General features: G+C 33.2%; 101 protein-coding genes, 2 pseudogenes and 1 riboswitch (2 of these 104 cut by a window edge). Of the genes and pseudogenes, 64 read left to right on the plus strand and 39 right to left on the minus strand.

Annotated features, from left to right (window positions below; genetic code table 11):
- The 5 genes from ACF91D_RS08840 to ACF91D_RS08860 form a co-directional block, all read left to right on the plus strand.
- Positions 1–802 carry the 3' portion of an ABC transporter ATP-binding protein gene (locus ACF91D_RS08840; protein WP_107590130.1) on the plus strand. The gene continues 68 nt to the left of window position 1, outside the view, so only the last 802 of its 870 coding nucleotides appear in the window; the start codon falls outside the window, past its left edge; it ends in the stop codon at positions 800–802.
- Positions 799–1530, plus strand: a complete 732-nt coding sequence (locus ACF91D_RS08845; protein ID WP_107590131.1) for an ABC transporter permease — start codon at positions 799–801, stop codon at positions 1528–1530. The genes ACF91D_RS08840 and ACF91D_RS08845 overlap by 4 nt, the downstream gene beginning before the upstream one ends.
- Positions 1531–1532: 2 nt before the next feature.
- The gene (locus ACF91D_RS08850; protein WP_107590132.1) at positions 1533–2627 is read left to right on the plus strand and encodes a sensor histidine kinase; all 1095 of its coding nucleotides are present in this window, start codon (positions 1533–1535) and stop codon (positions 2625–2627) included.
- Positions 2624–3226 (plus strand): response regulator transcription factor, encoded by a 603-nt coding sequence (locus ACF91D_RS08855; RefSeq protein ID WP_107590133.1) that lies wholly within the window; start codon positions 2624–2626, stop codon positions 3224–3226. The genes ACF91D_RS08850 and ACF91D_RS08855 overlap by 4 nt, the downstream gene beginning before the upstream one ends.
- A 345-nt stretch (positions 3227–3571) precedes the next feature.
- Positions 3572–4465: a zinc ribbon domain-containing protein gene (locus ACF91D_RS08860; RefSeq protein WP_107590134.1), complete on the plus strand. Its 894-nt coding sequence runs from the start codon at positions 3572–3574 to the stop codon at positions 4463–4465.
- 143 nt (positions 4466–4608) lie between these two features.
- Here the strand turns inward: ACF91D_RS08860 and ACF91D_RS08865 are convergent, their stop codons facing one another.
- Positions 4609–5493 carry a hypothetical protein gene (locus ACF91D_RS08865; RefSeq protein ID WP_232161434.1) on the minus strand — a complete coding sequence of 295 codons (885 nt, stop codon included), beginning with the start codon at positions 5491–5493 and terminating at the stop codon, positions 4609–4611.
- Between the two features lie 236 nt (positions 5494–5729).
- Between ACF91D_RS08865 and ACF91D_RS08870 the strand changes: the two genes are divergently transcribed.
- Positions 5730–6521 (plus strand): serine hydrolase, encoded by a 792-nt coding sequence (locus tag ACF91D_RS08870; protein WP_392436880.1) that lies wholly within the window; start codon positions 5730–5732, stop codon positions 6519–6521.
- Between the two features lie 145 nt (positions 6522–6666).
- Here ACF91D_RS08870 and ACF91D_RS08875 read toward each other — a convergent pair whose 3' ends face one another.
- Entirely contained in the window at positions 6667–7662 is a 996-nt protein-coding gene (locus tag ACF91D_RS08875) for a LacI family DNA-binding transcriptional regulator (protein ID WP_042737874.1), read from the minus strand.
- A gap of 167 nt (positions 7663–7829) precedes the next feature.
- On the opposite strand from ACF91D_RS08875, the gene ACF91D_RS08880 reads away from it, so the two are divergent.
- The 9 genes from ACF91D_RS08880 to ACF91D_RS08920 all read left to right on the plus strand — a co-directional run bounded on the left by ACF91D_RS08880 (position 7830) and on the right by ACF91D_RS08920 (position 14666).
- Positions 7830–8579: a sugar phosphate isomerase/epimerase family protein gene (locus tag ACF91D_RS08880; protein WP_107590136.1), complete on the plus strand. Its 750-nt coding sequence runs from the start codon at positions 7830–7832 to the stop codon at positions 8577–8579.
- Positions 8569–8817, plus strand: a complete 249-nt coding sequence (locus ACF91D_RS08885) for a hypothetical protein (protein WP_107590137.1) — start codon at positions 8569–8571, stop codon at positions 8815–8817. The genes ACF91D_RS08880 and ACF91D_RS08885 overlap by 11 nt, the downstream gene beginning before the upstream one ends.
- Positions 8818–8828: 11 nt before the next feature.
- Positions 8829–10103 carry a gluconate:proton symporter gene (locus ACF91D_RS08890; protein WP_107590138.1) on the plus strand — a complete coding sequence of 425 codons (1275 nt, stop codon included), beginning with the start codon at positions 8829–8831 and terminating at the stop codon, positions 10101–10103.
- A gap of 13 nt (positions 10104–10116) precedes the next feature.
- Positions 10117–11073: a sugar kinase gene (locus tag ACF91D_RS08895; protein WP_107590139.1), complete on the plus strand. Its 957-nt coding sequence runs from the start codon at positions 10117–10119 to the stop codon at positions 11071–11073.
- Positions 11073–11699 carry an orotidine 5'-phosphate decarboxylase / HUMPS family protein gene (locus ACF91D_RS08900; RefSeq protein ID WP_107590140.1) on the plus strand — a complete coding sequence of 209 codons (627 nt, stop codon included), beginning with the start codon at positions 11073–11075 and terminating at the stop codon, positions 11697–11699. Before ACF91D_RS08895 ends, ACF91D_RS08900 begins: the two co-directional genes overlap by 1 nt.
- On the plus strand, positions 11696–12238 hold the full coding sequence (gene hxlB / locus ACF91D_RS08905) for a 6-phospho-3-hexuloisomerase (protein ID WP_107590141.1): 543 nt from the start codon (positions 11696–11698) through the stop codon (positions 12236–12238). Before ACF91D_RS08900 ends, hxlB begins: the two co-directional genes overlap by 4 nt.
- A gap of 40 nt (positions 12239–12278) precedes the next feature.
- Positions 12279–12890 carry a bifunctional 4-hydroxy-2-oxoglutarate aldolase/2-dehydro-3-deoxy-phosphogluconate aldolase gene (locus ACF91D_RS08910; protein ID WP_107590142.1) on the plus strand — a complete coding sequence of 204 codons (612 nt, stop codon included), beginning with the start codon at positions 12279–12281 and terminating at the stop codon, positions 12888–12890.
- Positions 12891–13087: 197 nt separating this feature from the next.
- Positions 13088–13393 carry a TM2 domain-containing protein gene (locus ACF91D_RS08915; protein ID WP_042737882.1) on the plus strand — a complete coding sequence of 102 codons (306 nt, stop codon included), beginning with the start codon at positions 13088–13090 and terminating at the stop codon, positions 13391–13393.
- A gap of 235 nt (positions 13394–13628) precedes the next feature.
- The gene (locus ACF91D_RS08920) at positions 13629–14666 is read left to right on the plus strand and encodes a 2,3-butanediol dehydrogenase (protein WP_042737883.1); all 1038 of its coding nucleotides are present in this window, start codon (positions 13629–13631) and stop codon (positions 14664–14666) included.
- Positions 14667–15260: 594 nt separating this feature from the next.
- On the opposite strand, the gene ACF91D_RS08925 is transcribed toward ACF91D_RS08920, so the two are convergent.
- Together ACF91D_RS08925 and ACF91D_RS08930 are read right to left on the minus strand one after the other, a co-directional pair.
- Positions 15261–15653, minus strand: coding sequence for a hypothetical protein (locus ACF91D_RS08925; RefSeq protein ID WP_042737884.1), 393 nt, complete (start codon positions 15651–15653; stop codon positions 15261–15263).
- Between the two features lie 128 nt (positions 15654–15781).
- Positions 15782–16612, minus strand: coding sequence for an AraC family transcriptional regulator (locus ACF91D_RS08930; RefSeq protein ID WP_107590143.1), 831 nt, complete (start codon positions 16610–16612; stop codon positions 15782–15784).
- A 190-nt stretch (positions 16613–16802) separates the two neighbouring features.
- Between ACF91D_RS08930 and melB the strand changes: the two genes are divergently transcribed.
- Positions 16803–18227, plus strand: a complete 1425-nt coding sequence (gene melB, locus ACF91D_RS08935; protein WP_107512482.1) for a melibiose:sodium transporter MelB — start codon at positions 16803–16805, stop codon at positions 18225–18227.
- Positions 18205–21180 carry a glycoside hydrolase family 2 TIM barrel-domain containing protein gene (locus tag ACF91D_RS08940; RefSeq protein ID WP_107590144.1) on the plus strand — a complete coding sequence of 992 codons (2976 nt, stop codon included), beginning with the start codon at positions 18205–18207 and terminating at the stop codon, positions 21178–21180. The genes melB and ACF91D_RS08940 overlap by 23 nt, the downstream gene beginning before the upstream one ends.
- Positions 21181–21238: 58 nt before the next feature.
- Here the strand turns inward: ACF91D_RS08940 and ACF91D_RS08945 are convergent, their stop codons facing one another.
- From ACF91D_RS08945 to ACF91D_RS08955, 3 genes are all read right to left on the minus strand, one after another.
- A complete protein-coding gene (locus tag ACF91D_RS08945) occupies positions 21239–24121 on the minus strand; it encodes a DEAD/DEAH box helicase (protein ID WP_107590145.1) in 2883 nt (960 codons plus the stop codon).
- On the minus strand, positions 24118–24516 hold the full coding sequence (locus ACF91D_RS08950; protein ID WP_107590146.1) for a (deoxy)nucleoside triphosphate pyrophosphohydrolase: 399 nt from the start codon (positions 24514–24516) through the stop codon (positions 24118–24120). Before ACF91D_RS08950 ends, ACF91D_RS08945 begins: the two co-directional genes overlap by 4 nt.
- A 153-nt stretch (positions 24517–24669) precedes the next feature.
- Complete coding sequence (locus ACF91D_RS08955; protein ID WP_107590169.1) at positions 24670–26499, minus strand: endonuclease/exonuclease/phosphatase family protein; 1830 nt, start codon at positions 26497–26499, stop codon at positions 24670–24672.
- Between the two features lie 294 nt (positions 26500–26793).
- Here ACF91D_RS08955 and ACF91D_RS08960 point away from each other — a divergent pair, with 294 nt between their 5' ends.
- Positions 26794–27240, plus strand: a complete 447-nt coding sequence (locus tag ACF91D_RS08960) for a DUF4064 domain-containing protein (protein WP_107590147.1) — start codon at positions 26794–26796, stop codon at positions 27238–27240.
- A 110-nt stretch (positions 27241–27350) separates the two neighbouring features.
- On the opposite strand, the gene ACF91D_RS08965 is transcribed toward ACF91D_RS08960, so the two are convergent.
- Together ACF91D_RS08965 and ACF91D_RS08970 are read right to left on the minus strand one after the other, a co-directional pair.
- A complete protein-coding gene (locus ACF91D_RS08965; RefSeq protein WP_107591375.1) occupies positions 27351–28568 on the minus strand; it encodes an MFS transporter in 1218 nt (405 codons plus the stop codon).
- A 379-nt stretch (positions 28569–28947) separates the two neighbouring features.
- Complete coding sequence (locus ACF91D_RS08970; RefSeq protein WP_107590149.1) at positions 28948–29250, minus strand: monooxygenase; 303 nt, start codon at positions 29248–29250, stop codon at positions 28948–28950.
- A 342-nt stretch (positions 29251–29592) separates the two neighbouring features.
- Between ACF91D_RS08970 and ACF91D_RS08975 the strand changes: the two genes are divergently transcribed.
- Together ACF91D_RS08975 and ACF91D_RS08980 are read left to right on the plus strand one after the other, a co-directional pair.
- Entirely contained in the window at positions 29593–31416 is a 1824-nt protein-coding gene (locus ACF91D_RS08975) for a purple acid phosphatase family protein (RefSeq protein WP_107590150.1), read from the plus strand.
- A gap of 80 nt (positions 31417–31496) precedes the next feature.
- Positions 31497–32141, plus strand: coding sequence for a hypothetical protein (locus ACF91D_RS08980; RefSeq protein ID WP_107527874.1), 645 nt, complete (start codon positions 31497–31499; stop codon positions 32139–32141).
- A gap of 189 nt (positions 32142–32330) precedes the next feature.
- Here ACF91D_RS08980 and ACF91D_RS08985 read toward each other — a convergent pair whose 3' ends face one another.
- Both ACF91D_RS08985 and dcd read right to left on the minus strand, forming a co-directional pair.
- A complete protein-coding gene (locus ACF91D_RS08985; RefSeq protein WP_107590151.1) occupies positions 32331–33245 on the minus strand; it encodes a CobW family GTP-binding protein in 915 nt (304 codons plus the stop codon).
- A 5-nt stretch (positions 33246–33250) separates the two neighbouring features.
- The gene (gene dcd / locus ACF91D_RS08990) at positions 33251–33793 is read right to left on the minus strand and encodes a dCTP deaminase (RefSeq protein WP_107590152.1); all 543 of its coding nucleotides are present in this window, start codon (positions 33791–33793) and stop codon (positions 33251–33253) included.
- Positions 33794–34384: 591 nt separating this feature from the next.
- On the opposite strand from dcd, the gene lip reads away from it, so the two are divergent.
- Complete coding sequence (lip, locus tag ACF91D_RS08995) at positions 34385–36475, plus strand: YSIRK-targeted triacylglycerol lipase (RefSeq protein ID WP_107590153.1); 2091 nt, start codon at positions 34385–34387, stop codon at positions 36473–36475.
- Between the two features lie 177 nt (positions 36476–36652).
- Here lip and ACF91D_RS09000 read toward each other — a convergent pair whose 3' ends face one another.
- The 6 genes from ACF91D_RS09000 to ACF91D_RS09025 all read right to left on the minus strand — a co-directional run bounded on the left by ACF91D_RS09000 (position 36653) and on the right by ACF91D_RS09025 (position 44443).
- The gene (locus tag ACF91D_RS09000) at positions 36653–37828 is read right to left on the minus strand and encodes a Gfo/Idh/MocA family protein (RefSeq protein ID WP_042737901.1); all 1176 of its coding nucleotides are present in this window, start codon (positions 37826–37828) and stop codon (positions 36653–36655) included.
- A gap of 37 nt (positions 37829–37865) precedes the next feature.
- A complete protein-coding gene (locus ACF91D_RS09005) occupies positions 37866–38804 on the minus strand; it encodes a sugar phosphate isomerase/epimerase family protein (protein WP_392436889.1) in 939 nt (312 codons plus the stop codon).
- 13 nt (positions 38805–38817) lie between these two features.
- A complete protein-coding gene (locus ACF91D_RS09010; RefSeq protein WP_158261786.1) occupies positions 38818–40212 on the minus strand; it encodes a sugar porter family MFS transporter in 1395 nt (464 codons plus the stop codon).
- A gap of 568 nt (positions 40213–40780) precedes the next feature.
- On the minus strand, positions 40781–41302 hold the full coding sequence (locus tag ACF91D_RS09015) for a transcription repressor NadR (RefSeq protein ID WP_107590155.1): 522 nt from the start codon (positions 41300–41302) through the stop codon (positions 40781–40783).
- Positions 41303–41793: 491 nt separating this feature from the next.
- On the minus strand, positions 41794–43038 hold the full coding sequence (locus ACF91D_RS09020) for an aminoacyltransferase (RefSeq protein WP_107590156.1): 1245 nt from the start codon (positions 43036–43038) through the stop codon (positions 41794–41796).
- 352 nt (positions 43039–43390) lie between these two features.
- Positions 43391–44443 (minus strand): efflux RND transporter periplasmic adaptor subunit, encoded by a 1053-nt coding sequence (locus ACF91D_RS09025; RefSeq protein ID WP_107590157.1) that lies wholly within the window; start codon positions 44441–44443, stop codon positions 43391–43393.
- 309 nt (positions 44444–44752) lie between these two features.
- Here ACF91D_RS09025 and ACF91D_RS09030 point away from each other — a divergent pair, with 309 nt between their 5' ends.
- Together ACF91D_RS09030 and ACF91D_RS09035 are read left to right on the plus strand one after the other, a co-directional pair.
- Positions 44753–45802, plus strand: coding sequence for an ABC transporter permease (locus ACF91D_RS09030; RefSeq protein ID WP_107590158.1), 1050 nt, complete (start codon positions 44753–44755; stop codon positions 45800–45802).
- 13 nt (positions 45803–45815) lie between these two features.
- Positions 45816–46481 carry an ABC transporter ATP-binding protein gene (locus ACF91D_RS09035; RefSeq protein ID WP_107590159.1) on the plus strand — a complete coding sequence of 222 codons (666 nt, stop codon included), beginning with the start codon at positions 45816–45818 and terminating at the stop codon, positions 46479–46481.
- A 168-nt stretch (positions 46482–46649) separates the two neighbouring features.
- On the opposite strand, the gene ACF91D_RS09040 is transcribed toward ACF91D_RS09035, so the two are convergent.
- The 7 genes from ACF91D_RS09040 to ACF91D_RS09070 form a co-directional block, all read right to left on the minus strand.
- Complete coding sequence (locus tag ACF91D_RS09040; RefSeq protein ID WP_107590160.1) at positions 46650–47687, minus strand: galactitol-1-phosphate 5-dehydrogenase; 1038 nt, start codon at positions 47685–47687, stop codon at positions 46650–46652.
- Between the two features lie 24 nt (positions 47688–47711).
- Positions 47712–47861, minus strand: a complete 150-nt coding sequence (locus ACF91D_RS09045) for a hypothetical protein (protein ID WP_162846349.1) — start codon at positions 47859–47861, stop codon at positions 47712–47714.
- 106 nt (positions 47862–47967) lie between these two features.
- On the minus strand, positions 47968–48999 hold the full coding sequence (locus ACF91D_RS09050) for a zinc-binding dehydrogenase (RefSeq protein ID WP_107590161.1): 1032 nt from the start codon (positions 48997–48999) through the stop codon (positions 47968–47970).
- A gap of 23 nt (positions 49000–49022) precedes the next feature.
- Entirely contained in the window at positions 49023–50282 is a 1260-nt protein-coding gene (locus ACF91D_RS09055) for a galactitol-specific PTS transporter subunit IIC (protein WP_042737910.1), read from the minus strand.
- Between the two features lie 100 nt (positions 50283–50382).
- Complete coding sequence (locus ACF91D_RS09060) at positions 50383–50661, minus strand: PTS sugar transporter subunit IIB (protein WP_042737911.1); 279 nt, start codon at positions 50659–50661, stop codon at positions 50383–50385.
- Between the two features lie 54 nt (positions 50662–50715).
- Positions 50716–51180 carry a PTS sugar transporter subunit IIA gene (locus ACF91D_RS09065; protein ID WP_042737912.1) on the minus strand — a complete coding sequence of 155 codons (465 nt, stop codon included), beginning with the start codon at positions 51178–51180 and terminating at the stop codon, positions 50716–50718.
- 19 nt (positions 51181–51199) lie between these two features.
- Complete coding sequence (locus tag ACF91D_RS09070) at positions 51200–53269, minus strand: BglG family transcription antiterminator (RefSeq protein WP_232166615.1); 2070 nt, start codon at positions 53267–53269, stop codon at positions 51200–51202.
- 414 nt (positions 53270–53683) lie between these two features.
- On the opposite strand from ACF91D_RS09070, the pseudogene ACF91D_RS09075 reads away from it, so the two are divergent.
- The 3 genes and pseudogenes from ACF91D_RS09075 to ACF91D_RS09085 all read left to right on the plus strand — a co-directional run.
- Positions 53684–57511, plus strand: a pseudogene (locus ACF91D_RS09075) (Ig-like domain-containing protein); the annotation flags it as partial.
- Between the two features lie 179 nt (positions 57512–57690).
- On the plus strand, positions 57691–59319 hold the full coding sequence (locus ACF91D_RS09080) for a poly(glycerol-phosphate) alpha-glucosyltransferase (protein ID WP_107591314.1): 1629 nt from the start codon (positions 57691–57693) through the stop codon (positions 59317–59319).
- Between the two features lie 34 nt (positions 59320–59353).
- Complete coding sequence (locus ACF91D_RS09085; protein ID WP_107590164.1) at positions 59354–59602, plus strand: hypothetical protein; 249 nt, start codon at positions 59354–59356, stop codon at positions 59600–59602.
- Between the two features lie 219 nt (positions 59603–59821).
- Here ACF91D_RS09085 and ACF91D_RS09090 read toward each other — a convergent pair whose 3' ends face one another.
- Positions 59822–60772: a glycosyltransferase family 2 protein gene (locus ACF91D_RS09090; protein WP_107590165.1), complete on the minus strand. Its 951-nt coding sequence runs from the start codon at positions 60770–60772 to the stop codon at positions 59822–59824.
- Positions 60773–60784: 12 nt separating this feature from the next.
- Entirely contained in the window at positions 60785–62830 is a 2046-nt protein-coding gene (locus ACF91D_RS09095) for a Mur ligase family protein (protein ID WP_107590166.1), read from the minus strand.
- A 256-nt stretch (positions 62831–63086) separates the two neighbouring features.
- On the opposite strand from ACF91D_RS09095, the gene fadH reads away from it, so the two are divergent.
- The 4 genes from fadH to ACF91D_RS09115 all read left to right on the plus strand — a co-directional run bounded on the left by fadH (position 63087) and on the right by ACF91D_RS09115 (position 66313).
- Positions 63087–63851, plus strand: coding sequence for a 2,4-dienoyl-CoA reductase (fadH, locus tag ACF91D_RS09100; protein WP_107590167.1), 765 nt, complete (start codon positions 63087–63089; stop codon positions 63849–63851).
- 199 nt (positions 63852–64050) lie between these two features.
- Positions 64051–64605 carry an IS200/IS605 family transposase gene (tnpA, locus tag ACF91D_RS09105; protein ID WP_107597459.1) on the plus strand — a complete coding sequence of 185 codons (555 nt, stop codon included), beginning with the start codon at positions 64051–64053 and terminating at the stop codon, positions 64603–64605.
- Between the two features lie 142 nt (positions 64606–64747).
- The gene (locus tag ACF91D_RS09110) at positions 64748–65254 is read left to right on the plus strand and encodes a YfiT family bacillithiol transferase (RefSeq protein ID WP_107580403.1); all 507 of its coding nucleotides are present in this window, start codon (positions 64748–64750) and stop codon (positions 65252–65254) included.
- Between the two features lie 369 nt (positions 65255–65623).
- A complete protein-coding gene (locus ACF91D_RS09115) occupies positions 65624–66313 on the plus strand; it encodes a transglycosylase family protein (protein WP_107590205.1) in 690 nt (229 codons plus the stop codon).
- Between the two features lie 96 nt (positions 66314–66409).
- On the opposite strand, the gene ACF91D_RS09120 is transcribed toward ACF91D_RS09115, so the two are convergent.
- Positions 66410–67402 (minus strand): YeiH family protein, encoded by a 993-nt coding sequence (locus ACF91D_RS09120; protein ID WP_107590206.1) that lies wholly within the window; start codon positions 67400–67402, stop codon positions 66410–66412.
- A gap of 124 nt (positions 67403–67526) precedes the next feature.
- On the opposite strand from ACF91D_RS09120, the gene ACF91D_RS09125 reads away from it, so the two are divergent.
- Positions 67527–68351, plus strand: a complete 825-nt coding sequence (locus ACF91D_RS09125) for a LysR substrate-binding domain-containing protein (protein WP_107590207.1) — start codon at positions 67527–67529, stop codon at positions 68349–68351.
- A 261-nt stretch (positions 68352–68612) separates the two neighbouring features.
- Positions 68613–69023, plus strand: a complete 411-nt coding sequence (locus tag ACF91D_RS09130) for a MerR family transcriptional regulator (RefSeq protein WP_107590208.1) — start codon at positions 68613–68615, stop codon at positions 69021–69023.
- Positions 69024–69124: 101 nt separating this feature from the next.
- On the opposite strand, the gene ACF91D_RS09135 is transcribed toward ACF91D_RS09130, so the two are convergent.
- Positions 69125–70102, minus strand: coding sequence for an alpha/beta hydrolase (locus ACF91D_RS09135; protein WP_199189681.1), 978 nt, complete (start codon positions 70100–70102; stop codon positions 69125–69127).
- Positions 70103–70417: 315 nt separating this feature from the next.
- On the minus strand, positions 70418–70843 hold the full coding sequence (locus ACF91D_RS09140) for a MaoC family dehydratase (RefSeq protein WP_107527474.1): 426 nt from the start codon (positions 70841–70843) through the stop codon (positions 70418–70420).
- 223 nt (positions 70844–71066) lie between these two features.
- On the opposite strand from ACF91D_RS09140, the gene ACF91D_RS09145 reads away from it, so the two are divergent.
- On the plus strand, positions 71067–72155 hold the full coding sequence (locus ACF91D_RS09145; RefSeq protein WP_107590210.1) for a flavin monoamine oxidase family protein: 1089 nt from the start codon (positions 71067–71069) through the stop codon (positions 72153–72155).
- A 218-nt stretch (positions 72156–72373) separates the two neighbouring features.
- Entirely contained in the window at positions 72374–73213 is an 840-nt protein-coding gene (locus tag ACF91D_RS09150) for a YitT family protein (protein ID WP_042739560.1), read from the plus strand.
- Positions 73214–73535: 322 nt separating this feature from the next.
- Here the strand turns inward: ACF91D_RS09150 and trhO are convergent, their stop codons facing one another.
- On the minus strand, positions 73536–74489 hold the full coding sequence (gene trhO / locus ACF91D_RS09155) for an oxygen-dependent tRNA uridine(34) hydroxylase TrhO (RefSeq protein WP_107590211.1): 954 nt from the start codon (positions 74487–74489) through the stop codon (positions 73536–73538).
- Between the two features lie 399 nt (positions 74490–74888).
- On the opposite strand from trhO, the gene ACF91D_RS09160 reads away from it, so the two are divergent.
- The 3 genes from ACF91D_RS09160 to eutH all read left to right on the plus strand — a co-directional run bounded on the left by ACF91D_RS09160 (position 74889) and on the right by eutH (position 78220).
- Positions 74889–76331 carry a sensor histidine kinase gene (locus ACF91D_RS09160; RefSeq protein WP_232166755.1) on the plus strand — a complete coding sequence of 481 codons (1443 nt, stop codon included), beginning with the start codon at positions 74889–74891 and terminating at the stop codon, positions 76329–76331.
- Positions 76309–76878 (plus strand): ANTAR domain-containing response regulator, encoded by a 570-nt coding sequence (locus ACF91D_RS09165; RefSeq protein ID WP_107590212.1) that lies wholly within the window; start codon positions 76309–76311, stop codon positions 76876–76878. The genes ACF91D_RS09160 and ACF91D_RS09165 overlap by 23 nt, the downstream gene beginning before the upstream one ends.
- 106 nt (positions 76879–76984) lie before the next feature.
- Positions 76985–78220, plus strand: coding sequence for an ethanolamine utilization protein EutH (gene eutH / locus ACF91D_RS09170; protein ID WP_107590213.1), 1236 nt, complete (start codon positions 76985–76987; stop codon positions 78218–78220).
- Between the two features lie 125 nt (positions 78221–78345).
- On the opposite strand, the gene ACF91D_RS09175 is transcribed toward eutH, so the two are convergent.
- From ACF91D_RS09175 to ACF91D_RS09185, 3 genes are read right to left on the minus strand one after another with little or no spacing between them, the layout of a single operon-like run.
- On the minus strand, positions 78346–79113 hold the full coding sequence (locus tag ACF91D_RS09175; protein ID WP_107511926.1) for an SDR family NAD(P)-dependent oxidoreductase: 768 nt from the start codon (positions 79111–79113) through the stop codon (positions 78346–78348).
- A 21-nt stretch (positions 79114–79134) separates the two neighbouring features.
- Positions 79135–80547 carry a glutamine synthetase family protein gene (locus ACF91D_RS09180; protein ID WP_107511927.1) on the minus strand — a complete coding sequence of 471 codons (1413 nt, stop codon included), beginning with the start codon at positions 80545–80547 and terminating at the stop codon, positions 79135–79137.
- A 20-nt stretch (positions 80548–80567) separates the two neighbouring features.
- On the minus strand, positions 80568–82007 hold the full coding sequence (locus ACF91D_RS09185) for an NAD-dependent succinate-semialdehyde dehydrogenase (protein ID WP_107590214.1): 1440 nt from the start codon (positions 82005–82007) through the stop codon (positions 80568–80570).
- A 227-nt stretch (positions 82008–82234) separates the two neighbouring features.
- Between ACF91D_RS09185 and ACF91D_RS09190 the strand changes: the two genes are divergently transcribed.
- From ACF91D_RS09190 to ACF91D_RS09220, 7 genes and pseudogenes are all read left to right on the plus strand, one after another.
- Positions 82235–83308 carry a M20 family metallopeptidase gene (locus ACF91D_RS09190; RefSeq protein ID WP_107591316.1) on the plus strand — a complete coding sequence of 358 codons (1074 nt, stop codon included), beginning with the start codon at positions 82235–82237 and terminating at the stop codon, positions 83306–83308.
- 136 nt (positions 83309–83444) lie between these two features.
- On the plus strand, positions 83445–83915 hold the full coding sequence (locus ACF91D_RS09195) for a peptide-methionine (S)-S-oxide reductase (RefSeq protein ID WP_107590216.1): 471 nt from the start codon (positions 83445–83447) through the stop codon (positions 83913–83915).
- Between the two features lie 252 nt (positions 83916–84167).
- Positions 84168–85601, plus strand: coding sequence for a YhgE/Pip family protein (locus ACF91D_RS09200; protein ID WP_107590217.1), 1434 nt, complete (start codon positions 84168–84170; stop codon positions 85599–85601).
- Positions 85602–85626: 25 nt separating this feature from the next.
- A complete protein-coding gene (locus ACF91D_RS09205; RefSeq protein ID WP_107590218.1) occupies positions 85627–86088 on the plus strand; it encodes a MarR family winged helix-turn-helix transcriptional regulator in 462 nt (153 codons plus the stop codon).
- Between the two features lie 375 nt (positions 86089–86463).
- The gene (locus ACF91D_RS09210; protein WP_232166754.1) at positions 86464–86958 is read left to right on the plus strand and encodes a DUF4064 domain-containing protein; all 495 of its coding nucleotides are present in this window, start codon (positions 86464–86466) and stop codon (positions 86956–86958) included.
- Between the two features lie 240 nt (positions 86959–87198).
- Positions 87199–87285: pseudogene (locus tag ACF91D_RS09215) on the plus strand (hypothetical protein); the annotation flags it as partial.
- 440 nt (positions 87286–87725) lie between these two features.
- Positions 87726–88649: an AEC family transporter gene (locus ACF91D_RS09220; RefSeq protein WP_107591317.1), complete on the plus strand. Its 924-nt coding sequence runs from the start codon at positions 87726–87728 to the stop codon at positions 88647–88649.
- 213 nt (positions 88650–88862) lie between these two features.
- Here ACF91D_RS09220 and ACF91D_RS09225 read toward each other — a convergent pair whose 3' ends face one another.
- Positions 88863–89183: an antibiotic biosynthesis monooxygenase family protein gene (locus tag ACF91D_RS09225; RefSeq protein WP_042739573.1), complete on the minus strand. Its 321-nt coding sequence runs from the start codon at positions 89181–89183 to the stop codon at positions 88863–88865.
- A 178-nt stretch (positions 89184–89361) separates the two neighbouring features.
- Between ACF91D_RS09225 and xylB the strand changes: the two genes are divergently transcribed.
- The 8 genes from xylB to nrdG all read left to right on the plus strand — a co-directional run bounded on the left by xylB (position 89362) and on the right by nrdG (position 97600).
- Positions 89362–90852 carry a xylulokinase gene (gene xylB / locus ACF91D_RS09230; protein ID WP_107590220.1) on the plus strand — a complete coding sequence of 497 codons (1491 nt, stop codon included), beginning with the start codon at positions 89362–89364 and terminating at the stop codon, positions 90850–90852.
- Positions 90853–91014: 162 nt separating this feature from the next.
- A riboswitch (TPP riboswitch) is annotated at positions 91015–91124 on the plus strand.
- Between the two features lie 74 nt (positions 91125–91198).
- Positions 91199–91783, plus strand: a complete 585-nt coding sequence (locus tag ACF91D_RS09235; protein WP_107590221.1) for a thiamine phosphate synthase — start codon at positions 91199–91201, stop codon at positions 91781–91783.
- The gene (locus tag ACF91D_RS09240; protein ID WP_107590238.1) at positions 91776–92894 is read left to right on the plus strand and encodes an NAD(P)/FAD-dependent oxidoreductase; all 1119 of its coding nucleotides are present in this window, start codon (positions 91776–91778) and stop codon (positions 92892–92894) included. Before ACF91D_RS09235 ends, ACF91D_RS09240 begins: the two co-directional genes overlap by 8 nt.
- Positions 92878–93078 carry a sulfur carrier protein ThiS gene (gene thiS, locus ACF91D_RS09245; protein ID WP_042739576.1) on the plus strand — a complete coding sequence of 67 codons (201 nt, stop codon included), beginning with the start codon at positions 92878–92880 and terminating at the stop codon, positions 93076–93078. Before ACF91D_RS09240 ends, thiS begins: the two co-directional genes overlap by 17 nt.
- A gap of 1 nt (position 93079) precedes the next feature.
- Positions 93080–93847 carry a thiazole synthase gene (locus ACF91D_RS09250; RefSeq protein ID WP_042739577.1) on the plus strand — a complete coding sequence of 256 codons (768 nt, stop codon included), beginning with the start codon at positions 93080–93082 and terminating at the stop codon, positions 93845–93847.
- Entirely contained in the window at positions 93847–94845 is a 999-nt protein-coding gene (locus ACF91D_RS09255) for a ThiF family adenylyltransferase (protein ID WP_182476700.1), read from the plus strand. The genes ACF91D_RS09250 and ACF91D_RS09255 overlap by 1 nt, the downstream gene beginning before the upstream one ends.
- Positions 94846–95201: 356 nt before the next feature.
- Positions 95202–97067: an anaerobic ribonucleoside-triphosphate reductase gene (gene nrdD / locus ACF91D_RS09260; RefSeq protein ID WP_107590223.1), complete on the plus strand. Its 1866-nt coding sequence runs from the start codon at positions 95202–95204 to the stop codon at positions 97065–97067.
- Complete coding sequence (gene nrdG / locus ACF91D_RS09265; protein WP_107527029.1) at positions 97064–97600, plus strand: anaerobic ribonucleoside-triphosphate reductase activating protein; 537 nt, start codon at positions 97064–97066, stop codon at positions 97598–97600. The genes nrdD and nrdG overlap by 4 nt, the downstream gene beginning before the upstream one ends.
- A 133-nt stretch (positions 97601–97733) precedes the next feature.
- On the opposite strand, the gene ACF91D_RS09270 is transcribed toward nrdG, so the two are convergent.
- The 3 genes from ACF91D_RS09270 to ACF91D_RS09280 all read right to left on the minus strand — a co-directional run bounded on the left by ACF91D_RS09270 (position 97734) and on the right by ACF91D_RS09280 (position 100576).
- The gene (locus ACF91D_RS09270; RefSeq protein WP_107590225.1) at positions 97734–98795 is read right to left on the minus strand and encodes an LLM class flavin-dependent oxidoreductase; all 1062 of its coding nucleotides are present in this window, start codon (positions 98793–98795) and stop codon (positions 97734–97736) included.
- A gap of 18 nt (positions 98796–98813) precedes the next feature.
- Complete coding sequence (locus ACF91D_RS09275) at positions 98814–99749, minus strand: VOC family protein (RefSeq protein ID WP_042739582.1); 936 nt, start codon at positions 99747–99749, stop codon at positions 98814–98816.
- Positions 99750–99949: 200 nt separating this feature from the next.
- Positions 99950–100576 (minus strand): GntR family transcriptional regulator, encoded by a 627-nt coding sequence (locus ACF91D_RS09280; RefSeq protein WP_232155343.1) that lies wholly within the window; start codon positions 100574–100576, stop codon positions 99950–99952.
- A 108-nt stretch (positions 100577–100684) separates the two neighbouring features.
- On the opposite strand from ACF91D_RS09280, the gene ACF91D_RS09285 reads away from it, so the two are divergent.
- The 4 genes from ACF91D_RS09285 (at position 100685) to ACF91D_RS09300 (ending at position 105783) form a co-directional block, all read left to right on the plus strand.
- Positions 100685–101560, plus strand: coding sequence for an NAD(P)-binding domain-containing protein (locus ACF91D_RS09285; protein WP_107590226.1), 876 nt, complete (start codon positions 100685–100687; stop codon positions 101558–101560).
- A gap of 8 nt (positions 101561–101568) precedes the next feature.
- On the plus strand, positions 101569–102951 hold the full coding sequence (locus ACF91D_RS09290) for a four-carbon acid sugar kinase family protein (RefSeq protein WP_107527024.1): 1383 nt from the start codon (positions 101569–101571) through the stop codon (positions 102949–102951).
- 15 nt (positions 102952–102966) lie between these two features.
- Complete coding sequence (locus ACF91D_RS09295) at positions 102967–104328, plus strand: gluconate:H+ symporter (protein WP_107527023.1); 1362 nt, start codon at positions 102967–102969, stop codon at positions 104326–104328.
- A 159-nt stretch (positions 104329–104487) separates the two neighbouring features.
- On the plus strand, positions 104488–105783 hold the full coding sequence (locus ACF91D_RS09300; protein WP_107527022.1) for an LLM class flavin-dependent oxidoreductase: 1296 nt from the start codon (positions 104488–104490) through the stop codon (positions 105781–105783).
- 87 nt (positions 105784–105870) lie between these two features.
- Here ACF91D_RS09300 and ACF91D_RS09305 read toward each other — a convergent pair whose 3' ends face one another.
- Positions 105871–106386 (minus strand): PadR family transcriptional regulator, encoded by a 516-nt coding sequence (locus ACF91D_RS09305; protein WP_042739588.1) that lies wholly within the window; start codon positions 106384–106386, stop codon positions 105871–105873.
- A 98-nt stretch (positions 106387–106484) separates the two neighbouring features.
- On the opposite strand from ACF91D_RS09305, the gene ACF91D_RS09310 reads away from it, so the two are divergent.
- From ACF91D_RS09310 to gmpC, 6 genes are all read left to right on the plus strand, one after another.
- Positions 106485–106994, plus strand: coding sequence for a phenolic acid decarboxylase (locus ACF91D_RS09310; protein ID WP_042739589.1), 510 nt, complete (start codon positions 106485–106487; stop codon positions 106992–106994).
- A gap of 19 nt (positions 106995–107013) precedes the next feature.
- Entirely contained in the window at positions 107014–107460 is a 447-nt protein-coding gene (locus tag ACF91D_RS09315; RefSeq protein WP_107527021.1) for a DUF3237 domain-containing protein, read from the plus strand.
- A 284-nt stretch (positions 107461–107744) separates the two neighbouring features.
- Complete coding sequence (locus ACF91D_RS09320) at positions 107745–108038, plus strand: antibiotic biosynthesis monooxygenase family protein (protein ID WP_107527020.1); 294 nt, start codon at positions 107745–107747, stop codon at positions 108036–108038.
- A gap of 249 nt (positions 108039–108287) precedes the next feature.
- Complete coding sequence (locus ACF91D_RS09325) at positions 108288–109310, plus strand: methionine ABC transporter ATP-binding protein (RefSeq protein ID WP_042739598.1); 1023 nt, start codon at positions 108288–108290, stop codon at positions 109308–109310.
- A 4-nt stretch (positions 109311–109314) separates the two neighbouring features.
- Positions 109315–109974, plus strand: coding sequence for a methionine ABC transporter permease (locus tag ACF91D_RS09330; protein WP_042739599.1), 660 nt, complete (start codon positions 109315–109317; stop codon positions 109972–109974).
- 19 nt (positions 109975–109993) lie between these two features.
- Complete coding sequence (gene gmpC / locus ACF91D_RS09335; RefSeq protein WP_042739600.1) at positions 109994–110833, plus strand: dipeptide ABC transporter glycylmethionine-binding lipoprotein; 840 nt, start codon at positions 109994–109996, stop codon at positions 110831–110833.
- A 427-nt stretch (positions 110834–111260) separates the two neighbouring features.
- Here gmpC and ACF91D_RS09340 read toward each other — a convergent pair whose 3' ends face one another.
- Positions 111261–112853, minus strand: a complete 1593-nt coding sequence (locus ACF91D_RS09340; RefSeq protein WP_107528038.1) for a dipeptide ABC transporter ATP-binding protein — start codon at positions 112851–112853, stop codon at positions 111261–111263.
- A 125-nt stretch (positions 112854–112978) separates the two neighbouring features.
- Here ACF91D_RS09340 and ACF91D_RS09345 point away from each other — a divergent pair, with 125 nt between their 5' ends.
- Positions 112979–114280 (plus strand): ABC transporter permease, encoded by a 1302-nt coding sequence (locus ACF91D_RS09345; protein WP_232139038.1) that lies wholly within the window; start codon positions 112979–112981, stop codon positions 114278–114280.
- Positions 114281–114284: 4 nt separating this feature from the next.
- Positions 114285–115343, plus strand: partial view of an ABC transporter permease gene (locus tag ACF91D_RS09350; protein WP_107527896.1) — the 5' portion only. It continues 105 nt past the right edge of the window; the window shows 1059 of its 1164 coding nt (coding positions 1–1059); its start codon is at positions 114285–114287; the stop codon falls past the right edge of the window.

Genomic DNA, 115343 nt, shown 5'->3' on the forward strand with positions numbered 1-115343 from the left:
TATTGAGCAAGGTATCTGTACAGCATTTATTGGTAAGAATGGTGCAGGAAAATCTACGCTAATAGATATAATTATTGGAAATAAACAGTTAGATACTGGAGAAATAGTAGATGAAGATAATTTATTAAATTCACAGCGTATGGCGATACTTTTCCAGAAAACACAGTTTCCAAAAATGTTAAAGGTGAGAGAATTGTTTGAGTTACACCAGTCTTTTTATAAACAAGTTATTTCAATTGAGCGATTTCAAGAAATAACGCAATTTGATGAAGGTCAATTAGAACAAATGGCTGATAGTTTATCTGGAGGACAAAAGCGCATTTTAGATTTTGCTTTAACTTTAGTCGGGAGACCTGAGTTTTTGATTATGGATGAACCAACTACTGCAATGGATATAGAAACTCGGGAGCATTTTTGGCAAATAATTGCTGATTTAAAACGTAAAGGTATGACTATTTTATACACTTCACATTATATAGAAGAAGTAGAAAGAATGGCAGATCACGTGATATTACTAGATGAAGGTGTTATTCAAATTAGCGATACGCCTGAAAATATAAGAACAAATGGTAGTCGTTCAGTAATAAACATTCCGAAATATTATCATAAGATAATAGAAAGTATTGATAATGATTGTAAAGTTTTAGAAAAGGGTCATTATTATAAAATTGAAACAAATGATGTAGGTAAAATTGTTGATGATTTAATTCGACTTAATGTAAACCTAAATGAAATTGAAATTCATAAATCGTCATTGTTGGATATTATGTTTAATAACAAGGATGGAGTAGTTAAGATATGATGTTAGCGTACTTGCAAACTGAAATAAAAGTATTGTTTCGTAAAAAGCTGTATTTATTTATATCGATATTTTTGCCGGTAGTATTCTATTTATTATTCACCTCATTGTTAGATTTACCATCAGCAGCTGCACAGAAATTTTATAAAGAGTATATGTATAGTATGACTGTATTTAGTTTAATGAGCTTTTGTTTAATGTCATTTCCTTTAGATATGATAGAAGAGAGAACAAGTGGTTGGTTTAGACATTTAATGTCGACACCTTTAACAGCTACTAAATATTTTACAGTTAAAATATTTAGAGCGATGATTCAATTTGCATTAGCAATTATTGTTATTTTTACGATAGGACACTTTTATAAAAATGTTACTATGGATTTACAAAGTTGGCTATTCTCAGGTTTAATATTATGGCTTGGTGCAAGTCTATTTTTAACTTTTGGTTTAGTTATTGCACAATTTAAAGATGCTCAAAAGGCCAGTAGTTTTGCGAATATACTTAATTTAAGTTTAGCAATAATAGGTGGTTTGTGGTTCCCAGTGAATACTTTTCCAGAATGGTTACAAAATATTTCAACTAAAACTCCGACATATCATTTGAAATTAATTGCCTATGATTTAGGTAAGGGCGAAGGTGTTAACCTAGAATCTTTCGGTGTTTTAATTATCTATAGTATAATTTTTCTAGGTATAGCATTATATATAAATAAAAAAAGAGATGTGGAATAACTATGAAAAAAAGAGGTTGGGGTGTTCGTCTAGGTGAAATATCTACGTTAATTTATTTACTATTTCCTTTTCTTTCAATATTTGATGAAAAAAGAGGGTTTCAAGTAGTGTATATAAGTGTGCTATTAATATTTAGTATATCTTATTTAATCTTAGTATTATATCATGACAAATTAAATAGAAATAACATGTATATCATGTTAATTATTCACTACTTAGGAATTATATATTTTGTATATAGTGTCAATCCGATGAACAGTTTATTCTTCTTTTTTAGTGCGTTTGCTTTACCTTTTATAATGGGAGTATCTGTGAAATCAAAAGAATTTTATACCTTTATAGCTACAATGATTATTTGTTTAGTTATAACTTATTTTGTAACTCCAACTTTTTTTGTCCTAATAATTGTATTTTACTTAGTTATTTTAATAGTTACATTAGGTAATTTTAAAGCGAGAGAAGATCGAAAAGTTAGGGAAGAATTAGAAGAAAAGAACAAATATATTAATGTCTTAATCGCTGAACAAGAACGCAACCGTATAGGGCAAGATTTACACGATACTTTGGGTCATATATTTGCGAGCTTAACTTTAAAATCAGAATTAGCAGAAAAACTTATAGATAAGGACGTTGAAGCGGCCAAAAAAGAAATGAACTCTGTCACGGAACTCTCTAGAGATGCTTTGAAAAAGGTGAGAGCTATAGTTGAAGATTTGAAAGTTCAATCATTTGAGGAAGAAGTGAAATCGGTTGAAACAATTTTAAATAACGCTAATTTAAAATTTACTTTTTATAATAAAGGTGGAGCAAAATCACTTAATCCAGCAAAGCAATCGATATTATCTATGATTCTGAGGGAAGCAATTAATAATATTGTAAAACATGCACAAGCGACTAAAGTTGTTGGTGAATTGCAAGAGGAACAAAATACATTGAAAATGACAATTTCTGACAATGGTATTGGTATAAACACAAAAAAGGTACAAAAGTTACAGAGTATTGAGGAAAGAGTGAATTATTTGAACGGGCATTTAGAATTTCACTCCAACAATGGTACAACTTTAGTGATAGAAATTCCTAGGGGTGATTTGAAATGATATCAATCGTAATCGCAGAAGATCAATTAATGCTTAGAGAAGCAATGGTTCATTTACTCAATTTAAATGATGGTTTAAACGTACTGGCCGATGTTGATAATGGTAAAGCTGTTATGGAATATGTTGAAGATGAAGTGCCGGATGTTATTATTTTGGATGTGGAAATGCCTCAAATGACAGGTCTTGAAGTATTGGCAGAGATTAGAGAACGACAAATTGAAACAAAAGTAATAATTGTCACAACATTTAAACGACCTGGCTACTTTGAAAGAGCTGTGGCGAATGATGTTGATGCATATGTATTAAAGGAGCGCTCCATTGAAGATTTAGCATCTACTATCCATAACGTTGTCGCAGGAGAAAAAGAATATAGCACTTCGTTAATGACATCATTATTTTCAGATTCTAATCCACTAACACATAAGGAACAAATTGTTTTAAGAGAGATTGGTGAAGGTCTCAGCAGCAAAGAAATTGCAACGAAATTATACTTATCAAATGGAACAGTAAGAAACTATACTTCGATAATCATTGAAAAATTAGTTGCTGAAAATCGCTTTGATGCATGGAAAAAAGCGGTTGATAAAGGTTGGATATAATAATAAATTAAAGAATAAACAGGCTGAAACTTAACTATATATTTATCAGAGAGTACTAATTCGTAATTCATGGATTAGTACTCTTTTTCTATATTGGTTAATGTTTGTTGAATAGATAGCATTTTTATGTCTTACTAAAATAATTAGTGAAGTTAAGTTTTGCTATTTTTAATATATTTATTAAAAAATAATGTAGTCATTTTCTGGTGTTAGTATTAAAATATTATTGATGATTTAAATTTTAAATTTTTGCTAATTATAAGCAGATAATTGGGTGCTAAGTTTACAATATTATATTCGATAAAATATTGTGTTCAGAGTCATAGATAGGGAGGTCATATACATATGAAATTTTGTTCGAATTGTGGAAATAAATTAGAGGAAAATCAATCATTTTGCAATAAGTGTGGTAAGCAAGTGAATGGTGGAACTAGTGAAGGTACTGAAAGTAGCAGTAATTCAAATGACAACACTAGTACAAATAGTGAAAGCAGCATTAATCCTAATTACAGTAGTACTACAAGTAGTGAAAGTAGTAGTAACTCAAAGTATGACGCTAGCATAAACAGTGAGTACAGTAATAGTTCGAATTACAATACTAATTCATATAGTAAAAATAATAACTCAAACTATAGAACGAGTAATTATTCGTACAGAAATAACGATTATTTATATGCAAGTAAGAAGAAAAAGAAATCTGCAACAGTAATTATACTTTCTATTGTTGCAGTACTATTATTGCTAGGTGCTTTAATTGTTGCGGGATACTTTTTATTTAAAAATTTGAATATTAATATAAATACCGTCGATAGTTCTGAAAGTAATGCTAATAATCAAAGAATTTCTATTAATGTTTTATCGGATCAATTTAGCTCAGATTTTATGAAGAGTGATAATTCAGATGGCTACGATGGCTTTAATATTGGTATGTCAAAAGATGATATTAAGGAAGAATTTGGAGAGCCAGAAAGTGTTGATAGCATGGACTTTGGCGAAGTAGAAAAGTATGGCGATATTGGTGTTACCTATGATAGTGATGATACCGTATCTAGTGTTTATGTATTACCACAAGATGTGTCCGTTAGTGCATTCAAACAATTTCATGGTGAGCCAACGATGGAAAGTGATGGTCAGTTAATATATGACGATAATTCAGATAATGGCTTTACCATATTTATAAATGTGAAGGATGGGGAAGTTCAATCTATCGAAAATGGCTATCAGATGGATAGAGATTAAGTCTTAAATCAACTTTCAAAAGATATAAGATTTATATAGAGGAATAGCATTTTATTTCACATAAAGCATAATAAGCTGAGACATATTAAATAATGTCTCAGCTTATTTTTATAATTTACCAAATAGATAACATTGTTTGGCAGTTATTCTGGATCTCCGTTCTCATCATATTTCGTTACGTTGCCGTCAGAATCTATGATATAAGAACCTGCAAGTTCACCATCTTTATCTGTGAATGAGAATCCCCAATCTCCGTTATCTTGCTGTTCTGGCTCTTTGTAAGTATATTCTGAGGTATCCAATGTGTGTCCTTCATAATCTTCGACTTTATCGATAACATTTTCTCTAGTTACACTGCCGCTATCGTTATTATCACTCGTTTCATCACTACTATCGCCTGAGCTAGAGTTACTGCTCTCATTAGAACTGTTTGATTCTGAAATAACACTAGTCCATTCATTGATTTCACTTTGTGATAAATCTTGAAGTTTAACTGTTTTTGGATTATTTAGAATGCGGTTAGACTCACTTTGTGAATAATCATCTTCGTCCCAGCGTCTATCTTGGAAATGACTTGGTACGTCATACACATCAACGGTACCATCATTGTTATCTTTGTAAATGACTTGTCCAGATGCAGTTGGTGTACCGTATAATGCTTGTGTTCCGTTTGGATATTTAGCAGAAGCACTTTCATTATATGGATTTAAAGCTTCACCAGATATATCATCATGGGTAACTTTCGTTTCTGAAGCATCTAAGTTATAATCTTTATCTTTAAGAACAGATACCCAGACTTTTGCAAAATGTTCTGGAGAGTTTGTATTCTCATTACTGTTATTGTTGGTGTTTGTTGATTTATTGCTAGATGATTGACTACTGTTATTATCCTTTTTGCTATCATTCTTTTGACTTTGCTTGTTATCGTTGTTGGAGTCATCGTTGGATCCGGTATTAATGTTAATGTCACAAGCCCCTAACAAAAGAGAAGCAGCCATTGTCCCTATTGCTACATATTTCAATTTCACAAATCATCACCCTTTAAAATTTAATTATCATTTTCACTTATGTATTATACACAAAATATTGCGTCATATCTTATTGTTTTTTAAAAAAGAGGGATTACATTAGTAACAGGATATTTTAAATTTTACATATGATAGAGGGAAACGCTCAATATTTACAGTAATAAAGTTTTTCAGAAGTGGTAATAGTAAATGTATAAATAACTAATCATTCGAATTTATTTACGGTAGGTGTATCGATGGTGGAGGCTATAGAAACTTTTATTAAACAAATGAATGATATGGCGCAAAAATTAAAAATGCACAATACAACGATTAAAAATCCTTCAGGCTTAAGTGCGAGGGGGCAATTGTCTACAACATATGATATTGCACTATTAACTTTACATGCGAGCCAAAATCAGTACATTTCAGAAATTTGGCGTAAGAAAGAATATCAAGTTAATATATCAGGGAAAGACGCCAGACAAACTAAGATTAAAACAACAATCGAAAATAAATTTTTGTCGAATTATTATACGCTATTAGGAGGAAAAACAGGGACGCTAGGCATTATAAAGAATTTGACTGCAATCGTCTATGAACAAGGGAAACAATATATCGTTGTAACTATAGGGGCACAAGGAAATAGATTTCATCAAACGAGACTTATATTGGATTATGCATTAAAAGGTGCACTTTCAGAAGATATTCAAATTCGGGCATATACTGTGATGCCATATCCGTCATTTCCAATACACCTTTCAAATAATACTAGGTTGCAACAACTATTGGCATATAAAGAACATGAAAAAGTGAATCCAGCAAGTATTATTAAATTACTCACTATATTAACAGCTTTAACCTATCCGATAACTATGGAAGATTCAATTGTAATAGAAGCAGAAGATATCGTAGAAGATGCATTAAATGCTCTGAAAATAGGTGACATCATTAGCGTGAATGATGCCTTGCACTTGATGCTATTGGCTTCTTCCAATATCGCAGCTCAAGCTTTGGCAAGGTTTGTTGGACAGAAAAGCATAAAATAATCCCCCTTTGTAAAAATCAATTGTAGTTCGAGAAGATTTATACAAGGGAGATATGTGTTTAGCGTCAATTTCAAATTGTCAGAAATAGAAATAAAATGATGGATGATTAGTGTGAATGCATTTCCTGGGCAATACTTTTTGAGCTCTATAAAGAATGTCTCCAGTCAATTTCTGATTTAATAATGGTTGGTACATCAATTTTATTAGTGGGCGTGCCTTTTAGAATTAAATCGAGTAACTCTGCTACAGTTGATCCAATTAATTTAGAAGGTTGATTAATACTTGTAATACCAGGCGAAATAATGTCTGTCACATTAAAATCATCAAATCCTGTTATGCCTATATCATTAGGAATAATTAAATTATTTTTATTAATTAATTTAATTATGTCCAAAAGTACTGTGCCATTTAGTGCAAATATTGCAGTTTTCCCAGTCTTAGTGATTTCTGTAATTTGTTTAATATCAATATAATGTGCTTCATCAACCTCAATTAGATGAACATTTAACTTGTTTGCATTACTTATATCGGCAATTGTATTGTAGCGTTTTTCTCTAGTATTAACTTTATGGATAGGTTGTGAAACAACGATGATATTTTTATAACTTTTTTCAACGATTGACTGCATGAGCTTTGCCACAATTGCTTCATTGTCTGTGGTTACCGAGAGCCAAGGGCTATCCTCAATTTCACGGTCTACCAAAATCATAGGGATTTGATTATTTGCAATAAATTGATAATTAGAGGAGTTATCATTCGAAGGTTGAATAATAATCCCTTCAACATTTTGATCAACAAGTTTCTGTAATATCCTCTGTTCTTTTATTTCTGAGTTAGCGGCTTCCACAATTATTAGATGATAATTTGTATGTTCGAAATACTGACTAATGCCTTTTAATAATAATGATGAATACATATTAGATATATCTGCAACCACTACACCAATTAAATTACTTTTTCGAGTTGTTAAAAATTGGGCTTGTTTACTCGGGCGATAATTTAACTTTTCAATTGCCTTTTTAATCTTTTCACGCGTATCAGCTGACATTTTTTGATGATTACCATTAATATATTGTGACACCGTTGATTTCGATACACCTACATACTTCGCCACATCAGAAATTGTTACTTTTTTCTCCATTTTATGTTCAATCCTTCCAATGGAATCTATCCTAATCATATTAAAGTTTAACATTGTTATTTATAAAAGACTAAATGTAAGCGTTGACATTTATAGTAAACCGGTTTACTATAATACACAAGAAATTAGAAAACCGGTTTACCTAATTTAATTGAAGGGATGATGTTATGAAAAATACTGATTTGGTTTTTAATACGTTAGTTGCACAAGAAAAAATTAATTCTGGATTAACACAATTAGAAATATTTGATTATATAGTCGATTTGGGCTTCAACAGTATAGAAGTAAGAAGAGAATATTTTAAAAATATTGATAGTGAAGTGGAAGCTATTGCGAAATACTCAAAAGAGCAAAACATCACTATTCTTTACAGTGTTCCAGAAGTTATTTTTCTAGAAAATGGAGAACTTAATCCAAATATTGAACATTATTTCACTGAAGCATGCAATCTTCATGCGACACATGTAAAGATGACAATTGGTAATTACCAAAATAAAGAACAATTACAAAATTTAAAGATTATCAATGAACAACCATTTAGTTTTACGGTTGAAAATGATCAAACTGAACAATCAGGAACAATTAACCATATTCTAAAATTTTTAACTGAAGCTGAACAATCAAGAATTAATATTGGCTACACATATGATTTAGGAAACTTTAGATATATAGGGGAGAGTGAAATTGTTGGAGCAAAAGCGTTGAAGGAATATGTGAGATATATTCATTTGAAAAATGTTACACGAGAAAATGATTTGTTAAGAGCAACTTCTCTTGAGCAAGGTGATATTAATTGGCGTAAAGTAATAACGCTTTTACCAACTGATGTACCAGTAGCATTAGAATATCCATCGAATATTAAAGATGAAATTTTAACAGATAAACGAGCTATTGAGGTGTTAGGTTATGGAAATTAAAAAAACGAATGTAGATGCAGAAAAATTTGCGTATAAATTTATGGAATCTATACAACGAGATATTAACAGTTCTGAAGATATACAAAAGTCAGCAAAAGAAGCATTGGCAGCGTACTTAACAGCATATTATGTTGCCCTAGATTTTAATAATCTGGAAAATTCATTTTTCCATGAAGAGAAGAAAAAGAAAAATGTATCAACTTATCAAAGAATTTTAAGTGAGCTAAACAAATATTAGGTGGTGAGGTTATGGGTGCAGCTATTACTGGTATATTGCTATTGTTAACATTTATTTTGTTTGTCATTTTTGTCATGCGTGGTGGGAATTTAACTTTAGGATTTTTAATTATGGCTATTCTTTGGACTATTATTGGATTGGTGCCAATAAATGTAGCCATTAAAGAGATCTATACAGAGCCTGTACTTAAGTATGGAAGTACTATTGTGAATATTATATTTGGGTCTTGGTTTGGTCGTGTACTCGTTGATACGGGTATTGCTGGTAGTATTAGTAGACGAACTCAAACAGTAGGTAATCGTTATCCTGTGGTAGCAACAATTCTAATCTCATGTGTACTTGCATTGATATTTTCAAGTTCTTATGGAGTTGGCTCAGCCATAGCAATTGGTGTAATTATTTTCCCAATTATGTATTCCATAGGTGTGCCAAAGCACATCGCTGTGTCAGTATTTACTTTGTCGATTGGTGCAGCGATGTACATTAATAATGTCTTGTTTGTGCAATTTCAAGTGTTTTTCCCGAAAATCGAGTGGGGCTTAAGATATCAAAAATTTGGTTTTACAGCAATGTTAGTACAGATGGGAATTACAATTGCATTTATTTTGTATAATCGCAAAAAAATTCAAAACGGTAAATCGAAATTGGTTGTTAAAGAAGATGAAAATACTGAGATTAAAGAGGTTTCACCATGGACTTACATATTACCAATCTTACCTGTAGCATTAAATATTATCTTAGGATGGGATGCAGTTCCAGCATTATTCTTATCAATAATAGTTGCCTTATTTGCAACTGGAAATATGAAAACGTATACAGGACTTATAAAAATGATAAACAATACAGCATATAACGCAATTAGTGATATTGCAGGGTTAATTATTATGCTATTTGTACTGAATATGTTCCAAGCAGCAGCGGTTCATGCAATGGCCGACTTTAATGATGTATTTAAACATATAATTCCAGATAATACATTACTGTTAACTGTGATTATGGTTTTCCTAGCTCCATTAGCATATTTTAGAGGACCATTATTCTTATATGGTGCGGGGGCAGCTACGGCAAGTATCTTTGTTAGTACAGGATTATTTGATCAATATTTCTTATATGGATTACTTGTCGTACCTTCAATGGTTGGGATTTCAGCGTGTATCACGCAATCTTGGAATTTATGGGCAGTTCAATATAATGAATTAGATACTAAAACCTTTTTAATAACAGGCCTACCGTGGATTTGGATAGCAACAGCAATTAACTTATTCTTAGCATACTTTATTTTATAAGGAGAGATAGCATATGAGTAAATTTCTAACCATTGGAGAACCAATTGCGTTATTTGGTTCAGATGAAATTGATAAAAGCTTAGTTGAAGCTAAAAAATTCACTAAATATTTAGCGGGTGCAGAAGTTAATGTAGCAGTCGGTGTGTCGAGATTAGGGCATTGCACACAATATGTTACAAGACTTGGTGATGATCCATTCGGTGAATTTATTGAAAACGAACTAACTAGAAATAATATAGGTACAGATTATATTGAAAAGACAAATGATTTTTGGACAGCATTCCAATTGAAAAATCGTGTTAGTCAAGGAGATCCAGATATTCATTACTTTAGAAAAGGTTCTGCAGCAGCGAACTTTAATGAAGAAATATTAAACAAAATAGATTGGGATGATATAGAAATTGTCCATTTATCAGGTATTTTTCCTGCTATTTCACAACAATCATTAGCTACATTTAATAAATTGATAGAGTTAATTGATCGTAAGCAGATCACGTCAACATTTGATCCAAATTTACGACCTCAGTTATGGCAGTCTGAAACAGAAATGAGAGACACACTTAATTACTTGGCTAAGCATGCTGATATAATTTTACCTGGTATTAATGAAGGTAAAATATTAGTAGGTAGTGACAATCCAGAAGAGATAGCAGACTTCTATTTAACTCAAAGTGAGAAAACGAGCATAGTAATTGTTAAATTAGGAGCACAAGGAGCATATATAAAGCAAAAAGGTGAAACAGTTGGAATGACAATTTCAGGACAACGAGTTGACCATGTTGTAGATACAGTAGGTGCTGGCGATGGATTTGCGGTAGGTGTTATTACTGGATTATTAGAAGGTATCGACATCAAGTCCGCAGTAGCAAGAGGTAATATAATTGGAGCGCTTGCAGTACAGTCCTCGGGAGATAATGATGGCTATCCAGACAGAACTGAACTAGAAGCAATAGAAAAGGAGTACGAATGATGAAATTACAAGTTGCGTTAGATCGAATTTCATTAGATGAAGCTATTAAATTATCCACTAAGCTAAATGGTAATGTAGATATTATAGAAATTGGAACATCATTAATCAAAGATTATGGAAATAGCGCTATTGAAAAAATAGCTGAGGTTACTCTAGATAGTAAAATTTTGGTTGATAGTAAAACGATTGATGAGGGTGCGTATGAGTTTAATCAAGCATTTCGACACGGTGCAGATATTGTGACAGTAATGGGTGCGGCAAGTTATCAAACGTTAACAGCTTGTTATGAAGTAGCCCAGCAATATAATGGCACGATGATGATTGATTTACTTAATTTAAATCATAAACAAATAGCAGCAATTGATAATTTTTCAGAAGCAGTCTATTTGATTCATCATTCTGTGGATGCAAATGAAAAGTTATCAGTTATTGCAGAAATAGAAGAATTCAAATCTTTACATGAACATGTTGAACACATAGCTATTGCAGGTGGTATAGATTACAAAGCAACATCAGAAATATCACAGCAAAATTTTGCAGACATTGTTGTAGTGGGTTCTAAAATAACTACATCAAAAAATATCGTTGAGACAGCAAAAAAATTTATGGAGGTATTAAAAGCATGAGTACGATTACTACTGTTATGAATGAAATTCAAGAAGTGATGAATTTAGTAGATGAAAATGAAATAGATAATGTGGTTAAAAAATTAACAAAAAATCAGAGAATATTCGTTGTTGGTGCTGGAAGAAGTGGTTTCCAAGGTAAAGGATTTGCGATGAGATTAATGCATATCGGATATCAAAGTTATGTAGTAGGAGAAACGATTACACCTTCCGTTCAAGCAGGCGATATTTGGGTAGCTATTTCTGGATCTGGTACAACTGAGAGTATAGTCACTCAAACGGAGAAAGTTAAGAAACTAGGACTCACCGTAATTGCATTAACAAGCGATGAGAATTCTAAATTGGCACAATTAGCAGACGAAACCATAATTGTTCCAGGAGCTACAAAAGTAAATACAGGTGTGAAATCATCACAACTACTATCTTCCTTATTTGATCAAACTGTACACATCACATTAGATGTATTAAATCAAAAATTAGCAGAACGTGACAATACAACAAATCAAAGCGCCAATGCACAACATACAAACGTTGAATAACCTTTTAAAATAAAAAAATAAAATTGGTAGGTGCTATAAATTGAAATCGATACAAGTTTTGAATGAACTACAAAGTAACAAATTAATCGCAGTTTATAGAACCACAGATAAACAAAAATACATTGATATTGCTCAAATCTTAATTAAAAATGGATTAAAAATTATAGAAGTTACGGCAACAACACCACAAGCAAATGAAATTATTAGAGAATTATCACAATATGAGGGCGTTGTAGTTGGTGCAGGTACTATATTAGATAGTGAGACGGCAAAATCGTCAATAGAAGCGGGTGCGACATTTATAGTAAGTCCAGGGTTTGATAAGTATACAGCTAAATTAGCAAACAGTTATGATGTGCCTTATATTCCGGGATGTATGACTGTGACAGAAATGATGAATGCGAGTCAGTATGGCTGTAATATCATTAAATTATTTCCAGCAAATCAATTTAGTCCAAAATCAATTAAAGACTTTCAAGGGCCATTACCTCAACTAGAGTTTATCCCAACAGGCGGTGTAGATAGAGCTAACGCAAAAGATTGGTTAGATGCAGGTAGCTTTGCAATTGGTATAGGTAGTGAAATTACAAAAATTTATGAAAAAGAAGGTTCTAGCGGATTGCGTAAATATGTACAAGAATTACTAAATTAAAAATAGATTGTGGAATGGGTAGTGATTGATAATTCGGTATGATTTGCAATGCCGTTGAAAAGCTAATAAATTTTTTAAAATAGTAATTTAAGGAGTTGTTCGTTTGAAAATATTAAAATCATAAAAGTTATGTTCTTTCTGATTATTTATTGTGTTAAAATATATTTATAAATCATAGACAATAGGGGACAATGTAAATGAATATTGACGAAAGAGCTTATATTGAACAGAGAGTAGCAAATAATTCAAAATCTACAGGTGTAGCATATCTATTGTGGTTCTTTTTAGGTGGTTTTGGCGCCCATAGATTTTACTTAGGCAAAACAGGATCAGCTGTAGGCTTATTAGTATTAACATTATTAACATCTTGGTGGACCTTTGGTATTCCTACTATAATTTGGGTTATTATAGATGCATTTCTTATTCCAAGTATAATTAGAGAGCATGCACAAGCAGAACGAAACCTTGCTACAACAGAAGTTCAACTGATGAAAAATAAGTAACTATCAGCATAGATATATGAATCTATAGTAAGAACTAATATAAACTTTCCTAAACGTTAATTGTTGTGATCAACGATTAACGTTTATTTTTTACAAATAAAAAGCTAAATAATTTATAACAATAATATATTCACTATAAAATTATTTAAATTTTTGTGCTGTAACCTTACTAAAAAATTGAAAATATAAAAACAGTGGCGTACCATTAAATTATAAAGAATAAGGAGGTAATACGATGAAAGCTGCAGTATGGTATGGTCAAAAGGATGTTCGAGTTGAAGAGCGTGCACAAAATGAATTAAAGGATGGGGAAGTTAAGGTTAAAGTATCTTGGGCTGGTATTTGTGGAACGGATTTGCATGAATACTTAGAAGGACCTATTTTTATTTCAACTGATAAACCTGATCCATTTCTTGGTGGTAAAGCACCTGTAACTTTAGGGCATGAATTTGCTGGTGTCGTTGAAGAAGTAGGCGCAAATGTTAATAAATTTGCTAAAGGTGATAGAGTCGTAGTTAATCCAACTGTTTCAAAGCGTGAAAAAGAAGAAAATATTGATTTATATGATGGCTATTCATTTGTAGGTTTAGGTTCTGATGGTGGCTTTGCGGAATTTACCAATGTTCCGGAAGAAAATGTTTATAAATTACCGGATAATGTTTCTGACAAAGAGGGCGCATTAGTTGAGCCAACTGCAGTTGCTGTACAAGCTATCAAAGAAGGGGAAGTATTATTTGGTGATACAGTAGCTATTTTTGGTGCTGGACCAATCGGCTTGCTAACAGTTGTAGCCGCTAAAGCAGCGGGTGCAAGTAAGATATTTGTCGTCGATTTATCACCAGAAAGATTAGCGAAAGCGAAAGATTTAGGTGCTACACATGTCATTAATTCTGGTGAAGATGATCCGGTTGAAATAATTAAAAATAATACTGACAGTGGTGTTGATGTAGCATTTGAAGTTGCAGGAGTAGCGCCAACACTTAAACTTTCTATTGATGTGACTAAAGCACGTGGAACGGTCGTGATTGTCTCAATCTTCGGTCATCCTATTGAGTGGCATCCAATGCAATTAACGAATACAGGTGTTAAATTAACATCTACGATTGCGTATACACCTACTACGTTCCAACAAACAATTGATTTGATTAATGAAGGTAACTTACAAGTAAAAGATGTGATTACTGACGAAATTCAACTAGAGGATATTGTGGCGTCTGGATTTGAACAATTAGTAAATGATAAATCACAAGCTAAAATTTTAGTGAAGATTTAACAAGTTTAGTAAACTTAATTACCAAATTCAATATATTTATAGCTCAAGTGTGCTAACCGAATAAGAAGGCAATTTCTGTTGAGATTGCCTTCTTTATTTTAGTTTCCATTGGCAGAGTTAATTGAGACAAGTTTAAATTTTTATACACCAGACACCTCGTTAATTTAGTTTAGTGAAGTTTATTAAATGATACGAAAGTGTCTTATTTTTTGTAATAATAGTATCAATGCACTTCGTATTGTTTGCGAGACACCTGAGGGAGCAGGATGCGTGTCGAGACCAAGGCTCGACCATTCCCCTAGGTAAGCGAGCAATACGAATCAGAAAGATAGATAGAATATCTCCTTTTACCTAGTATGCTAGCGTGTGTGTAAGGAAATTGAATTATATTAAAATCGTTGTCTTGATATTTACTGCTTATAATTTTACAGTATTGTTTGCGAGACACCTGAGTGAGCAGGTTGCGTGTCGAGACCAAGGCTCGATCATTCCCCTAGGTAAGCGAGCAATAACAATACTGAGTATCGATAACAAAGCCCATCAAAAATCTTTGATGAGCTTAATGCAAAGTATTTATGTCCCAGATTCTGTATTTTATACAAATTGACCATTTTCAAAAATAACGCGTTGCTTTTCTCCTTTAATAAAGGCATTATAATTATCATTTTGGAAATCAGCTAATAGCGCTCTGGAAGTTCCAAATTTCAAAGTTTGTTCTCCACTTTTTATATACATCTTTCTAAATAATAAGGCGTCCTTTAATGTGATTTTATCAATCATATCGTAGTCTAATTGTACTGCTTCACGATATTCAAAAGTGTTAAATTTCGTTACTACATTTGCCAAGAAATCTTCGCCTAAATAGAAAATAGATAAGTCAGATCTTCTTTGTTGCCCAATCAACAACCGACCTTTTTCAAATTTTTGTTGTGGAAAATTCAACTCCAAATATTCTAAAATATCCGCTTCTTTCAATTTAAATTGCATAGTAAGCACCCCTATATGTATGATTTTAAGTTAATAAAGCTTTATAAATAAAATATACCCAAATATCGTACTATTTGAATATTTTTTATAAAAGAAAACAAAAATATTCAATTGCCCAATTCTTATATTTACCTGTTTGAAAAATTTGTACGATATTTTGATGCACTTATTTCAAAATGTTTTGTAAAGATTTTAGAGAATAACAAGGGATCTTTATAACCTACTTTTAAGGCGATTTCACAAATCATCAAATTAGAATTAATTAATAATTGAGATGCATGATACATCCGAATATAAGTTAAATAATCTTTAGGCGAACAATTTAAATTTTTTTTGAATAGCTTAAATAAATGGCTGCGTGTTATATTTACATGATTTGCAACATCGACAACCATTATATTTCTATGATAATTACTGTTGATAAAATCTACAGCATGTTGAATGTCTTCATTTATAATTGCTATTTCGGTTGAAAATGTTTTAGGAAATAGTGTCTGTAACTGATAAACAAGTTGGTATAAATTTTGTATAATTAAAATGTCTGAACCATTTTTTGTATCAACTGATTTAGATAATTCACAGACATTTTGAATAATTGTTTTAATATCGGAAGTGTCCTCATTTACAATCACGTAATTATCAACAATTTGACAGCGATTGAGATAATTGATAATTTGCTTTCCACCCACGCCAAGCCAATAATACGTCCAAGGATTGGAAAACGAAGGATAATATTCAACAGTTTCACCTTTCTTTAATAAAAATATATCACCTTCTTTTAAGTGATGTTCCACATCCTGACATTTAAATGTGCCTTCTCCATTTGTAACAATATGTAAAACGGCGTCTTTTATTACTGTATATTGGTAACCTACATTAGGCACACCAACCTCAATACCACATTCAACTAGATTTGCGTCAATGTGCTTCTTTTGGAATTTTTTCCAAAGTAATTGCATAACATTACACCTCGATTTCATAGAAATTATAGCTTCTTATGTCTATAAAACCACAACTTCAAGGAATAATGAAACATTTTTCCATATATTATCATCATTATGCTATTCATAATATTTGTTTTATACAAGTAAAATAAACTTAAGTTATTTGTAAGCGTTTTTATATTATTTGCTAATAGAGGTGAATGTGATGGATAGACATTTAACAGGTATGCAAAAGTTTTCTTTTGGTTTTGGTGCAATTGGTAAAGATGCGATATTTAATATCGTTAGCGTATTTTTAATGTTTTACATAACGGACATTGTCGGGTTATCACCAGCATTTGTTGGCGTAATGTTATTTGTTGCACGTATATGGGATGCAATTAATGATCCAATAATGGGGATGATTGTTGATAATACGCGTAATAATTTCGGTAAATTTAAAACGTGGTTAACTATCGGGACGCTAGTGAATGCAGTCATTACAGTACTGTTATTCACTAATTTCGATTTACCTCAAAGTGCAATGTATGTATATATTTCGGTCTTGTATATTTCCTGGGGAATGAGTTACACGATGATGGATATACCTTATTGGTCATGGTTACCCAACTTAACGCATAATCCTAGAGAACGTGAAGAAGTTTCAGTAATTCCTAGATTTTTTGCAAGTTTAGCTGCATTTACAGTAGGTACATTTGGGTTGTTTTTTATTCATAAATTAGGAGATTTGTTTGGAAAAGGCAGTGATTCTGTAGGAATATTTGTCTTTGCAATTATTTGTAGTGCTGTCTTTATTTTTACAATTGCTGTAACGATTATAAAAGTACCTGAAGATAAAGAAATGGAGCAGCAAATTGGAATAAAGGTAAACTTTAAAGATATTGGGCGTATTTTATTTAAAAATAAAGAATTACTAGCCATTATGGGTGTATTACTTACTTTTAATCTATGTATGCAAACATTAAATGGATCGATTATATATTACTTTAAATATGCGGTTAATGCAGAACATTTATTTTCTATATTCAATTCAATGATTTTATGTGAAATGGTTGGTTTGTTATTTCTTCCTAGATTTATAAAATGGGTAGGAAGAACGAAAGCATTTAATACAGCAATTATCTTAATTGTTACCGGTTTAGCAGTTATTTTAATAGCTGGATTTATTATTCCAAAGGTTACGATTCCAGTTATTATTGGTGCCGGTTTATTAAGAGTTGGTTCAGGATTTATGACAGGTATAACAACTGTTTCATTAGCCGATGTTATTGATTATAGTGAGGTGAAATTTGGACAGAGAAATGAAAGTATTATTACATCGACTAATACGTTTTTAACAAAGGCTTCACAAGCTATTGCTGCTTTGATTGTAGGAATGGGATTAACCATTTTGGGTTATACGCCGAATGAATCACAAACAGCACTTACAATTAATGGATTGAGAGTAATGATTATTGTGGCGCCTGTCATATTTGTTTTTCTAGCGGCATTTTTATATCACAAAGCATTTAATTTAAAGGGCGATTTTTTAAAGGATGTAGAGCAAACACTCTATTACAAACGTCAGAGAGAACATAATGAACGTATGAATAAGGAGGATGCTAAAGATGTTACAACAACAGTATCATGAAAATTTTGAGGTGCAACATATAAATAAATTACCGAGACGTGCTTTTTATATTCCATTTCAACAAGGGGAATCATCGTATCGTCTTGAAACGAGATATCATACAGCAAATGTTACTTTATTGAATGGTGACTGGCAATTCGACTATTATGAAACGTTCGATAACTGTTTAAATCATTTGTTTAAAGAAACGAAAAAGGAGTTGCCTGTGCCATCGGTTTGGAACTTATACGGCTTTGATCAATTACAATATTTAAATACGCAATATCCAATACCATTTGATCCGCCATACGTTCCTATAAACAATCCTTGTGGGCGATATCAACGTAAGTTTGAAATTGAACAATTTAGCGACGTTAGTGATTATCACTTGAACTTTGAAGGTGTAGGTAGTGCTTTTTATGTATGGATTAACCACCAATTTGTGGGATATAGTCAGATTGCGCATTCAATATCTGAATTTGATATTACTGAATATGTACATGAGGGTGTTAACGAAATCGAAGTAATTGTATTAAAGTATTCAGACGGAACATACTTTGAAGACCAAGATATGTTTAGACATTCAGGTATATTTAGAGATGTGTATATTTTAAAAAGAGCAAAAGCGCGTTTGAATGATTTCAAGATCGAAACTATTGTAGATAATGAATCAAATACAGCAACTATTGCAGTGGACTTAATAGATAAACAACATTTAGAGAATGTTAAATTATCACTATTTGATCCTGCGGGGAGTCTTATATCTGAAAATATCGTCAGTGATTACTGCAAATTTAAAATAGATAAACCACTGTTATGGTCTGCAGAAAGTCCGTTACTCTATTCATTAATGATTGCCACAAATGATGAAGTGATTACGCAAAATATTGGTATACGCCAAGTAGAAATAAAAAATAATCAATTTTATATTAACGGCCAATCTATTAAATTTAGAGGCGTGAACTATCATGATAGTGATCCGAATACGGGTTATGTAATGAGTGAAATACAGTTTGCCAAAGATATGAAACTAATGAAACAAGGTAATTTTAATGCGATTAGGACGGCACATTATCCGAAATCTCCTTTATTTTATGAGCTGACCGATAAATATGGATTTTATGTGATGAGTGAAGCAGATATAGAAACCCATGGTGTGGTTCGACTATATGGGGAAGATAAGAATGAGCATTTCAATATCATAACTGACGATCCTAAATATCAGCAATCTATCATTGAGAGAATAGAAGCATCAATAGTTCCATTAAAGAATTATAGTTCTATCGTTTCATGGTCTATGGGTAATGAGTCAGGATTCGGTATTAATATGGTTAGAGGTCTAGATCGTGCCAAGCATTTGGATAGTACAAGGCCTGTACATTATGAAGGAACACATTATCGAAATCGCGATAAGCATTATGATTTATCCAATGTTGATATGATCAGTAGAATGTATCCTTCTCCTGAAGAAATAGAAGAGAAATATTTGAAGAATGAGCATTTAGATAAGCCATTTATCTTGTGTGAATACGCACATGCAATGGGCAATTCACCTGGAGATTTACATGCATACCAGGAACTGGTTGAACAATATGACTGCTTTATCGGTGGCTTTGTTTGGGAATGGTGTGATCATGCGATTCAGACCGGTGTCAAAAATGGCGAAGGGGTATTTAGATATGGGGGAGACTTTGGTGAAAAGTTACACGATGGTAATTTTTGTGTGGATGGTATTGTTTCTCCAGATCGTATACCACATGAAGGGTACTATGAATTTAAATATGAGCACCAGCCTTTAAAAATAATTCAGCAACAAGGTGAATATTTAACATTTAGAAATCAATTAGATTTTACAAATATTGAAAATTATTTATTAGTTGAAGCTATAATTACAAAATTGAACGGTGATAGAACAAAAGTGGCAATTCATTTTGAAAACTTTGAACCACATAGTGAGCAGGTGATAAATCTATCAAATTATGTAGATTGTTCTAATGTGAGTACTGTGATTTTTAAATATAGTTTATTAAATGATGAACTGCTGCGCTCAAAATATTTTGAATTAGGGTATGACCAAATTATCTATAAGAGAAGAAATATTGAATTAGAAAGAAATAATCAAAGCCACATAGAATACGAAGAATTAGAGCGACAAGTTAATATATCTGTTCATGATTGGAGCTATAGCATTGATACGGAAACGGCGAATTTAATTTCAATAATAAAATCAGGAAATATTATCTTAAATGAACCTACAAAAATTAATTTATGGAGAGCACCAATAGATAATGATGTTCAAATTGTATCTGACTGGAAGTATGCAGGATATGAAGATGCCTCGACACGTGTCCGTGATTACCAAATTCGAGAAAGTAAGAATGAGCTCAGTCTTAAATTTGATATTGTAGTCGTTAATGATGTTGTACCACCGATTCTTTGGGGGACACTGACTTGGACAATAAATCATGAAGGGGTATTAAAGGTGGATTACCAGTTAGAAAAGAATGACATTGCACCATTTTTACCAAGATTTGGTCTGGCTATTACACTTATAGATCGATATGAACAGTTAAGTTATTATGGCAATGGTCCATATAGTAGTTATAGCGACAAAGGTGTCGCAACATATTTAGATTATTTTAATACGACGGTTACAGAAAATGGAGATCAGCACATAAAACCTCAAGAAACAGGTAGTCATAACAATACTACATTTATGCAAGTTAGCAATGGTATAAATAAAGTAATTGCAACGAGTGAGCAACCATATAGTTTTAATGCGAGCCATTATTCATTAGCAGAATTGACTCATAAAGAGCATAAAGATGAATTAGTTGAAAATAACCAAACGTATCTATATATAGATTATGCACAGAGTGGTATAGGATCTAATAGTTGTGGTCCTGAATTAATAGAAGCGCACAGATTGAACGAAAAAGAAATTAAATTTAACTTTGAATTGAGATTTGAATAGTAAAATAAATATCGAAAAAATGTAAAAAGCAGAGAAATATATAATTTCTCTGCTTTATTTATTCCTCGATAATGTAACGATAAATTTCATCTTTAACAGATGTTTCCAATGAGAGGTTCATAGTTACAATATTATCCTTTTTCTCATTAGGCATAACTGTTTGTGTAGCTGTGTCTTCTATATAATTTGCTTTACCTAAGTAATAGAATTCTTTACCATCTGCTGCATCTTCTTTTTTTACAAATATATACATATCTATGTTATTGTGTCGATGATCTAAAATTTTCTTAACTTCATCAGATTGCAGTGTTCTATTAGATTTGGTAAACCATTTTAATTCATCAGGACTTAAAAATTCATCTTCGTATTTAGTACTGTCACTGATATCATCTTGCTTATGATAAGTTATAAATAGAGGGAGCGTATTGTTTCCAAACTTATAACCAAAAATATTGCCTGATTCATCTGAATTCCAATTTAACAGTTTTACGAAATCTTTTCTTGTATACTTATTATAAAGTAGTAAACCATTTTGGTTTTCATGATGTGTTTTATGATTATGTTCTGATAAGTGAATAATGTCTTCTACATATATTTTAAACATCTCATTTTCTAAACTTTCTTTAAATGATTTAGTAAGAGCAACATTGTTATCTTTTACTTCTATGATAGGTTCTCCATAGATTTTGTGAATTGTATCATTAAAAAAACTATAATCTAAAATTTTAAGACTTGTATGCACATCTTCAATGGTAATATTTGGATCAGTATTTTGAGTTGTTTTTAATAAATTATCAATAGTAGATGTATTTTGCATTAATTCGGCTAAAATTAAATATTCAACATTTTTTAAACCAGGAGAGATTTCTCTAGATAGAAAAGTTAAATTTAATTTTTGGTTTTTAGTTAGGGTATCTTCAATTTTTTTTGCTTTCACTAAAAAGTCGTGATAATTGGTGTAATTACTTTCTGATGAATAGATAACACTAGGGTCAATGGAATTGTGTTCTATAAAATCCATAAGCAAGGGTAGTCTACCAATTCTTTGTTCAACATCATTGAATGCTTGTTTAATACGTGATGCTGAACTAAGTTTGACCTTTTTAAGAGATTCGTAAATTTTCTTTTTTGCTACCTCTTCAAAATTAATTGTAGATACACCATTTAGCGCTGTGTTACTTGTTAAGAAACGTTTGTAGTTATCTTTATTTTGAGATTGGTCACCTGATAAAGCAATTGGAATAAGGTAGTTTTTATCATAGTTGCCAATAAAGTCTATTACTGTTACATATTCTTTATTATCGCTTTTTCTTAATCCTCTACCCAGTTGCTGTATAAAGATAATACTAGATTCTGTTTCTCGAAGCATTACAATTTGGTTAACTGGAGCAATGTCTATACCTTCATTAAATAGATTTACAGTAATAATATAGTTAATTTCACCAGATCGTAGTTTTGAAATTGCTTCTTCTCTTCTTTGTGGTGAGTCTTCTCCAGTTAGTGCTATAGATGGCACATGATTTAATGTTAATTTTTCTGCTAAGGCATGTGCTTCATCTTTTCTACTAACAAATATCAATCCCTTCAATACATCTCCTGAATAACCGTAATAATTTGTTTTTTCTAGAATGTGTTTAATTCTATCGTCGGAAGTTAGATCTTTTAAGCTGCTAACTTCATCTGAAACCTCACCATTAATTGTAAAGTCAGTCACTCCAAAATAATGGAAGGGACATAAAATTTCACTTTCAAGTGCTTTCTGTAAACGAATTTCATAAGCAATATTGTGATCAAACATATCAAAAATATTAAGGTTATCAGTTCTTTCAGGCGTTGCTGTCATCCCTAATACAAAATCAGGAGTAAAGTAATTAAAAACTCTTTGATAAGATTTAGCAGCAGAACGATGTGCCTCATCATAAACTATGTAGTCAAAATGCGTTTTATCAAATTCGTTATAAATATTTTCGTTAGACAGAGTCTGAATGGTAGCAAATAAATATTTAGCATTGGTGTCTTTACTTTTTCCAGTAAGTAAGCCAAAATCATTTTCGTCACTATAAGGTAAAACTTTTTTGAATTCTTCGATTGCTTTGTTTAAAATCCCTTCATTATGTACAATAAATAAGAATTTATTTGGGTTATAATTTTTAACATCTAAAGCACATAAAATAGTCTTTCCAGTACCCGTAGCAGATATAATAAGTGCTTTATGTTTATTTTTATTTCGTAAAGCTTGTAAACAATTTAGTGCTTCTTCTTGCATTATATTAGGAGTTATTATTTGAGTATTATTAGAAGATTTTTCTAACAATACATTCTCTGGAGAATTGCGTATAGCATTTTTTAAAGCTTGCTCATCGAATATAAATTCGTAATTATTAATCCATTCACTTGTAAGTGGGGCGCTTTGCTCCCACAATTCATTAAATTGTGAACGAATATTGTATACTAAGTCACCATTTTTATGTGTGGAAAATAAAACATTATGTTCGTAGTTAACTTTTAACGCATTGGAAGTTAAGTTTGAACTTCCAATTATAACGGTAGAGTATTTTTCATGTTCAAAAACATAGCCTTTAGCATGGAAGCCTTCAACATCCGTTAAACGTACATCAACGTTTTTTAGCTTTAATAATTCTTTATACATTTTAGGCGTGTTAAATCCTAAGTAATTTGAAGTGATTATCTTTCCTTTTACACCTTTTTTATCTAAATCATATAGGTGTGATTTTAAACTTGTTAATCCACTCTCAGTAATAAAAGCTACTGATATTGTAAAAGACTTACATTTGTGTAACTCATCTATAACTGTTGAGAGTACATTTCCTTCTTTGTTGTTGATTAGAAGTTTAGGCATATAATTACCTTTATGAGAAATTGTACGATCTATAAACCCTTTATGAAGTGATTGATTGAAGTCTTCAAGTAAATTATTCATATTTTTGCCTCATCCATAATTATTTTTACAGTTGGTATATCAGCAGGTGCCCATTGAAGCTGATCCAATTCTTGTGATTTCACCCAAATAATACTTTTATGTTCTGTTAAGGTTGGAATTTGTTCTTTTAACTGGCATTTATACGTATGTAGATTGACTATACCGAAATCATACTCATATGTTGTAGTTGTTATCTTTTCACCAACTTCTACATCACAGAGCATTTCTTCTTTTATTTCACGTTTCAAAGCTTCAATATCGGTTTCGCTTTTTTCAATTTTTCCTCCTGGAAATTCCCACATAAGAGGTAAACTCATTTTTTCACTTCTTTGTGCACATAAAATGCTATTTTCGGAAAAAATAACTGCTCCCACAACTTCAATTTGCTTTTTCAAAATAAAACCTCCTTATATTTATCTATATTTTAACAAAAATAAATATAAGGAGTAATATGTTGTTGTTAATATTAATGAATTACAGATTTTTCAATGTTACTGTTCTTTTTAAGTATATAATGCAACACGCAGTGACCTTAGTCACTACATTGCTTATTCTTTACGATTTTTGGAGTTTTTTAAGTCTATTTGTGCGACGAGTGGGTCATGGTCGCTTGCGCGTCCAGACATGTCGGTGAAGTCGCTATTTACATGTACTGGGTCAAGTTTTGTACTATCTACTAAATTATTTGATACTAGTACATGATCAAGTGCTTGAGAATTCCCTTGATAAACATATGAGTAACGGTCTTTTTCAGGAACTTTATTCATCATATCTGTCATGTTAAAGTTTTCTAGTGTTTTGATTGGTTTTGACCATTGGAAATCATTGTAATCACCAACGGATATAATGTTTGCTTGTGGATTATCTCTTTGTACTTGTTCTATGAAGCGGCCAACTGCTTTAGCGATCTCAACTCGTTGGTTTTCACTTTGTAATACGGGTGGTTGTTGACTACCAAATAATGGCATATCACCATTTTTTGAATTCCAATGATTTGCTAGCATAATAACTTGTTCACCATGAAATTTAAATTGAGCGGCTAATGGTTTCCTTGAATCATCAAATGCTGGATTATGTGGATCTATTCGACCAGGGTTATGTGTGAGATTACCATCTTTATATGATACTGCAGTATCCGCGTCCCCTGGCTTAATCGCTTTATCATAATGCACACGTTTTGGATTATAAAGGAATCCTACTCTAATATTGGCGTTAGGCTGACCGCCGTCTTCATTCATATCGGGGTCAATATTTAAATATTTGTATTTAGGTCCTCCAGCTTCTTCTATCTTTTTGATTAAGCGTTCATATGATTCGTTGGCTTCTGGTCCACCGGCATTGGGGCCGTCATTATCTTGAACTTCAGTGACTCCAATAATATCTGGGTTTTTCATATTGGTGGTAATGCCTTTGGCAATTTTTTGAGCTTTATCTTCGGTAGTGGATTGTTGATTATTAGAAAAGTTTTCTAGATTATAAGAAGCAACATTTAGTTTTTGTTTATTTGGTTCTAATGATGTGGGTTTGGGTTGAGCATTTCCTTTAACGTGTGCTTGTTTCATATCATCTAAATCTACATTAATTTTATAATTAGAGTACCCGTAGTTTACATATCCGATTATTGGTCCTTTAAAATGATCTCCTGTGGCAACATCAAAATCACGTGCAGCATCATTATCATACATTTTAAAAGGGATGCGCTCCCCATGTGAACTATTTTCGGTCAATCGTACGCCACCATTTTTAGTTTTAGCAGGTTGATTGTCTAATACGGTAAAGAGTTCCCCGTGTTCCTGTGGTCCAACGCTTCTAATATCTCCAGTTTCTACACGCATACCTTCTAACGATTCCCAGTAATCTATTGCATATTGATTACGATCAAATGTATTGAACTGGTCATTTGCTGAGACTTTCGTTGGTACATTTTTTATTTTATAAGGTTTTGGTAATGATTGGTTTGAAGATTTTTCAGTAATTTTACCGCCTTTATCATCACGCGCATTAATTTGTGTTACAGGTAAGTCAGTTTTCTTCTTTTCACTATAACCATCAATATAATATTCGTCGACTGTACCGTTCACTTTTACTAAATCTCCAATTTTTGTATTGTAATCTTGATTACCTGTATAAATGATAAGACCTTCAGAAGTGTTTGGATTATTATCCTTTTTATTATCTGGAGTTTGAATATGTAAGTAGTGGCCACCATTCAATTTATATTTATAGGTTACTATGCCTTCTACGTTTTCTACTTTTTTGTCATCATAAGGTGATTTATGACCTTCCCCTTGGATATCATGAATAGATAAGTTTTTAGTAGCTTCTTTTTGTATGTTTTCTGTTGCTGCTTGTGTAGTTGTCGTTGCAATAGCTGACATGGCTAGGATTGAAATGAAACTAAATGCAGTTTTAAACAAAATAATACCCCCTTCAGTGTTAATACATTAATAGTGTAACAAAGCAGAGTAAGCAATATTGTAAAATTTTGATAAATTTATGTTAAATGCAAAATAATGGTGGCTTATACTTCAGTTTAATCTTTTAATTGAATTGTATTATTTTGTAAGTACTTAAAATCGAGTAGAAAAAAGTAGCTGATTTTATTAAAATTGATATATACATATTTTGAAAATTGTTACATAAACTATTTATTAATTGAAGGAGCGTTTGATATGATTAGTCGAACTGCGGAAAGAGTACTTACGTGGATTGGAATTGTCCTACATGCACTATATTTCTTAATATTTGCTGGACTTTTAGTTGCATTAAATCTAAATGCGACAGAATTTAAGCAAAGTATGTTAGATAGTGAGACAACAATGGAAGATGCAAGTGGAGCTTTTATTATTATTAATGCATTTTTGATTACAGTGGTAATTATCGCTTTAATAATGTTAGTATTGGGAATTTTATCTGCACTATGGATTGGGAAAAGGAATAAACCTGCTGGTGTTATTTTAATCATCATTGGGGTCTTTTCACTTTTTGGTAGTCCATTAATCGGAGTGTTATGGATTGTAGCAGGCATCATGTTATTAGTTAGAAAGCCTAAACCTGAAGATTATCATAATAAGCAAAATTCATTTGAAACAATGGAACTATTCATGAACTCTAGGTGAGTGAGTAACACCAATACGATGTAATAATATAATGAGAGCCACCTCAAAATGATTTAATTTTTTGGGGTGGCATTTTTAGGATGTATATCTGCAATTATACTTATAAGTTATTATGGTTGTTGCTTTTTAGTTTCTTTTAGTAGTAAAGCAGAAATAAGACCAATGATGAGTAAAGCACCAGCTAAATAGAATCCGGTTGCCATTTTTCCTGTCATATCTGTTAAGTAACCTGTTAGATAGGGTGCTAAAATCGAGGCAGTCATTCCGATAAAGTTATAAACACTAAATGAAGTTCCAAGCGCATTTTTCGGAGCATTGTCTGCAACTACAGCGATTAGTACTGGATTGGTACTTATTTTACCTACAATTCCGTAACCGATTAAGGCAAGGTATAATATCCATATATTATCGAACAAAACGATAGAGATGGTGAATAGAAATGCTAATGGTAACATTATAAGTAACACAGGACGTCGTCTACCTAATCTATCTGATAACCAACTAAAGAACAGTGATCCAGGTATTGCTGCCCATGGTACTAGTGAAGCAATAAACGCAACTTGTGCACCGTTAATACCACGTTCAGTTTCTAAATAGAATGGAAGCCAGGTGATAATCATAAAGAAGCCGTAAATCGAACAGAATATGATGACATACGCAAGAAGTAGATTTCGATTTTTAAAGAGACTACTGAACTGAAATTTTGTTTCTGTAGTGGTTGGGTCGACTAATTGTGTTTTTGGTCGTTCCTTAATCACGGTATACATTAGAAAGCCTAGGATAAGAATAGGTATGGCAATTATAAAGAATGGGATATGCCAACTCATGCCAAATTCATGCACGGTATAGCTAGAAATAAAGTATCCGATAGATGTACCAAAGGCCATTCCACTATTAATAAGTGCGCTACCCAATGTAATGTGTTGTTTAGGTATTGCTTCTGATGATAGGGCGTATTGTGGACCATAAAACATGCCTTGGGCAAGGCCGACAATGAGCCAAGCAATCATAAATAATAAGAACGTAGGCATGATCCCTGTAATTGCTGTAGCTATACCGAAAATAATCATACTAGGGATCAGTATTTTTTTACGTCCAATTTTGTCGCCTAATATCCCTGAAGGAATTTGGGTCACTGTATAGCCGATGAAAAAGATACTCATAATGAGTCCGAGCTGGGCATTATTTAATGTAAACGTATCTTTAATATTTCCCATTATAGGATTAAGTATAGTACGGGCAGCGTAGATAACGAGCCAACCCAACGTGAAAATGGATACCAATTTAATCCAATAATATTTACTAATTGGTGTTGATTCTTGATGCATAATTTAAATACTCCTCTCAAATTTTCAAACTACTATGTTTAATCATACCTTTTTATGTTGTGTGTAACCTTGTATGAAATGACAAAAAGTATTGATGATTTTGAGTGGAATTAACATGAAATAGTATTAAATATCTGAACATAAGTAGTATGGCGTTACGTTGGATAGAATTTAATTTGTAAGGATAATAATGATTGGAATTGTTGATATATCAATAGTTTGTCACTACCTTCAGTGTCCGGACAGACAAACCGAAGACTTACCAATATGTACTTAATGTAAGTTGTGTCAGGAAATTAGAATTATATTTTGGAATGTTCTCAAACCTGTTGTATTTTAGGTTAAATAATAACATATCTAACTTGATATAAAGCAATCCTTAAAAATGTTTATGTGTTATTTTTGTAAGTCCCTCGTTAACTTTAAAAATTTTGTGCTTGCTATCTGTAATACCGAGTTGAATTAATCTTTGGGTATGCATTGTTAAATAGTTTTGAGCATCTTGTTCTGTTGTAAATGCGTAAATTCCCCCAGCTTCTTGTGCATTTTCATTTTCTGTCCAAATTTTCCAAAGAAATCCTGGTTCTTTAGTGATTGACCTCGCTAGTTCTGAAAAAGCTTCAGTCATTTCTATACCGAATGGACCTGTTATAGGGAAATCTATTTGTAGAATATAAGTCATCGTAATGACCTCCTTTATTAAAATTTTCAACTACTTGTTCATGTGTAATTACATGGTTAATAAGCATTAGTAAATGCTAATCATACATTAAATAATGACCCTTTTAGAAACATGAATATTGATTCATCCCTTTAAAATATCGAAAATCATATTTCTACAATAAATAATGAAAAATTTTTAATAATTTAACAGCTAATTTCAATGCAATATTTTCTTAAAAATATCATTTGGTATTTAGATATTAAAAATTAATGTTATATTAACAATTCTATGAAAGAAATTTACAAATTATTAAACCTCCTTGTATATAATAGGATTCATTACGATTAAGGAGGTTAATTTATGAAAAGAGAAAAGTCGATGTTGAAGTTATTTACTACAGGGGCAGCAAGTGTAGTATTGATGATGTCCTTGGGAAGTAGCAATTTTGCTGAAGCGAGTGCACCAGGACAGGGAATGCAAGAACAATCTACAACGGATAAAGCAAATAATAATGAGCAAGGTATCCAGGTTACACAAGATAAACCAAAGGTTGCTCCGGTGCCTGTAAAGAATGAACCTAACCGTATAATCACAAATTTCAATGGAGATACAAAGTCTGAAATGGCATTCAATTGGTATACAACGGATGAATTTAAAGATGCTAAGGTATGGGTCTCTGAAACGGGGGATTTTAGTGATGCTAAATCATTTGATGCCTCTACGAAAAAAGTAATTTCTAAATACATAGAAAGGGACAAAAACGGTAATTTTATTTTTGCAGATGTTGAAAAAGATGATGAAGGAAAAGCTATAAAAAATAAAAATGGGAAAGAAAAAGTAAATGGTTATTATACAGATGAACACGCAAGTGGTCCTGAATGGACAAGGGGAGATTTGCAAGGAAAGACTGAGATGACTAACGTAAAAGAATTTAATTATAAAGCAAAAGCGACAGGACTTAAGCCAAATACAAAATACTATTACAAAGTTGGAAGTGACAGTGGTGCTAAAAGTCCAGTAGGTCAATTCCAAACATCTGGTGGCAAAGGAGATCCTTTTAAATTTGTACAGTATACAGATACGCAAAACGCATTTTGGAATGAACATGTTAGAAACGAGGCGCAATTTGGTGCAGATACTTTAAATCAAGCAATTCAAACTGCGGGTAATCCAAATTTTGCATTGCATACAGGAGATTATGTTGAAACGGCAGAAGTGGAAGATGAGTGGTTAGACTTATATGAGCAATCGCGACCATCATTTATGTCATTGCCCGTTGCAACAGCTGCAGGTAACCATGATGAGTATGCTTTAAGTGAGGAAGATGGTAAATTGTTAGATTCATTTAACAAGCATGTAAATGTACCTAAAGAAAATAATGCGGTTAATGGGGGCTCATATTATTCATTTGATTATAATGGAGCGCATATGGTCGTAGCCAATACGAATGATAATAAAAAATCTAAAGATAATCCGGATGAAAAAGCAATTGGTAAAGAGCAGATGGAATGGATTAAATCAGATATTAAAAAAGCTAAAGCAAATGGAGCCAATTGGATCGTGTTAAATCTGCACAAGCCGATGTATTCAAAATCATATCATGCATTATCGGATGAGGATGTGCGTAAAATTCGTGATGAGTTAACAAAACAAATTGATGAACTTGACGTGGATTTAGTATTGCAAGGGCATGACCATGTGTTATCGCGCACACATCCTTTAGAGCATACATCAACGAAAAATAGCTTTGTAAATGCGAAGAAAGAGGATGCGAAACAAGTACTTGGAGATGATAATGTAGAGTACTATGATAATCCTAAGGGTTCTGTATATGTGTTACCTAATACAGGTGGAACTAAGGCTTATGACAATATTTATGATAGATCCTTAGAACATATTAAGAAAGTACGTCCAGAATTAGGTGACTTAACACAAGATAAGTTAGATCACTATAATAGCTTGTTCGCATTAGGAAAACAGCCACATAAATCTAAGGCCTTTGAAAAGAGTCATGAAAATGATCGTAATGCATCTGAACAAAATTTCTCTGTTTATGAAGTTGAAGGAGATAAGTTAAAAGTAAAAATTTATCAATTATATGGTGATATCAGTAAAGGAGAACAGCGCCAAGTTAAATTGGTAGATGAATTTGGAATATTGAAAGATGATAAAGCTAAAAAGTAACGTTTGTTATAACAGATGAAGTGACGACTTTACAGTGATAAAGTCAGTCTTGTTAGTGATTGTAAGTTAGGAGTTTTTGAATGCATAAAATCATTTATAGTCTTTTATTTATTATTATGATGATTACTATGGCAGGTTGCCAAGGACAACAAGGATCAGCTAAGACTGATATGAAAGATAAAGCAACACAAAATAAAAATTTAACGCAACATGATAAAGATAAATTAAATAAAGCGATAACGAATAAAGTCGTTGCATATGCTAAAGAACAAAAATTATCAGTTTCGAATCGTTATGTAGGAAATGGCAGTTATAGTGAAAGTGATTTTTATGCTACAACGACTGATGGAGAGATACAAGTTATAAATAATGACAAACCGGGCGCTAAAAACTTTAAACTGCATAATGTAACTGGACTGTCAGTTTATACATCTAAAACTGGAAACATCGGTTTAGATGATGCAGCAAAAAATCTGACTAATATTGAGGGTTATAAATCTGTAGCTAATACGACATATCCAATAAAGAAATACTTATTTGCAGATAACGGTAAGGTATATGAATATGCCTTTGAAGGTGATGACCATACAACCTTATCGACTGGATTTGCATATAAGGATAGTAATGACAAAGATCCTAATTTAAAGCCTAATGTCATATTTAAAGAAACAAAGAATGATACAATTCGTAAAATGTGGTCGAATGTATTGAGTGAATATGATTAGACGATTAAAAAGGTCATACAAGAATTGTCATATTCTCCCTTATTAATTATTATTTCCCAAGCAATAATATAAAAACCGTACGCCATGCAAACTTCAATTAATTGAAATAGCAGTGGAAGTACGGTTTTTTATTCGTGAAAGTAAGTATGGGAGAAAGCAATTATGTTTGAGTTAATTCATGCATAACAATCATGTGACATTTAATTTATGATAATGTTGCACAGAATGACTAAGCTGTACTTTATCAATATTATGGCCTATGACTACTATATAATCATCTATGTTGAGATGGGACGATACAAGATTTAAATGGTTGTTGGTATACTGAATTAAATTTTTTACATTACTGTCATCAAAGGTTAGAAAGCCTTTAACTCTGTAAATATGATCAGGTAAGTTTTGAAGCCAATTTATAAAAGATTGTTTATGCCAGGAGTGTGAAAAATAAAATATTGAATGACCCAGTGTACTATGGATTATTTTTCCACCGTTAAAGCGTTCGTCTTTTGTTAATTTATTGCTCTTTATATGATCAAGTGTTACCTCACCATGACTTGTAATAAAGTAAGGGATACCTGGATGACGCGTAGTTATAGTTTCAATCACTTTTAATAATTGGTCGGAAGTAATTAAATCACTCTTATTTAGCACAAAGTTTGAGCAATGTGCCATTTGGGCGATAATTAAATTTTGTATATCTTCGGGTAATTGAGGTAATTTACTATACAACTGCACATCAATGACACTTGTTAGGCTGACTACATTGCTAAATGGTTTTAATACAGGTGTTAAACATGCGTCTAGAACTTCAAGAGGATGCGCAATACCACTGCATTCAATAAAGACAATATCTGGTTGATAATCAATATAAATATCGTGTAATTGCTCAGTAACATTGGATTTCATTTCACAACAGATACAACCATTAATAATTTCACGTAAGCCGATTGAATTATCAATAAGATGACTATCTACACTTTGAGTACCGAATTCATTCACAATTACAGCTGGTGTTTGATTTTGAGATCTTGCACTTTCGATAAAGTGATTCAAGGTGGTAGTCTTCCCTCCTCCTAGAAAGCCACTAATAATGACAATATCCATTTGCTTTACACCTCCTTTGCTTCGATATCTTTAAAGCTCATACTGCCTGTTGTTGTTTGTTGACCTTGGTATTTACCATTATACTGTCGAGTGCTAGGTGTTAGTGTTTGGGCGATAACAATTTGGCAGATTCTTATATTTTCTTGAATTATTAAGTCAAAATCATTGGCATTGTACAACTCTAGAGTGATATTTCCGTGAAATCCTGGATCAACCCATCCAGCATTTTGTATAAACAAGCCTGCACGTCCAATAGAACTACGTCCTTCAACAAATGCTGCTAGTTCGTTGTTTAATCTTATATATTCATTGGTTGTAGCTAATATGAATGATTTTGCAGGAATTGTTATTTTATGTGCATTAACCTCTTTATAGTAAACGGGTTCCAAAATATTTTGTTTTAAATCTTGAGGTTGTTGTGGAAACAGATAATGGTTACCTAATGTTAAATCAATAGATGCTGATTCAATATGTTGTGTTTGAAGCGGAGTGATTTCCATTTTTCCTTGTTGCAAGAAGTGTTTAATGTCAGTATCAGAAAGTATCATATGTATAACTCCTTTTTATAAATAGATTATTGCGAAATGTTATAAGAATGCGTGTTTAAGCTAACTAAATGTATGACTTGTTGTGAATGACCTAATTTAGTACATGTATAAAGCAATTGCTATTGAGCCAATAAATGTTAAAGTTGTCGCATTGCTACTTTGGTTAAATTTATTTTGGTTAAACGGATGAATTGGTAATTGGTAGAAAATAAATATAAAATCGTAGACCCGCGTAAAGATCTACGATTTTATTGAAATAAATTATCCCTAGAGGGAAATGTATAAAAATGAATGTAACAACCCTAATTTATAAATAGGAATGATTCCTATTTATATTTTGATTATAGATTTATAAATGATATTAGTCAATAAATAATTTCTGCCAAATTGAAAGAGTTATAAATAAAATTAGAGTTTTACGTAATCGAATGTACTTATAGTAAAATGATATTTTTTCTATAACTTTCAAACGTCTAAGTTAACTTAATATTTTAAAGAGATTCATTTTTACTTAATAATTATTTTGTACAATATATAGCGAAGGTAGCTTGTAAGTTTGAAAATAGTTATAGAAAGGCTTGAAGATTACAGATGAGACAAAATAAATATAGTATCCGAAAAGGCACTATTGGCGTATCATCAGTAGTTATATCAACTATAATATTGGCTTTTAGTGGAAGTACTGCTAGTGCAAATGAGGATTTTGATAATCAAAATAGTCAAAATAACAACTCGAATATTAAGCATGCGACACAGAAACAACAACCCTCTATTAAGGACGATGGAAATAAACAGCATTTTAATGCACAATACACTTCTATACATAACCATACCGAGTCATTGAATCAACAGAAAGAAAACTTAAAAAGTAGCAAGGATAATGCATTTTCCAGCGAAGTTGTCGCCAATGTTGGTAAACAGTCTCTGACTACTAATAATAAAGATGCAAATGAAACCGTATCGAAAATTGAAAATAACCAACAAACTGATAGCACAGCGAAGGAAGACAATGGTAATGAGGAGAGACAATCAACACGAACAACACACACGACTCAAGAGAATAATGCACTCGCGCATCGACTGAAAGCAAATGAGTGTATTACAGATCATAATCTGAAGTTTACACATGTAAACAATAGAGGATATCCCTTTAGGTATAAGCGTAATCAAGGTATAAAGGCACAACAGTATCAAAATAAACAGCTTCAAGAACAACAATTTATAAGTAATCAAACAAGTAGTGAATTATCAAATAATCAAAATAGCACGAAATACGCTACCGACGAAAGTTACCATTCTACGCAACCAAGAACTCAACAAAACGTTGGCAATGATAACTATGAGCAATATCATTCATCGAGTCAATTAGAAGACAGTTCGATGAAGATTAATGCGCATGCGACAAATACTAATCATAACAGTCATGACGAACAGGCCAATATACAAAGGGAGATTAGTAATCGACGCAATGAACAGTCACTAATGAACAATACTGCACCCATAGTTGAACAGAGTAACAATGTAGTTAAACAAACTCGGTATAAGAATACAGACCCTATTATATTAGTACATGGATTCAATGGGTTTACAGGTGACAACAATCCTGATCCGAATGATTTATATTGGGGAGGGAGAAGGTTAGATATTCATCAAGATTTAACAAATAATGGATATGAAAACTATGTTGCAAGTATTAGTGCGTTCGGTAGTAATTATGATCGTGCTGTGGAATTGTATTATTATATTAAAGGCGGTACCGTAGACTATGGCGCTGCACATGCAGCTAAATATGGACATGCACGATTTGGTAAAACATACGAAGGTGTATATAAGGACTGGCAGCCTGGTCAAAAGATACATCTTGTCGGTCATAGTATGGGAGGGCAAACGGTCCGTCAACTAGAATCTTTATTACGAAATGGCAGTCAGGAAGAGATTAATTATCAGCGGCAACACGGTGGTGAAATTGCGCCCCTCTTTCAAGGTGATCACGACAATATGATAACTTCAATTACAACTGTAGCTTCGCCTCATAATGGTACATATGCAGCAGACTTATTAGGAAATGAAGCGCTAATTCGACAATTTGTATATGATTATAGCAAGTTTCAGGGAAATAAATATTCAGATATTGACTTTGGATTAAGCCAATGGGGGCTAAAGCAACGTGAAAATGAAACGTATATCGATTATGTTGAAAGGGTGAAAAGTGAAAGTAAAATATGGCAGACAGACGATAATGGATTTTATGATTTAACACGTGCAGGGGCAACTAAGTTAAATCAACAAACGTCACTCAATCCAAATATTATTTATAAATCGTATAGTGGCGAATCAACAAGACCAACGTTTGACGGTAAGCAAAAAGCCGACATCAATATGACATTGAGACATACTGTACCTGGAAATGTAATTGGGAAGGTTGAGGATAAGGCGTGGAGAGAGAATGATGGCCTAGTTTCAGTCGTTTCTGCACAATATCCATTTGGAGAAAGAAGTATGATAGCAACAGATGAAGTAAAAAAGGGAATTTGGCAAGTTATGCCTGTAAAACATGACTGGGATCATGGTGATTTTGTTGGCACAGATGCTACGGAAACGCAAATAACGACAGATGAAATAAGACAAATGTGGATGGGAATCGCTAATGATTTGGTTAAGAATGAAACAGTCGTTTCTTAGAAATTTAAACGCGAAGTAGTGCTAAAATTTAATAATAAATTTTAGCGTAAATTAGACATAATGCATTCATTATGAGGTGTTAGTATTATGCCACAAAGATTAAGCGTTATGGGCAACTAATTGAAACAGTAAAATAAGACTCTCCTTAATTAAGGGAGTCTTATTTTTGTGTATTTTTTATTGATAGTCAACCCACTGTGACCCTTTGTCAGCTGAGGCAACACAATTTTCAATCCAGCGTACACCTTCAATCCCGGAATTAATATCTGGGTAGATAATTTGATCAAGAGCTGTTTCATCACCACGATTTTTGGCATCAATTGCTAGCGCAATATTTAAGTAAATATTACCCCAAGCTTCGGTTAAACCTTCTTGGTGTAATATGCCGAGTCTTTCATTTTGTAACGCTGAATCATCTAAGTATTCGGCACCACGATAAAGAATTTGAGTTGGAGCACCTTGTGGTTGATATTGTAATTCATTTGGAGCACTATCCCACCATTCTAGACTTCCCTTAGACCCCACGATGCGAATACGTTGCCCATCCATTTGACCAGCATCAACTGCAGAGGTCCACATACGTCCGACAGCACCATTGTCATAATGCATCATAATATAAGCGTTGTCTTCTAATGGATAACGGCTACCTACAAAGCTTTGGCGATCACACAATAATCTTTTAATATTTAAGTTTGGCATGATTAACTTTGAAATATAGTATGTGTGTATGGATAGATCGCCAATAACAAATGTCGGACCTGCAATCTTAGGGTCAACACGCCATTTTTGGGCTGCATTATCCTTATCTCCTTGTGCGTTTCCTGCATAGCCGTGGGTATATTGCATTTCTACTAAATTTATATCGCCAATTTGACCCTGTTCAATCATGGCTTTCATTTGAAGAATGATTGAATTGCCAGAATATCCATATGTGACTCCGACAATTAGTCCTTGCTTTTCAGCAAAGGCTTTAATATCTTCAGCTTCTTGTGTAGTAAATACAAGTGGTTTCTCGCAAATCACATGTAATCCTGCTTCTAAGGCAGCCATAGTTATTTCATAGTGTGTTCCATTTGGTGTTGCGATTGAGACAACTTCTACACCATCGTCACGTTTGGCTTCTTCTGCTAATAAAGTTTGATAATCATCATAACATCGCTCTGGGTCTACACCTAGGTTTATACCGAATGATTTTCCGCGTTCGGTATCGATATCAAATGCACCTGCAACAAGTTCATAAGTTCGATCTCGAAGTGCACCGCTACGGTGTTTATATCCAACTTGGCTTGTTCTTCCTCCACCAATCATACCCCAACGTAAAGCGTTCTCCATTTTCTTTTCACCATTATTCATATACAAGACTCCTCTCATACTCTAATTATTAAATTTGTTATACGACAACTTGTTGTAATGCTTTAATGGAAATATCTACACCGTCTTCTGGAGACATAGTAAAGTCTTCCATTTCTAAGGAGACGAAGTCGTCATAACCACACATCCTAACAACTGAGAAAAATGACTTCCACCATTGCAAATCATGACCATGACCAACAGCAACATAGTTCCAAGCCCTATTTTTTGTATCATAAATGTCTTTAGTTTCTAATATTGTATTTAAAGCAGCAGGTCCCTCTTCAATTCTTAAATCTTTGCCATGAATGTGATGAATTGCACCTGTTAATTTACGTGCAGATTGGATGGGATCTCCGCCCATCCAAAACATATGACTTGGATCCAAATTCATGCCGATGATAGGGTCTACAGCATGTCGTAATTTAAGTAAAGTTTCGGGATTGTATACGAGCTGTGTGCCATGGTTTTCAAGTGCGATTTTCTCAATGCCATGTTGTTTAGCAATTGGAACAAGTTCTCGCCAATAAGGTATCGCGATTTCTTCCCATTGATAGGTAAGTGCTTCTTTCAATTCGGGTGGCCAACTCATCGTAGTGGTAATCCAGTTCGGCATTGTATCTCCGGGTGTAGCGGGAGGTAATCCACTCATCATTACTATTTTTTTAACGCCTAGTATTTCTGCTAACTTAAACGTATTAATAGTGATTTCACGATGTTGTTTACCTATGTCTCTAGGGTCTAACGGATTGCCAGAACAATTTAATGCCACAATTTCTACTTGGTAAGTGGCTAACAGATTTTGCAATTTTAAGACTGCGGTCTCACTAGTTAGTAATTCAGTGAGATTGAGATGTGGCGCGGGAGACCAACCACCAGTTGCTAATTCAATATGATAGACACCTTGTTGGGTAATTCTTTGCAAGACTTCTTCTAATGAAAGGTGAGCGAGACTGTCAGTGTAATATGAAAGTTTCATTTAACTCCTCCTGTTATAATTTGGGTTCTTTTGCAATTTTTTTAGTACGCTGTGATTTTGTTGTGATCTGAGATTTAAAGTAGTCTTCAATTTCTTCGAGCGACTTGCCTTTCGTTTCTGGTAAGAATATTTTTACGAAAATAATGGACATGATATTTAATAATGCAAAGATGATAAATGTATTAGACAGTCCAAGGTGACCTAGTAATATTGGAAAAATAAGACTGACTGTGAAATTGGCCATCCATAAGAAAAAGACGCTGGCACCCATGCCAAAGCCACGAACCTTTAGTGGGAATATCTCTGATAACATGAGCCAGGTTACTGGTGCGATTGCGCCTTGCATAAAGGCTAAAAATGTTACAGTTAAAGATAATACGATAAATGGAAACGCAGGGCTGTTCTGTAAAAATAATGGACATATACCAAGTAAGACTAACGTGACTATTACCCCAGCTTGACCGACGAGTAGCATTGGCTTTCTGCCTACTTTTCCTAATAGCCAAATACCGACGAAAACAGCTAATACTGAGACAATTCCATTAGCGATATTTCCAATAAGTGCTGCCTTTGTTGCTAAACCTGCATTACGTAAAATTTCAGTACCGTAATACATGATTGAATTCACTCCGGTAACTTGTTGTACAATCCCAATACCGATACCAATGTAAAGAATGCGTCGAACCCATGCTTGTTTAAATGATATGTTTGAATCTGATTTTAAGCGACGTTCATTATCGATATGAGTTTTGATTTCGCGTACTTCTGACTCAGCTGTCTGCTCATCTCTTAAAGAACGTAAAATGTTATATGCGGGCCAATATTTGTGTTTACTTGCATACCATCTAGGACTTTCTGGGACAGTCAACATACCAAACCAAAGAAAAACAGCCGGTAAAGTTGCAACGAGTAACATAACACGCCAAATACCTGGATTGTCGATTGCATTACCCAAAACGGCATTAATGACATAAGCTGATAGTTGGCCTGTCACTATCATGAGTTCATTTTGAGTAACCATTCTGCCTCGTTGTTCCTTTGCTGCCATTTCTGATAGGAAAGTCGGAACAATGACCGAAGCACCACCCACTGCTAAACCAAGAATGATTCGAAATGTGACCATAGAAAAGACATTGGGAGATAAACCACAACCTAATGTGGCAAAGAAGAAAATAATGGCCAAACACATTATCATTTTCTTTCTACCAAATGTATCTGCCAGCTTTCCTCCTGATATTGCCCCAAAAGCAGCACCAAAAATTAATGAACTTGAGACTAATCCTTCAGTAGCAGGTGATAAATTTAATTGGCTAGAGAGTGACATATAAGGTAATGCGCCATTAATGACACCTGTATCGAATCCAAATAGCAGACCACCTAATGTAGAAATCACTGTGATTTTGAGCATCTTCCTGTTTTTTCTATCAATATCTGAGTGTTTTATAATAAAAACCTCCATTCTTTATAAGAAAAATCAATAAATAACTAAAAAATAATCAACAGTTGATATTAGAGATAACTATAATTGTAAACGCTTTCCTAGTCAATCGTTTTCTTATGAAGATAAAATTTTTGGAATTATTAACAACCTAGAAATATTGTCAAATCAAGCATAATAGCTAATTAAAAAAATACTGAAAAGAGTAATATTACTTTTGGAGATAAGCAGGATTTCCTGTAAATGGATAAGTGTTGATTAGTTTTTGATTTTTTGCGTAGTTTCATCATTAAAATCATGTCAGGTATTTTTAAATAAGATGTGTTATGAGGGAGTGATAAACAAAAAGACTGGACATTAATCATGTCGCAGTCTGTAAATGGTGTTCTGATGTGTGTTGGAGGTTTGCTTGTATACGTAGTTGATTAAAGTAGTTAGTTTATTGTTGTCTTGTTGTTTCATTGACATTAAACTCTATCGGCTTAGAACCTAGCATCTGTTCAGTAATTTTGAATATTCAGGTCGCTGTATATATATGTTAATCTTTGACGATATAATGATGCTCGTTTAAATCTCTTACAGCATTGTCCAAAATCTTTTCAGTATGGGCAGAAATGGTGTGAAGATGTAGACCATCAGTAAGATTCGCCAACATCTTTCCCTGATATTTTTCCATTTGTTGTATAAATTGATGTAAATCTTCATGACTTTCGATCATTAAATCTTTCTTGATAGTGCCATATAGGGGATGTTCAATAGAAACGTCATCTACCATAGCACCATTATCAAGAATAATTGTTAATTCTTCTTCCATTTGTTCTTGCATATGTTGGCACTTGATGATGCGTTTAAAATGTTTACCTTGTGTTTCAAATTCTATGACATATCCTCTACTAGTTGAATGAATAGTATGGTTATGTGATTTTAATATTGAGATATCTTTGACGATGATTTGTCTGGAAACATCAAACTTATCACTTAAATGTTTACCACTGATAGGTTGTTTAGATGATTTAAGTAATTGTAGAATTTGTGACCTACGATAATCTGGCGTGTCCATATTTTAATTCCTCCTTAAATTTAAGGCATATTCCATTCCGTAGCAGCTGTGTATATTGGAAAGTTGATATCAGTTTCTGTAGATGGCTAATGAATTTATTTTAACCTGTAAAGTGCTTGTTAACAATAAATTTGAAAAAATGATTTATAAATTAGGTTAATATCTCCAAACACAATTTATTAGGATGGCGTAAATTTCCGTACATTACATGTGTAAAATTATGAATGGAGATGAAATGCTATATAGTGGTGAGAAAGAAATGTAAATAATACACAGTCGATAAACGGCTTGATATAAAGGTTTTTTAGTTGTTTACATATGTAAAATTAAAACTTGTAACTATTGGGATGTGTGAGGGTTTAAAGTACGATATGAATGTTGTTGTATACAGGGGACTATTAGAAACACATTGATGAGTAGATAAAAAACGTAAATAACTACCTATAATTTAGGAAGTATTTACGTTTTAGTATGGAATCAATATATTAATATTACTTATTTAGCAATTGGTAAATCTTATAGAAGAAAGGGCGAACAGGTTTTACAAAATCACCGATAAATTCTTCGACGTGTGCGTTAAATCCTTTTTTAAATTGCTGCACACCATAGTCTTCTGCATTATCACTGAAATCTCCTGTAATACCATAAAAATTATAACGTGGGATATTGTGTTTTTTAGCATATTCAATCATTTCCCATTGTAGTCGATATGCTCCCATAAATTGATTATATTTAGGATTTGAACCACTTGATAAGTAGTACACTTCGTCTTTTGTACAGATGTAAAGTGCGGCAGCAAGATTAAGCATCTTACCTTCGCTATCGATTAGTGCTTGAGTTTCTGTTAATTTTTTCAAATTACTATCTTTTTGTTGATTAAGTTGTGTTAATTTTGATTTGTTTTTCTTAGAATTGGGAGATTCTGCTAGTTTATTTTCTAGTTCTGTCACTTGATTAGACAGTGATACATCTTTATCTGTTAGTTTCTGTAGATATTTTTCAAGGTCTATGTATGCCATTTTTAGCATTGCGCTTTGTGGATACATATTTTGCATATCTCGGAAATAGGTGTTGGGATCTTGCTTAAATGTAAATCCATGTTTTTCTTCAGCCATTTTAAATAGTTCGTAAAATGTATCTGTTTCTGAATAATCAAGAGTGCGAACTTCTACGCCCATTTCAAATGTTTTTTTAATGTTTCTACGTGTTTGGTAGTCCATAGATTTTAATAACTGTTCAGCAGTTTGCTCTTGTAAATCCAATACTGACATCCAGCGAATCTGACTTTTATCGGAATAGCCAATGGAATAGCCTTGATGTTGATAACCTAAGTTGTGTAGTTGTTTTATTAAACCTTGATTATCAAATGCTTCAATGATTTCGCCTTCAGCTGTTCGCTTATTCTCCAAAATGTAAGGGTCAACCATAACGAATAAAGTGTTTTGTTGTTTTAAGTATTTTGTTAATCCTTTGAAAAAGCAATCTACTAGCTTTGAATTGCTATAGTCTAATACAGGACCCTTGTGAGAATAAAAATATTTGAAAAATTTCAGTGCTTTAGCTTCTGTTAATAAACAAGCAGCTAATACTTTGTTGTTGTCTTTTACTCCTACCAAATGAACATCATTTTTCTTTTGGTGTCTATATTGATATTGTTCGACTGATTGAGTGTAATGTACAAAGTTGTCTTCTATAAAGCTTTTGTACTCAGACTCAGTTAGTTTGGTAAAATTCATGAAAAATTACTCCTGTCCAATTTAAAGTATGTATTATATCCTATTACATATTCGTATTGTATTCAATTTAAAAGAATGAAGTAAAATTACATAATCTTGAATTGTGCAAATCCAAATTACTTTAATATAGGGAAATGTTTCACGAAAAACATTTAATAGTTTTAACTAATTGTTAGTCGTGTAAAAGGTGGTTAAATACTGTTATGAGGGGAGATATACAGAAGCTACATTTATAATATGACAAAATAAAATACACATAATCATATGACACTGAAGATAATCAACATAATTTGTTAACAGTATCAATTTAACTATGTGTATTTTAGTTATGACTTATACAATTGCTCACTAACTAAGAATCTGATGGTTCTATTTTTTGTCCTTCTTGTAAATTAGCATTAGGCTTTTTGATGATTTTCTCTCCAACCTTTACACCTTGCTTAACGATGATATTACCTTTTGAATGACCGGTAATAATAGGTCGTTTGTGTACTCTGTTTTGTTGATCAACAATGAATACGCAATTATCCTTTGTCAGCGCACTTTCAGGTAATTGTGCCGTATTTACATGTATTTTCGTTTTAACAGTAAAGCCATCTTTAATTGATGAAGATAAATTACCAATTGTAACTTCATATTGGGAGGGCTTGTTAGTATTGTTAATTGGAGTGGATTTATCTTTGCTAGCTTGATCTACGTTCTTTTGTCCTGCTGTAGATAAATCAGCGATTTGAATTACCTTACCCTTTGTTTTGGTTCCACCATTATTGGCATCAACATCGACTAAATCGCCTTGCTTAATTTTATCAATATCATATTCAGAAACAGTTGTCTTAATCTCAGGTTTGTTAGAAACAAGTTGTAAGATATTGCCGTTTTTATCTACATCTTTGTTAATATAGTTTACCGTACCATCAAAGGTTGCATAAATATCTTTGCTAGACTGATTATCATGTAAATTTAATACATGCTGGGCCCGATTTAACTGTTGCTGATCTTTCGTTAAGCGCTGTTGTATCTTACTATCGTTTGGTTTTTTATTTAACGCAGTATAATCTTTTTCAACGTAATTTTGAAATTTTTTAACATCGCTGACCAGTTTAGGTCTAATACTACTGTTCGTATCGTAGTATATAAGTGGTGTGCCTTTTTTTACAACTTGGTTATCTTGAATTTGAGGACGTATGTATGATCCAATATCACGATTCTCTTGATACACTTTAATCGTTTGAGGAGAGGATTTTCCTGTTTGATTTAAGGCCTTTGCTTTTTTAATTGTATAAGTTTGATATGAGTCGTGCTTGTTGCTATCTATAATGTCCATTTGTCTTAAGATAAAATAGGTGATTAATATAATTAAGATAATAAGTACTATAATAGATAGCCATAATTTTTTATTTTTCATTTTATAACACCTGCCAACTTGTCAGTACCCATAGAATGTTTGTCAAAACGTTGTCTGCAACTGGTTTTAGCACTGGTTTTAGCGGAAAAAGGCTTGGATAAGCTTGATGGATAATATAAATGCGAAAAAATATTTTTAAAATTATTATTATAGGTAATATTAATTTCTAGGAAATTAATGATTTAACCATTAATATTATTAGAGATAGTGGTTATACATAGATGAATTAAATGTAGTGAAAACAAATTTACAAATTGATTTAAAAAGTAGGATTTTTAAAGTGAATTGCATTATTTAGGGAGTGGACGTATGTATTTAGCATGGAATGAAATGCGCAGAAATAAATTGAAGTTTGGGCTTATCATAGGCGTACTTGTTATGATTAGTTATTTATTATTCTTTTTATCTGGGTTAGCCAGTGGCTTGATAAATATGAATAGAGAAGGCATTGATAAGTGGCATGCAGATGCTATTATCTTAAACAAAGATGCTAATAAGACAGTGGCACAGTCAGTTATTGATAAGAAAGATATTGAGCATAAATATGCTAAACAGACACCATTGAAACAGACGGGTATTATTGCATCAAATGGCAAGAAAAAGGAAAACGCATTATTGTTTGGTGTGACCCAAAAATCGTTTTTAATGCCGAAAATAATTTCCGGTCATAAATTCAAGCATGATAATGAAGTTGTAGCAGATGCTACATTAAAAGAAAAAGGGTTTAAATTAGGGGATCGCTTATCATTATCACAATCAGATGAAAAGTTAAAAATAGTAGGGTTTAGTGAGAGTGCTAAATATAATGCTTCTCCTGTTGTCTTTACGAATGAGGCAACTATCGCAAAAATTAATCCAATGTTGAATAAAGATAAGGTCAATGCATTAGTGGTTAAAGATAGTAAATGGAAACAACAAAAGCTCAATCATAATTTAGAGGCAGTATTTATAGAGGATTTCGTTAAACAATTACCAGGGTATAAGGCGCAGAATTTAACGTTAAACTTCATGATTGTCTTTTTATTTATTATATCAGCTTCTGTAATTGGCATTTTCTTATATGTGATGACATTGCAAAAGCAAAGTTTATTTGGTGTGCTTAAGGCTCAAGGTTTTACAAATGGCTACTTGGCTAAAGTTGTGCTAGCACAAACATTTATTATTTCATTAATAGGCACAGTGTTAGGCCTTGTATTAACGTTGATAACCGGTGCTTGTTTACCATCAGCAGTACCAGTCTCCTTTAACATTGTTACATTAGTAATATTTGGCATTGCTTTAATCATTGTTTCAATCGTGGGCAGTCTTTTCTCAATATTAACTGTTCGAAAAGTAGATCCATTAAAGTCTATAGGATAAGGGAGTGACATAAATGTTGGAATTTAAACAAGTAACAAAGTCCTTTAAGGATGGCAATAGGACAATTGAAGCGGTTAAAGATACGACGATAACCTTCAATAAGGGTGAAGTGATTGGCATTGTAGGCCCATCTGGTTCAGGGAAGAGTACATTTCTAACTATGGCGGGTGCTTTACAAACACCATCATCAGGTGAAATTTCTATAAATGGTAAAAAGATTACACATATGAAGCAACCGGAGTTAGCTAAAGTGCGTATGAATGAAATTGGTTTTGTCTTACAAGCGACCAATCTTGTACCTTTTTTGACAGTGAAGCAACAATTTGCTCTGTTAAAAAAGCAAAAAATCAATGTGCTTGCTGAGCAAGACTTTCAAAATTTATTAGAAAAACTGGGGCTTACAGCGATTGCCAATAAATTACCAAATGAAATTTCTGGTGGTCAAAAGCAGCGTGTAGCAATTGCTAAAGCACTTTATACAAATCCGAGTATCATATTAGCAGATGAACCTACTGCTTCATTAGATACAGATAATGCATTAGAAGTAATGAATATTTTACAACAACAGACACAAGCATTAAATAAGGTTTGTATTGTAGTAACACATGATGAACGATTGAAAGCATATTGCGATAAAGTATATTATATGCATGACGGCATACTTAAACTTGATAAATAATACGAAAAACCACCATTTTGCTCATTTTTATACTAAATCCCAAAGGTTGGATTAAAAATCTAACTTTTTTGGGTCAGACATTATTTAGAGGGCAAGAAGGTGGTTTTTGTATATAGTTAAAATTACTTAACGGTGCGTGTGACAATATAGGTTAGTCTAAGGTTAGTCTTAAGGTGTGAAGATTACTTTATCGAAAGCACGTTTTTTATTTACTAAAGCATCAAATGTTTCTGGTCCTTGTTCTAAAGGTAATACATCGGATATGATAGGTTCGATTTTCAGCTCACCTGTAGACATATAATGTAAAGTTGATGACCATTCTTTACCTGGGAATGGTGCGGAAAGTCCATTCCACGATCCTATGACGTTAAGTTCGTTACGTAATATTTTTTCGAATTGTTTGCGGGACAGTTGAATATCGGCGTAGGGAATACCTAGCAATAGTACCTCTCCGCCTTTCTTAGGCAGTGTTAATACTGGTCCAATTGTAGCCAATGCGCCGGCTGATTCGACTGCTACATCAATATGATGTGGAATAGTGTCTAAGGTGGTTGCTATATCATCAGTTTGGCTATTAATACAAAAATCTGCGCCTAAGTTTTGAGCAATATCTAATTTATGATTGTCGATATCGATTGCTATGACGTGGCTTGCACCAAAGATTCGTGCCCATTGGATAGCTAACAGACCTATGCTACCACATCCCATAATTGCCACTGTTGCGCCTGGTTTCATGTTGGTCTTGTAGAAACCATGTGCGACTACTGCTGAAGGTTCGACCATTGCTGCAGTAGTGAAATCGACATTGTCTGGTAATTTTAAAACGTTACTGATTGGTAGTTTAACAAATTCTGCAAAGCAACCAGGTTCTAGTGAGCCTATGACATAAAGGGACTCACATCTAGAATAGTTGCCTTGTTCGCATTGTGCACATTGATGACATACGATAGCAGGACAGCCGGTTACGCGATCTCCTACTGATAATGAGGTGACTTGTGAACCAACACTTTCTACGATGCCTGAAAATTCATGGCCGAATGTCATACCTTTTTGATAAGGTCCTAATTTTTTATAACGAGAAGTATCTGACCCGCAAATACCTGTTGCTTTCACTTTAATAATAACGTCTGTAGGCGATGTAATCACTGGTTTGTCAATTTCTTCAAAACGTAAATCTTCGATGTCATATAAATTAAGTGATTTCAATTGTCACATCTCCATTTCATATAATTATTCGGCAGTTGCTTTGCGTTTTTTAAATAATCTAGCTATGAAATACAAGGACAGTACAATGACGTTATTTACTAATAAATGTTCCATATAAAAATCGGTGATACCTCGCATTGGTCCAAGCATGAAATCTAAGAGTGTTTCAGTCATTTTCTCAACTCCTTTATATTGGATGAGCAATATTTTAGTATGTTATCTTGCTAAAAACTTCCTTATTATATAGCTAAATTGTTGTAATAGCTTTAACTAGTAGTTACTAATCTATAGGACGTAGTAAGACTTTAATGCCGTCTCCACCTTTAATGTGCTGGTAGCCTTCCTCCCATTGGCTAATATCGAGTTCTGTTGTAACTAGTGTTTCGGCATTGACTGCGCCAGAACTTAATAATTGCAATGAAGGTTCCCAGTCTGCTGGTTTTTGACTTCTGCTACCTACAACACGGATTTCTTTTTGAATAATTTTATCTAAATCAAATGGTATTTCAGGGTCTTTAAATATACCGACCTGAACATAAGCGCCTTTCTTCCGAAGTATGTCTAAACCTTGTTTTGCTGCTGGTACAGCACCTGAACATTCTAAAACGATATTTGCACCATATCCATTTGTAATGTTGTCTACATATTGCTTTAAATCATTATGCTGGATGTTCACGACATGATCGAGTTGAAGTGCTTTGGCTTTATCTAATCTTTCTTGATCATTATCTAATCCAGTTATAACGACAGTTGCACCTTTACTTTTAACGACTTGGGCTACTAATAGTCCGATAGGTCCAGGTCCCATGACGACTGCAATATCTCCTTGAGATACTTTGATTTTTGAAACTGCATGGTAGGCACACGCCAATGGTTCAGTCATGGCAGCGGCTCGATAGCTGACATTGTCAGGTAATGTGTGAACGCTATCTGCTCTCGCAACTAGGTACTTGGTGAATCCGCCATTTTGTTGAGTACCTAATCCTTTTCTATGTTTACAAAGGTTATAGTCTTTAGTTTGACAATATTCACATTCTCCACAGATATAGAATGTCGTTTCAGATGTAACGCGGTCACCGATTTTGAAGTTTTGTACATTATCGCCAATTTCTACGATTTCACCTGAAAATTCGTGGCCTAACGTGACTGGAAAGTTTACTTTATAATGGCCTTCATATGTGTGGACGTCTGTACCACAAATACCAGCATAGTGGACCTTTATTTTTACTTCATTTGAGTTAGGGCTAGGGATAGGTCGATCTAACAATTCTAAGTTACCAAATCCAGGTTTTGTTTTAACGAGTGCTTTCATAGTTATATCAACTCCGAATTTATTTAATTAAATAAGCTAAAGAACTTGAATATTATATAGTTTAGGATGTTCCCACCTTGGTCTAAACTTGAAATTTGTGAAGAGCCAGATGGCATTTTCACGTTAGTACCATCTGCCATACTTGTGAAAATAGGAGCTATGTCTGTAGCAATATAGAGTGAAATAGCAATCATGATAGCACCGACAATGACAGAGTGAATGATGTTGCCTTTTGCAGCACCAACAATAAACGCAACGATAAACGGAATGGTCGCTAAGTCACCAAATGGTAATACTTTATTGCCTGGTAATATAACAGCCAATAATACAGTGACTGGTACGAGAATTAACGCAGTAGCGATCACTGCTGGATGACCTAGTGCAACAGCAGCATCAAGACCAATGTGTATTTCTCTATCTCCAAAGCGTTTGTTTAACCAATTTCGAGCAGATTCAGATACTGGCATAAGCCCTTCCATTAGAATTTTTACCATTCTAGGCATTAACACCATAACCGCTGCCATAGACATACCTAAGTTAATAACTTTACCTGCATCATAACCGGCTAATATACCGATAAGTAATCCGAGTACTAGGCCGACAAATATTGATTCACCAAAGGCTCCGAAACGTTTTTGAATGGTATCTGGATCGGCATGTAATTTATTTAAGCCGGGAATCTTTTGTATACCTTTTACTAAAAAGATACCTGGCACATATGAGATCGTACTACCAGTTGCTATCGAAACACCTGGTAAGTCATAAAATTCACTCATCATTGGTGCAGTCCAGTCTGCTACCTTTAAGCAAACAATTTGGAATATTGCGGCTGCTACTAATGCTTGCCAAATACTACCAGAAACGGCATAAACCATCGCACCACAGAATGTATAATGCCAGAAATTCCAAATATCTACGTTCATTGTTTTCGTCGTTTTAGTAACTAACATGACTATGTTGATAATAATGCCTAAAGGAATGATAAATGCTGCAATCACTGAAGCCCATGCGATAGACGATGTTGCTGGCCAACCTACATCAATAACATGAAGACTTACTCCTAAGTTTTTCACCATAGCTTGAGCTGCAGGACCCAAATTCTTAACGAGTAGGTCGATAACTAAGAATATTCCTACAAATGCAACACCAATCGTTAAGCCGGATCTAAATGCGGCTCCAATTTTTTGTCTGAAAAATAAGCCCAATAAAAATATGACGATTGGGAGTATAACTGTCGCTCCTAAATCGAGAAATGCTTTTATAAAATCTACAAATCCACTCATCTTTACACCATCCTCTTTGGTTTGAAATGACGTGAAGATAAAGACTATAGTAATGTAGTAGATTTTATCTTCACGGATTATTTAAATCGTATTGATCTTGTTAGCTCTTTAAAGCAGCTAAAATTTCTTGCTTAGTATCTTCAACACCAATGCCAGTTAAAAAGTTTCTTGCATTGATAACTGGGAAATCGTATTCTTTTTGAGTCATTGCAGTCGTTACTAATAAATCTGCTGTGTCAACATATGCACCGACTTCAGAAATTTTAATTTGCTTTAGATCTACTTTAATGTTGTGTTCCTTTGCCATTTCCTCAATTGCGTTATTGACTACAGTTGACGTTGCAATACCTGCACCACATGCTACTAATACTTGTTTCATAATAAATTCCTCCTGATTTGCGTATATCATACGCTATTTTAATTTTTGATATATTTAGTCACTTAATTCTGATTTGATTAATGTCACAATATCTTGTTCGTTTTTTGCATTGACTAGTGTGGTTAATGTTTGTTGATTTTGAAAAATACCCATTAATTTTTGTAATAAGGATAACTGCGCTGCCTCTTTATCCATAGCAAGCATGAAAATTAACTTTACCTCGGTTGTTTCCTCTAACTCTCCCATAATGACAAATGGCACGGTATCCTTCAGTACAGCTATGCCAATCGATTTATCATTTACATGTTGAATGTCTGTATGTGGTATTGCTACAGCATAGGGTACAGTTGGTAAACCAGTAGCAAAGGATTTTTCTCTTTCTATAATGGCGTTTGGATAAGATGACTTTACGTCACCGTTGTCATACATTAAATTAGATAACTTCTTTAATGCTTCTTCACTTTGACTGGCTTCTAAATCAATGATGATATTAGCGGCATCAATCTTTATATCTTGCATCATAGTCATCACCTCTCTATCAATCTATATTTGAAAAACTGTGTATTATTTCAGTCACAGCTTTTTTAGTACTAGAATTTAAAATTTGTTCAATACTTCTCTGATCTTGTGCCAAATCACGAAGTTGTAATAATGGACGTAAATGCTTGAATTTATCAGTTGCTGCAATCACAACAAAGATATGAACCTCATGATTCGTGCTGAGTTTGATAGGCTCTTCTAATATCAACATGCTCATACAGGTTCGATGAACATTACTTTTGTTTTCAGCATGAGGAATAGCAATGCTTTGATTAATGACCATATAAGTATCATCAAAGCTTTCTATCATCTGTTTGATATAACTTGGATCTACATAACCGTATTCAATTAATGGAGAAGCGGTTAACTGTATTGCTTCGTTAACATCGTCGACATGTGGCATAAATTGGATATGTTTATGCGTGATTAAATCTTCTAAATTTATCAAGTTATTTATTGAAACAGATGAGGCATTAATTGATGAATAGGTATTCATTTCGTTAAATTGCGCTTTCATATCATCGATAAGTGCAGATTCATCATGAATCTCAGTGTGTTTCCTAATAGTAGATAACAATCGATCGATTTGAACGTCGGTCTCAAATGAATTATTGAGTTGCCCTAAAACATGTTGCCGTAGTTCTTGCTTTTCTCGAGTTGTTAACATGGCTTTTGTAATATGCAATTTTTTATCAGTGTCGATATGCATTGGAGAAAATACAATGTCAAAATCTAATGCATAATGGTTAAATTCACGTAAAGATAAAGCATCAAGGAAAATAAATTCAGGAAATACATTACGCAACTCTTGTAACATCAATTGTGAGATTGAAGTACCTTGAGTACAAACCACAACCGCCTTTACTTTGCTATCAATATCTTCATCTTGGTTTCTAAGTGTCCCACCAATCAATATGGTCAGATAGGCAATTTCATTATCCGGAATCGGTTGCTTTAATATCGCTTCCATAGGTTTTGATGAAATTTTTACAAGATGAAACAATTCTTTATAATCCTCTTTCAGATTATTCTGTAAACTATCGATATCAGAAAGTGAATATTTGATTCTGTAAAATGCTGGCTTCATATGCAACATTAGACGATTAATGAGACCTTGTTTGTCTTCGAAAGTGATAAATGTAAGTTTTTCAAATTGAGCTATCATTTCTTGTAATGCATTTTTTAAATCTGGCAAATAGGCTGCATCATTTACATCCGACCACTGTACGCTTGTAGACAATAATTGTAAGGTGATAAATAACTTTTCTTGCCTTGGAATATCATGTTGTTCTGAAATGAGAATTTCTGTAGCTTGATATTCTTCTGTATCCGAAAGTGCCTCATATTCTATAGAGAATGGGTGAACCACTTTGTTATGTTGGATTCGATTAATGATCAAGAACAGTTTGTAACGCAATGTTGCAGTACTTTGATCGATAAATTTATTTTCCAAATATTGTTCAATCTTACTTATTTGCTCATCAATTGTTACCAAATCGTTTTCAGATAAATTAAGGCACTTTAGAATCATTGCTTTAGAAATATTTAATTGAAATACTTTGTCAATAAGTGCAGTAAGTAAATTCCTAAGTTCGAATTCCTGTCCTTTTAAGTAATAACCATCCTGCCTAGTATATTTCAGTTCAATATTATAGGAAGTGAGTAGTTGCTTTGTTCGTTTCAAATCATTGAGAACTGTGTTTTTGCTAACTTGTAAATCTATTGAAAAATGATTTAACGAAAGTAATTCATCTTCTCTAAATAGTATTAATAAAATGAGATAAGCACGTTGTTCAGAAGTGTAAAAGTGGTCTTCGTTTGTAGACTTAATTGTTGTGGGCACATTTATCCAGTGTTTTACCTTTTCATCTACGATAAAAAAACCTTGGCTCGTACGTTCAATTTCAGGATAATCTTGTTCGATTAACCAATCGTTTATCTTTTGTATGCGATAACCAAGTTGTCTCCGAGAAATATTAAATTTTTGTTCTAATTCTTTGCCTTTAACATTTGGATTATTGACCATTTCAGTTATAAGGCTTAAATTTTCGGATTGAATATTCGACACCTCCTACGTTGTGATTGGTTTAAATTTAGCATAGGTCATCCAAGAGTTGTACAAGTGTTAAGCACAAAAGAACGCGGGGTTAATGTACATTATTGTGATGAATGTAATTAGAAGTTGATATATAAAGGTTTAGGCAATAAATATTGTAATTATAAAATATCTAATATTCGCTTTAATTTTTTAAGTTTAATATTAAATGTAATTATTTTCTGCGAAATAAAAGTTGAGGAATTGTATACAATTACAATTAATTTCAAAGAGAATGTTAAACTAATGTAAATAAATGTTAGTTACTATTTTAAATTTTTTCTATTATTCTAAATTTAGATTGCGCAAACTTTAGTTTGATGATATCTTATTCTCAAAGGGTAATTATTCTTTTTAAAACAAGTGATTAGGGAGGATTTTTGATAAGTGAGAAAGTCGAAAAGATATGATTTTTTGCCGAACATCAATAACAAATACTCAATTCGAAAATTTACAGTAGGGACAGCATCAATTTTAGTTGGTGCAACACTAATCTTTGGCGCAGCGCATGATGAAGCGAAAGCAGCTGAAGATGCTAAAACAGAAGAAGGAGCTACAAGTAGCTCAAACGAATCTGATCAGCCTGCTTCTGAAACAGCAAACACAGGTGTAGAAACTACAGAACAAGCAACAGCTGAACAACCAACAACAGAAGAGTCAAGTACTGAAGAAAGCACAAAAGAAGAAGCAACAACAGAAGTACCAAGTACTGAAGAAAGTACAAAAGAAGAAGCAACAACAGAAGCACCAAGTACTGAAGAAAGCACAAAAGAAGAAACAACAACAGAAGCACCAAAAGCTGAAGAAAGTACAAAAGAAGAAACAACAACAGAAGCACCAAAAGCTGAAGAAAGTACAAAAGAAGAAGCAACAACAGAAACGCCAAAAGCTGAAGAAAGTACAAAAGAAGAAACAACAACAGAAGCACCAGCTTCACAAAAAACTACTGCAGATAGTGTAAATGTAACTTCAAATGATGGTGATATCACAAAGGTTACTGACGAAAAATCAGCAGTAGCATATTATGCACAAGCTGCTAATGTATCAGAAAGTGATGCAGAACAAGCAGTTAGCGATTTGAACTTAGATTCAGACAACTTAACTTCACAAGAATTACAATTTGCATTGATTAATCAATTAGCTAACGCTCAAGATGCAAATACTACATTAGCAACTGCTGCTAGAGTTGCTCCTCAAAATGAAGAAGCAATTACATTAGCTGCAAATGACCAAATGACAACATTAGCTACAACTAATAATTCACAAATTATTGAAGCAGATGCAATTGCGAATGGTTACATTAATTCAGCAACTGACGCTACAAATGCTGCAAATACTTTGTCAGGTCGTGCATGGATTGTAGATAAAGGGACACCTTCTACAATGTCTAACGGTTTAACAGCAGTGCCAGAAGGTACTAATGTTTACTTACAATGGATTGATAAAGACGGTGCAGTATCACCAACTTATGTAGCTAAAACGACTAACCAATTAAGTGATTTAGACGGTTCTCAAGTAGGCCCAGGTGCATATGCATTTGACTTAAGAGATGGATGGACAGATGCTTACGGTACACACCATTTATACACTGCTAATGATGGTCAATATTACCGTTTATGGATTGAAGATTTCCAAACAGCAAATGGTAATACGGCGACTATGATTCGTCAAGCTGGTGGATTCTTCCCAGGTTCATATGTTAACTCTGTGACAAGCTCAAACTTAGGACAATTCCCATTAATTGGTGTCAACATGCAACGTACAGGTATCTATATGGGTATTGAACCTGAAGGTGGATACATGACGACTGACCGTTCAGAGTGGATTCACGATACAGAAGGTCCATTAAGCGCGCCATCAGTATCATTAAGTGCGAAAAACAGTATTTCAGGTCAAGTTTGGTTCGAGACAGGTGCTGGGGATAGAGCAAACTCAGGTACTGGACCAAATAATAATATCGATGATCCAGAAGCAGCTGGTTATACAGTTGTAATGTCATCATTAACTGCAGAAGGTGCGCAAGCATATAAAGATCAAGTTGAGAGCTTACCAGAATCAGAAAGAGCAGATGCTGCAAAAACATTATTAACTGATCATCCGGAATATATTTCAGCTACAGTTTATGGTGAAACTGATGAAGATGGTAGATATACATTACGTTTCCCATCAGGTACTTTGGATGACGATTACATCTATGGTTATGTTATGAATCCAGATGGTGAAGTAGTAAGTTCATACTCATCATATACTAACCCTGAATTTAGAAAACCAAATAGTAACTTATCATGGACACCACAAACAGCTCCTGCGCAAAACTTAGTTCAAAATCCAATGTGGTATAACGTGAACTTTGCATTAGTACCTACAACTGATTTAGGTATTGAAATTATAGATTTCAATAATACTGATAAACCAGCAATTGCTGGCGACGAAGTTCATATTGATTTAACAGGTACAAAATTATCACCATTACCAACACACATTGAGTGGAGAGATAAAGATGGTAATGTTGTTCAACAAACTGGCGATATCACATCACTTGAAGATGGGGAACAACAAGCTACATTTGTAGTACCAGATACTGCTCAAGAAGGTGACATTTATACTGCCGTTATCGTTTCAGGTGGTAACGATGTTGCAGCAGATTCTTTCGTAGTAAAAGTATTAGAAACACGTAACTACGATCCAACAACAACAGGTGTAGAAAAACCATATGGTGAAGCAACAACTTCAGACGATGTAACAGGTGCAGTAACAGTTCCTGGATACCCAACAGATGGACAACAACCAACAATCACAGTGGATGATCCAACACAATTACCAGATGGCACAACACCAGGTACATCACAAGTAGATGTAACAGTAACATATCCAGATGGCTCAACAGATCATATCCAAGTACCAGTAACAGTGGGTGAACAAGCAGATAATGATGCTTATGAACCAACATCACCAGGTGTAGAAAAACCATACGGTGAAGCAACAACATCAGACGATGTGACAGGATCAGTAACAGTACCTGGATACCCAGCGGATGAAGAACAACCAACAATCACAGTGGATGATCCAACACAATTACCAGATGGCACAACACCAGGTACATCACAAGTAGATGTAACGGTAACATATCCAGATGGCACAACAGGAACAGGTACAGTCGGTGAAGATGGAAGCTGGAGCGTAGATGTACCAGAAGGTACAGAATTAAATAATGGTGATGAAGTCACAGCAGTTGAAACAGACGAAGCAGGTAATGTATCAGACGAAGGTACAGCAACGGTTGTAGACACAACAGCACCAGAAGCGCCAACAGTGAATGTACCAGAAGCAGGAGCAGACACAGTAACTGGAACAGGAGATGAACCAGGAAATACAATTACTGTAACATTCCCAGATGGCACAACAGGAACAGGTACAGTCGGTGAAGATGGAAGCTGGAGCGTAGACGTACCAGAAGGTACAGAATTAAATAATGGTGATGAAGTCACAGCAGTTGAAACAGATGACGCAGGTAATGTATCAGACGAAGGTTCAGCAATAGTTGTTGATGATAGTGACGCAGATGCCGATGCTGATGCAGACTCAGATTCAGATGCGGACTCTGACTCAGATGCAGACAGTGACTCAGATGCGGATGCTGATTCAGATTCAGACGCAGATAGCGACTCAGATGCAGATGCTGATTCAGATTCAGACGCAGATAGTGACTCAGATGCAGACTCAGACTCAGACGCAGACAGTGACTCAGATGCGGACTCTGACTCAGATGCGGATGCTGATTCAGATTCAGACGCAGATAGCGACTCAGATGCAGACTCTGACTCAGATGCGGACAGTGACTCAGATGCCGACTCAGATTCAGACGCAGACAGTGACTCAGATGCGGACGCTGATTCAGATTCAGACGCAGATAGTGACTCAGATGCTGATTCAGATTCCGACGCAGATAGCGACTCAGACGCAGACAACGGATCAAATGCAAATACAGGTAGCGATGTAGATGCAAATAGTGGTTCAAATACAGACATGAATTCTAATAATAATTCAAATAGCGATACTACTTCTAATGACAATAGTCAAAATAATAATCAACAAGATAATGGAAAACAAGATAGCAAATCTTTACCTGATACAGGTGAAACGACTAACCAAAACGGTACTATCTTCGGTTCATTATTCGCAGCATTTGGTTCATTATTATTGTTCAGAAGACGTAATAAAAAGAATGAAGACAAATAATAATAATTATTAATGTTAGGCCGGGCCTTAAGGTCCGGCTTATTTTTTGAAATAAGCAAATAAATTTGTGTTATATTATATACATAATAAATTGTTTGAAACTTAAAAGGTTAATTCATAAATAGGTTATACATTTAATTGTGGGAGGTTAATAAATGAATATTGAAAGTAGGATAAAAAAACTTGTAAATCACATTGAGAAGTCTCAAATCTCATTTCAATATGCTTTTTTAAGTTTAGGAAAGCCAAACATTAAAGCGAATGTAAAATTGCTTAAAAATCCAAGGTATTTAGAACGAGATATCTTAAAACAATGTCAAAAATTCTATAAAAAATCTGGAGAACAAGCAAAATGGGTCAAAGTAGATTTAGTAACTGAAACTGAAAATACATTATTTGATCAAGTCGTTCATCATCTCATTGAGCGACGTAGAAATTATATTGATTATGGTATTGCACTCGATAAATTTTGGAATCTGACATTTTTACCGGAAGAAATTAATGTTAATGCTTTTGTTCGTCCATCGAAAAAAGTAAAAGGTGAATTTATTTTGTCAGAGGATAATATCAACAATTATTTAAGAAAATATACAAATCAAAAGAAACCATTCACAATAGACGCTTATCAAGGTAAAGAGATAACAAAGTTTTATACTCAAGGCTTTATTCTAGATGAAAATGACGTTTTTGAACTAGGTGATAGAGGACTAACTAGGGGCTTAAGAAAAGTCGATAATCTACATACAGAAATTGATAAATTGATTGATCGCAGCGTAGATTTTTTAAATGGCATGATGCAAGAAAATGGTAAGTACATCTATGGTTATTTCCCGCATTTTGACAAAAATATAAATTTCTACAATAACTTACGTCACTCTTCATCTACTTATGCATTAATTGAAGGTTTAACTTATTTAAATAAGGATGTTAAAACAGCGGAAAAGGCAATAGAGTATTTAATGCGTCATTATTTATATGAGAAGGATAATGTAGGATACATTTTTGATGATACTAATGATATGAATGAGATAAAATTAGGCCAAAATGCAGCCTTTATCTTTGCTATATGTGAATATTTAAAAGTTAACCCGGGAAATAAATCATATTTAAGTGCTGCACAAAGTGTCGCAAAAGGTATATTTAATATGATTAATCAAAATACTGGTGAAACGGTGCACGTATTAAACTATCCTGACTTAACAGTTAAAGAAGCAAACCGTATTGTATACTATGACGGGGAAGCAGCATTGGCATTATTACGTTTGTATCAAATTGACCCAAATCCGCAATGGTTAGAAACAGTAAAGTTATTATTTGAACATTTTATCGCAAATGACTACTGGAAATATCATGATCACTGGTTAGGCTATTGTACAAATGAATTAGTTCAAATTGAACCTGCAGAAAAATATTACCGTTTTGGTATTCAAAACGTAAGTGGTTACTTAGATTATATGCAACAGCGTGAGACGACATATCCTACATTCTTGGAAATGCTTATGGCAACATACCATTTAGTTAAAAAGGCAAAAGAAACTGGGTATAATCATATTGTAGAAGAATTATTAGATGAAGAAAAATTTATGAAAACAATTCACATTCGAGCTGATTATGAAAGAACTGGTTTCTTCTATCCAGAAATTGCCATGTACTTTAAAAATCCTGCTAGAATATTAAATAGTTTCTTCATCAAACACCATGGATATCGTGTGCGTATTGATGATATAGAGCACTATGTATCTGGTTATGTACAATATCAAAAGGCATTTAAACCGTCTAATTAAAATTAAGTAATAATTCGATTTTGAGGATGATAGTATGACTGAAAACAATAAACATACAGATGAACTAAAACAATCAAATCATGAAAAAAGTGAAGCAAATGAGTCTGAAAAAAGCGCGATAGACAAAGAGATTGAAGCAGAATTACTCCAGTATTTAGAGGAAAGAAAGCAAGGCAAAGCAGAAGAAAAACCAGAAAAAAAGAAGTATAAGACACTAATGTTTATAGCTCCGCTTGTGATTGCAGCAATTTATATTTACAAATATATTGGTCATCTTTTTTAATGAAAATGTATTATGCATTTGCTAAAGTTTAATACTTATTATGACTGAAAGTAATAAAAATAATTTTTTTAGAATAAAGCAATATACCTTAATTATAAGATTTATTAATAAAAAGAGAGTTCATCCGTAAATATTGTGGATGAACTCTTTTTTTGAAATCGGATATAATTTTTTAAGTAATATGACTTTAGGTTATTTGGTAATGTGAAAATGGTATTGTTAATTAGCAATGTCATATTTACCTAAGAATAAGTCTTCAATAAACGCAATTGTATTATCATCTACATATTGATTTCTAAGCATTTTTAATAGTGTTGGTTTAGTGTGATTGAAAAAGCGTACGGGTGCGTGTTTCCCTCTTTTTATCATGTTTGTATAACGATTTAAAAATATTGTTAAGTAATTGATTTTTTGTTCATTTGATAATTGTGTTCGACTTTTTACGAAATCATAAACAGCAATATATATTTTGACTGCATCTCTTGGAGGCGTCTTTGTATTTGTTAATGCGACTTCGTCTTGTTGTTCATAAAAGTAATAATTTTTTTCATAACCTAATATAGAAATAGAATTAACTACACTATAAACTTGCATTAAGAACCAATTATCTTCTCTAACGCGAATGTTTTCAGGAAATCTTATACGATGTTGTTCTATGATATCGCGTTTAATTAATTTACCAATAACGTTCAAACTATTATATAATTTTGTATCTTCAAATTTAAGATTACTTATTGTAGAGGGAGAGTAGAATGCCGACCGACTTAATGGTCTGTTACTATTTTTAGCTCTAAAGTATGGTAAGCAAACCATATCATCTTGAGATTTATTTGCTGTGGCTATGGCATCGGCCAAGGAATACTCTGTAATATAATCATCTGAGTCAATGAAGAGTATCCATTTACCTTTAGCAATATCAAGAGCTTTATTTCTCGGAACTGAAGCGCCGCCAGAATTAACATCGCTTTCTAGAATAATTAAATTAGGAATCTGATTAACAAAGGTTTTCGCAATGTCTAATGAATTATCTGTAGATTTATCATCTGAAATGATAACCTCAACACGATTCATATCAAAAGATTGTAAAGAAAGATTATGTAACAACCTTTGTATACCATTTGCCCTATTATACAACGGTATAATAATAGAAATTTCTATAGTGCTAGTCATTGTTAAACCTCCTTAAAATTTAATTTTTCCTTTTAGTTCTTCTAAATCTGTATATGAAGTAAAGATAATTGTATGTTCAGCACCTCTAATAAAGCCACTTTTATAATTTAAACCAAGAATGAACATATTGTTAAATTTAAACAAATCATATTTATAGGCCTTGTATAATTTAAATAAATCTAAAACAGAGTAACATTGACGTTCTTTCACTCGGAATCTACCGGTTAAATTGATCGCGATAGAATTAGAAAGGTCAAATTTTGAAATCAATGCTTCAGTATAACGTTTACGATTAGCAAAGTTTTTAAATAAGTAATCTACCAGTTCATATGTTTCAGAAGGGTGTGGTGATAAGGTCATGCTTTCTAGTAATGTAAACAAATCAGTTTGTTTGCCAGTATAATGTTTATCATTATTTGTAACCCATTCTTGCATCGTAATCGTCTCATTATCTAATTTATCGTCCATGGCCTTGAGGTAATATAATAATGGTCCCATACCTTCGATAGTTTGCGACTGTTCCACGTTGTGTGAACTTATGATGTCGTTAGTTTTATTATCTATAATCATATAGCTCTGACCAAGATAGCTCATTTCTTCAAAAATATCACCAAAATTATCGGCAAGTTCAAAATGCGTTAAACGTTGTGGCAATGCCTTAGCTATTTCTGGGAATTCAGTCCCACCACTTGAAGATTTCAGTAATGCAAGTGAATCTTCATTACAAAGATGCATTAAATCATTCATTAATAAGTCTTTATTTGGATACCATGTGATATGTTTATTTCGAATTTTGTTTACAACTGGGCGTAAGTCATTATCTAAACAAAGTATGTAATCTGCATTAGAATGAGTTAAAACATCTACTAATTCTGCGTGAACTTCGGCAGATTTGTGCCCCAAGTCATTTATTTTACCTAAGGCGATAATTTTATTACCCGTAAAGAATTGAGTTTGACTATTAAATGCATGTATTGCATTAATCATGGCAGGTAATGATGCATTGTGAGTATCATCAATTAGTGTGACATTATGAGATAATGTTTTGATTGGTTTCATAGCTAAGATTTTTGAAAATGGCTTAAATGATTCTACATATTCAGAATTAATAGGTAAATGTAATTCTTTAAGTGTTAAAAAGGCAGCTAATGCATTTGAAACCATTCCCTCACTGATCGTGTTCAATTTATATTTCTCTATACCTTGTATTTCATCTAATCCTAGTTCAATGTACCCTTTATGGTATTGAATGAATTCAGGAGAAAAATCTGAATCCGCAGTATGTTCTTTATGGTAAGTAAGTACATTTTGCGTGGATTCTAATGCTTTATCCTTTAAATAATCTGCAAACATTGTTTCCCCATTAATAATAGCGATACCGTTGTGATTTAATCCTTTGAAAATACGCGCTTTTAATTCAGCAATTTGTTCTAACGATTGGAAAGTAGAAAAATGTGCAGCTCCAATACCCGTTACGATTGCAATATCTGGTCGTAAATAAATTGCAGTATTTTCTTTATTATTAATTGCATTCAAAGAAGTTTCAATAACTGCATAATCAGGGTTTTTAATTAGTTTTAACATATTAGCGTAAATTGCAGCTCTTATATTATTGTTTCCTCGATTTTCTAATACATGATAATCCTGTAGTAATGAACTGATTAACATTCTGGTTGAGCTTTTGCCCATAGATCCAGTTATTGCAATGACTGGGTTATGGAACTGATTTCGAATATGAATAGCTAAAGTTTTGAGCGCTTTAACAGAATCGTCCACAATTAATTGTGGCACGTTATGTTCCATGTCTTCTACATAATTTTCAGTAATAATTAATCCAATATTTCCATTAGACTTATCGATTAAGTCATTACCTTCAGGGGCATTCTTACTTCTGCCTAATTCCTTAGCCCATGTCACTTTATTAGGTGAAAAATAGGCTGTATTTTTACTTTTCACAAAACCATATATAGTTTCAAAATCATTGATGATATGATTTTCTTGACCAACTGCATCTATCAATCTACCTTTTACTATTTCTGCGATTTCCTTTACATACATTGAATAATTGAACCTCCATTTGTATATTACTTAGATTATACAATAAAACATTGTAGTAAGTATAAAAAATATTTAAAACAAACGTACACAATTTATTTATGTATTTCTTGTACCTGATTATGAGTAAATGTTTTTATTTTTCAAACGATTTAATACCTTTAAAAAGGGTACGTGAGTAACAAAATAGTATTAAATCACATATTTTTGTAAGCGTTTAATTAAGTGGCGTGATTTATGAGAGATGGGGGAATATCTTATGGAAGATAAGGTAATGATTGTAACAGGTGGCAGCAGTGGCATGGGGAAAGCAATGGCGAAGAAATTTGCGGAAGAAGGAGCGAAAGTAGTTATTACCGGACGTTCGCTTGAAAAGCTAGAGCAAACTAAATTAGAAATAGAAAAATTTGATGGCCAAATATTATGCATTGATATGGATGTAAGAGATCCTGAACGTGTTCAATATACTGTTGATAAAACATTAAAACAATTTGGTCAAATAGATGGTTTGGTAAATAATGCAGCAGGAAACTTTATTTGTCCGGCGGAAGATTTATCCAAGAATGCATGGAACTCAGTAGTAGATATAGTATTAAATGGAACATGGTATTGTACACAAGCCGTGGGAAAAGTATGGATAGAAAATAATTATCCTGGAAGAATACTGAACATGGTAGCTACATATGCATGGGGAGCAGGACCAGGTGTCGTGCATTCTGCTAGTGCAAAAGCAGGTGTATTAGCTATGACGAGAACATTAGCTGTTGAATGGGGATCAAAATATGGTATTTGTGTCAATGCAATTGCACCAGGGCCAATAGAAAATACAGGTGGTGCTGAAAGGCTAACACTTTCAGAAGATGCTAGACAACAAACGTTAGAAAGCGTACCAATTGGACGAATGGGCCAAGTAGATGAAATAGCCAATTTAGCATACTTTTTATTCTCAGAACATGCGAGTTATATTAATGGTGAGTGTATTACAATGGACGGTGGTCAATGGTTAAACAAAAATCCGTTTTAAATAATAATAAAATTAAATAACTTAATTATAAATGGAACCATACCTAATTTTTCAGGTGTGGTTCTTTTGTTATAGAAAAAAACCATACGCTATGCGTATGGTACAGTATGGTTTTACCGCTGTATTAAAAATTGCATCTCTAGTGCTAAAATTATATTTGGTCAGCCAACCAAAATAAACACACAAGGAGATGCAATATATGTCATCAGACACAAATAGTTTAGCACATACAAAATGGAATTGTAAGTACCATATAGTCTTTGCACCAAAATACAGAAGACAAATAATTTATGGGAAAATAAAAAAAGATATCGGAATTATATTAAGGCAGCTTTGTGAAAGAAAAGGTGTAGAAATTATTGAAGCAGAAGCATGTAAAGATCATATTCATATGTTAGTTAGTATTCCAACGAAATTAAGCGTTTTACAATTTGTTGGATATTTAAAAGGTAAAAGTAGTTTAATGATTTTTGACCGACATGCTCATTTAAAGTATAGATATGGAAATAGAAAATTTTGGTATAAAGGTTTTTATGTTGATACAGTAGGTAGAAATAAGAAAGTTATAGAAAATTATATACGTAATCAATTACAAGAAGATATCGTTGCAGAACAATTAACATTAGTTGAGTATATAGATCCGTTCACTGGTGAAGAAATTAAGAAGAAAAAACAAACAACCCTTTTAAGGGTTGCTGGGAAAGTAGTACATTTGGCTGATCTTCTCGGTGTCCTTATCAGGGCTGGTCAGTAATAAAGGCTTTTAGCCGCAGAACAAACCACCCGTTATACGGGTGGATTTGATTTAAAATTGTAATCAATATCATTAAATGTATATAATTTATGTATGTAGGGAAGACAATAATAACAGCGAATAAGTATGAGGGGTGTTTATAATGGATGTCAGATTTCCAATAGGCGCATTAGAATTACCAGACAAAATTACATTACGCCATATAGATGAATGGTTAAATGAAATAGAACATTATATAGAAGATTTACGAGCAACCGTAATAGATTTAGATGAAGATGCTTTACAGAAAAAGTATCGTGAAGGAAGTTGGAATGTAAGAGAACTAGTGCATCATATAGCTGATTCACAATTAAATATGTATCATAGATTAAAGCTAGCATTAACAGATGATAATCCTAAAGTAGTACCATTTAATCAAGATGAATGGATACAAACTAAAGATAATGACTTGCCGGTTCAAATATCTTTGCAGTTATTAGATGGTTTAAATAAAAGAATTGTAGCAGTTGGTAGAACGTTAAAAGAACAACAAATTAATAGAACTTTTTCATTAATTGGAGAAGGACCAATATCAGTTGGTGAAACAATTGCTAAATTATCATGGCATCAATCTCATCATTTAGCACATATCAAAATTGCATTATCATAAATAAATTAAGATACCATTTCTAAAAAGAGATGGTATTTTTAATTATTCATTTTTATATAGTAGAATATTATTTCTATTGAAAATTACGTCCCTTCATATTAGTTTTTTAAAAAAGTAAAAGAAGGATATTTTATTTACATATTACACAAATATTACAATGTACTATCCTGGAATGTAAGCAATTAGAGTTGGCATGAAAGTATTTTGAACTGTATTTGCTGTGTAGTTGAGGAAATTTTATGTAATTAGGATGTAAACTTGTGCCTGTTTTTTTCACCTCACTGTAACCTACGACCCTTTTATAGATGTTAGAGTGTAACTAGCAAATTAATCAAATAACTAATTACCTTATAGGAGGAATTTTTGAAAATGAAAAAAACATTAATCGCATCAACATTAGCAGTAGGTCTTGGAGTAACAGGAGTAGCAGCAGGAAACTCAGCGGACGCTGCTGAACAAGGAATTAATAAAGCAGAATTAGCACAATTAGCTCAATCAAATCCACAACAATTAAATGAATCTCCAATTCAAGAAGGTTCATATAACTATAACTTTACGCAAGACGGTGTAAACTATAACTTTAAATCAGACGGTGAAAACTTTACATGGAGTTACGGTGAAGGTTCAGGAGATAGCTCAAATTCATCAGATCAAACAGCACAAACTCAACAACCACAACAAGAAGCAGCTCCACAAACTGAACAAACTCAACAACCACAACAAGAAGCAACTACACAACAATCATCAACTCAACAAGAAGCAACTACACAACAACAATCAACAAATAATTCAAGTAGTGAAGAATCAACTGGTTCATCAGTAAATGTAAATTCTCATTTACAACAAATTGCTCAACGTGAATCAGGTGGAGACTTAAAAGCTGTTAACCCATCAACAGGTGCAGCAGGTAAGTATCAATTCTTACAAAGTACTTGGGATTCAGTAGCACCTGCACAATATCAAGGTGTATCTCCAACAGAAGCACCTGAATCAGTACAAGATGCAGCAGCAGTTAAATTATATAACACAGCTGGTGCTTCACAATGGGTAACTGCATAATAATATAAAATATTTTAATATAAATCCCCTTGAACTCAATTAGAGTCAAGGGGATTTTTTTGGAAATTGTGATTTAAGAGGGAAGGGATAGTGCGTTTAATAAATAATGTTAACAAGTAAAAATGTAAATACTGATAAAAAAATAGATGTAATAATGATGGCGATCAAAGGTTTGAATGCCCGGTGTCTTAAATCTTTTAAAGAAACATTAAGGCCTAATGCTACCATTGCCATAAGTAAGCAAATCGTAGTTAGAAAGTTAACAACGTTCATGATTTCAGTTGGAATATTTATATAGCTGTTTATGATTGCCATTAGTATAAAACCGATTAAAAAATAAGGTGTGTCAATACGCTGAGCATGATTAGTAGATTTATCTTTCACTTTCATTATAATAATCAAGATAATACTCACAGGAACTAGTAAGAATACGCGGCCTAATTTTCCTAATAAACCTATTTTTAAAGCAGTTTCACCAGAAAAATCAGCTGCTAAAATCACATGTGCAATTTCGTGTAGACTTACACCAGACCAAGCACCATAGATTTGTGGAGATATAGAAAATAGAGAATATATTAAGGTGTAACCTAATGAAAAAACAGTACCAATTAAGGCTATAATACCAATGCTGATTGCAGTGTCTTCTTCTTTGGATTTAAGAATTGGTGCAACTGCTGCGATTGCTGCTGCACCGCATATTCCAGTTCCAATACCTAAAAGTAAAGTAAGACTCCGGTCACCTTTGATAAGGCGATTAATTAATAGAATAAATACAATACTAAATATAATCACACCACAATCTATGATTAATAAATGACTGCCGTTGCCAATTATGTCATTTATATTTAGCTTTAAACCATATAAAATAATCGCTAATTTTAATAATCGTTTGGAAGAAAAGGTAATGCCAGAACGGTATGTTTCTGGATAACCTTTAAAATGTCGATAGGCGATAGCGATTAAAATGGCAATTGATAAAGCACCAACATTATTCAGTAATGGTAACTGAGCACACAATAAACTAATAACTGTGATAATCAATGTGAATAGTAGTCCTAAATAAAATGATTTATTGTTAATAGATTTCATTTGAATGCGCCTCCTTAATAAAAAGTCTAGCACCATATATCTATAACGTTAAATATATATTATGTATATTGCTTATAACAAAAGTGTTATAATATATCTGGAATATAGCGATAGAGGTGAGACTATGGATCCATATAAAGTGTTAACAGAAGTAGTGAAAGCACAGAGTTTCACTAAAGCAGCAGAAAATTTATATACTTCACAACCATCAATTAGTAGAGATATCAAACGTTTAGAAAAAAGATATGATATAAAAATATTTGAGTTTAATCATAGTAAGATGAATCTGACTAATGATGGTAGAAAAATCTTTCAATATGCATTAAAACGTTCGCAACTGGAATCGAAACTTTGGCATGATTTAAAGGATCAACCGAATAAAGTGACAGGAGAATTAACTGTTGGTAGTAGTTTTACCTATGGTGAATATAAGTTGTCGCAGCATTTAACAGATTTAGCTTCACAATATCCTGATTTACATATACATGTAAGGTTAGATAATTCTGAAACAATGATTGAAAATATAAAAAATAATACAATTGATTTAGGTATAGTAGAAAAAGAAATTCAAGATCACATGATAAATAGCACGCGCATTGCCAAGGATGAAATGGTACTTATACGTAATCAATCTAAAGCATCAAATCGTAATACATGCTTTATTAGAGAAAGAGGTTCAGGTACAAGAGTGTACCAAGAAATTGGTTTGTCTGAATTGGGATTAAAACCATATTTAGTAGAAATTAATAATACGACATTAATCAAGCACATGGTTCATGCGGGGAATGGTTTTGCAATAGTTTCAAAATCCACGTTAACTCCTACAGATTATCAAGTATTAGATATAACACCGCTCAATATAGAACGTTATTTTTATTTGTTAACTCATAAAAATAAATATATCGACATGAATTTAGAAATTTTAATTGATAATTTACAGCATGGTTAGTATCTATGAAATATCATAAATGATTTTAAAAGTTACGTATAAAAGTTTGAAATAAAGAGATTATTAGTTCCTAATATAGAGATAATAACTAGTTGTTATCTTGTATAAATTCATTAGGAATCAAAAGTCATAATGATTGACTTGGAGTATACTCTAAGGAGTATGATAACGATAAATAAAAACAATTTATAATTTGAAGCATGTATAGATGGTAAGATTGATGAAATCTTTAGGTTACATGAATAAAGAGGTAATAAAAATATGATGATATCAGAAGTTAGTAAAAGAATGAATATTAGTGTTGATACGTTACGTTATTACGAAAAAATTGGAATTATACCTAAAATTAGACGCAATGCTAATGGTATTCGGAATTATAGCCAAGATGATTTAAATTGGGTTAAATTAGCAAAATGTATGAGACAGTCCGGATTATCAATAGATGCATTATCTAAGTATATTGAATTATATCATCAAGGTGAGGAAACAAAGGATACACGGAGAGATATATTATATAAAGAAAGAGAAATTTTATTGGAAAATATAGAAGAAATGCAAGAAACTTTAACATTATTAAATACAAAAATAGCTATGTATGATAATGAAAATGTTCGTTTTACTAAAACATCTAAAAATAATAACAAGAACATAAATAAAGTGAATGGACGATAATAACATATAAGTAGTTTATAATAGAATTGACAATACTTTAGCAATCATATACAAAAAAGGTAGACGCTACATTAATTTGTGGCATCTACCTTTTCTTATATTTATAAATATTTATTGAGGAATGATTCTATACTGTTAAATGGTATTTTATCTAAATTATCATATAAATCGGTGTGAACGGCATCAGGAACAATCATCAATGATTTGTTGTCACCTGTTAAGTTACTATATGCAGTTTCACTGAAATATCTTGAGTGAGCATTATCACTGTGAACTAACAAAACAGCACTATTAATTTCATTACTATAGTCTAGTAAGTGAGAATTTAAGAATGATAAAGGCATGGTAATGTTCCAACCATTATTAGAGTTTAGTGAACGAGAATGGTAACCACGATCTGTCTTATAATAATCATGATAGCCACTTACAAATTCTGGTGCATCATTTGGTAAAGGATCCACAACACCACCATCTACGGCATATGAACTATTAACAAAATCAGTGATACGTTGTTGATTTAAAGAATGACGTTTCTTGTCTCGTTGTGCTGCACTATCTTCCTCATCAAAGTAACCATTTGCATTTACACGTGTCATATCATACATAGTTGAAGTGACAGTAGCTTTAATACGTGTATCAATAGCAGCAGCACTCAATGCCATACCGCCCCAACCACAAATGCCGATAATACCAATTCTGTTTGGATCGACTTTATCGTGAACGGATAAGAAATCTACAGCAGCTTGGAAATCTTCAGTATTGATATCTGGAGAAGCTACATTGCGTGGTGAACCAGTGCTTTCTCCAGTGTAAGAGGGATCGAAAGCTATAGAAAGAAATCCTCTTTCAGCCATAGTTTGTGCATATAGACCTGAAGCTTGTTCTTTTACAGCACCAAATGGACCACTAACTGCAAGCGCTGGTAATTTCTCCCCAGTTATATGCTGCGGTTCATATAAATCGGCAGCAATCGTAATACCAAATCGATTTATAAATGTAACTTTTGTATGATTTACTTTCGTACTTTTTGGAAAAATTTTATCCCAATCCTGTGTTAATTCTGTATTCTCATTTTTCATATCTATAAACATCCTCTCTTAAATGTCCATGTAAATAGAGTTATTGAACATCCTACAATTTATACTTGTAATAATAAGGGAAGAGAATTGATATGTTAAATGCTTATATTGTAATTGCAGATATGCTTAAAAGGCATTATCAAACGAATTATAAACGCTGTTTATAACAAATAATCAATGATAGTTTAATTACAAAAATGTATCAGTGGATTGTAATGAAATGAAGTGTTATCCAGAAATAAGTTTGAAAGTAAATAAAAGACCTAACCATACATTATTTTACATGGCTAAGTCTCTAATTTTTTGAGTGAAATATTAATTACTTACAAGTGCTGTTAATTCAGCTTTAAAAACGATGATATCATGTTGATTAAACGTAGTTAACAGTACGGTTAACAGACCGTTTTCTTTCTTTATAGAATGTTTGTGTGTAACTTCAGCAACGACACGTAAAGTATCATTCGGATATACTGGCTTGGAGAATTTAACATGATTCATCTGTGTCCCAGCTACTACCTCTTCGCCATATTTACCAGTTTCTACCCATAATTTAAAGGATAAGGACATCGTATGCATACCCGATGCGATAATTCCATTAAATCGTCCCTCAGATGCTTTGTTTTTATTAATATGCATATATTGTGGATCAAATTCACGTGCAAATTTTATAATTTCTTCTTCACTAAGTTGATAACTTTTAGTATTAAAGGTATCACCAATTGAAAAATCATCGAATTTCATATGTATACTCTCTTTCTAATATATTTCTGTAACCTAACGTACTATCTATAGTTATACACTTAAAATGAACGACCTTTCAATTTATACGATTGATAGTGCAAACTGATAGATTAAAAATAGATATCTTTAGTAATTATCAAAGTTTTATATTCATAAAGAAGAATAAGTAGTAGAATATAAAACAACTAATTATTAGAATTTTCGAAAAAAGAGAGGTATATATATGCATGTATTGATTGTAGGTAGTGGTATCAGTGGTTTGAGATTAGCGGATTTATTATCCGATACTGATGTGACATTTAATATAATTGAAGCACGAGATAGAATTGGTGGTCGTGTATTAACAGAAACACCTTCTAACGAAAATTATTTTGATTTAGGACCAACATGGTTTTGGCCTGAAAAGGAACCTAAGATTGTTAATTTGATAGAAGAATTACAATTATCGACGATAGAGCAGTATAATAATGGGCAAAGTTTGTTAGAGTTGAGTGACAATAATCCTGTAAAGTTTATTAAAGCAACTGAGGTTAACAGTTATTGTAAACGAATTGAAGGTGGCGTGAATGCTTTGGTACAAGCAATTTACCAGCGCATACCAACAATCAATATTGACCTTAATACAAGTGCTACTGCTATAAGACGAAATGAGGATCAGACATTTACTGTAACAGCAGTAAACAATCGCACAGAAGAAGAGCGAACTTATGATGCTGATGTGGTCGTATTTACTTTACCGCCAAGATTACTATTTGAGAATATTGACTTTACACCTGAGTTACCAGAAACAGTGAAGGTTGATTTATTAAATAAGCCAACATGGATGGGGGCTCAGGCGAAAGCGATTGTTACATATGATCAACCATTTTGGAGAACGGACGAACTATCTGGTAATGTTATAAGTTGGCAAGGTCCACTGCGTGAAATTTATGACGTAACAACACCTAATGGAGATAGTGCCTTATTTGGATTTTTTGGTTTAGCACCAGCTGATCGAAAGAGAGAAACACTAGCAAGCATTGAGGATAAAGTAGTCAATCAATTAGTGAGATTGTTCGGTGAAGAAGCGCGAGACTATAAAGCATTTTATTATAAAGATTGGTCGCAGGATGACTATACGGTAACGCCAGGTGACACATTAAATATTGAAAGTTTTCCTACTTATGGGCAGCCACCTGCATACATAGATAATGTATACTTTGCTGGTACAGAATATGATGCAAAAAATGGAGGTCATCTTGAAGGTGCACTCGCCTCAGCTGAACAGACATTTAACAATTTAACACATCAAAGTATGATAAAAGAAAGATAATTTTAAACGACCTATATGAAGTTATGGTGAGTTGAACTTTTACAATTGAAATGTCTATGCAATTATATTACTATGTGTATTTGTGTTGAAAAATTTAATAAGTAGATATCTATTAGAACTTTTTAGTTGTTAGCTAAGAAGTTCTTTTTATGTTAAATAACATAATCATGAATAGACATATGTAACTTTAAACTATAAAGAAAGTGAGGCTTGTGAAGATGGTGTATAGAATACATTTGAAGAATATCTGTTTCTGTATTTTGGGGACATTTCTTATAGCGATTGGCATTAATACATTTGTTATTGCATCTAATTTAGGAGAAGGCGGCACAGTTGGCATATCATTAAATTTAAAGTATACGCTTGGTTGGTCACCAGCTATTACTTCATTTATTATCAACGTCATTTTAATTATAATAGGGTGGAAATTTTTAAGTAAAACAACGGCAGTATATACATTGATCACTGTAATTTCTAGTTCGTTGTTTATTGGCTTGACTGAGAATCTAACACTTAATATAGATTCAGACTTTATCAATACAGTGTTTTCAGGCGTGTTGATTGGTATTGGTTCTGGTTTTGTAATTTCTGCACGTAGTACGCTTGGTGGTACATCGGTTATTGCCAAAATAATTAATAAATATTCAGAGATTAAGACTTCTCAAGCCTTATTCATTTTAGATACTTTAATCGTTGTATCATTTTTATTAGTGTTACCTGTACAAAACGTGCTTTATACAATCGTGATGCTATTTATTGTAGAAAAAAGTATGTCCTTTGTAATAGAAGGATTTAATCCGAAGAAGGCAATTACGATTATGTCAGCTTATAATGCTAAAATAAGTCGTCAAATCAATCAAGAAACAGGTCGTGGCTCTACATTATTAAATGGAGAAGGCGGTTATGGTCAAAAAGAAAGCAAAATTTTATACGTAGTTGTACCTCAAAATCAATTATCACAAATTAAAAAAATCGTTAATATATATGACGAGAATGCATTTTTGGTTATTCATGATGTAAGAGATGTCTTAGGCAATGGCTTTATGAAGGTTCAATAATACATTTAGTAAAATATTGTCTAAGAGATGTCTTCAATAGTAACTGTGACTAACCGTTTTTAAAATTCAGTGAAATCATCTGTAGTAATAAAAAGCTATGAAGAAAGTAAAGATGATAGACTTTGTTCATAGCTATTTTTATAGATTAAATAATCTAGTCCATAAAATGCTATTTTCAAATACGATAATGAGATCATTTTATGCAAGTGCGTCTAAATTAAGCAATATTATAAATAAAACAGCCAGTAAATAAGTATAGAAGCTTATTTACTGGCTGTTTATTTGATTTTTTAATAGTGATACAAATTATAAAAGTTAGCGATTATTGATTAACTAACGTGTTAAAGTTTTCTAAACGTTTTGCTTTTTCTGCATCGCTAATATTATGTTTTTTTACATAGCGATTTCTTTCATGAGCAGCACATTCATGTGAACAAGCACCTAAATAACGTGCTTCGTTTTCTTCAGAAACTAGAATTTGTTTGTTACATTCTGGGTTACTACAGTTGATGTAGCGTTCACAAGGTGTACCGTCAAACCATTCTTTACCAACAACTGTCTTTTCAACATGGTTTACGTCTACACTGATTCTTTCGTCAAATACATACATTTTACCGTCCCATAATTCACCTTGAACTTCTGGGTCTTTACCATAAGTTGCGATGCCACCTTCAAGTTGCGCCACATCTTCAAAGCCTTCTTTTAATAAGAAACCTGAGAATTTTTCACAACGGATACCACCAGTACAGTAAGTAACGATTTTCTTATCCATAAATTGTTCTTTATTCTCTTTAATCCAGTCAGGTAAATCTCTAAAACGAGTAATGTTTGGTCTCACTGCACCACGGAAATGACCTAAATCAAATTCATAATCATTTCTAGCATCAATAACGATAGTATCATCATCTAATAATGCTTGTTTAAATTCTTTTGGAGATAAATATTTTCCTGTTAATTCATTTGGATTAACATCATCTTCTAGGTCTAATGCAACAATTTCATTTCTTGGGCGCACATGCATTTTCTTGAATGCGTGACCTTCAGCTTCATCAACTTTAAAGGTAATACCTTCAAAACGAGAATCGGCTTTTAAAGTTTCCATATATTTGTCAGTGGCTGCTACAGTTCCTGACACTGTACCGTTAATCCCTTCACCAGATACTAAAATACGGCCTTTTAATTCTAAATCTTTACAAAAATCTAAGTGCTCAGTTGCAAATGTTTCGGGGTCTTCAATTGTTGTATATTTATAATATAACAATACTCTGTAATCCATTTTACATGCTCCTTCTATTTAATTTTTTTTATCAATTTATATTAAGATCAGCGTGAATTGAAATTAATTTGATTTATGAAGTTTTATAACTACTTTTTCTATGGAAAAGTATGCCAACGTTGCAAGTTTGTGTAAAAACACAAAATTCTCCTCAATATATTGTAACAAAAAAGGTGTATTATTCAATTCAAAAATTTTGAAATAGGTAAAGTATCCTTTATATCATATTTTTATTGAGTATTATTTTTTAATAAATAAATATATAAAGGCTTTAAATATATTGTGGGGTAGTTATTTTCACTTTGGTTTCTCGTTGACATTTTTTGGGCAAAATTACATAATAGATAAAGAATATAATTATCCGAATATTCAAAACATTATAGTTTGGGATGATGTATTGTGCAGAGTACAAGAGAAATATGCAATACGTATACAAATTTAACAGAAATTGAAATTTACAAAGTTGAACAGTTAGCTAAACATTTACCAGAAATAGCGAGCTTAAATAATGCATTTGTATTTATAGATTGTCCGGCTATTGAACCTGATCATTTTATTGTGGTTGCGGAAGCATGGCCTAATAGTAACAATTTGTTATATCAAACATCAGTGTTAGCTCAGAATGTATATAAAAAATTTGAACCAGCCGTTTTTAAGACGTTAGATACTGGAGAATCAGTTTATCAGCATCGAGCGGTATCACAAGAAGGCAGAGTTGTTGAACAAAATGTAACGCCGATTGCTGTGAATGAGCGAATTATTGGTGCACTTATAATGGAGAAAGATGTTAGTAATAAAGTATTAGAAGAAGACAAGTTAAAGGCACTCACAGAAGCAACGGATACATTAAGTAAAATAGTGTCTCAATCAAGTGAAAGTCGAATAGGCTTTCCTGATATGATTGAAGAAAGCATATTTAATATTGATCAAGATTTATATATACGTTATTACAATTTAACAGCAGATGAACTTGTGAAAAAGATATTACGTGTAAATTGTGAAACAGACATGTCATTTATAGAATTATTTCCAAGTATTGAAGATATGCTTACCGATGGTCAGATTATTACTATAGAAGAAAGAGAATTTGAAGGGTGCTATTTTCGTGTGAAGTGTATTAGATTATTTGAACATAATGAAGTAACTGGGCATTTAATTTTGATGCAAGATATTACCGATTTAAAGGAAAAGGAAAAAGAACTAATTTCTAAGTCTGTGGCAATTAGAGAAGTACATCATCGAGTTAAGAATAATCTACAGACAGTAGCTAGTTTGCTAAGATTGCAAATGAGGAGAGGCTTGCCTGACGATAGTAAAATATATTTTCAAGAAAGTTTAAATCGAATATTAAGTATTGCATCAGTGTATGAAGTAATTCTTGATGAATCCCATACAGATAAAGTGAATATAGGAAAATTAATTAAAAAAATAGGCAATATGCTAGTATATAACGATAATTCAGAAGCATGTAGAATACATATCTCGTATCATATTAATCAAATGAGTCTTTTACCGTCAAATACAGCTGTTTCTTTAGCATTAATTGCAAATGAGTTGATATCTAATTGCATTAAACATGCATTTGATAATAAAGATGTTGGTAACATAGATGTAAAGTTAATTTATACAGATAGTGACAATGAAATGATATTGGTGGTACAAGATGATGGCGGGGATAGTTTGGACTTTGAAGAATCGTTTGGTCTCAATATTATTAATACGATAACTGAAAATGATTTGGGGGGATCATTTAAATTGACGAAAAATCGTATTGGCACAATGGGGAAAGTTAATTTTCAGCACAAGGGGAGCAATGGTTATGAAGAAAATTATGGTGGTTGAAGACGAATCAATCGTGAGACTCGACATTGTAGAAATGTTGAAAACAGCAAAATACCATGTGATTTCAGCAGTGAGCAATGGTGAAAAAGCCATTGAAGCTACAGCAGAGACACAGCCAGATTTAATCATTATGGATATTAAAATGCCAAAATTAAATGGTTTAAAAGCAAGTAAGATTATTAGCAAGAAATACGATATTCCTATATTGATATTGACGGCTTATAGTCAAAATGAATTTGTTAATGAAGCAAAACAGTCCAACATAGTTGGTTACATCGTTAAGCCTATATCTGAATCACAATTACTACCAGCAGTAGAAATAGCTTTAAATCAGTCGTTTCGCTTAAGTAATTTAAAGCAAGAGGTCGCACAATCATATAAACAAATTGAAAATAGAAAACGTATTGAACGTGCTAAAGGACTTATAATGCGACGATTGAATATCACAGAAGATGACGCATATCAAAAATTGAGAAAATTGAGTATGGATCATCAAGTTGAACTTGAAAAAGTTGCGGCTAAAGTAATCAAACAATTAGATTCGTAAATAATAATACTTAGAAGTGAATATATTAGAGCAAAGGTGCTTATTTGTAGTAACAAATAGGCATCTTTTTGTGTTTTTATAGTATGAAAACAATGGGGTGGAGTAAATGGAACATATTGGTACAGTGATTATTTATATCATTATGATTTGTGCGGTGCTTGGTGCTATTGGAGCGATTAAGGATGCCCAAAGGGGCATTGGTAAAGAGTTTATGGAAGGTATTTATACAATTGGTCCTATATTTGCAAATTCAGCAGGTATAATGGCATCTATACCGTTTATTTCCAAATTTATTGAACATGTATTTGGACCAATGTTCGACAAAATAGGTGCGGATCCAGCAATTGCAGCGACATCAATATTGGCTACAGATATGGGTGGATATCAATTAGCAGAGGTTTTAAAAGAGAGCTATGAGGGTTGGATAATGGCAATGATTGTCGGTTTTATGGCAGGGGCAACAATTGTTTTTACAATTCCTTTAGGCTTACCAATGCTTGAAAAGCGTGATCATAAGTATATGGCTCTAGGAATACTGTCTGGTTTATTAGCAATACCTTTTGGGGCATTTGTTTCTACTACTATTATGCTGTTCAGTCATATGAAAGTGCGTACTTTCATTGGTACAACAGGTGCAGCGACACACGTATTCTCTATTAGCTTTACGTCAGTATTGTTAAATTTGTTACCGTTAATTATCTTTGTAGTTATAACTGCAATAGGTTTATATTTCTTCTCAGATTTGATGATTAAATTGTTTATTATTTTTGGTAAGATATTGGATACTTGTATCAAACTTGTCTTTGTTTGTTCTGTAGTAGAGATTTTTACAGGATTTTTCACACACATTTTTGGAGTGTGGGGATTTGATCCAATCATGGCGGATAAAGAGGATAATTTTAGAGCTTTAGAAAATGCTGGTAACATTGCAATTATGTTATCTGGTGCCTTTCCAATGGTTTACTTGATTAGAAAGTACTTTTCAAATGGATTAACACGTGTGGGAGGGAAAATTGGTTTAAGTGAAGCTGGTAGTGCAGGTATAATTGCGACAATTGCTAATATATTAGCAATGTTTAAATTGGTAAAGGATATGCCACCAAAAGATAAGGTGATTAATATATCCTTTGGTGTGAGTTCAGCATTTTTATTAGGAGATCATTTATCGTATACAGCCAACTTCCAACCGACATTGATTCCAGCTGTTCTTATAGGAAAATTAAGTGCAGGTATCCTATCAATAATATTTGCCTACATTCTATGTTTACCAAAAGCGAGAAAATTAGAGAGGATTGATCGACAAGCAGGTATTATTGGATTAGATGAATATAAAAATGAATAATAAATGGCTGCACATCATTGTAATTGATAAATATTATAAAAAACGAATGTTAAAATATAAAAACCTGTCCAACAAACGTTGAACAGGTTAACTTTTGTGTTGTGCTATAGTATAGTACATCTCAATTAGAAATAGTTTGCAGTTATACCGCCGTCTACATTGATGTTAGCTCCGTTTGTCCAATCAGATTCATCTGAAGCTAAATATAAGGCACAGTTAACAATATCTTCAGGTTTGCCAAAGCGTCCAGAAGGTTGTCTACCTAAACGCACATTCTTAGCATCTTCATCTGAAACGAGCCACTCCATGAGTAAAGGTGTTTCTATAGGACCAGGGCTTATCGCATTTGTGCGAATACCTTTAGGTCTGAATTGAATTGCTAATGATTTTGTCAGAGAGACTACTGCACCTTTAGACGCTGTGTAAGCATCTTGAGGCACTGAACAACCCATTTCTGCGACAAATGATGCAATGTTAATAATTGACCCAGTATTATGCTTCTCCATTTCTGGAATGACGTATTTAGTCATAAAGAAAATGCCTTTTACATTAATATTCATTACTAAATCCCAAACATCTTCACTTGTATTAACTACTGAATTATCTGCCTCTGGCATCACACCTGCATTATTGTACAATACATCTATTTTGCCATATGTTTCGACGGTATCTTGAACGGCTTGTTTTACATCATTTTCATTGGCAATATCTACTTTAAAGAACGAAGCCTGACCACCGTCTTGAATAATTTCATCAACGGTTTCTTTGCCTGCTGTGCTATCTCTTTCAAAGACTGCGACCTTTGCACCTTCTTTAGCAAATCGTTTTGCAGCTTCTTTACCCATGCCACCACCGGCACCTGTGATGATACAAACTTTATTTTCTAGTCTCATTGTTATTCCTCCATTCATGTTTTAGCTTTGTTCGAAATATCTTGAACGTTCCCAAGTTGTGACATAAGAGTCAAAGTCATTTTGTTCAGATTGAGCAGCGTGTAAATAGTGTTTAGCTACATCTTCGCCCAATACTTCTTTAACTACATCGCTTTCTTTCCAAGTTAAGATTGCTTCATGTAATGATGACGGTATACGTTCGATAGCGTCTTGATTATAAGCATTACCTTTTAGTTCATCAGGTAAAGGGATTTTATGTTCAATACCATATAGTCCAGCGCCAATCAACGCAGAATATGCTAAATATGGATTCATATCTGCTCCGGAAATTCGAGATTCGAAACGTAATGAGTTACCACAACCGACCATACGATATCCTGCAGAACGGTTATCTCTACTCCATGCAATACTTACCGGTGCCCATGAATTTGGAGCAAATCGTTTATATGAATTTATATATGGAGCAAACATAAGTGCGAAATCACGTGTATATTTGATAATTCCGGCTAAGAAATGCTTTAATGTATCAGAAATAGGATTTTCAGCATTGTCACCTGCATAAAAGGCGTTATTGTGTGTTCCTTTTTCCATCATACTAAGATGAATATGACCACTAGAACCGGTCCACTCAGCATAAGGTTTAGCCATAAATGTGACCGATTTATCATTTTGGATACATATTTCTTTCATTCCGTGTTTAAACATGAGATGTTGATCTGCAGCCTTGAGGGCATCTGCGTACTTTAAGTTAATTTCGTGTTGTCCTTTGTATGCTTCACCCTTAGATGATTCAATCGTAATCCCCATTAAATGCATTTGTTTACGTATTTCTTGGTAAATAGGCTCGTTTTTAGTGCCTTGTAATAAGTTATAATCTTCATTTAAGTGACCAGCAGGTTCTAATTTACTATAGCCTTTTTTATTTATATCTGAAAATGAATCATTAAACAGGTAAAATTCTAATTCACTTGCCATATGTGGTGACAATCCATAGCTTTCGGCTTTTTTAATCTGTTCTTTTAGTATGTTCCTTGGAGCAATCTTAATTTGTTCTTCTCCATCAACAGTATACACATCACAGAACACAAGAGCTGTTTTTTCTAACCAAGGTACTACTTTTAAAGTATCCCAATCTGGTTTGGCTAGATAATCGCCGTATCCTTTATCCCAATTCATGTATTCATAACCATCATCGGTATCCATTTCAAAGTTAGTACCTAAGAGATAGTTACAAAAATGAGTTCCTTCTGAAATATCATTTTCTAAGATGAAATCACCAGTAATACGCTTGCCCATTAAACGTCCTTGCATATCGCAAAAACCAAGCACAACTGTATCTATTGATTCGTTTTTTACAAGTTCTAATAATTTTTCTTTCGAAATACTGCCAGTTACATTATTATCATCATGTGTATCGTGAATTTCATTAATCATAATATCTACCCCTTTAGCATTTATTCTTGTAACGATAGTGAGATATATTTTAACTCTAAGAAACCATCTAATCCGTGGTGACCACCTTCGCGACCCATACCACTTTCTTTGATACCTCCAAATGGTGCTTGAGGTACACTAAGTTGGGTACCATTTACACCAATCATTCCAAATTCTAATTGCTCAGATATTTTGTAAATTGTATTAATATTATTTGAGAAGAAGTATGCTGCAAGACCAAACTGTGAGGCATTCGCAATTTCTATTGCTTCATCAATACTCTTAAATGTAATGATAGGTGCAACTGGGCCGAAAATTTCATCTTGAGCAATAGCCATCGAAGGATTGACGTTTGTTATAACTGTTGGTTGATAGAATAATCCATTACTTGAAATTGGAAGTTTGTGGCCACCTACTTTGATATTGGCACCATTTTGAGTAGCATCTGCAACGAGATGTTCAACTTTATCAACAGCAGCTTTATTTATCAAAGGCCCCACCTGTACGCCGTCGTCTGTACCAATACCAACTTTTAATTGTTGAACTCGAGTTGCTATTTTTTCTGTGATTTCATCTTGTATATCTTCATGAACAAGCACTGTATTTATGCCGTTACACATTTGACCTGTGTTTTCGAATTTATTTTCTACAATGGCGTCAGCTGCAATGTCTAAATTGGCATCTGGTAAGACAATAGTTGGCGCATTGCCACCTAATTCAAGTGAAATTCGTTTAACTTGATCAGCAGCTTGCTTCATTAACTGCTTACCTATTGTAGTTGAACCGGTAAATGAAATCTTTCGAATTTTAGGGTTACTAAATAGTGTATTAGAAATCATTGAAGAACTACCTGTTACAATATTTGCTACACCATTATCGATATCAGTACGCATTAACTCATCAAAAATGGCAATCGCAATTCGTGGCGTTTCACTTGAAGGCTTAACAATAACTGTACAGCCAGCAGCTAAAGCAGGCGCTACTTTACGTGCAATCATCGCACCTGGGAAATTCCAAGGTGTAATGAGTCCACATACACCCACAGGTTGTTTAATTACTGAAATACGTTGTTGTGGTGAAGAAGGTGGAATGATTTCTCCGTAGATTCTTTTTCCTTCTTCAGCATTCCATCGAATAAATTTAGCACAAACACCAATCTCCCCATAAGCTTCTGCATATGGTTTACCTTGTTCTTCACTCATAATATGTGCTAGTTCATCTTGTTTAGAAAGTAAATTCTGAGCCCATTGCTCTAAGATGTCAGCCCGATATTCGGCAGTATAGTTTGACCATGATTTAAATGCAGTGTGTGCTGCGACAATTGCATCATTGACTTCATGTTCAGAAATTTTCGGGACTTCTCCTATTACATCACCTGTAGCAGGATTGATGACTTTAATACCATCACTAGTTGTAATTTTATTTCCATTAATCCAGTTGTGATTGTAGTTATAACTCATTTAAACTTCCCCCTTTGAATATAAAAAAGAGCTCACACAATACGACACGAAATGTCTATTGTATAAGCTCCATTGCTTTATATATTTACTTTTAAAGAACAATAATTACTTTATGGGTGAAATATCTCCCAAGTTGATTAAATGTTACTAAATTTTCAAAACCTTGTCAATTTTCAGACAATCAATTATACTGTGAGAAAATTTTAACCTTGAAGGAGGTTCGTTTTATGTCAAAGACGATAGACTTATTAACGGATTTAATTTCTTATAATAGTTCGGATAAAAAAACTGCGAATGAAACAATTCAATACTGTTATGATTGGTTGGAAAAAGAACAATTACAGCCAGAAATTTTAACTAATGATGGATATAAAATGTTGTTATGCGAAGTCGGGGAAGGGAAACACAAACTTGTGCTAAATGGTCATGTTGATGTCGTTAGTGGAAAGCCTGAACAATTCACTCCCAAAATTAAAAATGGCAAGATTTATGGACGTGGTTCTGCAGATATGAAATCTGGAGTAAGTGCTATGATGGTAGCAATGAGCGAGTTACAACACATTGATTTAGGAGATACAACTGTTCAATTACAATTAGTTTCTGATGAAGAAATAGGCGGTAAACATTGTGCAGCATATTTAACAGAAGAGGGATTTTTAGGAGATTTTGTTATTTGTGGTGAAGCGACTCAATTAGGTATAGGATTTCAAGCAAAAGGAATTCTTCAGTTTGATATTATATTAAAGGGTGAATCTGCTCATAGTAGTAGACCATGGGAAGGAGAAAATGCTATTGCTAAGGCGCTTAAACTACATGATGATATTCTAACATTACCATTTGCTCAAGAAGCTACAGACATTTATAAAGAGCCTTCAATTAATTTGGCTAAAATAAATGGAGGGGATGTATATAATAAAGTTCCAGATAAATGTAAAGTATCATATGATATTCGATATTTGCCTTCACAAGATTATGAGGAAATACTCTCACAAATTAAAGGTATAACTAATGGAGATATTCAATTACATCTAGTAGGTCCAGCAGTACAGAATGATGTTAATCATAAGTATATAAAGCGTTTGGAAAATACTATAAAAGAATCAATGGATAGCGACAATGTAGCTGTTTTTGGACAGCATGGTTTTGCAGATACAAGGTATTTCTCAAGATTTGATGTACCTGCAATTGAATTCGGTCCGACAGGGGCTGAATGGCATGGTGATGGTGAATATGTAGAGATAGCTTCAGTAGAATCTTACAAAGACATTTTAGTAAACTTTGCTGAATATTTTGCTAAGTAATACTAATATAGATTTGAATATCAATACTAATTCGAGTAAGTTGTACTTGAATTTATATTGTTATTTGAAGATGTAGTTAGAAATTATTTTAAGTTATAGAGGTTAAAGTAGTGATTGTGTATGGGAGGCATAAGTTATGGAAACTATTTATTTAGCAGGTGGTTGTTTATGGGGAGTACAAGCTTTTCTTAAGACACTGCCGGGTGTTGTGGAGACTGAAGCGGGAAGAGTGAACGGTTCGACCAATACCCTAGATGGAGCATATGATGGTTATGCGGAGTGTGTAAAGACAGTCTTCCAGCCGGGGGTTAGTGATGTTGAACAATTAATGTCATATTTTTTTGAGATTATAGATCCATATAGTATTAATCAACAAGGAGATGATGTTGGACCTAAGTACCGAACCGGAGTCTATAGTGAAAATAAACAACATCTTGAAGCTGCGCAAGCTTTTATAAATAGTAGAACAGACCATGCAGAAATCGCAGTGGAAGTCTTACCTTTGTCTAATTATGTAAGAAGTGCAGAAATTCACCAAGATCGATTAGATAAATTTCCTGAAGATTACTGCCACATACCGAATGAAATAATGCAGAAATATAAATAGGGCGTATCATTTTTATGGATTTGTAATCAATATAAAATTATATTGAAAAAATATATTTGATGTCTTGACATATAAAATAGATGAGCGTATTATTTGAGAATGTACATGGGGTGTACTAATTTAAAAGTAGCCCTTTTCGTAAAAAATTATAAAAGACTTTGTATATCCAATATAGACTACCCTCGATATTGGGTATCATTTTGCCCTTATGGTACATGGGGTGTACATTTTTAGAAAAGGAAGGTTCAAAATATGTTCAATGAGTTCAAATTTATATTTAGAAATAAGATGTTGATCGTCTCTCTTGTTTCAATTGCATTGGTGTCATTATTATATGTTGCCTTTTTTGTTGGTTCAATTTGGGACCCATACGATAAGACTGACCAGTTGAAAATATCTGTAGTCAATCATGATGAATCAGCAAAGATGAATGGTAAAAAGATTACAGTGGGCGATGATTTAGTCGACAAACTTAAAGATAATGATAAGTTTAAGTTCCAAGAAGTTTCTGAAGAAAAAGCACAGAATGAATTAAATAAAGGTAAAAGTGCTGGAACAATCATTATTCCTAAAAATGCTTCTCATAATACTACAACATTATTAGATAAACATCCTAAGAAGATTAAACTAGAAACACAGGTTAACCCAGGTTCAAGTTATACCGAGAGTCAAACTGCACAAAAAGCACTTGATAAAGTTACAACAACATTGAAAGACGATATTCGTTCAAAATATCTAAATCAATTATTTGCAGGTACAAAAAAATCACAATCAGGTTATCAAGATACTTCTGATGCATTAGGTAAGATGTCAAATGCAGAATCACAATTAATTAGTGGTAATCAACAAGTAACAGACGGCTTGAAACAATTAGAACCAGCTGTAGGTCAACCAGCGCAACAGTTAGAATCTGGTAACCAACAAGTAACAGATGGTTTAAACCAATTAAAATCAAACAATGATCAATTAAAACAACAAATTGATAATTCAATTTCACAACAAGAAGATAAATCATTTGAAAGTAAAAATGAAAAAGCTTTAAACAAAGTGACTAAAATTGATGAAAATAACCCAACGGAAGCTGACAAATACGGTGAAACAATCGTCCCATACATGGCGAGCGTAAGTTTATTCGTTGTGGCAGTTTCATTTAGTGCAATTTATCCATTACGAAAAACATTAAGCCGAGAAGTATCATCTCTTAAACAAGCAATGGGTAAATTGTTATTGTATATCGTACAAGGTTCATTAGCAGCGCTATTTATGAGCTGTTGGGTCATCTTTGTCTTCGATATGTCAATCGATAATGTGGGTCAATTCTTGGCAACAGGAATTCTATGGGCGATTGCAGCAATAACAATTACGACATTCTTAGGCTTGTTCTTAGATAGAATTGGTCTATTCTTATCAATGATACTGTTGATATTACAATTGAGTGCGAGTGAAGGTATGTTCCCAATTGAAATGTCAGCAAAATTCTTTAGATGGATTCATCCATTCTCACCTATGACTTATGCTATCCAAGGATATAGAGAAGCAATCTTTACAAATGCTGGTCACTTCAACTTTAGCTTTGTAATTAGTGTATTAGTTGGTATTATCGTAGTAATGATGATATTGCAATATTTAATTCTATTATGGTTTAATAAACGAGATAGACTACCATTTTCAATGCAATTTAAATAAGTATTGAAATTAAGGGGAGAAATAAATGGAAAATGTTGATAGCAAGATTGAAGAAGCTATAACAAAATTTCAAATAGTGATGTTGAGACTGAATAAAGAGATTGTTGAGGTAGTGAAGGAAACGGGTGTAAGTAACTTGCTTTCTAGGGAACAAATTGAAGCGATGAGAATTATTCAAACTGAGGGCAAGGTAACGATTAACGAACTTGCTGCGTTACAGAATATATTTAAGACGGCGGCTTCAAAACGCATTGGGAAATTAGAAGAGATGGGCTATGTTCAACGTGCATATTCTGATAATAAGCGAATCAAATTAATTCAATTAAGTGATGAAGGCGCAGAATTTTTACAAGAGGCAACTACGAAGATGACTAAAGCTGTAAAGGAACGTATCGGTGACAAATTCACATTAGAAGAGGTAGAACACTTTGTCGATCAATTATATATGATCGAGAATGCATTTAGTGAGCGTAAGCATAAAGCATAGTAAATCAAACATTTTTAAGACAAGCTATGGAGCAATTTATGATGATAGATTGCTCCATAGCTATTTTTATAAGCATAGCTATAGGGTGTTGAGTATTGTAAGCGAGACACCTGAAGGAGTATGGAAGTGTCGAGACCAAAGCTCGACCTATCCCCCTAAGTAATACGCAACATAAATCTACGAAAACAGGCGCAATAGTGCGTTTATTTACTTAATAAATAGTAAGTAATGACGAATTATCGGAGATGTGAAATAGACTTCTAGTTTAGAGATTAGTATACTTGAATTAAAGCGTTTTGAATTTTAAATAGCTTATAATTTTGTATTATGTCTTTTTTTGAAATAATTAAATATGGATGTAGGAGGTATTTTATAATGAAAAGAACTGCAGAAAAAATACTCGCTTGGATTGGAGTTGCTTTACAAATTATTGGCGTTATATTTATCGGATTTATGTTCCCTTTAGTCGGTACTGATGACTTTAAACAATCTGCAATTAACGCAATGCAACAAGAAGATCCAACGATTACAACGACAAATGCCAATGATGGTATGAATATGTTAGTAGGCATGTTAGGAATCGGTTTAATTTATGCCATTGTAGTGTTAATCATTGCTTTGATTGGTGCAATCTTGATAGGTAAGAAACCTAAAGCAGCAGCAATTTTATTAATTATTGCCGGGGTTCTATCGCTATTAGGAAATTGGATAAACGCAATTTTATGGATTGTTGCCGCAATTATGCTATTAGTTAAAAAGCCTAAACAACCGAATCACTATAATCACACAGCAACAACAGAAAGTAATGATGATTTGTCATCTTTTGAGTCTCTTAATAAAAAAGATTCAGATAATGACTACAAGTATTAAAGTATTTATTTAGCAATAGTATTATCAAACGTTAAACAGAATCAGTCGCGTTTAACGACTCATATCAAGTGACTTAAAGTTATTAAATGGGCTATGATTAACTTATTCATTGTGGTATTACTCAATGAAACCGTGGGGGAGCAAAATGAAAAAAATGACATTTCGGTCGTGTATTGTAACTGACTGTAGCGTCATTTTTATATTGATCATTACACAGTTTTAAATGAGGTGAGACAAATGATGGTATTAGTAATGCTATCACCCCTTCTAGTAGTTGGTTTTATAGTGATGGCAATTTTAGAAGAGAAAAAAAGAAACCGTAAGAAATAATTTATGGTAATTATATAAATGAAATGCTGCATTTAGAAACTGATATCAGTTTTTTAGATGCAGTTTTTTTATTGATTATACTGTTACTTAGTACATCTATTATTTTGACAGTAATCACAAAGCTTATAATAAATTAAAGGTTAACTAGTGGGAATTGATGGTTATCATGAGGGGGGTAACACTGAGGGTTGTCTAACGTGAGACATGCGAGATACTCAATAAATGTTGCTATATCAATGTTTTAGAGTTATGGGAAATGAATAATAATGTCGATGCATTATTTAGTAAATGTTTTACATGAAACATTTTTCAAATTATTGAGAAGTAATATGTATATATTAATTGGTTTTGTCCGGTCAAATTTATGGTTATTAGGTTCCCTTTTTATTACAAACGTAACTATCTCATGTATAATTTTAAGCAAAGGGGGTTATGTTGTGAGTGAAATGTTATATATTTTAGAAACGGTATTATTGCCTATTTTTATTATGATAATTTTAGGATTTATACTGCAGCATAAATTTGATTTAGATTTAAACACTTTAGCAAAGTTAAATATTTATGTATTTGTACCTGGATTTATTTTTGTTAAATTCTATAAGACCCACTTTGCTTTGAGTTTATTATTTTACATAGTTGTATTTTTTGTATTATACATAATTGTTTTATATATCATTGGGCGATTACTTGCTAAATTTTCAAAAGGTGACAAAGGGGAAGTAACTACTTTGACTAACAGTGTACTCTTTTTTAATTCTGGAAATTATGGTGTCCCGGTAAATGATCTTGTATTTAAAGGGGATCCACTAGCAATGTCTGTTCAGGTATTGGTGTTATCCATGCAAAATATCTTTACCTTTTCATACGGTGTGTTCGCAATTCAATCATTGCGCATCGGAAAGTTAAAGGCACTATTGGGTTACTTTAAAATGCCTGTACTTTATGCCTTATTATTAGCAATCATCTTGAATTATGCGCATGTTCCCATCCCTAAGTTTATCTGGACACCTGCAAATTACGTGGCAGACGCTATGATTGCGATTGCTTTGTTGATGTTAGGTGCACAAATTGCGAGAATTAAATTTAACTTTAAATGGTCTGCAGCATATGCCTTTATTTTTGTAAGACTAGTAATGGGACCAATTATTGCCTGGGGAATTATTGAATTAATGGGACTTGAGGGTGTGATTGCTCAAGCGTTATTCATCACTTCTGCGATGCCAACGTCTGTCAATAGTTCTGTGATAGCCCAAGAATATGATAATCACCCAGAGTTAGCAGCTGAAATTGTCTTTTTATCCACTTTATTAAGTTCTGTGACAGTTGTTGTAGTCATCTACTGCTCAAAGTTATTATTTTAAACTGAATTAATAAACGCATATGCAGTGGATTTATGCTGAATATGCAGTGTTCAAGAAATACTTAAACATGATCTAACATAGGAATATGTATGAAAAAATGGAGTAGTATCAGTAAATCGATTTGTCCAATCGACAGCTGTACTGCTCCATTTCTTTATATCTAAAGCATATGTTTAAGTACAACTTTAGATATTATATTAAAATGCTATAAATTTAAAATTCTACGACAGAATATTGTTTTAATACTTTTTTGAATGGACTTGGTTCACTTTCGCCGCTTTTAATTTTTTTATTCATTTCTTTATGTTCTTCGACGTGTTCAGGCCTTGCTACCCAAGTTTGGAAATCTTTTTTCTCTTGCCACTTACTAACAATGACATATTCAACTTCATCAGCCTTTGATTTCGTCCACACTTCAGCATCAATGAGCCCTTTAACGTTGTCGTTTAATTCAGCTAAATTCTTTTTGGCTTTATTGTATAATCTATCTTCATTTTCTTTATTTGTAGAAAATGCGACTTCTGTAATAAACATGTATTTCCTCCTAAAGTTAAATATTTATTAATGCTAGCACTTTTAAATTTTTTTCTCTAGTAATTTTAGTTGAATTTGATTTTTTATTTAAACGTGTTATAAATATGTCGTATAAAAAATTAAAACGTATAACATGCTATTTTTTATCAAAAAAACACTTTGAAAAGGGACGATGCGCGTGATTGATGCAGTATTAGGAATTGATATAGGCACTGGTTCTGTAAAGGCTATAGCTGTAAGTAGGCAAGGAAAGGTCATACAAACTGTGAGCGAACATTTAAAAATGATTCAACCTCAAGCTGGATATAATGAACAACGACCTGATGATTGGGTATGTGCGACGATTCAGTGTATTAAAAAAATACTACAAGATCCGGAAATGGCGAATGTTAAGGTACATGGCATATCATTATCTGGTCAAATGCACAGTCTTGTAATACTTGATCAACACAATCAACCTATTCGTAATGCAATCTTATGGAACGATACTAGAACGACTGAACAATGCGTAGAAATAAGGCAGGAATTGGGGGACTATGTGTTAGAAAATCCTGTTTTAGAAGGGTTTACGTTAACGAAATTATTATGGATTAAAGCAAATGAACCTGAAAACTGGGCGCAAATTGCTAAATTTTTATTACCCAAAGATTATGTTAGATATAAATTGACGGGCAATCTTCATATGGAGTATTCGGATGCATCGAGCACTTTGCTCTTAGATCCTGTGCTAGAAACGTGGTCGAAAGAATTGGCCGCGCACTTTACTGTAGATCACATACTTCCGAACCTGGTGGCATCAGAGGATTTTGTTGGCTATGTAACTCCAGAATTAGCTCGGAAATTAGGATTGAAAGAGGATGTAGCTGTCTTTGCTGGTGGAGGAGATAATGCTTGTGGTGCCTTAGGGGCAGGTGTTATCAAAGACGAACAAACGCTATGTAGTATTGGGACTTCTGGTGTTGTATTAAGTTGTGATAGTAATGCAAAGACCCATTATCGACATAATTTGCACTTTTTCAAACATGTTATCCCTAATCAATCCTATGTGATGGGTGTCACGCTTGCTGCGGGTGATAGTCTCAATTGGTTGCGTAGTAATATCTTGTCTGATGTATCATATGAGCAAATTTTTCAAGAGGCAAGCGCAGCGGATATAGGGAGTAATGGTTTGTTATTTACGCCTTATTTATCAGGTGAGCGGACACCTCATGGAGATTCGAGTATACGTGGTAGCTTTATCGGGCTAAGTGCATTGCACACTAGGGGGGATATGGCACGTGCAGTAATAGAGGGTATCACCTATTCCTTGTATGAGTCCATTTGTCTATTAAGAGCAAAGGGTAAGGCAATATCAGAGGTGGTGGCCATTGGTGGAGGCGCTAAAAATGATTTTTGGTTACAACTGCAAGCAGATATGTTTAATGCTGAGGTAAAGCGATTGAAATATGAGGAAGGGCCATGTATGGGGGCGGCCATACTCGCTATTAAAGGCCTAAATTGGTATAACAATTTAGATGCTATCATGGAGTCATTTATCTGTTTTGAGCAAGTATTCTATCCGAATCAGAACAACCACGAACAATATCAACAATACTTTGAGGTGTATAAAAAAATATATACACAAACGCGTGAATTGACTTCAAGTTTGTTGTCATTATCAAAAAAATAAAAATTTGTTGCTTGAAAATTAAATTTGAAAACTATAGCATAGAGTTAACTTATAATTTATCAAGTGAATTAAGTTGAACTTGAAAATAAATACATAATGAGTTAAGTTTAAATTAATTATATATGTCATTTACATGTGACGTATGCAAGTTTAAAATTTCATAGAAACCACTGGAAGTGCCTTTATTAAAGGCTGAGACCGATGTAGTGACATAGGGATTCCTTGAACCTGATCCAGTTTGTACTGGCGTAGGAAAGTGGCGTTATAAACAATTAGTATTCGTTCATTCAACGTTATTTTTCTACACAGAAAAATAACGTTTTTTTATTTATTAGAGGTGAAAGGCATGTTTGTAGCGATAACAGCAGATAAATATTTAGCAAGAAAGGATATAATGCATTATTTAGCTATTGAAGCACATATTGATTATTTGATTGTTAGAACTCCAATGTCATCAGACGAATTGGTTGATTGGATTAATATGTTGCTACAGTACCAATTTCCTAAAGAAAAAGTAATTATTCATGAAAATATAGATGTTTTAAATCGTTGTGCTTTAACCGCGATTCATTTTAAAGAACATAATAATCAAGATTTATTTTTTAAGCAGCGCTTTCCACATATTCAGGTGAGCAAGTCAACGCATCATAGTAGGATGGTTGCTGAGGCAGCGCAACGTGGTTTAGATTTTGTCTTGTTTAGTCATATTTTTGAAACGAAATCCAAGCCAGGCATAACACCACGGACAACTGACGAAATTAATGCGGCATTACAATATGATATTCCAGTGGTCGCGTTAGGTGGCATCAATCATCGAACAATTGCTCAGTTGCCAAATGGCTTTGATGGTATTGCGGGCATCTCACTTTTTGAAAAAGATAATGTTGCACATTTAGATCAATTGAAGGAGGTGTGGCATGCATATGTATGATGTCATCATTATTGGTTCGGGTGTTATGGGCATGTCGGTAGCGAGAGCATTGAGTGAACATTCGGTCCATGTAGCTATAATTGATCGAGATATACCTGGCATGCATGCCTCGTATAAGGCTGGTGGGATGTTAGGTGCACAAAATGAATTCACCCAAGAATCAGCGCTCTATCATATCGCCCGTAAATCACAACAAATGTTTCCAACACTAGCAAGTGAATTATTGGATGAAGTCGCTTTAGATATTGAATATTTAAACAGTGGCTTAATTAAAATAAACGCCTCGAAAGCTGATGCGCATGACATTCAAGTGCAGTATCAATTTTTAAAGCAATATAACGACCAGATTGAGTTACTAACGGATTCAAGATTAAGTGAATTGACCAACGATAAGGTTATGAACAATGGCAAACAAGCGATGTATATACCGGACGATCATCAAGTCAATGCTAATCGATATACGAAAGCACTGCTTGAGTCTATAAAAAGACGGAACGTGGAACGTTGTTATCATACGGAAGTGCATCATATTGAATCACTTAAACAAGGTTACAAAGTGAAGACACAGAATGGTTCGTTTTATGGGAAAAAGGTTATCGTCGCTGGTGGTGCATGGAGTGGTAGGTTAGTGTCACCCCACTTACAATCGCATAATGTTACAGGTGTCAAAGGTGAAGCGTTACTCGTAGAACACCCAACATTGAATTTGAATACAACGTTATTTATGACGAATGGTTGCTATATCATTCCAAAGTTACAACACCGTTACATGATTGGTGCTACAAGTTACTTTGATGATTACTCTGTCGGAGTGTCGTCGGTAGGAAGAGATTGGCTCTTACATCAAGCATCGACGATTGTACCTCAATTAAAAGATAGTCAGATGCTACATGAATGGTCCGGAATACGACCTTATAGTAAAGAAGAACGTCCAGTTATGGATGAGGTGGCGCAAGATTTGTTTGTTATCACAGGGCATTATCGCAATGGAATCTTATTATCGCCATATATTGGTGCTTTGATGTGTGAATGGTTATTAACTGGGCAACGTCCAGAAGATTTACAAGATTTTAGAATTGAGAGGAGTGTTGACAATGCAATGCATTATTAACGGTGACAGCTTTAAATTTAGCAAAGAGTTAAATATTCAAGAATTGATTCAAGAAATGGGATTAGATGAAAATCGAATCATCGTTGAACACAATGAAGAATTGATTCAACGACAACAGTTTCCTGTTCAAGTGGTAAGAGATCAAGATTGTTTAGAATTATTAGAGTTTGTAGGAGGCGGATAGGATGATTGAAATTGGTAAATTCAAATTAAATTCGAGACTATTATTAGGTACTGGCAAATTTGAGAATGAGGATATACAACAACAAGCGATACAAGCGTCAGAAACTGAGGTGTTAACATTTGCAGTACGTCGAATGAACCTTTATGACAAAGATTTACCTAACCCACTTGCTCAAGTAGATTTATCAAATTTTGTGACCTTCCCTAATACTGCAGGAGCAAAAACTGCACAAGAAGCGGTACGTATTGCTGAAATTGCGAATCATGCTGGTGTATGTGACATGATTAAAGTTGAGGTGATTGGAGATGATGAAACACTGTTACCTGATCCAATTGAGACTTATGAAGCTTGTAAAATATTATTGGAAAAAGGTTATACAGTATGCCCATATATTTCTAATGATGTCGTGTTAGCTAAACGATTAGAGGAATTAGGTGTCCATGCGATTATGCCGTTAGCTTCTCCAATAGGAACGGGTAGAGGCATTAACAACCCATTGAATTTAAGATATATAATAGAACGTACAAATGTACCGGTGATTGTAGATGCTGGAATTGGTTCTCCAAAAGATGCTTGTCATGCAATGGAACTAGGCGCTGATGCAATATTATTAAATACGGCGATATCAAGTGCAGAAGATCCAGTTAAAATGGCAGAAGCGATGAAGTTAGGTATCAATGCGGGTAGATTGAGCTTTGAAGCTGGAAGAATCCCAGTGAAATATACAGCACAAGCATCTAGTCCGACTGAAGGAATTGGATTTTTATAATGAAAAGATACCAACGTCAAGCGATTTATGCACCATTTGGTAAACATGGGCAAAGTCGACTTGAAAACACTCATATCATGATACTTGGTGCAGGTGCGTTGGGGAGTCACTGTGCGGAAATATTAACTCGGATGGGTGCAGGCAGTCTAACCATCATTGATATGGATGTCGTTGAAACATCCAACCTACATCGTCAAGCGATATTTGATGAAATGGATGCTGAACAATTGCAACCAAAAGTAATTGCCCTTGAAAATAAATTAAAGTTGATTAATAGTAATGTGAAAATCACTGCGCTATATCAAGAGCTCACTAATAACAATATTGAAAATTTATTAAAGGTGTATCAACCGGATATCGTAATTGATGGAATGGATAACTTTACACTGCGCTTTCTTATTAATGAAGCATGTCATAAATGCCAAATACCTTGGATATATGGAGCGGCAGTGGGAAGTAAAGGTTCGGTGTATGCCATTGACTATACGGGACCTTGCTTTAAATGTTTATTAGAGACCGTTCCTCAAACAGGAGAGAGTTGTGCAATCAATGGTGTATTGCCACCAGTTATTTATCAGGTTGCTAGTATGGAGGTTTCTGAACTATTGAGGTGGCTATCTGGTCATGGCTTTTCTAAAAAGTTAATCACGATGGATAGCTTTACTATTGATGTGAAGACATTAAATATTAGTGGGTTAAAGCAGCATCAGTGCCCAGTCTGTGAACGACAACACTATGAATATTTAAATCAGCCAAGGACCAAACACGTTGAAAAGCAATGTGGAAATACCTATCTATTGCGTTTCAACCCTTCAGTGTTTAATTATGCAACGCTCTTACCTACTACAATTGTTAAGCAAAATGACTTTGCTAAGTTGATGACCTATCAAGGTTATCAAATGACATTATTTAAAGATGGTAGAATGAACGTTTACGGCTTAGACGAAGAAGCGGATGCACAACAACTTTTCCTTACTTTGAATAAAAGCGTTAAATAATCTATTAAATGATTGTAATCATAAAATCGAATAAGCATTAAACACTAAAAAGACTAAACTCTACTGCTAATTTCCTATTTTCTAACTTTATGTTATATAACATAGAGATTAAAGTATGGGGAAGTGATAGCACTCAAGTATTTATTAAATATTGACCGTGAATAATAATTGAGTGCAATCGTAGTGACTTTGTAGATAACTTAGTCTTTTTTATTATGTAAATAAAAGAAATTTGTCATTGCAACTAAAGTTCAATAATCCTTCATAAAGTTTTGGCAAATTTGTTAACAGCCCTAATCTAGTTTGAAAACACCATATATTGTGTTTTATATTTAACTAAGACACAACATATAGGAATGAGAGGGGATCAAATGAACAAACTTGAGCAAGATTTAAAACGATTAATAACAAAGGACCCAACGGTCGTTAACGAAAATGCTAATAAAGATAGTGCAACATTTTCAACAATGAGAGATTTGACGGCAGGTGTAGTCTCTAAATCCTATGCCTTAAATTATTTATTACCTGAAAATGTGGCAACTGCACATAAAAAAGGGGAAATACATTTTCACGATTTAGATTATCATCCGTTTCAGCCATTAACAAACTGTTGTTTAATTGATGCTGAAAAAATGCTGTCAGAAGGCTTTCAAATCGGTAATGCTACTGTGACATCACCTAAATCTATACAGACTGCTTCGGCACAATTAGTGCAAATTATAGCAAATGTTTCGAGCAGTCAATATGGTGGATGTACGATTGATCGTGTAGATGAATTGTTAAGTCATTATGTTATTTTTAATGAGCAAAAGCACCGCGAAACAGCAGAAAAATTTGTTACAAAGGACAATATAGATACATATATCGACGAACAGATTACACGTGACATTAAAGACGCAATTGAAAGTTTAGAATATGAAATCAATACGCTATATACTTCAAATGGTCAGACACCATTTGTAACCTTAGGCTTTGGATTAGGAACAGATTGTTATAGCCGTAAGATTCAACAAGCGATCTTAAATACACGTATTAAAGGATTAGGGAAAAATAGAATTACTGCAATCTTCCCTAAATTAGTATTTTCTATTAAAAGAGGTGTCAATTTAGAGCAACAGGACCCAAATTATGATATTAAACAATTGGCATTAGAATGTTCGACAAAGCGTATGTACCCAGATATTTTAAATTATGATAAAACTGTGGAACTATTAGGTGATTTTAAAGCACCAATGGGTTGTCGTTCATTTTTACCATCTTGGAAAGATGAAAATGGGAACTTTGAAAATAACGGACGTTGTAATTTAGGGGTCGTAACATTGAATGTACCGCGTATTGCTATTGAGTCTAATGGTGATATCGAGACATTTTGGAAGATTTTCCATAAGCGTATGGAAATTATGCATGATGCATTAGTATATCGCATTGAAAGAATTAAACAAGCAACACCAGATAATGCGCCAATTTTATATAAAAACGGTGCATTTAAATACAAATTAAATGATGAGGACACGGTATTTTCGATATTTAATAATAAGCGTGCAACTTTATCTATGGGCTATATTGGTCTCTATGAGGCGGCTACAGTATTTTATGGACCGAATTGGGAAACACAATCTAAAGCAAAGGCATTTACCTTAGATATATTAAAAGCAATGAAGTCATATCAATTAAAATGGACTGAAACTTACGATATATGGTTTAGTATCTATAGTACACCGAGTGAATCGCTTACAGATAGATTCTGTCGTTTAGATCAAGAAATATTTGGTGACATCCCAGATATTACAGATAAAGGTTATTATACAAATTCATTCCACTATGACGTGCGTAAAGATGTGAGTCCATTTGAGAAAATTGATTTTGAACAAGACTATCCAGTTTATGCAAGCGGTGGTTATATCCATTACTGTGAATATCCAAAATTAAATCACAATTTAAAGGCATTAGAATCTGTATGGGATTATGCATACGATAAAGTAAGTTATCTGGGTACTAATATACCGATTGACCATTGTCATGAATGTGATTTTAAAGGTGACTTTAAAACAACAGAAAAAGGATATCAGTGTCCAGAATGTGGTAACGATAATCCAAAAACTGTAGATGTCGTAAAACGTACTTGTGGTTATTTGGGCAATCCAGTGCAACGACCAACAATTGAGGGACGTCATAAGGAAATTTGTGCACGTGTTAAACATTTGAAAGATAAGACAGTATGACAATCTTAGATTTGATCAACGGACAAGGTTATATTGCAAGAATAGAATCACAAAGTTTCGTTGACGGTGAGGGTGTGCGATGTAGTATTTATGTTTCAGGTTGTCCATTTGCCTGTAAAGGATGTTACAACAAGGCGGCTCAAAATTTTAGATATGGGGAAAGTTTTAATGAGGAAGTCCTAGAGGAAATATTAGAAAATTGTGCCCCGGATTATATAGATGGTTTGAGTATATTAGGTGGTGAGCCGTTTTGTAATTTGGATACAACATTGCGTTGTGTGCGTGCATTTCGCCAACGTTTTGGTAACAGTAAGACAATTTGGGTTTGGAGTGGTTTCTTATTTGAGTATTTAGCAAGTGGAAATTCCGAGAGACGTGCATTTTTAGAATTAATAGATGTATTGGTAGATGGCCCATTTATGGCTCATCTTTATCGTTCAAACCTACCTTATAAAGGGTCACTGAATCAACGGATCATTGATGTACAAGCATCATTAACTAACCAACACCTGTGTGAATATATAACGACCTAATAACAATGTAATTATAATGAATTGAATCGCTAATATAACGCGTTAATGAAGTGTTTAGCTTTAACATGAATACAAAAAACTGTCGTCAAACCATTGACGACAGTTTTTTTATGCTGCTTAATCGAGGCGTTATTTATTTACTTAAATGTTTTTTAACTTCTGGTATGATTTTATCTCCGATGAGTTCGATATTTTTCATGATTTTATCGAATGGGACACCACCAAAATCAATTTGTGCCATAAAGCGTTGATGTTGATAAAGTTCATGTTGATAAAGTATCTTTTCGACAATTTGCTGTGGGCTACCAACCATTAATGCATCTCTATAATCTGGTGCCTGTTCAAACTGTTGTCTTGGATAACCTTGGCCACGAATAAATGAAATACCGACATTTAAATGTGGATAATATTCATTTAATGCTGCTTGAGTTGTTTCGGCAGTGTAGAATAAACTCGCAGTAGCCACTGGTAACTTTGTTGGCGCAATATCATGACCGCTTTCTTCAGCAGCTGTACGGTAAGCATCTATTGAATCTTTAAATACTTCTGCGGGACCCCCTAATGTTGTAATCATCATTGGAATACCTTGGTGACCGGCTTTAATTGCGCTTGCTTGACCACCACCGACAGCACGCCAAATTGGTAAAGTATTATCGATTGGACGTGGGAATATCTTCATATTATTTAAATCAGGTCTGAATTTTCCTGACCAAGTTATACGTTCAGATTCATTTAATTGACGCAATAATGCGAGTTTCTCTTCATATAATTCATCATAATCATTAATATCAAGGCCAAACAATTCAAATAATCCAGTACGTGATGACCGACCTGCTACTATTTCTGCACGGCCATGTGAAATTAAATCAAGCGTTGCGAAATCTTCAAAGACTCTGACAGGGTCTGCTGCACTAATAATGGATGATGAGCTTGAAATTTTAATATTTTCAGTAGCTTGGGCAATAGCACCTAACACAACACTGTGCGCTTGTGTTGTGAAATGTTCTTGGTGACTTTCGCCTACTGCAAACACATCCAATCCAGCTTGATCTGCTAACTTACTGGCTTCGATTAATTCTTTAATACGCTGTTCGTAACTTACTTTTGTGCCGTTATGTGGATTTAATAAATGATCTCCCAAAGAATAAAGTCCGAATTCAAGTGGTGTGTGTTTATTCATTTCTAATTGTGCCATTATAGGTGCCTCCTTATTTTATAATTCGTGTAAATTTGCTTCTATTTCACTGCGTTGATCTTCCATAAAATCAGGTAAATTTAAATGCTTACCTAAATCTTCAGGTTTAGTATCTACTGTGAACCCAGGATCTTCTGTAGCAAATTCAAATAGAATACGATTATGTCTATAATATAATGATTTAAAGAAATAGCGGTCAATAATACCTGAATTAGGTTTTGAATGTTGATTGATTGTCTCTAATACTGCATTTAAGTCGTCATCTTGCGGCGTAGTTACTGCAATATGGTGTACATATCCTTGACCAGGACGAGCACGTTCACCTTGTTGTTCTATAATAACGAAATCTGTGTACAGTCCTGCGTCATCTAAAGTCATAACAGTCATATGTGCATCATTACCAATTGTGCGGTGATGATAATTTAAGTCTTGCGCTAAAAATTCAATCGTCGGTTTACTATCTCTAACCCTTAATTCGACTGGACCCATTCCAAGTATTTGATGGTGTGATGGCACATCTGTGTAAGGATTTCTACGCCACATTGTTGGGAGGGCATAGTCGTCATTTACTAACAAAATTAAATTTAAACCATCAGGATCTTTGAAATTAATTGCAGGTTGAGATAAATAAGTGATTGCTTCCCAGTGGACGTCATTATCATCTAAGCGAGCTTTGTAATAATCTAAAGCAGCTTGATCAGGTATAAGTAGAGACAAACGATAGATTGAGTCAGTACCAGGACGATTTTGTCCAATATTAGGAATTTCAAAGAAACTTAGTAATGTTCCCGGCGCTCCTAATTCATCGCCGAAGAATAAATGATACATCGTTGGATTATCTTGGTTAACGGATTTTTCTACTAATCGTAATCCGAGTATTTGAGTATAAAAGTCTTTATTGATTTGTGCATTTTTTGTATACATTGAAATATGATGATGACCTGTTACATGCATTTGAAAGCCCCCCTAAAATTCAACTAATTAAAATGATTTAATTGCCAATTACCTTATTGAAGAAAAACAAAACATTTTTTGGTATAAAAAGTATACTTGATACATATAATATACTATCGTTTTGTATAAAATGCAACACCTGTTGTTTATTGCTATAAAAATAGCACCACATCATCGATATATGGGTGCTACCGTTATATTTATTCTGATTGTTTGAAATCTAAATAGTATAAACTAAACTCTAAATCTTTCTTCAAATGATCCTCCAATAAAGAAACTGCTAGTTCAATGTCTCTGTTGAAAAGGGCATCTACAATTGCACGGTGTTCTTCTATTAGTCCTGGTCGTCGTTTGTTAATTACAGTTTGACTAAAGAGGTAAATAAAACTTTTATATTTTTGATAGGTATCTAATATAAATTGGTTATGTGTAGCATGCATAATTTTTTGATGAAACTTATCATTAATGTCGATAATTTTACTTTCTGCTTCATGCTCTATATCAATATCAGTATAACTCCGCAATTCAGCTAAATCGCTAGTAGTATAGACAATAGCTGCTTTTCTTAATGCATGACTTTCCAACAAGATGCGCATTTCAAATATTTGTCTGTATTCTTCTGTTGTAGGAATAAAAATATATGAGTTTTTAATAAAATATTCCAACTCTAATTGTTTTAACGCTTCTCTAACCGGAGTACGACTCACATTATACTTTTTTGCAAGTTTGGCTTCCGTTATTTTTTCATTTTTACTTAATTCACCTGAAATAATGTCATTTCTAATCTTTTCATAAATAGATAATTCATTTGTATTCAATTGATTCACCTCATCATTCATAGTGTACTATAAAAAATTATGGATTAAAATGTATACATTTTATAACTTTTGGTATACACTAACAACTGTAAGCGATTTCAGAAAGGGTGTTCAATCATGAAAGTAGGCTTTATAGGATTAGGAATTATGGGGAAACCCATGGTTAAAAATTTACTAAAATCAAATGTCACAGTATTTGTGAATGATGTAAATAAAGAAGCAGAACAAGAAGTAGCAAAGCTCGGTGCCAAACCAGTATCTTTAGCAAGCATGGCTAGTGAAGTGGAGCATATCATAACCTCACTACCTAATGGTGCTATCGTAAAGTCTGTGTTATATAGTGGAGAATCAGCATTGTTGAACTATGATGTTACTCATGTGCAATCAATTATTGATACGAGTTCATTAACACCGAATGAATCTTTAGAAATTAGTAAAGTACTTGAGCATAAACAAATTAAATATATTGACGCTCCTGTTAGTGGAGGTGAACCTTTAGCGATAAGTGGTGAACTATCAGTGATGATTGGATGTGATCCTGATGATGTAGCAACTACTCAGCAAGTTTTAGCGCCTATTGCTGCATCCGTCATACGTGTTGGAGATGTCGGTTCTGGTAGCGTCGTAAAATTGGCAAATCAAATCATCGTAAATACAAATATAGCGGCATTGTCAGAAGCAGTAGTGTTAGCTAAACGTTTCGATATTGATTTAGAGCGTATGCACGAAGCAATCAAAGGTGGACTAGCAGGTTCAAGTGTCATGGAAGCAAAGTTTCCTAAGATGATTGCAGAGGATTATCAACCAGGTGGTACATTGAATATTAATCTAAAAGATATGAAAAACGTGACATCGACAGCAGACACAGTTGGTCTTACCCTACCATTAACGAATCAAGTTAAAGAAATCTATAAATCTGAAGTTGCACATGGTAATGGTCTTAACGATCATTCAGGCATCATAAAATATTTTGAAAAAATAAATCATATGTAGGTGAAATGATGTTAACTAATGAACAAATAAACACAACTTTAAATGACCCTATAGACAAAGGATTAATCAATTTCAAATATAAGATTATTGTACTAGATGATGACCCTACAGGAACACAAACGGTTAAAGATTTACCCGTCTATACAGAGTGGTCACAAGAATTGATAGAAGATGGATTCAAACAAGATAATGCAATGTTCTATATATTAACAAATTCAAGAGCTTTAAATGAAGCACAGACGATTGAATTACATCAACAAATTAGCAAAAATATCGAAGCTGTTTCGCAAAAGCTAGACCATCCCTATATCGTGGTGAGTAGAGGTGACTCTACTTTACGTGGTCACTTTTATCTAGAACCTAAGGTGTTAAGTGAAGCGACGGATCGACAATTTGATGCAGTGTTTTACTTACCTGAATTCTTTGAGGGCAATCGCTTTACATATCATGGTACGCATTACCTAAAGGAAGGGGAGCAATACATCCCTGTTGCGCAAAGTGAGTTTGCAACTGATACTACATTCGGTTATACAGCAACAACAATGGCGGACTTCATTGAAGAGCAGAGTTTAGGTGAAATAGCAGCAAAGGACGTATACCATATTGATTTGGATACGATACGACAACGTGATCAAGCTACGATATGGAATGTATTTGACTCAGTTGCTCATTTCGATGCAGTCGTCGTAGATGCTTTGAATGATGAAGATATGGATTACTTTGTCAGTTGTTTAACGGCGTATCTAACTGAACATAATAAGCAATTTATGTTTAGAACTGCGGCATCATTTGTTAAATCAATGTGCCAAACACCAGGTGAAATCATTAATCTCAATGAACATAGTACGAATAATCATGGTGGTATTATTATCGTTGGATCCCATGTGAAGAAGACTTCTGCACAATTAAGTCATTTAATAGAACATGCAGCGATTAGCAGTATTGAATTTGATGTAACACAAGTAACGAACGATAAATTGTCAGATTATATTCAGAAACAAGTAAATCAAGTGGAAAATTTGATAAAGCAAGGACATGATGTAGTCATCTACACCTCGAGAGATGTCATCAAAACAGAAGATCTTAACAATAATTTGAGTATATCGACAAATATTTCTAATGCACTCGTGGCAATTATTCAAGGATTGACTTTACAGCCTCGCTTTATCATTGCTAAAGGCGGTATTACTTCTAGTGATGTGGCGACAAAAGGTTTAAACATTAAGAAAGCTGAAGTAATAGGGCAAATTACACAAGGTGTACCAGTTTGGTTGACTGGTGACGAAGCGAAATACAGTCATATGCCGTATGTTATTTTCCCGGGAAATATTGGCGAGGAAAGTACTTTGACAGAAGTTTATCAGATTAATTCAAAAGATAGAGAGAAATAGAAAGTAGGGGTTCATATGATGGGAGAAATTTGGCCGATCGTTGCAGTCGTTATAGGTGTAATCGTATTGTTGATATTGATTATGGGATTGAAACTTAATACATTTATCGCTTTAATTATTACATCTATGGTGACAGGTATATTACTTGGTATGAGGCTAGATACAATTGTCACAACAATTGAAAAGGGTATGGGTGACACCTTAGGACACATCGCTATTATATTCGGTTTGGGTTCAATATTAGGGAAATTATTATCCGATGGTGGTGGTGCAACAAGAATTGCAGATACATTGATTAATGTATTCGGTAAAAAGTATGTTACGTGGGCAATGATTATTGCTTCATTTATCATAGGTATTTCATTATTTTTAGAAGTTGCATTTGTACTATTGGTACCATTGGTATTTACACTTGCGAAACGCATGAAAATATCGAATCTTAAAGTAGGTTTACCTATGGGAACATCGATAGCAGTAACGCATGGATTTTTACCACCGCATCCCGGTCCTGTTGCCATTTCTGAAGCGGTACATGCAAATATTGGTCATGTATTAATGTATGGAATCATTATTGGTATACCATTAGCTGCCGTCGTTGGTGGAATCTTTCCAAGAATTGCTCTGAAAATTGCACCGTCTGCTTTCGAACGTTTAGGTAATCAAGCTGCAGTAGGAGAAGTAAAGGTGCTGAAACATGATCAATTACCAAGTTTTGGTATCAGCTTATTGACTGCATTGTCGCCAGTTATATTAATGTTACTCGCAACAGTTGTGCAATTAGTCACTGGAAATGAGGATGGACATGCTAAAGGCCTAGAAGGGTTTATTTACTTTATTGGAACCTCAGTAACTGCAATGTTGATCGCAGTATTATTTGCCATTTATACGATGGGTATACGCAGAAAGCAAAGTATGAAAGAAATTATGGATACAGTAACTAATGCCATTACACCTATTGCAATGTTAATCTTAATTATCGGTGGTGGCGGCACTTTCAAACAAATACTAATTGATGGTGGCGTTGGTGATACGATTTCAGAAATATTTAAAGGCAGTGAGATGTCACCACTGATACTAGCTTGGTTGGCTGCAGCATTATTACGTACTGCTTTAGGTTCTACTACCGTAGCAGCAATATCTTCAGTAGGCATAGTCTTACCTTTATTACAATCAACAGACGTAAATCTGTCATTTGTCGTATTAGCGATTGGAGCGGGGAGTATATTTTGCTCGCATGTTAATGATGCTGGGTTTTGGATGTTTAAAGAATACTTTGGTTTAACAATCAAGGAGACTTTTTTAACATGGACATTATTAGAATCAATACTATCCGTTGTTGGTTTGGGCTTTATTTTAATATTAAATTTAGTAATTTAATCATACATTTTATAATAGTGAAAATCTTTGTACACATATCATTTGAGGTACGAAGATTTTTTTAGTTACCTAGCTGATTACATTGACTTAATCTTCAGAAAATGGTAATTTATTACCTATTAAATCAATCGGAATAATAAACGATTTGGAGGAGTCAAAATGGGGAGAATGAAATTAGGTCTTTTTTTAGCAGGTTACGGGCATCATTTAGCGAGCTGGCGCCATCCAAAGTCAGTAGAACAAGGTCCAGTTGATATTGACCATATTGTAAATATCAGTAAAATTGCAGAACGTGGTAAATTCGATTTAGTCTTTTTATCAGATGCTTTATATATAGATGAAACGGCACATCCAGATTTGATGAGTCGCTTAGATCCATTCACATTAATGACGATTATAGCGAGAGAAACATCAGATATTGGCTTAGCAGCAACGGTTTCGACAACGTATTCACAACCGTTTCACTTAGCGCGTGCATTTAGTTCATTAGATCATGTCAGTGGGGGACGTGCAGCATGGAATATTGTGACTTCAGCAGTCAATAGTACAGCGCAAAACTTTAATGGTACTGTCAATGTAGAACATGGATTGAGATATGAACAAGCAGGTGAATTCGTGGATGTTGCCAATAAGTTATGGCATTCATGGGAACAGGATGCATTTGTTAAGGACAAGGAACGCGGTGTTTTTGTCGATCAATCCAAATTACAACCAATCAATCATGAAGGCAAATACTATAAAGTGAAAGGTCCACTTAATTTAGAACGTTCACCTCAAGGTAGCCCGTTATTGATTCAAGCTGGTTCTTCATCAGCAGGTACGGATTTAGCATCACGAGTCGCTGATGTAGTATTTACTGCACAAACGAGTGCCGATGAAGCAAAGCACTTTAATGATGGCTTAAGAGATAAAATTGAACAACGCGGTCGTAAACAGACAGACGTATCTATTATGCCAGGTCTATTTCCAGTAATCGGTGATACAGAAGAGGAAGCACAAGCGAACTATGAAGAATTACAAGATTTAATCTTACCTGAAGAAGGGTTAAAGTTATTATCTCCATATGTAGGAGATGTAGATTTATCCAAATATGATTTGAAAATCCCATTTGAGCAAGTGGAGTCTTCCGATGGTAACGGTATTAAAAGTAGATACGAATTGATTAAAAAAGAAGCAATGGAACAAAATTTAACATTAGAAGATGTAATGAAGAAAATTGCGGGAGCAAGAGGTCACTTTATGGTAGTCGGGACACCAGAACAAATCGCTGATACTATGCAATATTGGTACGAACAAGGTGCAGCAGATGGCTTTAATATTATGCCACCACTATTACCGACACAATTGGAATTATTTGTTGATAAAGTAGTACCAATCTTACAACAACGCGGGTTAGCACAGACAGAATACGCTACAGGTACTTTGAAAGAAAAGTTTGGCCTGGAAAACGATTAGCGACCAGATGAAATGACGTATTTGAAAAACGATATCTAATGAATAACGCTCACACTGCGTATGGCAGTGAGAGCGTTTTTTGTATGATTAAATTTCAGCTAAACAAAAATCTAGCCAATCAATATAAGATTGTTCACGTAAAAGGGCCTTCTTTAATATTAAAATGTGTTGCAAATCTGATTTAGCATCCAATTGATTGTAAATTGCTTGCAAATGCATTAACTTTTCTTCCTTCTCAATTTTCTTTTGGGTGAGCAATTGATGCTTACTTTCGTCTTCAAGACTATCAAAAAAGTAAACCTTTATTGCAAAAGGGTCTTTATTACTTTCATCTTCTTCAGCATTTTCAATCCAATGAAATAGTGTTGTTCTTCCTAAATCGGTAATGCTATAAATCTTTTTAGTCACTTTACTTGTCTCATCAATATTTGAAATATAAATATGTTCACTCTGCAGTAATTTTTTAAGCTCATTATAAATTTGACTATGTTTAGCATTCCAAATTTCACCAATGACTTCACTAAATGATTTATAAATTTCATACCCAGTCAGAGAGTGATTATTGAGTAATCCTAAAATTGTATATTGAAGCACATTTTTCATAAAGTTCCTCCTGTGTTCTTTGACAGAATCAGTGTATAGGATTATCATGTAAATGTAAACATGTAATTAATTACATGTTTTAGAAGGAGGAAATGTTTATGAATACACTAAAAGACTTTATTGGAGCACATATGATTTACACATACGACAATGGTTGGGAGTATGAAATGTATGTGAAAAATGAAAACACAATTGATTATCGAATCCATTCAGGTATGGTTGCCGGTCGTTGGGTAAAAGATCAACAGGCGGACATTGTTCAAATTATTGCAGGTGTCTATAAAATTTCTTGGACAGAGCCAACAGGCACAGACGTCTCACTCAATTTCGTTCCAGACCAAAATATTATGCACGGCGTGATCTTTTTCCCGAAATGGGTACATGAACGTCCAGATATCACAGTATGTTACCAAAATGATTATATTGATTTGATGGAAACATCTAGAGAAAAATATGACACATATCCAAAATATGTTGTTCCTGAATTCGCTACAATTACTTATGTTGGACAACCCGGTACCAACAATGAGCAAGTTATTGCTGAGGCACCATATAATGGAATGACTCAAGATATCAGAGATGGCAAATTTGCTATGTTAAATAACTAGAAAGTAGAGTTGTCTACTAATGATGGAAAAAATATTTGAAATTTCAATGCATGTTGAAGAACCAATCGTGGTTGGACAAGATAATCAAGTTGGCAGACGTCAATTGATACCGATAGTCTCAGGTACAGTGAAGAGTAACCAGCATTCTGGTCACGTATTGCCAGGTGGTGTTGATAGCCAATGTATTGATCCAACAGGAAAATGTACCTTATCTGCGAGATATGCTATTCAATTAAATGATGGTGCGACAATTTATATTGAAAATAATGGTATTAGAACAGTACCTGAAAGTTATAAAGAAAGTGTAATAAATGGTGGATTTGTAGATTCCGAAGTGTATTATTTTCGTACTACACCCACCTTTGAAACTTATAATACGTCATATAAATGGCTAATGGAAAAGATATTTGTCGGTTATGCGACTAGAACAACAGACCGAGTTCTATTAACGATTTATATGGTTTAATACGACAGGTTGAAATTTTATGATACAATTTCAACTTTAAAACTACATCATCATGTGTTCTATGGGTTACTATATTTAAGGATGATTACAGTGAATGCATAATGTATACGTAGTTAATCAATGAAATATGGCAATTTCTACTAATTAATATGGTAGATTTTGCCATTTTTTATGTTGAATATTTATGGCGGACATATGAATTTGATAATGATTTATATAATAGGGTATGTGAGAAGAATATTTCTGAATAATAAGTGACAATCAAATTAAAGGTGGCTATTATAATGATTCTAGAAGCGGCAATATTAAATGTAAAAGAGGATAAAATTGGCGGTTTTGAAGAAACTTTTAGAGAAGCATCAAAAATTATCGCAACAATACCGGGTTATATTCAACATACCTTAAATAAATGTATAGAACAAGAAGGGAAATACTTATTACTCGTCGAATGGCAAAGTCTAGAAGACCATACGATTGGTTTTCGAGAATCCGAAGCATACACAACTTGGAAATCATTATTGCATCATTATTATGAGCCATTTCCTAATGTAGAACACTTTGAAAAAGTAGATTTATAAAAGCAATAACTTAATAGATGTACTAGTAACAGATGAAATAACAGACGAAAGTTTACTCGCGCACAAATAATGACGTTCCGATCAGCATATCGGGACGTTTTTTTGATGTTGTAAATAAGTTTGTGATACTATGCTAAATATTTTTAAAAATTCAATAAATTCAGAAATTATATTGACGCTTAAAAGATAATGACCTATAATTTCATTATTCTTATTAGATTGGTAAGGATTGATGGAGGAGGATACAGATTGATTGAATTTGAGAAGGTAAATAAAGTATTTCATAAGAAAAAAGAACGTATCCACGCTTTGAAAGATATATCATTTACTGTTAATAAGAATGATATATTTGGCGTAATTGGATATAGCGGTGCCGGGAAAAGTACCTTAGTTCGATTGGTAAATCAATTGGAACGCGTGAGTGAAGGTAAGGTTATCGTTGATGGACATGAATTAGATACATATAAAGAAAAAGAATTAAGAAATGTAAAAAAGGAAATAGGCATGATATTTCAACATTTTAATTTGTTGAATTCCAGTACAGTATATAAAAATATTGCAATGCCATTGATACTAAGCGGTGTAGATAAAGCTGAAATCAAACAAAAGGTCGAAGAAATGCTCGCTTTTGTAAATTTGTCAGATAAGATGTATCAATACCCCGATGAACTGTCAGGTGGACAAAAGCAAAGAGTTGCAATTGCTCGTGCTTTGGTTACAAATCCTAAGATATTACTGTGTGACGAAGCAACAAGTGCGCTTGATCCAGCAACGACGAGTTCAATATTAGATTTGTTAAAGCGTGTTAATGAAACATTTGGCGTAACTATTCTAATTATTACGCATGAAATGGGCGTAATTCAAAAGATTTGTAACAGAGTAGCTGTTATGGAGAAAGGGGAAGTCGTTGAGATTGGCAATGTTAAAGAGGTGTTTAGCCGCCCACAAACGACTACAGCACAAAACTTTGTTTCGACGGTTATTAATACAGAACCGTCAGAATCTTTAAAGCATACCTTTAATCAACGTACAGATAATAATTATATTGATTATCGATTATTTTTAGAAACTGAACAGATAGAACAACCAATTATTAATGAATTAACACAACGTTATCAGGTAGAAGTAAACGTATTATTCTCATCCATGTCTACCATACAAGACGATACAGTTTGTTATCTATGGTTGCGTTTTGAAACAGATCAACATTTCAACCAGGAAACGATTGAGTCTTACTTTAAAAATAAAGCAATAACATTTGAGGAGGTGTAGTCATATGCTTGGTTCGAGTATTGATAGTGCGCAGTTATTTGAATCTTTATATCAAACCTTATATATGGTTACTGTCTCATTAATTATAGGTTCGATTATAGGTATACCATTAGGCATTTTATTAGTTGCGACGCGAAAAAAAGGTATATGGCCGAATGCAATAGTGCATCAAATTTTAAATCCAATTATTAATATTTTAAGGTCAATACCATTTATCATTTTATTGATTTCTATTGTACCTTTTACCAAATTATTAGTTGGAACTTCTATAGGAACAACAGCTGCAATAGTACCATTAACGGTTTATGTAGCTCCGTATATCGCACGACTTGTAGAAAATTCATTACTAGAAGTAGATGAAGGTATCGTCGAAGCGGCGAAAGCGATGGGTGCATCACCTGTTCAAATTATTTGGCACTTCTTATTACCAGAAGCATTAGGCTCATTAGTATTAGCGATTACAACTGCCATTATTGGATTAGTTGGAGCTACCGCTATGGCCGGTGCTGTTGGTGGCGGTGGTATAGGTGATTTAGCGCTTGTATACGGTTATCAACGCTTTGATACATTAGTCATTATCATTACAGTCGTTGTATTAGTGATTATTGTACAAATTATACAAACACTTGGAAATTACTTATCTAAAAAAATTAGACGAAATTAATGAGGGGGATTTATTAGTAATGAAAAAGTTATTAGTCTTAATTGTTTCAGTATTATTTATATTAGCAGCGTGTTCTGGTGGAAAAGAAAAGGTTACTGTCGGAGTAGCATCAAATGACACTAAAGCATGGGAAAAAGTAAAAGAATTAGCGAAAGATGAAGACATTGACTTAGAAATTAAACAATTTTCAGATTATAACGTACCAAACAAGGCATTAAGTGATGGGGATATTGATATGAATGCCTTTCAACATTTTGCATTTTTAAATGAATATAAAAAGGCACACAAAGATGCAGATATTTCAGCAGTTAGTACAACAGTATTGGCCCCATTAGGTATTTACTCAGATGATATTAAAGATATTAAAAAAGTAAAAAATGGAGCCAAAGTCATCGTGCCAAATGATGTCTCTAACCAAGCACGTTCATTGAAATTATTAGAAGCTGCAGGATTAATTAAATTAGATAAAAACTTCGGATTAAGTGGATCAATTAAAGATATTAAATCGAATCCTAAAAATCTAAAAATTAAAGCAGTAGATGCACAACAAACAGCTAGAGCTTTGTCAGATGTTGATTTATCAGTTATTAATAATGGGGTAGCGACTAAAGCAGGTTTAGATCCGAAAAAGGACCCTATATATACTGAAGACTCAAAAAATGATGCAGTAAAACCATATATCAATGTCATTGCCACAAAAGATGACAAGCAAAATGATAAAACATACAAAAAAATCATTAAACTATATCATTCAAAAGAAGCACAACAAGCACTTAAAAAAGATACAAAGGATGGAGAATATCCTGTAGATTTATCTAAAAAAGAAATCAAGAAAATTGAAGATAGTTTAGAGAAATAAATGTAAATTAACGACTTAGAAAATAGTGTAATTAATTTTTGAAACTATAGAATAAGGTCATAAATATATATTAAAAAAAGAGCTCATCCATTTGGATGAGCTCTCTTTTGATTATTGTCATTAAAAATGATTGATTAATAATATCTAAAACCATAGAAATTCATGATGAAATCCATCCACAGTCCTCCCCTCTCTACGTTTTGTGAATTTTATTATATCATTATATTAAAATATATCAATATAATTGTATAACAAAATTATAGAAAATGAAGGTGGCTATATCGTGTGATATGAAATTGCCTTTGTGGAATGAATGTGTTTTTTATATAGGTTTATTTTGCCAATAATATTAGTAAGTGAAGACACTAATTCTAAGTATACATCATAATTTCATACAGTATGCGTCTTGTAAGCAGCATTACTTAAATTAATTAGGAATGGTTGGAACTTCAGATATTAATTTTTGAGTATATGGGGCTTGTGGATGTTCAATGATACTTTCTGCATCATTAAGTTCTACAATATTACCATTTTGCATTACTGCAATACGATCACACATTTCCTTTATCACACCCATATCATGTGTAATAAATATATAAGTAATTTCCATTTCATCTTGAATACTTTTAAGTAATTGAATAATTTCCTTTTGAACGGAAACATCTAATGCAGATACAGCTTCATCACAGACGATTATTTTCGGATTAATAGCAATTGCACGAGCAATACTCACTCTCTGTCGTTGACCACCTGATAGTTCATGAGGGAAACGATATAGAAATGCTTCGTCTAAACCAACCTTTAGCAGAAGTTCTTTTACGCGTTCTTTTAAATGGTGTTCATTTGTTACTAAATTATGAATTTTTAAAGGACGTCCGATTATATCGATTACTTTAAATCTAGGGTTTATCGAAGCAAATGGGTCCTGGAAAATCATTTGTATATCTTTTCGTAATGGTTGCATTTCTTTAGAATTGAATAAACTCAATGGAATATCCTTATACCAAACATAGCCGTCTGAAACAGAATTAAGTCCTACTACAGTCTTTGCCAATGACGACTTTCCTGATCCAGATTCACCAACGATACCTAATGATTCACCTTTTTTAATTTCTAAGTCAATGTGCTTAACAGCTTTAAAGGTATCATTAATTCCTATTGGATATTCTACGCTGACATCTTCAAATTTTAGAATAATTTCATCGCTAATTTGCCTTGGAGTTTTGGGAGCAAGTAAATTCGGTACTGAATTTATAAGTTTCTGTGTATATGCTGATGTTGGATTATTAAAAACACTGCTTACAGAACCTGATTCTACTACTTCACCTTGCTTCATAACGATCATTTCATCGCAAAATTGATAAACGACACCTAAATCGTGTGTAATAAAAATTATAGAAGTATCGATATAATCATATAAATCTTTCATTAATTCTAATAATTGATTTTGAGTGCTAACATCTAAGGCTGTTGTTGGCTCATCTGCAATTAAAATTTGAGGTTCTAGAACAAGTGCCATAGCAATCATTACACGTTGACGCATACCACCAGAAAATTCATAAGGATACGCGTTAAAATTACGTTCTATGTCCTGTATACCAACTTTTTGTAAAATATCTAACGCCATTGCTTTTGCCTGTCGCTTATTTATTTTTTTATGTTGAAGTATGACCTCGGAAATTTGTTTTCCTATTGTAGTTCTAGGGTTGAGTGATGATATAGGATCTTGGAAAATCATCGCAATATCTTTACCCCGAATTTTTTGAAAGGCTTTACTATTAAATTGAGTTAGGTTTTGGCTATTAAACGAAATCTCTCCAGATATGACAGGAGCGGGAGAATCTGGCAGTAGACCCATGATTGATTTAGCAGTAATACTTTTACCAGATCCAGATTCCCCAACTATTCCCAATATTTTTTTCTTATCTAATTTGAAACTTACATTTTTGACTGCGTTAATTGAATTATTGCCTTGATTGAACGTCACACCTAAGTTTTTAACTTCTAATAATGGTGGCATGTGGCAGTCCTCCCTATTCACAAATATATGTTTTTAATCTATACTTTATATATCATACTAATCTACTCGAGTATAACTTACAAGGAGGGATATTTATCAATCGATATAGTCAGGCATTCAACTCATTGTATAATCAACTGTTTTATCGTATTTTATTTTCAATATTAAGCTTACCCATTTTTATATATGCTATTATAAAATATTTGATTTCTGGTAATAACAGTGAAGACTTACAACAGAATTTGGCGGTTGAAAAAATTGCCCACGCATTGCAACAAAAGTATTTATATCTAAAAGAACACAAGACAAAGCAACAACTATTTAAAGAAGCTCAGCATATTTATAATAGAAGAAATCGTTACGATGATGAACAGGTAACGAATGACTTTACTTCATTTTATAAACAACTACTGTTTAATAATCATCTCATATTTAAAGTTATTTTAGCATTCCCACTTTTTATTGTTCTCAGCTTTTATTTGAATCCTATGGTTAGATATATATTTGAGAGAATAATTATGGCAATTGTGGTTATCATAGGAGTCATAACGGTTGTATTTACAATTTTGTATTTATCACCTATGGACGCTGCATATAGCATATTAGGCCCGGATGCGACTAAAGATCAAATTAAACAATTTAACGAGGCACATAATTTAAATAGTCCATATTTACTTCAATTATGGGATGCGATTAAAGGTGTGTTTACTTTTGACCTAGGCACTACTTATAAAGGTAATGAAGTAGTTACGCATGCAGTAGCACAAAGAATTCCAATTACATTATTGTTAACATTAATTGCCTTACTAATTGCAATAATGATTGCTATACCAATAGGTGTGGTGAGCGCACTAAAACGTAATAGCTGGATTGATGTTATCTTAATGACAATTGCATTAATTGGTTTATCTATTCCGAATTTTTGGCAGGGTTTATTATTTATATTAGCTTTCTCGTTAAAACTTAATATATTACCACCATCGTATATGCCAGATAACCCTTTTTCATTAATCTTACCAACACTAGTTATTGGTACGGCGATAGCTGCTTCCATTACCAGAATGACGCGTTCCTCTGTGTTAGAAGTTATGAGAAACGATTATGTTATGACAGCCTATGCCAAAGGTTTATCGACAAACCAAGTCGTAGTCAGACATATTTTGAAAAATGCACTTATACCCATTATTACATTGATCGGTTTGCTTGTTGCTGAATTACTTGGTGGATCAGCTGTTACTGAACAGGTTTTTAATATTAATGGTATAGGTAGATATATCGTTCAAAAACAACTGGTACCAGATATTCCTGCTGTTATGGGTGGCGTGGTTTATATTTCAATAGTTATCTCACTAGTAAACCTTATTATTGATATTTTCTATGCTGTGATTGACCCAAAATTACGTAGTGAAATTAAAGAAAAGGAGTAATTGTATGACTCAACAGAGATATATGATCCCATCATTATTGATTTTTTCAGTATGTGCTGTATTGACATACATTTTGGTGATATTTACTGCATGTATCAATTTGTTTAAAGGTTATGTAGTAGATTCATTTTATATAACTCAGTTTATATTAATTTTATTAACGATAGTGGTTGCGTTTTTAGGTTTTGGAGTAGATTTGTGGTATAAACAAAAGGCATTAAGATACATAGGATATAGCATTTTAATTATCTTAACTGCTACTGGTAATTTATTTACTTTGTTAATGTTTATTAGTATTTTACGTTATAAAAAAACTTCGGAATTAGGCATTTATAATGGTTGGGAATCTTTCATAATTAAAATAAAATCAAATAAAATTGCTAGCATAAGTGTAGTAATATTAGTATTTTTACTTACTATTTCAGTGATGTCGAAATACTTATTTGATACTACTTTGGCGACACAAAATCAATTTGATGACTTATTAAAAAATCCTAGTCTTGTGCATCCATTTGGGACTGATGATTTTGGTAGAGATTTATTTACAAGAATAGTTGTAGGCACAAAATTAACTTTCTTCATTTCTATTATTTCAGTTGTAATTTCAGTCATACTCGGCATGATTTTAGGTATGATAGCGGGATACTTTGTGAAAATAGACAATCTTGTCATGAGAATATTAGATGTAGTGTTTGCGATTCCATCTTTACTTTTAGCAGTGGCTATTATTGCTTCATTTGGTGCAAGTACAACCAATTTAATCATTGCACTTAGTATAGGTAATATTCCTTCCTTTGCTAGAACAATGAGAGCAAATGTATTAGAAGTGAAACGAATGGAATATGTTGATGCTGCTAGAATTACAGGTGAAACTACACCGCGTATATTATGGAGTTATATATTACCGAATTCATTATCACCGATGATTGTTAGGTTTTCATTGAATATAGGTGTAGTTGTTTTGACGACAAGTAGTTTAAGTTTCTTAGGTCTAGGCGTTTCGCCAGAAGTACCAGAGTGGGGAAATATCTTAAGGACCGGAAGTAACTATCTTGAAACACAT

It is taken from the genome of Staphylococcus sp. 231237_7MaSpsaltlick, assembly GCF_043107035.1.

Coding starts and splice junctions, on each gene's coding strand:
- ACF91D_RS08880 (WP_107590136.1), top strand. CDS start 7,830: ATGAAAAATACTGATTTGGTTTTTAATACGTTAGTTGCACAAGAAAAA.
- ACF91D_RS09210 (WP_232166754.1), top strand. CDS start 86,464: ATGAAAAGAACTGCAGAAAAAATACTCGCTTGGATTGGAGTTGCTTTA.
- ACF91D_RS09270 (WP_107590225.1), bottom strand. CDS start 98,795: ATGGCACAATTAGAAATGAATAAACACACACCACTTGAATTCGGACTT.
- ACF91D_RS08980 (WP_107527874.1), top strand. CDS start 31,497: ATGCATAAAATCATTTATAGTCTTTTATTTATTATTATGATGATTACT.
- nrdD (WP_107590223.1), top strand. CDS start 95,202: ATGAGAGGGGATCAAATGAACAAACTTGAGCAAGATTTAAAACGATTA.
- ACF91D_RS09180 (WP_107511927.1), bottom strand. CDS start 80,547: ATGATTAATGAAATTCACGATACACATGATGATAATAATGTAACTGGC.
- ACF91D_RS09025 (WP_107590157.1), bottom strand. CDS start 44,443: ATGAAAAATAAAAAATTATGGCTATCTATTATAGTACTTATTATCTTA.
- ACF91D_RS09275 (WP_042739582.1), bottom strand. CDS start 99,749: ATGCATGTAACAGGTCATCATCATATTTCAATGTATACAAAAAATGCA.
- eutH (WP_107590213.1), top strand. CDS start 76,985: ATGGAACATATTGGTACAGTGATTATTTATATCATTATGATTTGTGCG.
- ACF91D_RS08915 (WP_042737882.1), top strand. CDS start 13,088: ATGAATATTGACGAAAGAGCTTATATTGAACAGAGAGTAGCAAATAAT.
- ACF91D_RS08875 (WP_042737874.1), bottom strand. CDS start 7,662: ATGGAGAAAAAAGTAACAATTTCTGATGTGGCGAAGTATGTAGGTGTA.
- ACF91D_RS08925 (WP_042737884.1), bottom strand. CDS start 15,653: ATGCAATTTAAATTGAAAGAAGCGGATATTTTAGAATATTTGGAGTTG.
- ACF91D_RS09115 (WP_107590205.1), top strand. CDS start 65,624: ATGAAAAAAACATTAATCGCATCAACATTAGCAGTAGGTCTTGGAGTA.
- ACF91D_RS08920 (WP_042737883.1), top strand. CDS start 13,629: ATGAAAGCTGCAGTATGGTATGGTCAAAAGGATGTTCGAGTTGAAGAG.
- ACF91D_RS09030 (WP_107590158.1), top strand. CDS start 44,753: ATGTATTTAGCATGGAATGAAATGCGCAGAAATAAATTGAAGTTTGGG.
- ACF91D_RS09090 (WP_107590165.1), bottom strand. CDS start 60,772: ATGACTAGCACTATAGAAATTTCTATTATTATACCGTTGTATAATAGG.
- ACF91D_RS08965 (WP_107591375.1), bottom strand. CDS start 28,568: ATGCATCAAGAATCAACACCAATTAGTAAATATTATTGGATTAAATTG.
- tnpA (WP_107597459.1), top strand. CDS start 64,051: ATGTCATCAGACACAAATAGTTTAGCACATACAAAATGGAATTGTAAG.
- ACF91D_RS09055 (WP_042737910.1), bottom strand. CDS start 50,282: ATGAGTGGATTTGTAGATTTTATAAAAGCATTTCTCGATTTAGGAGCG.
- nrdG (WP_107527029.1), top strand. CDS start 97,064: ATGACAATCTTAGATTTGATCAACGGACAAGGTTATATTGCAAGAATA.
- ACF91D_RS09085 (WP_107590164.1), top strand. CDS start 59,354: ATGACTGAAAACAATAAACATACAGATGAACTAAAACAATCAAATCAT.
- ACF91D_RS09120 (WP_107590206.1), bottom strand. CDS start 67,402: ATGAAATCTATTAACAATAAATCATTTTATTTAGGACTACTATTCACA.
- ACF91D_RS09010 (WP_158261786.1), bottom strand. CDS start 40,212: ATGCTCAAAATCACAGTGATTTCTACATTAGGTGGTCTGCTATTTGGA.
- ACF91D_RS09285 (WP_107590226.1), top strand. CDS start 100,685: ATGAAAGTAGGCTTTATAGGATTAGGAATTATGGGGAAACCCATGGTT.
- ACF91D_RS08890 (WP_107590138.1), top strand. CDS start 8,829: ATGGGTGCAGCTATTACTGGTATATTGCTATTGTTAACATTTATTTTG.
- ACF91D_RS09250 (WP_042739577.1), top strand. CDS start 93,080: ATGATTGAAATTGGTAAATTCAAATTAAATTCGAGACTATTATTAGGT.
- ACF91D_RS09315 (WP_107527021.1), top strand. CDS start 107,014: ATGATGGAAAAAATATTTGAAATTTCAATGCATGTTGAAGAACCAATC.
- ACF91D_RS09060 (WP_042737911.1), bottom strand. CDS start 50,661: ATGAAACAAGTATTAGTAGCATGTGGTGCAGGTATTGCAACGTCAACT.
- ACF91D_RS09110 (WP_107580403.1), top strand. CDS start 64,748: ATGGATGTCAGATTTCCAATAGGCGCATTAGAATTACCAGACAAAATT.
- ACF91D_RS09190 (WP_107591316.1), top strand. CDS start 82,235: ATGTCAAAGACGATAGACTTATTAACGGATTTAATTTCTTATAATAGT.
- ACF91D_RS08850 (WP_107590132.1), top strand. CDS start 1,533: ATGAAAAAAAGAGGTTGGGGTGTTCGTCTAGGTGAAATATCTACGTTA.
- ACF91D_RS09195 (WP_107590216.1), top strand. CDS start 83,445: ATGGAAACTATTTATTTAGCAGGTGGTTGTTTATGGGGAGTACAAGCT.
- ACF91D_RS09145 (WP_107590210.1), top strand. CDS start 71,067: ATGCATGTATTGATTGTAGGTAGTGGTATCAGTGGTTTGAGATTAGCG.
- ACF91D_RS08955 (WP_107590169.1), bottom strand. CDS start 26,499: ATGTCAGCTATTGCAACGACAACTACACAAGCAGCAACAGAAAACATA.
- ACF91D_RS09175 (WP_107511926.1), bottom strand. CDS start 79,113: ATGAGACTAGAAAATAAAGTTTGTATCATCACAGGTGCCGGTGGTGGC.
- fadH (WP_107590167.1), top strand. CDS start 63,087: ATGGAAGATAAGGTAATGATTGTAACAGGTGGCAGCAGTGGCATGGGG.
- ACF91D_RS09320 (WP_107527020.1), top strand. CDS start 107,745: ATGATTCTAGAAGCGGCAATATTAAATGTAAAAGAGGATAAAATTGGC.
- ACF91D_RS08845 (WP_107590131.1), top strand. CDS start 799: ATGATGTTAGCGTACTTGCAAACTGAAATAAAAGTATTGTTTCGTAAA.
- ACF91D_RS09240 (WP_107590238.1), top strand. CDS start 91,776: ATGTATGATGTCATCATTATTGGTTCGGGTGTTATGGGCATGTCGGTA.
- ACF91D_RS09080 (WP_107591314.1), top strand. CDS start 57,691: ATGAATATTGAAAGTAGGATAAAAAAACTTGTAAATCACATTGAGAAG.
- ACF91D_RS09200 (WP_107590217.1), top strand. CDS start 84,168: ATGTTCAATGAGTTCAAATTTATATTTAGAAATAAGATGTTGATCGTC.
- ACF91D_RS08900 (WP_107590140.1), top strand. CDS start 11,073: ATGAAATTACAAGTTGCGTTAGATCGAATTTCATTAGATGAAGCTATT.
- ACF91D_RS08945 (WP_107590145.1), bottom strand. CDS start 24,121: ATGAATAATTTACTTGAAGACTTCAATCAATCACTTCATAAAGGGTTT.
- ACF91D_RS09150 (WP_042739560.1), top strand. CDS start 72,374: ATGGTGTATAGAATACATTTGAAGAATATCTGTTTCTGTATTTTGGGG.
- ACF91D_RS09185 (WP_107590214.1), bottom strand. CDS start 82,007: ATGAGTTATAACTACAATCACAACTGGATTAATGGAAATAAAATTACA.
- ACF91D_RS09000 (WP_042737901.1), bottom strand. CDS start 37,828: ATGAATAATGGTGAAAAGAAAATGGAGAACGCTTTACGTTGGGGTATG.
- ACF91D_RS09205 (WP_107590218.1), top strand. CDS start 85,627: ATGGAAAATGTTGATAGCAAGATTGAAGAAGCTATAACAAAATTTCAA.
- ACF91D_RS09125 (WP_107590207.1), top strand. CDS start 67,527: ATGGATCCATATAAAGTGTTAACAGAAGTAGTGAAAGCACAGAGTTTC.
- ACF91D_RS08885 (WP_107590137.1), top strand. CDS start 8,569: ATGGAAATTAAAAAAACGAATGTAGATGCAGAAAAATTTGCGTATAAA.
- trhO (WP_107590211.1), bottom strand. CDS start 74,489: ATGGATTACAGAGTATTGTTATATTATAAATATACAACAATTGAAGAC.
- ACF91D_RS09045 (WP_162846349.1), bottom strand. CDS start 47,861: ATGACTGAAACACTCTTAGATTTCATGCTTGGACCAATGCGAGGTATC.
- ACF91D_RS09135 (WP_199189681.1), bottom strand. CDS start 70,102: ATGAAAAATGAGAATACAGAATTAACACAGGATTGGGATAAAATTTTT.
- ACF91D_RS08870 (WP_392436880.1), top strand. CDS start 5,730: ATGGTGGAGGCTATAGAAACTTTTATTAAACAAATGAATGATATGGCG.
- ACF91D_RS09235 (WP_107590221.1), top strand. CDS start 91,199: ATGTTTGTAGCGATAACAGCAGATAAATATTTAGCAAGAAAGGATATA.
- ACF91D_RS09295 (WP_107527023.1), top strand. CDS start 102,967: ATGATGGGAGAAATTTGGCCGATCGTTGCAGTCGTTATAGGTGTAATC.
- ACF91D_RS09310 (WP_042739589.1), top strand. CDS start 106,485: ATGAATACACTAAAAGACTTTATTGGAGCACATATGATTTACACATAC.
- lip (WP_107590153.1), top strand. CDS start 34,385: ATGAGACAAAATAAATATAGTATCCGAAAAGGCACTATTGGCGTATCA.
- ACF91D_RS09340 (WP_107528038.1), bottom strand. CDS start 112,853: ATGCCACCATTATTAGAAGTTAAAAACTTAGGTGTGACGTTCAATCAA.
- ACF91D_RS09015 (WP_107590155.1), bottom strand. CDS start 41,302: ATGGACACGCCAGATTATCGTAGGTCACAAATTCTACAATTACTTAAA.
- ACF91D_RS08985 (WP_107590151.1), bottom strand. CDS start 33,245: ATGGATATTGTCATTATTAGTGGCTTTCTAGGAGGAGGGAAGACTACC.
- ACF91D_RS09050 (WP_107590161.1), bottom strand. CDS start 48,999: ATGAAAGCACTCGTTAAAACAAAACCTGGATTTGGTAACTTAGAATTG.
- ACF91D_RS09305 (WP_042739588.1), bottom strand. CDS start 106,386: ATGAAAAATGTGCTTCAATATACAATTTTAGGATTACTCAATAATCAC.
- ACF91D_RS09140 (WP_107527474.1), bottom strand. CDS start 70,843: ATGAAATTCGATGATTTTTCAATTGGTGATACCTTTAATACTAAAAGT.
- ACF91D_RS09290 (WP_107527024.1), top strand. CDS start 101,569: ATGTTAACTAATGAACAAATAAACACAACTTTAAATGACCCTATAGAC.
- thiS (WP_042739576.1), top strand. CDS start 92,878: ATGCAATGCATTATTAACGGTGACAGCTTTAAATTTAGCAAAGAGTTA.
- ACF91D_RS09165 (WP_107590212.1), top strand. CDS start 76,309: ATGAAGAAAATTATGGTGGTTGAAGACGAATCAATCGTGAGACTCGAC.
- ACF91D_RS08940 (WP_107590144.1), top strand. CDS start 18,205: ATGTTACAACAACAGTATCATGAAAATTTTGAGGTGCAACATATAAAT.
- ACF91D_RS09035 (WP_107590159.1), top strand. CDS start 45,816: ATGTTGGAATTTAAACAAGTAACAAAGTCCTTTAAGGATGGCAATAGG.
- ACF91D_RS08860 (WP_107590134.1), top strand. CDS start 3,572: ATGAAATTTTGTTCGAATTGTGGAAATAAATTAGAGGAAAATCAATCA.
- ACF91D_RS09005 (WP_392436889.1), bottom strand. CDS start 38,804: ATGAAACTTTCATATTACACTGACAGTCTCGCTCACCTTTCATTAGAA.
- ACF91D_RS09095 (WP_107590166.1), bottom strand. CDS start 62,830: ATGTATGTAAAGGAAATCGCAGAAATAGTAAAAGGTAGATTGATAGAT.
- hxlB (WP_107590141.1), top strand. CDS start 11,696: ATGAGTACGATTACTACTGTTATGAATGAAATTCAAGAAGTGATGAAT.
- ACF91D_RS08960 (WP_107590147.1), top strand. CDS start 26,794: ATGATTAGTCGAACTGCGGAAAGAGTACTTACGTGGATTGGAATTGTC.
- ACF91D_RS09255 (WP_182476700.1), top strand. CDS start 93,847: ATGAAAAGATACCAACGTCAAGCGATTTATGCACCATTTGGTAAACAT.
- ACF91D_RS09225 (WP_042739573.1), bottom strand. CDS start 89,183: ATGTTTATTACAGAAGTCGCATTTTCTACAAATAAAGAAAATGAAGAT.
- ACF91D_RS08855 (WP_107590133.1), top strand. CDS start 2,624: ATGATATCAATCGTAATCGCAGAAGATCAATTAATGCTTAGAGAAGCA.
- ACF91D_RS09020 (WP_107590156.1), bottom strand. CDS start 43,038: ATGAATTTTACCAAACTAACTGAGTCTGAGTACAAAAGCTTTATAGAA.
- ACF91D_RS08975 (WP_107590150.1), top strand. CDS start 29,593: ATGAAAAGAGAAAAGTCGATGTTGAAGTTATTTACTACAGGGGCAGCA.
- dcd (WP_107590152.1), bottom strand. CDS start 33,793: ATGATACTTTCTGATACTGACATTAAACACTTCTTGCAACAAGGAAAA.
- ACF91D_RS09065 (WP_042737912.1), bottom strand. CDS start 51,180: ATGCAAGATATAAAGATTGATGCCGCTAATATCATCATTGATTTAGAA.
- ACF91D_RS08895 (WP_107590139.1), top strand. CDS start 10,117: ATGAGTAAATTTCTAACCATTGGAGAACCAATTGCGTTATTTGGTTCA.
- melB (WP_107512482.1), top strand. CDS start 16,803: ATGGATAGACATTTAACAGGTATGCAAAAGTTTTCTTTTGGTTTTGGT.
- ACF91D_RS09130 (WP_107590208.1), top strand. CDS start 68,613: ATGATGATATCAGAAGTTAGTAAAAGAATGAATATTAGTGTTGATACG.
- gmpC (WP_042739600.1), top strand. CDS start 109,994: ATGAAAAAGTTATTAGTCTTAATTGTTTCAGTATTATTTATATTAGCA.
- ACF91D_RS08970 (WP_107590149.1), bottom strand. CDS start 29,250: ATGACTTATATTCTACAAATAGATTTCCCTATAACAGGTCCATTCGGT.
- ACF91D_RS09330 (WP_042739599.1), top strand. CDS start 109,315: ATGCTTGGTTCGAGTATTGATAGTGCGCAGTTATTTGAATCTTTATAT.
- ACF91D_RS08930 (WP_107590143.1), bottom strand. CDS start 16,612: ATGCAATTACTTTGGAAAAAATTCCAAAAGAAGCACATTGACGCAAAT.
- ACF91D_RS09300 (WP_107527022.1), top strand. CDS start 104,488: ATGGGGAGAATGAAATTAGGTCTTTTTTTAGCAGGTTACGGGCATCAT.